This window comes from Nitratireductor sp. XY-223 (genome assembly GCF_004959855.1).
In the GTDB taxonomy this organism is placed as follows: domain Bacteria; phylum Pseudomonadota; class Alphaproteobacteria; order Rhizobiales; family Rhizobiaceae; genus Hoeflea_A.
The window spans coordinates 1-84,833 of record NZ_SPNT01000011.1 but is presented as its reverse complement, the minus strand read 5'-3'; the positions used below and the strand labels follow the sequence as shown (position 1 = coordinate 84,833).

General features: G+C 61.0%; 82 protein-coding genes, 4 tRNA genes, 1 pseudogene and 1 riboswitch. Of the genes and pseudogenes, 46 read left to right on the top strand and 41 right to left on the bottom strand.

Annotated elements, in window-relative coordinates:
- Positions 1-66 precede the first annotated feature (66 nt).
- Entirely contained in the window at positions 67-297 is a 231-nt protein-coding gene (locus tag E4M07_RS24985) for a hypothetical protein (RefSeq protein WP_136661142.1), read from the bottom strand.
- A gap of 49 nt (positions 298-346) precedes the next feature.
- Positions 347-604 (bottom strand): zinc ribbon domain-containing protein, encoded by a 258-nt coding sequence (locus E4M07_RS24980; protein ID WP_281404998.1) that lies wholly within the window; start codon positions 602-604, stop codon positions 347-349.
- A 105-nt stretch (positions 605-709) separates the two neighbouring features.
- Here E4M07_RS24980 and E4M07_RS24975 point away from each other — a divergent pair, with 105 nt between their 5' ends.
- Positions 710-1,087 (top strand): MerR family transcriptional regulator, encoded by a 378-nt coding sequence (locus tag E4M07_RS24975; protein ID WP_206057396.1) that lies wholly within the window; start codon positions 710-712, stop codon positions 1,085-1,087.
- A 4-nt stretch (positions 1,088-1,091) separates the two neighbouring features.
- Here E4M07_RS24975 and E4M07_RS24970 read toward each other — a convergent pair whose 3' ends face one another.
- The 3 genes from E4M07_RS24970 to E4M07_RS24960 form a co-directional block, all read right to left on the bottom strand.
- Entirely contained in the window at positions 1,092-2,216 is a 1,125-nt protein-coding gene (locus tag E4M07_RS24970) for a GNAT family N-acetyltransferase (protein WP_246660597.1), read from the bottom strand.
- A 112-nt stretch (positions 2,217-2,328) separates the two neighbouring features.
- Positions 2,329-3,051, bottom strand: a complete 723-nt coding sequence (locus tag E4M07_RS24965) for a glycerophosphodiester phosphodiesterase family protein (protein ID WP_136661139.1) — start codon at positions 3,049-3,051, stop codon at positions 2,329-2,331.
- Positions 3,052-3,057: 6 nt separating this feature from the next.
- Complete coding sequence (locus tag E4M07_RS24960; protein ID WP_136661138.1) at positions 3,058-3,531, bottom strand: RidA family protein; 474 nt, start codon at positions 3,529-3,531, stop codon at positions 3,058-3,060.
- 205 nt (positions 3,532-3,736) lie between these two features.
- On the opposite strand from E4M07_RS24960, the gene E4M07_RS24955 reads away from it, so the two are divergent.
- From E4M07_RS24955 to lpxB, 16 genes and pseudogenes are all read left to right on the top strand, one after another.
- Entirely contained in the window at positions 3,737-4,480 is a 744-nt protein-coding gene (locus E4M07_RS24955) for a cell envelope integrity EipB family protein (protein WP_246660595.1), read from the top strand.
- 172 nt (positions 4,481-4,652) lie between these two features.
- Positions 4,653-5,120, top strand: a complete 468-nt coding sequence (locus E4M07_RS24950; RefSeq protein ID WP_246660594.1) for an NUDIX hydrolase — start codon at positions 4,653-4,655, stop codon at positions 5,118-5,120.
- Between the two features lie 130 nt (positions 5,121-5,250).
- Entirely contained in the window at positions 5,251-6,753 is a 1,503-nt protein-coding gene (locus E4M07_RS24945) for an inorganic phosphate transporter (RefSeq protein WP_246660593.1), read from the top strand.
- Between the two features lie 227 nt (positions 6,754-6,980).
- A pseudogene (gene rpsB / locus E4M07_RS24935) lies at positions 6,981-7,742 on the top strand (30S ribosomal protein S2); the annotation flags it as partial.
- 321 nt (positions 7,743-8,063) lie between these two features.
- The gene (gene tsf, locus E4M07_RS24930) at positions 8,064-8,987 is read left to right on the top strand and encodes a translation elongation factor Ts (protein WP_136661134.1); all 924 of its coding nucleotides are present in this window, start codon (positions 8,064-8,066) and stop codon (positions 8,985-8,987) included.
- Between the two features lie 93 nt (positions 8,988-9,080).
- Positions 9,081-9,803 carry a UMP kinase gene (gene pyrH, locus E4M07_RS24925; protein ID WP_136661133.1) on the top strand — a complete coding sequence of 241 codons (723 nt, stop codon included), beginning with the start codon at positions 9,081-9,083 and terminating at the stop codon, positions 9,801-9,803.
- Positions 9,804-9,938: 135 nt separating this feature from the next.
- On the top strand, positions 9,939-10,499 hold the full coding sequence (gene frr, locus E4M07_RS24920) for a ribosome recycling factor (RefSeq protein WP_136661132.1): 561 nt from the start codon (positions 9,939-9,941) through the stop codon (positions 10,497-10,499).
- 58 nt (positions 10,500-10,557) lie between these two features.
- The gene (locus E4M07_RS24915) at positions 10,558-11,283 is read left to right on the top strand and encodes an isoprenyl transferase (RefSeq protein WP_136661131.1); all 726 of its coding nucleotides are present in this window, start codon (positions 10,558-10,560) and stop codon (positions 11,281-11,283) included.
- Positions 11,283-12,122 (top strand): phosphatidate cytidylyltransferase, encoded by an 840-nt coding sequence (locus tag E4M07_RS24910; RefSeq protein WP_136661130.1) that lies wholly within the window; start codon positions 11,283-11,285, stop codon positions 12,120-12,122. Before E4M07_RS24915 ends, E4M07_RS24910 begins: the two co-directional genes overlap by 1 nt.
- Positions 12,123-12,138: 16 nt before the next feature.
- Positions 12,139-13,272, top strand: a complete 1,134-nt coding sequence (rseP, locus tag E4M07_RS24905) for an RIP metalloprotease RseP (RefSeq protein WP_136661129.1) — start codon at positions 12,139-12,141, stop codon at positions 13,270-13,272.
- Positions 13,273-13,520: 248 nt separating this feature from the next.
- Positions 13,521-15,845: an outer membrane protein assembly factor BamA gene (bamA, locus tag E4M07_RS24900; RefSeq protein ID WP_136661128.1), complete on the top strand. Its 2,325-nt coding sequence runs from the start codon at positions 13,521-13,523 to the stop codon at positions 15,843-15,845.
- A gap of 141 nt (positions 15,846-15,986) precedes the next feature.
- Complete coding sequence (lpxD, locus tag E4M07_RS24895; RefSeq protein ID WP_169054380.1) at positions 15,987-16,877, top strand: UDP-3-O-(3-hydroxymyristoyl)glucosamine N-acyltransferase; 891 nt, start codon at positions 15,987-15,989, stop codon at positions 16,875-16,877.
- A gap of 62 nt (positions 16,878-16,939) precedes the next feature.
- Positions 16,940-17,416, top strand: coding sequence for a 3-hydroxyacyl-ACP dehydratase FabZ (gene fabZ, locus E4M07_RS24890; protein ID WP_136661126.1), 477 nt, complete (start codon positions 16,940-16,942; stop codon positions 17,414-17,416).
- The gene (lpxA, locus tag E4M07_RS24885; RefSeq protein WP_136661125.1) at positions 17,417-18,229 is read left to right on the top strand and encodes an acyl-ACP--UDP-N-acetylglucosamine O-acyltransferase; all 813 of its coding nucleotides are present in this window, start codon (positions 17,417-17,419) and stop codon (positions 18,227-18,229) included.
- A gap of 5 nt (positions 18,230-18,234) precedes the next feature.
- Complete coding sequence (gene lpxI / locus E4M07_RS24880; protein WP_136661124.1) at positions 18,235-19,134, top strand: UDP-2,3-diacylglucosamine diphosphatase LpxI; 900 nt, start codon at positions 18,235-18,237, stop codon at positions 19,132-19,134.
- A complete protein-coding gene (lpxB, locus tag E4M07_RS24875; protein WP_136661123.1) occupies positions 19,131-20,327 on the top strand; it encodes a lipid-A-disaccharide synthase in 1,197 nt (398 codons plus the stop codon). The genes lpxI and lpxB overlap by 4 nt, the downstream gene beginning before the upstream one ends.
- A 100-nt stretch (positions 20,328-20,427) precedes the next feature.
- Here lpxB and E4M07_RS24870 read toward each other — a convergent pair whose 3' ends face one another.
- From E4M07_RS24870 to gcvT, 4 genes are all read right to left on the bottom strand, one after another.
- Entirely contained in the window at positions 20,428-20,826 is a 399-nt protein-coding gene (locus E4M07_RS24870) for a hypothetical protein (protein WP_136661122.1), read from the bottom strand.
- A 144-nt stretch (positions 20,827-20,970) separates the two neighbouring features.
- On the bottom strand, positions 20,971-23,808 hold the full coding sequence (gcvP, locus tag E4M07_RS24865; RefSeq protein WP_136661121.1) for an aminomethyl-transferring glycine dehydrogenase: 2,838 nt from the start codon (positions 23,806-23,808) through the stop codon (positions 20,971-20,973).
- A gap of 11 nt (positions 23,809-23,819) precedes the next feature.
- Entirely contained in the window at positions 23,820-24,188 is a 369-nt protein-coding gene (gene gcvH / locus E4M07_RS24860) for a glycine cleavage system protein GcvH (protein WP_136661120.1), read from the bottom strand.
- Between the two features lie 2 nt (positions 24,189-24,190).
- Positions 24,191-25,306 carry a glycine cleavage system aminomethyltransferase GcvT gene (gcvT, locus tag E4M07_RS24855; protein WP_136661119.1) on the bottom strand — a complete coding sequence of 372 codons (1,116 nt, stop codon included), beginning with the start codon at positions 25,304-25,306 and terminating at the stop codon, positions 24,191-24,193.
- 135 nt (positions 25,307-25,441) lie between these two features.
- A riboswitch (glycine riboswitch) is annotated at positions 25,442-25,538 on the bottom strand.
- Between the two features lie 148 nt (positions 25,539-25,686).
- Between gcvT and E4M07_RS24850 the strand changes: the two genes are divergently transcribed.
- On the top strand, positions 25,687-26,571 hold the full coding sequence (locus E4M07_RS24850) for a hypothetical protein (protein ID WP_246660592.1): 885 nt from the start codon (positions 25,687-25,689) through the stop codon (positions 26,569-26,571).
- A gap of 63 nt (positions 26,572-26,634) precedes the next feature.
- Here E4M07_RS24850 and glnA read toward each other — a convergent pair whose 3' ends face one another.
- Together glnA and E4M07_RS24840 are read right to left on the bottom strand one after the other, a co-directional pair.
- Complete coding sequence (gene glnA, locus E4M07_RS24845) at positions 26,635-28,044, bottom strand: type I glutamate--ammonia ligase (protein ID WP_136661118.1); 1,410 nt, start codon at positions 28,042-28,044, stop codon at positions 26,635-26,637.
- 58 nt (positions 28,045-28,102) lie between these two features.
- Positions 28,103-28,441: a P-II family nitrogen regulator gene (locus E4M07_RS24840; protein ID WP_136661117.1), complete on the bottom strand. Its 339-nt coding sequence runs from the start codon at positions 28,439-28,441 to the stop codon at positions 28,103-28,105.
- 368 nt (positions 28,442-28,809) lie between these two features.
- Between E4M07_RS24840 and E4M07_RS24835 the strand changes: the two genes are divergently transcribed.
- Both E4M07_RS24835 and E4M07_RS24830 read left to right on the top strand, forming a co-directional pair.
- A complete protein-coding gene (locus E4M07_RS24835; protein ID WP_246660591.1) occupies positions 28,810-30,312 on the top strand; it encodes an NAD(P)H-hydrate dehydratase in 1,503 nt (500 codons plus the stop codon).
- Positions 30,313-30,322: 10 nt separating this feature from the next.
- Positions 30,323-30,676 carry a cupin domain-containing protein gene (locus tag E4M07_RS24830; protein ID WP_136661116.1) on the top strand — a complete coding sequence of 118 codons (354 nt, stop codon included), beginning with the start codon at positions 30,323-30,325 and terminating at the stop codon, positions 30,674-30,676.
- Here E4M07_RS24830 and E4M07_RS24825 read toward each other — a convergent pair whose 3' ends face one another.
- From E4M07_RS24825 to uvrA, 3 genes are read right to left on the bottom strand one after another with little or no spacing between them, the layout of a single operon-like run.
- A complete protein-coding gene (locus E4M07_RS24825; protein ID WP_136661115.1) occupies positions 30,677-30,982 on the bottom strand; it encodes a chorismate mutase in 306 nt (101 codons plus the stop codon).
- A 21-nt stretch (positions 30,983-31,003) separates the two neighbouring features.
- Positions 31,004-31,810: a DUF72 domain-containing protein gene (locus tag E4M07_RS24820; protein WP_136661114.1), complete on the bottom strand. Its 807-nt coding sequence runs from the start codon at positions 31,808-31,810 to the stop codon at positions 31,004-31,006.
- 21 nt (positions 31,811-31,831) lie between these two features.
- On the bottom strand, positions 31,832-34,750 hold the full coding sequence (uvrA, locus tag E4M07_RS24815) for an excinuclease ABC subunit UvrA (protein ID WP_136661113.1): 2,919 nt from the start codon (positions 34,748-34,750) through the stop codon (positions 31,832-31,834).
- 319 nt (positions 34,751-35,069) lie between these two features.
- Between uvrA and E4M07_RS24810 the strand changes: the two genes are divergently transcribed.
- The gene (locus E4M07_RS24810; protein ID WP_136661112.1) at positions 35,070-35,546 is read left to right on the top strand and encodes a single-stranded DNA-binding protein; all 477 of its coding nucleotides are present in this window, start codon (positions 35,070-35,072) and stop codon (positions 35,544-35,546) included.
- Between the two features lie 106 nt (positions 35,547-35,652).
- Here E4M07_RS24810 and E4M07_RS24805 read toward each other — a convergent pair whose 3' ends face one another.
- Positions 35,653-36,129 (bottom strand): hypothetical protein, encoded by a 477-nt coding sequence (locus tag E4M07_RS24805; protein ID WP_136661111.1) that lies wholly within the window; start codon positions 36,127-36,129, stop codon positions 35,653-35,655.
- Between the two features lies 1 nt (position 36,130).
- Positions 36,131-37,156, bottom strand: coding sequence for a hypothetical protein (locus E4M07_RS24800; RefSeq protein ID WP_136661110.1), 1,026 nt, complete (start codon positions 37,154-37,156; stop codon positions 36,131-36,133).
- A gap of 406 nt (positions 37,157-37,562) precedes the next feature.
- Between E4M07_RS24800 and E4M07_RS24795 the strand changes: the two genes are divergently transcribed.
- The 3 genes from E4M07_RS24795 (at position 37,563) to gyrA (ending at position 41,903) form a co-directional block, all read left to right on the top strand.
- Positions 37,563-37,877 (top strand): hypothetical protein, encoded by a 315-nt coding sequence (locus E4M07_RS24795; RefSeq protein ID WP_246660590.1) that lies wholly within the window; start codon positions 37,563-37,565, stop codon positions 37,875-37,877.
- Between the two features lie 83 nt (positions 37,878-37,960).
- Complete coding sequence (locus E4M07_RS24790; protein WP_136661109.1) at positions 37,961-38,911, top strand: AEC family transporter; 951 nt, start codon at positions 37,961-37,963, stop codon at positions 38,909-38,911.
- A 238-nt stretch (positions 38,912-39,149) separates the two neighbouring features.
- A complete protein-coding gene (gene gyrA, locus E4M07_RS24785) occupies positions 39,150-41,903 on the top strand; it encodes a DNA gyrase subunit A (RefSeq protein WP_281404999.1) in 2,754 nt (917 codons plus the stop codon).
- 90 nt (positions 41,904-41,993) lie between these two features.
- Here the strand turns inward: gyrA and E4M07_RS29900 are convergent, their stop codons facing one another.
- Positions 41,994-42,128, bottom strand: a complete 135-nt coding sequence (locus E4M07_RS29900; protein WP_271087436.1) for a hypothetical protein — start codon at positions 42,126-42,128, stop codon at positions 41,994-41,996.
- 504 nt (positions 42,129-42,632) lie between these two features.
- On the opposite strand from E4M07_RS29900, the gene coaD reads away from it, so the two are divergent.
- The 5 genes from coaD to tgt all read left to right on the top strand — a co-directional run bounded on the left by coaD (position 42,633) and on the right by tgt (position 46,535).
- Positions 42,633-43,124 carry a pantetheine-phosphate adenylyltransferase gene (gene coaD / locus E4M07_RS24780; protein ID WP_136661108.1) on the top strand — a complete coding sequence of 164 codons (492 nt, stop codon included), beginning with the start codon at positions 42,633-42,635 and terminating at the stop codon, positions 43,122-43,124.
- Positions 43,125-43,177: 53 nt separating this feature from the next.
- Positions 43,178-43,753 (top strand): peptidylprolyl isomerase, encoded by a 576-nt coding sequence (locus E4M07_RS24775; RefSeq protein WP_136661107.1) that lies wholly within the window; start codon positions 43,178-43,180, stop codon positions 43,751-43,753.
- A gap of 21 nt (positions 43,754-43,774) precedes the next feature.
- The gene (locus tag E4M07_RS24770) at positions 43,775-44,248 is read left to right on the top strand and encodes a peptidylprolyl isomerase (protein WP_136661106.1); all 474 of its coding nucleotides are present in this window, start codon (positions 43,775-43,777) and stop codon (positions 44,246-44,248) included.
- Positions 44,249-44,319: 71 nt separating this feature from the next.
- Entirely contained in the window at positions 44,320-45,408 is a 1,089-nt protein-coding gene (queA, locus tag E4M07_RS24765) for a tRNA preQ1(34) S-adenosylmethionine ribosyltransferase-isomerase QueA (protein WP_136661105.1), read from the top strand.
- Positions 45,405-46,535, top strand: coding sequence for a tRNA guanosine(34) transglycosylase Tgt (gene tgt, locus E4M07_RS24760; protein WP_136661104.1), 1,131 nt, complete (start codon positions 45,405-45,407; stop codon positions 46,533-46,535). Before queA ends, tgt begins: the two co-directional genes overlap by 4 nt.
- Here the strand turns inward: tgt and fghA are convergent.
- From fghA to E4M07_RS24735, 5 genes are all read right to left on the bottom strand, one after another.
- Complete coding sequence (gene fghA, locus E4M07_RS24755; protein ID WP_136661103.1) at positions 46,532-47,362, bottom strand: S-formylglutathione hydrolase; 831 nt, start codon at positions 47,360-47,362, stop codon at positions 46,532-46,534. The genes tgt and fghA overlap by 4 nt on opposite strands.
- A gap of 31 nt (positions 47,363-47,393) precedes the next feature.
- Complete coding sequence (locus tag E4M07_RS24750) at positions 47,394-48,476, bottom strand: glutathione S-transferase family protein (RefSeq protein WP_136661102.1); 1,083 nt, start codon at positions 48,474-48,476, stop codon at positions 47,394-47,396.
- Positions 48,473-48,940 (bottom strand): YaiI/YqxD family protein, encoded by a 468-nt coding sequence (locus E4M07_RS24745; protein ID WP_136661101.1) that lies wholly within the window; start codon positions 48,938-48,940, stop codon positions 48,473-48,475. The genes E4M07_RS24750 and E4M07_RS24745 overlap by 4 nt, the downstream gene beginning before the upstream one ends.
- Positions 48,941-48,947: 7 nt before the next feature.
- Positions 48,948-50,057, bottom strand: coding sequence for an S-(hydroxymethyl)glutathione dehydrogenase/class III alcohol dehydrogenase (locus E4M07_RS24740; protein WP_136661100.1), 1,110 nt, complete (start codon positions 50,055-50,057; stop codon positions 48,948-48,950).
- A 110-nt stretch (positions 50,058-50,167) separates the two neighbouring features.
- A complete protein-coding gene (locus tag E4M07_RS24735) occupies positions 50,168-50,557 on the bottom strand; it encodes a helix-turn-helix domain-containing protein (RefSeq protein ID WP_136661099.1) in 390 nt (129 codons plus the stop codon).
- Positions 50,558-50,852: 295 nt separating this feature from the next.
- On the opposite strand from E4M07_RS24735, the gene E4M07_RS24730 reads away from it, so the two are divergent.
- A complete protein-coding gene (locus E4M07_RS24730) occupies positions 50,853-51,284 on the top strand; it encodes a potassium channel family protein (RefSeq protein WP_136661098.1) in 432 nt (143 codons plus the stop codon).
- A 4-nt stretch (positions 51,285-51,288) separates the two neighbouring features.
- Here E4M07_RS24730 and lipB read toward each other — a convergent pair whose 3' ends face one another.
- The gene (gene lipB, locus E4M07_RS24725) at positions 51,289-51,999 is read right to left on the bottom strand and encodes a lipoyl(octanoyl) transferase LipB (protein WP_136661097.1); all 711 of its coding nucleotides are present in this window, start codon (positions 51,997-51,999) and stop codon (positions 51,289-51,291) included.
- Between the two features lie 193 nt (positions 52,000-52,192).
- Between lipB and E4M07_RS24720 the strand changes: the two genes are divergently transcribed.
- Both E4M07_RS24720 and E4M07_RS24715 read left to right on the top strand, forming a co-directional pair.
- A tRNA-Leu gene (locus E4M07_RS24720) sits at positions 52,193-52,277 on the top strand.
- 404 nt (positions 52,278-52,681) lie between these two features.
- Positions 52,682-53,368, top strand: coding sequence for an outer membrane protein (locus E4M07_RS24715; RefSeq protein ID WP_136661096.1), 687 nt, complete (start codon positions 52,682-52,684; stop codon positions 53,366-53,368).
- 102 nt (positions 53,369-53,470) lie between these two features.
- Here the strand turns inward: E4M07_RS24715 and minE are convergent, their stop codons facing one another.
- The 8 genes from minE to E4M07_RS24675 all read right to left on the bottom strand — a co-directional run bounded on the left by minE (position 53,471) and on the right by E4M07_RS24675 (position 59,892).
- Positions 53,471-53,734, bottom strand: coding sequence for a cell division topological specificity factor MinE (minE, locus tag E4M07_RS24710; RefSeq protein ID WP_136661095.1), 264 nt, complete (start codon positions 53,732-53,734; stop codon positions 53,471-53,473).
- Complete coding sequence (gene minD / locus E4M07_RS24705) at positions 53,731-54,546, bottom strand: septum site-determining protein MinD (RefSeq protein WP_136661094.1); 816 nt, start codon at positions 54,544-54,546, stop codon at positions 53,731-53,733. The genes minE and minD overlap by 4 nt, the downstream gene beginning before the upstream one ends.
- 30 nt (positions 54,547-54,576) lie before the next feature.
- Positions 54,577-55,272 (bottom strand): septum site-determining protein MinC, encoded by a 696-nt coding sequence (gene minC / locus E4M07_RS24700; protein ID WP_136661093.1) that lies wholly within the window; start codon positions 55,270-55,272, stop codon positions 54,577-54,579.
- 154 nt (positions 55,273-55,426) lie between these two features.
- Positions 55,427-55,738 (bottom strand): cytochrome o ubiquinol oxidase subunit IV, encoded by a 312-nt coding sequence (gene cyoD / locus E4M07_RS24695; protein WP_136661092.1) that lies wholly within the window; start codon positions 55,736-55,738, stop codon positions 55,427-55,429.
- The gene (gene cyoC / locus E4M07_RS24690) at positions 55,738-56,349 is read right to left on the bottom strand and encodes a cytochrome o ubiquinol oxidase subunit III (protein ID WP_206057395.1); all 612 of its coding nucleotides are present in this window, start codon (positions 56,347-56,349) and stop codon (positions 55,738-55,740) included. The genes cyoD and cyoC overlap by 1 nt, the downstream gene beginning before the upstream one ends.
- A gap of 7 nt (positions 56,350-56,356) precedes the next feature.
- Positions 56,357-58,390 carry a cytochrome o ubiquinol oxidase subunit I gene (gene cyoB, locus E4M07_RS24685; protein WP_136661090.1) on the bottom strand — a complete coding sequence of 678 codons (2,034 nt, stop codon included), beginning with the start codon at positions 58,388-58,390 and terminating at the stop codon, positions 56,357-56,359.
- A gap of 19 nt (positions 58,391-58,409) precedes the next feature.
- Positions 58,410-59,279 carry a ubiquinol oxidase subunit II gene (gene cyoA, locus E4M07_RS24680; protein ID WP_136661089.1) on the bottom strand — a complete coding sequence of 290 codons (870 nt, stop codon included), beginning with the start codon at positions 59,277-59,279 and terminating at the stop codon, positions 58,410-58,412.
- Between the two features lie 331 nt (positions 59,280-59,610).
- Positions 59,611-59,892 carry a DUF6455 family protein gene (locus E4M07_RS24675; RefSeq protein ID WP_136661088.1) on the bottom strand — a complete coding sequence of 94 codons (282 nt, stop codon included), beginning with the start codon at positions 59,890-59,892 and terminating at the stop codon, positions 59,611-59,613.
- A 230-nt stretch (positions 59,893-60,122) separates the two neighbouring features.
- On the opposite strand from E4M07_RS24675, the gene gatB reads away from it, so the two are divergent.
- The 4 genes from gatB (at position 60,123) to E4M07_RS24655 (ending at position 63,105) form a co-directional block, all read left to right on the top strand.
- The gene (gene gatB / locus E4M07_RS24670) at positions 60,123-61,622 is read left to right on the top strand and encodes an Asp-tRNA(Asn)/Glu-tRNA(Gln) amidotransferase subunit GatB (RefSeq protein WP_136661087.1); all 1,500 of its coding nucleotides are present in this window, start codon (positions 60,123-60,125) and stop codon (positions 61,620-61,622) included.
- Between the two features lie 4 nt (positions 61,623-61,626).
- Positions 61,627-62,115, top strand: coding sequence for a GNAT family N-acetyltransferase (locus E4M07_RS24665; protein ID WP_136661086.1), 489 nt, complete (start codon positions 61,627-61,629; stop codon positions 62,113-62,115).
- Between the two features lie 120 nt (positions 62,116-62,235).
- Positions 62,236-62,634, top strand: coding sequence for an NADH:ubiquinone oxidoreductase subunit NDUFA12 (locus E4M07_RS24660; RefSeq protein WP_136661085.1), 399 nt, complete (start codon positions 62,236-62,238; stop codon positions 62,632-62,634).
- An 84-nt stretch (positions 62,635-62,718) separates the two neighbouring features.
- Positions 62,719-63,105, top strand: coding sequence for a DUF2155 domain-containing protein (locus tag E4M07_RS24655; RefSeq protein ID WP_136661143.1), 387 nt, complete (start codon positions 62,719-62,721; stop codon positions 63,103-63,105).
- Positions 63,106-63,110: 5 nt separating this feature from the next.
- On the opposite strand, the gene aat is transcribed toward E4M07_RS24655, so the two are convergent.
- The 6 genes from aat to E4M07_RS24625 form a co-directional block, all read right to left on the bottom strand.
- Positions 63,111-63,722 (bottom strand): leucyl/phenylalanyl-tRNA--protein transferase, encoded by a 612-nt coding sequence (gene aat, locus E4M07_RS24650; RefSeq protein WP_136661084.1) that lies wholly within the window; start codon positions 63,720-63,722, stop codon positions 63,111-63,113.
- 219 nt (positions 63,723-63,941) lie between these two features.
- Positions 63,942-65,282: an acetyl-CoA carboxylase biotin carboxylase subunit gene (gene accC / locus E4M07_RS24645; RefSeq protein ID WP_136661083.1), complete on the bottom strand. Its 1,341-nt coding sequence runs from the start codon at positions 65,280-65,282 to the stop codon at positions 63,942-63,944.
- Between the two features lie 8 nt (positions 65,283-65,290).
- Positions 65,291-65,770, bottom strand: coding sequence for an acetyl-CoA carboxylase biotin carboxyl carrier protein (gene accB / locus E4M07_RS24640; RefSeq protein ID WP_136661082.1), 480 nt, complete (start codon positions 65,768-65,770; stop codon positions 65,291-65,293).
- Between the two features lie 27 nt (positions 65,771-65,797).
- Positions 65,798-66,238 carry a type II 3-dehydroquinate dehydratase gene (gene aroQ, locus E4M07_RS24635; RefSeq protein WP_136661081.1) on the bottom strand — a complete coding sequence of 147 codons (441 nt, stop codon included), beginning with the start codon at positions 66,236-66,238 and terminating at the stop codon, positions 65,798-65,800.
- Between the two features lie 174 nt (positions 66,239-66,412).
- Positions 66,413-67,177 (bottom strand): DsbA family protein, encoded by a 765-nt coding sequence (locus tag E4M07_RS24630; RefSeq protein WP_136661080.1) that lies wholly within the window; start codon positions 67,175-67,177, stop codon positions 66,413-66,415.
- Positions 67,178-67,209: 32 nt separating this feature from the next.
- Complete coding sequence (locus E4M07_RS24625; RefSeq protein ID WP_246660589.1) at positions 67,210-68,535, bottom strand: M48 family metalloprotease; 1,326 nt, start codon at positions 68,533-68,535, stop codon at positions 67,210-67,212.
- Between the two features lie 232 nt (positions 68,536-68,767).
- On the opposite strand from E4M07_RS24625, the gene E4M07_RS24620 reads away from it, so the two are divergent.
- Positions 68,768-69,922: an aminotransferase class I/II-fold pyridoxal phosphate-dependent enzyme gene (locus E4M07_RS24620; protein ID WP_136661078.1), complete on the top strand. Its 1,155-nt coding sequence runs from the start codon at positions 68,768-68,770 to the stop codon at positions 69,920-69,922.
- A 46-nt stretch (positions 69,923-69,968) separates the two neighbouring features.
- Here the strand turns inward: E4M07_RS24620 and E4M07_RS24615 are convergent, their stop codons facing one another.
- Entirely contained in the window at positions 69,969-72,812 is a 2,844-nt protein-coding gene (locus E4M07_RS24615; RefSeq protein ID WP_136661077.1) for an Rne/Rng family ribonuclease, read from the bottom strand.
- Between the two features lie 811 nt (positions 72,813-73,623).
- On the opposite strand from E4M07_RS24615, the gene E4M07_RS24610 reads away from it, so the two are divergent.
- The 3 genes from E4M07_RS24610 (at position 73,624) to prfB (ending at position 78,704) form a co-directional block, all read left to right on the top strand.
- The gene (locus E4M07_RS24610; protein ID WP_246660588.1) at positions 73,624-74,790 is read left to right on the top strand and encodes an N-acetylmuramoyl-L-alanine amidase; all 1,167 of its coding nucleotides are present in this window, start codon (positions 73,624-73,626) and stop codon (positions 74,788-74,790) included.
- 188 nt (positions 74,791-74,978) lie between these two features.
- The gene (locus tag E4M07_RS24605) at positions 74,979-77,441 is read left to right on the top strand and encodes a penicillin-binding protein 1A (protein WP_136661075.1); all 2,463 of its coding nucleotides are present in this window, start codon (positions 74,979-74,981) and stop codon (positions 77,439-77,441) included.
- A 134-nt stretch (positions 77,442-77,575) separates the two neighbouring features.
- Positions 77,576-78,704, top strand: a protein-coding gene (gene prfB / locus E4M07_RS24600) for a peptide chain release factor 2 (protein ID WP_136661074.1) whose coding sequence is annotated in 2 segments (ribosomal slippage) — positions 77,576-77,641 and positions 77,643-78,704 — 1,128 coding nt in all. Because the reading frame shifts where the segments join, the coding sequence is not laid out codon by codon here.
- A 9-nt stretch (positions 78,705-78,713) separates the two neighbouring features.
- Here the strand turns inward: prfB and E4M07_RS24595 are convergent.
- Positions 78,714-79,256 carry a hypothetical protein gene (locus E4M07_RS24595; protein WP_136661073.1) on the bottom strand — a complete coding sequence of 181 codons (543 nt, stop codon included), beginning with the start codon at positions 79,254-79,256 and terminating at the stop codon, positions 78,714-78,716.
- A 39-nt stretch (positions 79,257-79,295) separates the two neighbouring features.
- Entirely contained in the window at positions 79,296-80,069 is a 774-nt protein-coding gene (locus E4M07_RS24590; RefSeq protein WP_136661072.1) for an NAD kinase, read from the bottom strand.
- Positions 80,070-80,216: 147 nt separating this feature from the next.
- On the opposite strand from E4M07_RS24590, the gene E4M07_RS24585 reads away from it, so the two are divergent.
- The 3 genes from E4M07_RS24585 (at position 80,217) to E4M07_RS24575 (ending at position 82,812) form a co-directional block, all read left to right on the top strand.
- A tRNA-Thr gene (locus E4M07_RS24585) sits at positions 80,217-80,292 on the top strand.
- A gap of 173 nt (positions 80,293-80,465) precedes the next feature.
- Positions 80,466-81,998 carry an AMP-binding protein gene (locus E4M07_RS24580; protein ID WP_136661071.1) on the top strand — a complete coding sequence of 511 codons (1,533 nt, stop codon included), beginning with the start codon at positions 80,466-80,468 and terminating at the stop codon, positions 81,996-81,998.
- 4 nt (positions 81,999-82,002) lie between these two features.
- Positions 82,003-82,812, top strand: a complete 810-nt coding sequence (locus tag E4M07_RS24575) for a 3-hydroxybutyrate dehydrogenase (RefSeq protein WP_136661070.1) — start codon at positions 82,003-82,005, stop codon at positions 82,810-82,812.
- Between the two features lie 6 nt (positions 82,813-82,818).
- On the opposite strand, the gene E4M07_RS24570 is transcribed toward E4M07_RS24575, so the two are convergent.
- A complete protein-coding gene (locus E4M07_RS24570; RefSeq protein WP_136661069.1) occupies positions 82,819-83,673 on the bottom strand; it encodes an RNA methyltransferase in 855 nt (284 codons plus the stop codon).
- A 213-nt stretch (positions 83,674-83,886) separates the two neighbouring features.
- On the opposite strand from E4M07_RS24570, the gene E4M07_RS24565 reads away from it, so the two are divergent.
- The 3 genes from E4M07_RS24565 to E4M07_RS24555 form a co-directional block, all read left to right on the top strand.
- Positions 83,887-83,971 (top strand) — tRNA-Tyr (locus tag E4M07_RS24565).
- Positions 83,972-83,986: 15 nt separating this feature from the next.
- A tRNA-Gly gene (locus E4M07_RS24560) sits at positions 83,987-84,060 on the top strand.
- A 268-nt stretch (positions 84,061-84,328) separates the two neighbouring features.
- Positions 84,329-84,833 (top strand): GTP-binding protein (locus tag E4M07_RS24555; protein WP_136661068.1); only part of this gene is annotated, 505 nt, incomplete at its 3' end.

Genomic DNA, 84,833 nt, shown 5'->3' with positions numbered 1-84,833 from the left:
CTCCACAGACATGGCGCAGGATCGGGCGACAGCAACCAGGTTGACGACATGGCGCAGGCCGCCTAATCATGAAACCGCAACGCTGCCCGTTCCTTTTTCAACAGAGAACGGGACATCCCCGTCGCTCCTGAGCGCACCGCGGCCGTTGGCCTTCCTGTAACTGTTGACGCTGCGCAGCGCCCTTGCGGTAACGATGTTTCCGGTCGCGGCCCGCGCCGGAGCGGACAGGAGTCCGCTGACCAATGTGATGACGGCGGTTCCGCCGCTGCCGATCAGGAAGGCACGTCTTCGGATCATGTCGATTGAAACCCCAGCCAATTCGGACTGAGTATTAATATAATGCCGCTCACGGATTCTGCCAGCGGCCGAGTTTGGGAATGCCGCGCGTGAATATCCATGCCATGAACCGGGGCATGCCGCGTTTGGCAAGCTGCTCGAGACAGAATACCTGCATGTCTGCAGCGGTGAAATCCGGTTGGAGGAATTTCCCATCCTTGAAGCAATACGAGCAATATTGCGAGCTGATCGAACCGTCGGCATTGGTACCGCCGCCCATTTCGTCCTTGCTCAACGGCATTCCGCAGCTCTGACATCGATTGCCCATCCGAAAGCTCCTCCTTGTGCCGTAAACCGGCGGCGAAGTGCGATTGCACTTCCAACCCGAAGCATTTGATGATAACAATGGACCATTGTCAATGGTTTGGTGTTAATGACGATGCGCATAGGCGAAGTCGCCCGCAGGTCCGGTTTGAGCCGGGACACGATCCGGTTTTACGAACGGAACGGCTTGATCGCCTCTTCGGACGGTCCGGACAAAACCAATGCTTACCGGCACTATGACGAAGACGTTTTCGAGCGGTTGCGCATGGTCGAGGAAGCGCAGAAGGCCGGATTCACACTTGCAGAGCTCGTGTTCTTCCTGCGCCAACTCGATAATCCGTTGACCGATGATTTTGATGCAGAGCAGTTCCTCAACCAGAAAATCCTGGAAGTGGAATCGAATATCGAGCGCGCGACGCGGTTCCTGAAGACGCTTCGCGCAACCCGGGATGCGCTGGCCGGCAAGTCAACCGACCCGGCCGGCTGAGCTCTCAACCTTTGCGAAAGGGCCCGTGCTGGCGAAGCAGTCGCCCGATGCGTTCCACGTCATCGCGTTCGTGTTCGAGGTAGTCGGCGACGGCGTTCCTCAATCCCGCATGGGTTATGTGATGGGCGGAGTGCGTTGTCACCGGCATATAGCCGCGCGACAGTTTGTGTTCGCCCTGTGCGCCGGCCTCGACGGTGCGCAAACCACGGGATATGGCGAAATCGATGGCCTGGTGGTAGCAGACTTCGAAATGCAGGAAGGGATGATCCTCGACACAACCCCAGTGCCGGCCGTATAGCGTGTCCGATCCCACGAAATTGATCGCGCCGGCAACATAGTGCGTGCCGCGTCGCGCCATGATGAGAAGGATATCGTCGGCCATCGTTTCGGAGACACGCGAGAAGAATTCCCTGTTGAGATAGGGGCGCCCCCATTTCCGCGAGCCCGTGTCCATATAGAACGCATAAAAGCTGTCCCAGGCCGCCTCGGTCAGATCGGCGCCTGTCAGCCAGTCGATGGAAATGTCATTCTCGAGAGCGACCCGGCGTTCCCGTTTCAGTGCCTTGCGTTTCCTCGAAGCGAGTGTGCTGAGAAAGTCACCGTAACTGCCGTAGCCGTCATTGATAAAATGAAACTGCTGATCGTTTCGCATCAGGTAGCCCGCAGCGGAAAAATACTCTGTCTGTGCGTCGGGGATGAATGTCACGTGGGCTGATGAGAGGGATAGCCGCTCGGTCAGCGTCCTCAACCCCTGCGCCAGGGCAGAACGAACCGGCGCGCCCTGCGATTCGTTGGCGCACAAGAGCCGCGGCCCGGTCGCGGGCGTGAATGGAATCGAAGCCTGGAGCTTGGGATAGTAACTGCCGCCGGCCCGCTCGAAGGCGTCCGCCCAGCCGTGATCGAAGACATACTCACCCTGGCTGTGGCTTTTGATATAGCAGGGCAGGGCACCAAGCAGCTCACCGGCTGTTGATTCAAGAAGCAAGTGCTGCCCCAGCCACCCGGTGTGCGCCGTCGCGCATCCGGAGAGTTCCAGCGCAGCAAGAAAGTCATAATTGACAAAAGGGTTGTAGGGCTCTCCCTCCACGGCTCGCGTCGAGACCAGGCCGGACCATTTTGATTTCTCTATATCATTGAATGAATTGACGATTCTGATACGGAACGTATCGACATCATGACAATCGCTACGTTGAATATCGTCATTGTTCGGTTCAGCCATCCGCCTTATTTAAAGCCTCCGGTCAGGCTGACAAGGCCATTGGGTCAAAGCCCTCAAACGTAATTTGATCCGTGTGCTCGGCGGCGATTTTCTCGGACGCTTCATCCCTCACGGTCCAGGAGATCACTGTAAGGCCTTTAGCCCGTGCCAGTTCCAGAAAATCGCTCGGAACGTGGTCAACACAAAATGATACAAAGTCGATGGGAAGCTCGAGCGCAGCTATATTCTTCTCCCGGTCCGCATCGTTGAATTCGGCAGCCACCAGCCCGAGCGGCCAATCGGTGCCACTGTCGGCCAATGCCTGCATGAGATCGGTGTCGAAAGACATCAGGACGACATTGCCGGGATAGCCGTCGAGATCTTCCAGCACCGATTTTGCAAAGGCGCCGATATCTCTCGCATCGGGCGATTTCAATTCAACGACCAGCCCGACCGCACCATTGACCTGTTCGAGCAGGTCGCTGAGCGTCGGAATCGTGTCCGCGGTCCCGCCGACATTGAGGGCCGTCAGCTCCGCGGCCGTCATCTCGCGGACCACCCCCTCCACACCGCAAAGCCGCTGCGTGTCATAGTCGTGGAAAACCATCGCCACGTCGTCCGACGAAAGCTGCAGGTCGCACTCGATCGGAAACCCCGCTTCGACGGCCCGCGCAAAGGCGCTGCGGGTGTTCTCCCAGATATGGTTGTTCATGTCGTGATAACCGCGGTGGGCGATCGGCCTGTCGATGATCCAGCGGTGCGGCATGCCGTTCTACTCTCCGCCAATTGCGAAAATCGCGTCGATCTCCACGGACGCGTTGAACGGCAGAGATGCCATGCCGACCGCGGCCCTGGCATGCACGCCGCGCTCCCCGAGCACATCGACGAGAAGATCCGACGCGCCGTTAATGACGAGGTGCTGCTTGTCGAACTCCGGGGCGGAGGAGACGAAACCCTGGATTTTTGCCAACCGTCCGATTCCCTCAAGGTCGCCGCCCAGCGCCGCTCTTGCCTGGGCAAGGATGTTTATCGCGCAAAGTCGCGCAGCCTCCTGGCCTTTCGCGATGTCCGATTCGGATTCAAGGCGGCCCGTCACGGCGACCGCTCCGTTCTGCATCGGCAATTGTCCGGAAACGTAGAGCGTTGTGCCGACAATCGTAAAGGGGACATAATTGGCTGCCGGCGCAGCGGCATCGGGCAGTTCCAGGCCAAGCGCGGCAAGGCGTGAGGCGATCGTCTCTGACATATTTGAACTCCGTTAATGTCTTGACTAATACAATTCGTCCTGCGAGGCGTGGTGCGTCGAATTTTCCGACACCCCACCAATTTGTCGCAATGCCCGTTAACATGGTGCATATAGCAGCAGAAGGAAATGTCGATTGCGACGGTTACTAGGAACGATTGCGTCCATCAATATCGGTCTGGTTCTGGCCGGGTATGCGCATGCCGGTGTGGCTGAATCCCTCATTCCGCATCGGGCGGTTTACGATCTCGAATTGCAGGACGCTTCGGAGCGTTCCGGCATCGAATCCATGTACGGACGCATGGTCTACGAGTTTAACGGTTCGGCCTGCGCAGGATACACGGTCGGTTTCCGGTTCGTTACGCAGGCCGACACTGGCAACAGCGTGCGGTTGACCGACCAGCAAACAACGACATACGAGAATCTCGAGGACCGGACTTTCCGTTTCATCACCAAGTCGTTTGTGAACCAGAAACTAGACCTCGAGGTTCGCGGCAGCGCCAGGGCCGGCTCACAAGGCACTTCGGTGGACCTGACGATCCCGAGGCGGGCCAAGCTGGAACTCGACCCCGCGCAGTTTCCGACAGCGCAGATGATTTCGCTTATCGAGCGTGCGAAAAAGGGGGAGAGATTCTTCCAGTCGTATCTCTTCGACGGCTCCGATGAGGGCCGCAAGGTGATGCTGACGACGAGTGTCGTCGGGTCTCCGCGCGTTTCCGTCGTAGATGAAGAGGAGCGGGATGCGACCGGTGATTTTGCCGACATGCCGACCTGGCCGGTAACAATTGCGTATTTTGATGAAACAAAAAAAGACGAAGAAACACCGATTTATCGTATTTCTTTCAAGCTGTATGAGAATGGCATCACCAGAGACCTGATCATGGACTACGGCGAATTTGCGCTAAAGGGTACGCTTTCGTCTCTGGAGACATTTGACGGCGAGGGCTGTTGAATTTCCATTGTGTTAAGCACAATGTGATATACGAATCGGCTGCGGGCGGACGAAGAAAGTAACAACAGGCGTTCGTCACTGTAAGTTGATATCGAATTGCACCCAAATAATGTGCCGCAGCGCAGCTATTGCAATAAGATAGCCAGATGGTTCTGCGTAGGGATACAAAAGCATGTCAGCAATACTTGAACGATGGAACTCGGCAGCCGAATACTTCAGCTTGATGGTGAGCCGCCCCACGCCGCTGCAGTACGCGGCACTTTGTTACCGAAAAAGCGGCAATTGCGCTGAAGTTCTGCTGATCACCTCGAGGGGAAGCGGACGGTGGATTCTGCCCAAGGGGTGGGCCATGAAAAACACGTCCGACTTTGGAACCGCGGCATCTGAGGCATTTGAGGAAGCTGGCGTTGTCGGGCGGATAGGTCCGTCGGCATTGGGAACCTACCAATTTCGCAAATGGATGCGCGGCGGACTCCCTGTCCGATGTACAGTCCAGGTTTATCCGTTGGAAGTCGAGCGGCTGGAGGACGATTATCCTGAAAAAGATGAACGTCAACGCCAGTGGTTCAGTGTAGAAGAAGCGGCCGGAAAGGTTGATGAACCGGAGCTGCAATCCCTGATACGCGACTTTTGTCCATAGTTTTTTACCCCTGATTTCCGGCAAATGCTTGCTCCCTGTTTGTTGAGTGCATAAAGCAGGAGAGCCGGTGCAAGTCCTTTAAAGGACTGTCCACTCGGCAAACGGAAATGCCCGGGGGAGGGTTTAAGGCTTGCAGCCGACCCAACGAGACTACTCGAAGTTAACGCTCGACAAGGATCTCGCCAAAATCTCGCGTGTCGAACTGGCCACGCAGTTTTTGTCGCGCAAAATGCTCGGGCTCGGTATCGCCGTGGCCTTTCTTGTGCTGGCACTCATTTTCGCCAGCCTTTTTGTAAGCGGCCTTCCAGGATCCGTCATTATCATCGCGGCAGCGGTCGTTGGCGCCTACATGGCGCTCAATATCGGCGCGAATGATGTCGCCAACAATGTCGGGCCGGCCGTTGGTTCGAACGCCATGACCATGGGCGTGGCGCTGGTAATTGCCGCCGTATTCGAAAGCGGCGGCGCGCTCATTGCCGGTGGCGATGTCGTCAGCACGATCTCGAAAGGCATCATTGATCCGGACAATTTTGCCGAAAGTTCGAGTTTTGTCTGGGCGATGATGGCCGCGCTTATTTCCTCCGCTGTCTGGGTCAACCTCGCAACCTGGGTCGGCGCGCCGGTGTCGACCACCCACTCCGTCGTTGGAGGCGTGATGGGGGCTGGCATCGCGGCGGCCGGTTTCACTGTTGTGAATTGGCCAACCATGGCCAGCATTGCAGCAAGCTGGGTCATATCGCCGCTCATCGGCGGCGTGATTGCCGCAATCTTCCTTGCGCTTATCAAGACCCTGATCATTTATCAGGATGACAAGATTGCCGCGGCCCGTCGCTGGGTTCCTGTGCTGATCGCCATTATGGCAGGGTGTTTCGCCACTTATCTGGCGCTTAAGGGCATCAAAAAGATCGTGAAGATCGATATACAGTCGGCCCTGCTCATAGGTCTGGTTGTAGCACTGGCGGCCTGGGCGCTGGTGCGTCCGGTAATCGCGCGTCAGTCCGCTCATCTCGAAAACAGAAATCAGTCTCTGCGCAAGCTGTTTGCTATTCCGCTGGTTTGCTCGGCCGCCTTGCTTTCCTTCGCGCACGGCGCCAACGACGTTGCCAATGCAGTCGGCCCGCTTGCCGCAATTGTCCACACTGCGGGCGTCGGCGAGATAGCCGCCAAGGTGACTATACCGTGGTGGGTCATGGTCATCGGTGCCTTTGGCATTTCGTTCGGCCTGCTTCTTTTTGGCCCCAAGCTCATCCGCATGGTAGGCCAGCAGATCACCAAACTGAATCCGATGCGCGCCTATTGCGTGGCGCTGTCGGCGGCAATCACCGTGATTATTGCCTCATGGCTGGGTTTGCCCGTCAGTTCCACCCACATTGCCGTCGGCGCGGTTTTCGGTGTCGGCTTTTTCCGCGAATGGTACACCGGCAACTCAAAAAGGCGCCGCCGCTACGTCAACAAACGGAAAACACTGACCGGCGTGCGACCGCAGGAGATCAACCACTCCGAAATGCGCAGAAGAAAACTTGTGCGAAGGTCGCATTTCATGACCATCGTGGCCGCGTGGGTGGTAACGGTCCCGGCAGCGGCCCTGCTTTCCGCAGTTATTTTTTACCTCTTGTCGGCAATCCAGACGTGAGCTGAATTGACTGGCGGCACGCGCTGACCGCCTCCGATGCGGTGAGAGTATATGCCTGAATCCGCTTTTTCGCCCGTACCCCTTGATATCGGCGGCATTCCACTGTAGGGAACCGCCCATTCCACACGTGGAGCATGGGCTTGTCCGGGAGAAATCCGGGCCGGTCCGCCGGTGGCAGACGAACTGCTGACGCGCCACGGAGGTATAACCGGAAAAGGAGACAAGGCATGGCATTGCCTGATTTCAGCATGCGCCAGCTGCTTGAAGCTGGTGTTCACTTTGGTCACCAGACTCACCGCTGGAATCCGAAAATGAAGCAATTCATTTTCGGCGACCGCAACAACGTTCACATCATCGATCTCGGCCAGACGGTCCCGATGCTCTCGCAGGCGCTGCAGCTCGTCAGCGACACCGTGGCCGGTGGTGGCCGCGTGCTCTTCGTCGGCACCAAGCGTCAGGCGTCCGAACTCGTCGCCGACGCGGCAAAGCGCAGCGCCCAGTATTATGTCAATGCGCGCTGGCTCGGCGGGATGCTGACCAACTGGAAAACCATCTCGCATTCCATCCAGCGTCTGCGCAAGCTCGATGAGCTGCTGGCAGCAGAGGCACAGGGCTTCACGAAGAAGGAACGCCTGAACCTTGAGCGCGAGCGCGACAAGCTTGAGCGCGCACTGGGCGGTATCCGCGATATGGGCGGAACGCCGGACCTGATGTTCATCATCGACACGAACAAGGAAGCGATCGCCATCCAGGAGGCCAAGCGCCTCGGCATCCCGGTTGTCGCCATTGTCGATTCCAACTGCGACCCGGATCCCATCGACTATCCGGTTCCCGGCAACGACGACGCGGCGCGAGCCATCTCGCTTTATTGCGACCTGGTGGCAAAAGCCGCCCTCGACGGCATTGCGCGCCAGCAGGGTTCCGCCGGCGTGGATATCGGAGCTTCAGAGGAAGCACCGGTTGAACCGGCCCTTGAAGAGGTGACGGAAGAGACAGCGGAACCTGCGGCGGAAGAAGCCGCCGCCAAGGAACCGGCCGCTGAAACGCCGGCTGCCGAGGAGCCCGCCGCTGAAGAGGCTGCTGCTGAAGAGCCTGCGGCTGAAGAGGCTGTTGCTGAAGAGCCCGCAGCTGAAGAGGCTGCTGCCGAGGAACCGGCCGCCGAGAAGGCCGAAGCCGCGGCGGAGAAAACCCCGGCTTCCTAAGGCATTCGATCGATGGCATGTCACGCGCATGTCATGTGAATCTGTATTGGAACCATGAAAATACGGTGCACCGATTTTCGGTGCACCACACTCTTGCAAGAGGCGAAGATGAGCATTTCCGCATCTCAGGTGAAAGAACTGCGTGAAAAGTCCGGCGCAGGCATGATGGACTGCAAAAAGGCGCTGATCGAAAACAACGGCGACATGGAAGCCGCAATTGACTGGCTCCGCGCCAAGGGCATTGCCAAGGCCGACAAGAAGTCCGGGCGCACGGCGGCAGAAGGCCTCGTGGGCGTTGCCGCCGAGGGGAACCGGGCGGTCGTCGTCGAGATCAATTCGGAAACCGATTTCGTGGCGCGCAACGATGCCTTTCAGGATCTCGTGCGCGGCGTCGCGGCCGTGGCCCTGACGACGGACGGAACGGTCGACGCAGTTGCTTCCGCAACCTATCCGGCAACCGGAAAATCGGTTGCCGACAGCGTCACCGATGCCGTTGCAACGATCGGCGAGAACCTGAACCTGCGCCGCAGCGCGCTGCTGTCCGTGGACGAGGGTGTCGTTGCGAGCTACATCCACAATTCCGTTGCCGACGGTCTCGGCAAGCTTGGCGTTCTCGTGGCGCTCAAGTCGTCGGGTGATGCCGGCGCCCTCGCAGCGATCGGTAAGCAGATTGCCATGCACGTGGCTGCAACGAACCCGCTGGCCGTGACCTCCGCCGATGTCGACGCCGATGTCGCCGACCGCGAACGCGCGATCTTCATCGAGCAGGCGCGCGAGTCCGGCAAGCCCGACAACATCATCGAGAAGATGGTCGAAGGACGCATGCGCAAGTTCTTCGAGGAAGTCGCCTTGATGTCGCAGAGCTTCGTCATCAATCCCGATCTCACGGTCGAGGCAGCCGTCAAACAGGCGGAAGCCGATGCCGGGGCACCGATTGCCGTCGCCGGATTCGTCCGCTTCCAGCTCGGCGAAGGCGTCGAAAAGGAAGAGAGCGATTTCGCTGCGGAGGTCGCAGCCGCAGCCAATGCCTGATTGACCGACAATTACAGGTGAAAATGCCGGGGCATCGCGTGACAACGCGGTGCCCTTCGTGTATCCGGCTTTCAGTTCACTTACGGATCGATCATGTCTCAAAAGCCCATCTACCAGCGTGTTCTCCTCAAAGCCTCCGGCGAAGCCCTGATGGGCGAGCAGGGCTTCGGCATCGATGTCGCGGTTGCCGATCGCATCGCATCGGATATTGCAGAGGCGCATGCGATGGGTGTCGAAGTCGGTGTGGTCGTCGGCGGCGGCAACATCTTCCGGGGTGTCGCCGTTGCCTCGAAGGGCGGCGATCGCGTGACGGGCGACCACATGGGCATGCTCGCGACGGTCATCAACGCCCTGGCGCTGGCAACATCGCTGCGCAAGCTCGGCGTGGCGACCGAGGTCCTGTCCGCCATCGCCATGCCGGAGATTTGCCAGAGCTTTTCCCAGCGCGCGGCTTTGCATCATCTGGAAAAGGGGCGCGTTGTCATCTTTGCCGGCGGTACCGGCAATCCGTTCTTCACGACCGATTCCGCAGCGGCCCTGCGCGCCGCCGAAATGGGCGCCCAGGCGATATTCAAGGGAACCCAGGTGGACGGCATCTATTCGGACGATCCCAAATCCAACCCGCAGGCCCGGCGCTTTGACACACTCACCCATGACGAGGTGCTGGAAAAGGGCCTGGCGGTGATGGACGTTGCTGCCGTCGCTCTTGCCCGGGAGAACGCCATTCCGATCATTGTCTTTTCGATCCACGACAAGGGAGGATTTGCCGCGATCCTGAACGGTGCGGGACGCGCCACGGTCGTCAACGACCGTTAGGCTGCTTCGGCATATGTGCCCGCAATCGTCTGTTTTGTGCCATTCTGTACTTGTTCGCGCAGGACTGTTAGGCCTGTTGTGGTGTATTATCGGGTGGGCGCGGCCGACTCGTAGTGAAGTGGAGAATTTCAGACCATGAGTGATGGTGCAGATTTCGCCGACCTAAGGCGCCGCATGGAAGGTGCTATTTCGGCATTTAAAAGTGACATCGCAGCGTTACGCACCGGCAGAGCGTCGGCGAATGTACTTGATCCGGTATCGGTCGAAGCCTACGGCTCGCAAATGCCTCTGAACCAGGTTTCAAACATCTCTGTTCCCGAACCACGCATGATAACCGTATCGGTCTGGGACAAGTCGATGGTTGGCGCGGTCGAGAAGGCCATTCGCGAGTCGAATCTCGGTCTCAATCCCGTGACAGACGGCAGCACCTTGCGAATTCCGCTGCCGGAGCTGAACGAGGAGCGCCGCAAAGAACTGGTCAAAGTCGCGCACAATTATGCCGAGAACGGCCGCATTGCCATTCGGCACGTGCGAAAGGACGGCATGGACTCCCTCAAAAAGGCCGAAAAAGACGGCGACATTAGCCAGGACGAAAGTCACGCCCAGGCTGATGACGTACAGAAACTGACAGACGAAATGATTGCTGAGGTCGATCGGCTGCTCAGTGACAAAGAAGAAGAAATCATGCAGGTTTAGGGTGTCACGCGAGTCGGTGGCATCTTTCCGTCTAGAAGGACAAGACAGAGGTCGATCGTTGAACACGCCTCAACATGTGGCCATCATCATGGATGGCAACGGACGATGGGCCCAGCAACGCGGCCAGGCGCGCGCAATCGGCCACCGCAAGGGTGTTGAGGCGGTCCGGCAGGCTGTGAAGTCTGCCGGTGAGCTTGGCATCAGATATCTGACATTGTTCGCGTTTTCATCGGAGAACTGGCGCCGTCCGCAGGATGAAGTCAATGACCTGATGAACCTGCTGAAGATATTCGTGCGGCGCGATCTCGCCGAACTGCACCGCGAGAACGTGCGTGTGCGCGTTATCGGCGACCGAAACTCGCTCAAGCCCGACATTCTGGCTCTTCTGACGGAGGCCGAGGAACTGACGAGGGGAAACAGCGCGCTAGATCTCATTATCGCGTTCAACTACGGCGGCAGGGACGATATCACCCGCGCGGCAAGGCTTCTGGCCATCAAGGCCGCACGCGGCGAGATCGACCCGGAGCGCATCGATGAGGATTCGCTCAGCGAGGCGCTGGACACGTCCGAGGTGCCCGACCCGGACCTGGTCATTCGCACCAGCGGCGAACAGCGCATCTCGAATTTTCTGATCTGGCAGGCGGCCTATGCGGAGTTCGTCTTCCTGCCGTGCCTGTGGCCTGATTTCGATCGAACCGACTTCGAGGAAGCCCTGCGGCAGTTTGCCGGCCGCAGCCGGCGCTTCGGGGCGGTGGCCGAGCAAGACCTGGCTTTGGGCTCCTGATGCACAGTGAGATTCTGGTTCGTACGTTATCCGGCGTAACGCTGGGGCTCGTTGTGCTCGCGCTGACGTGGTTCGGCGGCCTCGGCTTCAAGCTGCTTTTGGTCGTGTTCATGGCGCTTGTGTTCGTCGAGTGGTTTCGCATTGTGCAGACCAGGTCGCTAAGCCGCGCAACCTGGGCAATCGGGATCTGCACCATCGGCGCGACCGGGATTTGCATACTGGCCGGTTGGGGCAGCCTCGGATTGGCGCTGGCTGCAGCAGGTGCCGCGCTGTGCCTCCTGGCACGCGTGTTGGAAGGCCGCGACGGTTGGCCCGCCGTCGGTCTGGTCTATGCCGGTTTTTCCGGCGTTGCCTTTACCGAATTACGGGATTCGGGCAGCTACGGGTTTGCGGTGGTGATCTTCCTATTCGCGGTGATCTGGACGACCGACATTTTTGCCTTTTTTGGCGGCCGTCAGTTCGGAGGCCCCAAACTCGCGCCGGTAATGTCTCCCAAAAAAACCTGGTCGGGCTTTGCCAGCGGTCTTTTGGGCGGTGTCATCGCCGGGATCATTGCCGCCGCGATATTTGCCGATTCCAGACTGGTCTGGGTGGCCGCGCTTGCCGCGGTGCTGTCGCTTGCCGGCCAGATGGGCGATCTTTTTGAATCCGGTTTCAAAAGACAGTTTGGCGTAAAGGATTCCGGTGCGATAATACCCGGGCACGGTGGCGTTATGGACCGCGTGGACAGCGTCATTTTCGCCGCGTTTGCAGCCTATGCGATTGGTGTCGCGCTGCCCGGCAACGACATTTCCCCCGGCGGCGGCAACGATATAGCGCTGCGGCTGCTGGGACCCTAAGGGACGGACGCTTTGCATGGACTATCTGATATCAGTCTATAGTTTTCTGGTCGGCTACATAGTGCCGTTTCTGATCGTGCTAACATTGGTCGTCTTTGTACACGAGATGGGCCACTATCTGGTCGGTCGGTGGTGCGGCATCCGCATCCTGACCTTCTCTGTGGGCTTCGGCCCCGAGATAGTCGGATTCAACGACCGCCACGGCACGCGCTGGAAGCTGTCCGCGATTCCGCTCGGCGGATATGTGAAGTTCTACGGCGATGAAAACGCGGCAAGCGCGCCGGATTTCGATGCCGTCTCCGGCATGAGCGATGCGGATCGGGAGCAATCCTTCCTCGGGGCGAATGTGTGGAAACGCGTGGCCACGGTGGCTGCCGGTCCGATCGCGAATTTCATTCTGGCAATCGCCATTTTCGCAGTCATGTTCGCCATATACGGAAAGCCTGTTGCCGATCCCGTCGTGGCGGAAGTTCAGCCCGGCAGCGCGGCCGAGGAGGCCGGATTGCTGCCGGGTGACATGATCACCACGATCGACGGCAAGCCGGTTTTGACGTTCGAGGACATACGGCGTTACGTGTCGCCCCGTCCCGAAGTGGGCTTAGTCCTGACGGTGGACCGGGACGGCCGGATGATCGAGATTCCCATCGTTCCGAAACGTGCGGAGATCGAGGACCAGTTCGGCAACAAGATGGAAGTCGGCCTCATCGGCGTCGTCACGGATGCCTCTGTGGCCAATTTCCGCAGGCAGGAGCTCAATCCGCTTCAGGCGGTTGGAGCCGCGGCCGGCGAGAGCTGGTTCATCGTGGCCAGATCCGTCGGTTACATCGGCAATATCATCATCGGACGAGAAAAAGCTGACCAGCTCGGCGGTCCGATACGCGTGGCACAGGTGTCGGGCCAGGTGGCGACGCTCGGCGCCGCTGCTCTCCTGCAGCTCGCCGCGGTCCTTTCGGTGTCGATCGGGTTCCTGAATTTGCTGCCGATTCCCATGCTCGATGGGGGCCATCTGGTGTTTTACGCCATCGAGATCGTGCGGGGCAGGCCGGTCGGTGAAAAGGCCCAGGAAATAGCCTTCAAGATTGGTCTCAGCCTTGTACTGATGTTGATGCTGTTTGCGACCTGGAACGATGTAACAATGTTATTCGGCTAGCAATTGCCATGTTTCTGTTATTATTGGGCGATTGGTTTTTGAGTCGCTCGCACAGCCGTTATACTTCGTAACAATACGTTAGATATTTTACGGTCGGCACGTTGCGATTTCGCCACTTGTTGACAGTTAGTAAACAGAAATCAACTCAATGGCTTGCTTGTGGCTCAAAACCCTGTAAAAACGGCGGGGAGGTGGAATCGCCTTTCGGTTCGTTCTGGGGACATTGGGATAAAGGGTAAACGACGCCAATGAAGGCCGGTTCAAAGTTACTGGGCGCGGTAACCGCGCTAACGCTCGCAGTGTGTATCGTCGTGAGCGGAGCGGGGGTAGCCTTTTTCGGCTCGACGGTGACGGCACAGGCGGCTGTGGTAAGCGTCATCGAGGTCCGGGGGAACCAGCGCGTTGACGCCGAGACCATCCGCGGCAATATCACCATCAGACCCGGCGTCAACTTCAATAATGCGGATATCGACGAATCCGTGAAGCGGTTGTTTGCGACCGGACTGTTTTCGGATGTCACCATCGACCGGAGCGGCAGCCGGCTTATCGTGACAGTCGATGAAAACCTGATCATCAATCAGGTTGTTTTCAATGGAAACAAGAAGATAAAGGACAAGCAGCTGGAAGCGCTCGTGCAGTCCAAGCCGCTTGGTCCCTACAGCGAAACAACGGTCGAATACGACGCCGAGGCCATCACGGAGGCCTATGACCGCATCGGCCGCAGCGAAGCGACCGTGACCACGCAGGTTGTCAATCTGACCGGTGGCAGGGTCAATGTCGCGTTCGACATCAATGAAGGCGGACGCACGAAAATTGCCACCATCAACTTCGTCGGCAACCAGTACTATTCCAACGGTCGCCTGGCGGATGTCATTGCCACCAAACGGTCGGGTTTCCTCTCGTTCCTGTCGCGCAAGGACGTATATGATCCGGACAAGCTGCAGGCAGACGAGGAACTGCTGCGGCGCTTCTATTACAATCGCGGGTTTGCCGATTTCCGAATCATTTCGACGACGGCCGACCTCGATCCCGAGAGCAATGACTATGTGATCACGATCACCCTGGACGAGGGCGAGCGCTACACGTTCGGTGACATCGAGGTGGAAAGCACCGTCGCCGGCATCGACGCCGAGAGCGTCAGGCGGCACCTGGCCAGCCGCAAGGGCGCCATCTACAGCGCCGAGAAAGTCGAGGAATCTATCATTTCGATCTCCGAGGCGGCGGCAGCCGATGGCTATCCGTTCGCCCAGGTGACGCCGCGCGGTAACCGCGATTTCGTCAACCGGACGATTTCGGTGACCTACCTGATCGATCAGGGCCAGCGCGCCTATGTGGAGCGTATCGAGATCCGCGGCAACACCCGAACGGCCGACTACGTCATTCGCCGGGAATTCGACATAAGCGAGGGTGACGCCTTCAACCAGGTGCTGATCCGGCGCGCCAAGAGAAGGCTTGAGGGACTCGGATACTTCCAGTCCGTCAACATCACGACGCAGCCGGGCTCGGAACCGGACCGGGTGATCATCGTTGTCGATGTGCGCGACCAGGCGACGGGTGAATTTTCCATCGGCGCCGGTTATTCGACCGGGTCGGCAGGTGCGACGGCCGAGCTGGGTATTTCCGAGCGCAACTTCCTGGGCCGCGGCCAGTTCATCAAGGTGGCGGTTGGCGGTGGCGAAAACACGCGCACCTACACCTTCTCCTTCACCGAGCCTTATTTCCTCGGTTACCGCCTGGCAGCCGGATTTGACGTTGCAAAGGCCGAAGACACCTCGCAGGACGGCTACGATATCGAGACGCTGGGCGTGACATTCCGCGTGGCGGCTCCGATCACCGACCGGGTGAGGACAGTACTCGCCTACACCTATGCGCAGGAAGAATATAATCCGGAAGCCGGCGCCACGTTCTCGGCGCCGATCCAGGATGCGATCGACAACAGCCCTTGGATCAAGTCGTCGATTTCGAACTCGATCATCTACGACACGATCGACGACAAGCGTCTGCCGCGTGAGGGTATCTTCGCGAGGATGACGGGCGAGTTCGCCGGCCTCGGCGGCGATGCGCAATTCGTCAAGGTGACCGCCAAGGGCAGCTACTACCACCCGATATCCGACTACGGCGATGTTATTGGCCTGGTCAGTGTCGGCGGCGGATACGTCATCCCGACTTCCGGCGACCTGCGGGTATTCGACCAGCTGTTTATCGGCGGCGAGACCATTCGCGGCTTTGAAAGCCAGGGCATCGGCCCGCGCGACACCAACGGCGATGCGCTGGGCGGCACGACCTACTTCAACGCAACCGCCGAGGTGGGTTTCCCGATCCCGATCGTTCCGCGTGATTTCGGTCTTCGCGGCGCCGTCTTCGCGGACGCGGCAACCCTCTACGGCAGCGATCTGGCCCTTGGGGCAACGGTCGTGAACGGTCTCGACATGCAGTGGCGTGCTTCGGTCGGTACCAGTATCATCTGGTCTTCGCCCTTCGGACCCTTCCGGCTTGACTTCGGTTTCCCGGTCGCCAAGGAGTCGTTTGACGAGACACAGGTGTTCCGTTTCGGCACAGCCGGACGGTTCTGATTGTAGACAAATCGGTCGGTCGCCAGCGCGAAGCGCGTTCAAGACACGACCCAGCGGCAGGGCCTGTCACGGATCGACGGGCCCTGAATTGTTGTAAAGATGGAAGACTGTCGCTTTTTCCCACGTCACAGCGGAATGAAGTTGTCTGAGCTTGCTGATGCGATTGGGGCGCGGCTCTCCGACCCGGCGGCTGCCGGCCGTGTCGTAACCGGGGTCTCCACATTGTCGCATGCCACGGACGGCGATATCTGCCTGGCCGCAACAAGCATGAACGATGCGCTGTCGGGGACAAAGGCAGCAGCAGTTATCTGTTCGGAAGACTCACTCCGTCACGTGCCTGGCGGCTGCGCGGCTCTGGTTGTCGATGACCCGCTCGCAGCCTATGCCCGCACGGCTGCCCTGCTTTATCCCGAAGCGATGCGACCCGTGACGCCGGGCGGCGAGAGGGAAATTTCGCCGGCTGCCCTCGTTCACCCGCACGCCCGACTGGAAGATGGCGTTACCGTGGAAGACGGTGCGTCCATTGGCGCCGGCGTTCGGCTGGGATCCGGAACGACTGTCTGTTCGGGCGCGGTTATCGGACCGGGTTGCCGCTTTGGAAGGGACTGCACGATTTCCGCTGGCGTGACCGTGCAGCACGCTCTCGTCGGAAATGGGGTCATCATGCATCCGGGCGCGCGGATCGGACAGGATGGCCTTGAATATGTTGAAACCGGCACCGGGCCGTTGAAGATCGCCCAGATCGGACGCGTCATCGTGCAGGACAATACCGAGATAGGTGCGAATACGACCATCGACCGTGGATCGCTGGAAGACACGGTGATCGGGGAGGGGACTAGGATCGACAATCTTGTCCATGTCGCTCACAACGCGCGCATCGGTCGACACTGCGCTATTGCCAGCCAGGCGAGCATATCGGGCAACGTATCGATCGGCGACGGGGCACGGATCGCGGCGATGAGCGCCGTTACCGTCGACGTACCGGCCGGTGCCACTTGGGGCGGCGCGCCGGCAGGTCCCGTCGGGTCATGATTGAGAGTGGATTTTGAGCGCGAAAGCACTTGACGAGAAGGGGAAGATAAAGGGTACGGCACATGAGTGAGGAAAATGGCAACGTTCTGGAAAGCGCCGATCTTTCTGAGATCATGCGTCTGCTGCCGCATCGCTATCCGTTTCTGTTGGTCGACAAGATAATTGACATCGATGCGGACAACGCCGCGGTCGGAATAAAGAACGTGACGGTCAACGAGCCGCATTTCACCGGACACTTTCCGGAAAATCCGGTTATGCCAGGCGTACTGCTGATCGAGGGCATGGCTCAGACGGCGGGGGCGATCTGCGCGCGTACGCAGGACTCGAAGGCCAACGTCGTGTATTTCATGACCATTGACAATGCGCGTTTCCGCAAGCCCGTCATCCCGGGCGACCGGGTGGAGTATCACGTAAAGAAGCTCAAGCAGCGCGGAACCATCTGGAAGTTTCACTGCGAAGCGATGGTTGATGGCGCCAAGGTGGCGGAAGCCGATGTCGGTGCGATGCTTGTGAAGGACGAACGGGAAGGTAATGCGTAAATGATCGCCGCATCGGCCAACATACATCCGTCATCCGTTGTCGAAGACGGAGCCCGCATCGGCGAAAATGTCCGGATCGGACCTTTCTGCTACGTTGGGCAGGGGGTTACGCTTGAAAACGACGTCCGGCTGATCAGCCACGTCGTCGTCACTGGGAAGACTGCCATAGGCGCGCGCACGGCCGTGTTTCACGGCGCGGCGCTTGGCGCGGAACCGCAGAACGTACACTACAAGGGTGAGGATACGGAGCTTCGGATCGGGTCTGACTGCGTCATTCGTGAAGGCGTCACGATGCACACCGGCATGGCAGATGCCGGCGGTGTCACAACAGTGGGCGATCATTCCCTGTTCCTGGCCTATTCGCACGTCGCGCATGACTGCCATGTGGGAAGTCATGTCATCCTGTCCAACAACGTGATGCTGGGCGGGCACGTTACGGTCGGCGACCGCGTCATCATGGGTGGCGGCGCCGCGGTGCATCAGTTTTGCCGGGTCGGCCATCACGCCTTTATCGGCGGGCTCGCGGCCTGCTCCCTGGATGTGATCCCCTATGGAATGCTCAACGGCAATCCCGGCATTCTCGGCGGGCTGAATGTCATCGGCATGTCGCGGGCCGGCATGGACAAGGCCGAAATCCACACCGTCAGGCGCGCCTTCAAACAGATTTTCCACGGAAGCGGAACGGTCCGTGAAAATCTCGAGGCGGTCAGGCACGAATACGACAACATCCCAGCACTGAACGATCTGCTTGCGTTCATGGATGCCGAAAGCCATCGCGGCCTCGCCTCGGCGGCAAAGGAAAAAAGGGCCTGAATTCAATGAAGCCCGCCGGCCGGTCGCAGGAAAACAATGCACGCTTGGCCATCATCGCCGGTCGGGGCCGCTTGCCCATCGATATCGCGAGGGCGGCGCGCGACAAGGGGGACAATCCGTTCATAATCGGTCTTGTCGGAGAGGCAAACGACGTCCCGGCCGAGTTCGAACAGGTAAGCGTCGGTCTTGGTGATGCGGCACGTATCCATTCCTTGCTGAAGGAAAAGGGGATCGACCGCGTTATTCTGTCGGGCGGCGTCAATCGACGCCCCGAATTGCGCGAACTGCGCGGGCCGATGCGACTGTTTCGCCACCTTCCCGCGATCCTCGGGGCCCTGTCCGGCGGCGGCGACGACAAGCTCTTGAGGACGGTCATCTCGATCATCGAAGCGGCCGGCTGCCGGGTTGTCGGCGCGCAGGATGTCGTTCCGGGCCTGCTCGCGGAAACCGGGGCGATTACGCGCCGCGCACCCGGGACACGGGACTGGCAGAACATTGCCGCCGCCTGTGCTGCGGCCAATGCGCTCGGCGCGCTTGATGTCGGCCAGGGTGCGGTGGCGGTCGGCGGCCGGATTGTCGCTCTGGAGGGCGCGGAGGGCACGGACGGCATGCTCTCGCGTGTCGCGGATCTGCGAAAGAACGGGCGTATCTCGGCAACGCGCCGGGGCGTGCTCGTAAAGCTGTGCAAGCCACAGCAGGATTTGCGCGCCGATTTGCCTTCCATTGGACCGGATACGGTCCGCAATGCCGCTGCCGCGGGTCTCGCCGGCATCGCGGTCGACGCCGGAAGGGCATTCGTTCTCGAACGTGAAGCCGTCGTCGAGGAAGCCGACCGGCGCGGCCTGTTCGTTGCCGGCATCGACCGGGACGACCCGGCCGGCCTCGAAAAGGCCAGGGCGTCATGAACGAGCAGCTACCGCCGCTTAAACTGGCCATCATCGCGGGCGAGCCTTCCGGGGATCTTCTGGGTGCGGACCTGATCGCCGCGCTGGCCGCCGGCCGGCCGGTCGAGCTCGTCGGCGTCGGCGGCGAGGCGATGACGGCGCAGGGGCTTTCCTCGCTGTTCGATTACAGCGATCTGTCGATCGTCGGCGTCGGCCAGATCGTCGCGCAGCTTCCGAAACTGCTGGGTCATATTCGAAAGGCGGCAAACGCGATCATCGCCGCGGACCCGGATGTGCTGGTGATCATCGACAGCCCGGAGTTCACCCACCGCGTCGCCGCACGGGTGCGCAAGGCGCTGCCGCGCCTTCCGATCGTCAATTACGTGTGCCCGACGGTCTGGGCCTGGAAGCCGGAACGGGCGCCCCGGATGACCGCCTATGTCGATCACGTTCTTTCGATATTTCCGTTCGAAGCCGACGTCGTTGCGAAACTGGGTGGTCCGCCACTGACCTATGTCGGCCACCGTCTGGCATCGGACGCCTCGCTGCTCGCCGCCGCAACCGGGCAGATGGCGAAGCGGTCGAACAACATCTCTCAGGCCCTGCCGGTGTCCGACGCGCCCCTGTGCCTGATCCTGCCCGGATCCCGCAACGGCGAGGTCAAGCGGCTTCTGTCGGACTTCGGTGAAACCGCCCGTCTTCTCGCCGAGCGCATGCCGCACGTCCGGTTCCAGATACCGACGCTGCCCCGCCTGGAAGAACGGGTGAGGGCAGGCGTCGCTGAATGGGACGTTCCGGTGCGCGTTACTGCGACCGCCGAGGAGAAGTGGCAGGCCTTCGAGGAGGCGGACGTCGCGCTCGCGGCTTCAGGCACCGTCCTGCTCGAGCTCGCCCTTGTCGGCGTTCCCTGTATCTCGGCCTACCGCATCGACCCGCTCTCCAAGCTGATTGTGCATCGCATCACCGCATGGACGGCGGCGCTGCCGAACTTCATTGCCGACTATCCGCTCATCAACGAATACATGCAGGAAATGATCCGCCCGGGCCTGATGGCGCGGCGGCTTGAGCGCCTGCTTCACCTGTCCTCGGAACGTCATGAAATGCTGCACGGATTCGACCACGTCCGCAGCGCCATGGCAGCGGATCGGCCGCCCGCCGAGATCGCGGCGGACGTGGTTTCAAGGCTGGTTGAGGAATCCCGCGAGCGACTTTGATGTTCTCGGTGATGCGCCTGCGGCGCTCCGAGCGCGGACTGACGCCGTCCGGATCATCGGATTTCGTGGTTCGCCGCCGGGTTTGCATGCGTGGCGATATCTAGAATTCCTTGCCGCAGGAACCATCCTCGATTTCGTAAGTCTGAAGAACGTATCGACCGAAAAACCTGTTTCCGGCTGTGACCCTGACCGAGATGAATTCAGGGTTCTCAAGCCCAGTCTTTTCCTTGACGAAGGGGATCACCGCCGGTGCGAAATGGTCGCACAGGCGGTCCAGAACCTGCTTGAAGGCGGGGGTTGAGAAACCGCCCGGAGGGTTCGCACTGGCCTTAATGCGCATCTCGATGCCCGTGCCGTACAAGCTATGCTTCGAGACCCCGGTGTCGACCAGGTTGTAGGTGATCTCCTCGCTGGCCCATGAGGCGGCGGGCTGGAGCAGCAGGGCCAAGGCGACAAGTGCAAATACCGTTGCGGTTTTGATTTCTTTCAGACTTTTCAAGTCAGCCCTCCGCCGTCGTCTTTCAGGGAGCCCTTTCGCCGGAACCTATGGCAAAGGTCAGCACCAAACACGAGACACCCTCGAGCGGAGCCGGTTGGCTTAGACCGGTCCCGCTCAGGGTCGGCTTGCCCTCGTTGCCTTGCTTTAGTCCGCCAATTGCTCGATAGGCGGGCAGGTGCAGACGAGGTTGCGGTCGCCGTAGACATTGTCGACCCGCGCGACCGGCGGCCAGTATTTGGACACCAGCTGCGCACCGCCGGCCGGTGCGACCGCAAGCATCGCATCGTAGCCGTGCTCCCAGTTTCCGGCGAGGGCCATCTCGGCCGTGTGCGGCGCATTGACCAGCGGATTGTCGTCCGTGCTCCACTCGCCGCGCTCGATACGCGCGATTTCCTCATGGATGGCGTGCATCGCGTCACAGAAACGGTCGAGTTCCGCCAGCGGTTCCGATTCCGTCGGCTCGACCATCAGCGTCCCGGCGACGGGCCAGGACATGGTGGGCGCGTGGAAGCCGTAGTCGATCAGCCGCTTGGCGATGTCCTCGACGCTGACGCCGGCGCTGTCCTTGAACGGGCGCGTATCGATGATGCACTCATGCGCCACCCTTCCGTCCTTGCCGCGGTAAAGGATGTCGTAGGATTTCCCGAGCCGTGCGGCGAGGTAGTTGGCCGACAGGATCGCCATCTCCGAAGCGGCTTTCAGCCCGTCCGCACCCATCATGCGGATATACATCCACGAGATCGGCAGGATCGAAGCGCTGCCGAACGCCGCCGCGGCCACGGCGCCGCTGCCGTCCTCGAGCGGATTTCCCGGCAGGAACGGCTTGAGGTGCTCCGACACGCCGATGGGGCCGATGCCCGGTCCACCGCCGCCATGGGGAATGCAGAACGTCTTGTGCAGGTTCATGTGGCACACATCGGCGCCGATCTCGAACGGACGCGCCAGCCCCACCATGGCATTGAGGTTCGCGCCGTCGAAATAGACCTGGCCGCCGTTGCGGTGGACGATATCGCAGATCTCCTTGATCCGCTGCTCGAACACCCCGTGGGTCGAAGGGTATGTGATCATCAGCGCGGCCAGGTTTTCGCTGTTTTCCTCGGCCTTTGCCTTCAGGTCCTCCAGATCGACATCGCCGGCATCCGTACATTTGACGACCACAATGCGAAGCCCGGACATCGACGCGCTCGCCGGATTGGTGCCGTGCGCCGACGACGGGATAAGGCACACGTCGCGATGACCTTCGCCGCGCGATGCGTGGTAGCGCCGGATGGCCGTGAGGCCCGCGAATTCGCCCTGGCTGCCGGCATTCGGTTGCAGGCTGACGGCCGCGAAGCCGGTGATCTGGCAAAGCCATTCTTCAAGCTCGGCAATCATCTTGCGATAGCCGGCCACGTGCTCTGCCGGGGCGAACGGGTGGATATTGCCGATCTTGCGCCAGCTCACCGGCGCCAGTTCAGCGGCGGCGTTGAGCTTCATCGTGCATGAGCCGAGCGGTATCATGGCGCGGTCAAGGGCAAGGTCCTTGTCGGCCAGGACACGCAGGTAACGCATCATGTCGGTTTCCGATTTGATCGAGCGGAAGACGTCCTGCGTGAGGAACGGCGACGAGCGTCTTTGCGATGGTAGCCGCGCTTCTGCCTCGGGCCCCTTGTCGCTGACGCCGAATATCGTGCACAGCGCCAGGAAATCCTCGTCGCTTGTCGTTTCGTCGAAAGAAACGCCAACCGTGTCTTCATCGACCACCCGGATCAGATAGCCGGCTTCACGCGCCTTTTCCTCCAGTTCTTGCGCCTTGCCGTTCACGCGGACCGCCAGCGTGTCGAAGAACTTGTCGCAACAAAGCTCATGACCGCCGGATGTCAGGCAGCCGGCAAACCGGTTCGCAAACTGCGCGGTCCTTGCCGCGATGGCGCGAAGGCCGTCCGGGCCGTGCCAGATCGCATAGGCCGCGGCCATGTTGGCAAGCAGGGCCTGCGCCGTGCAGATGTTGGACGTCGCCTTGTCGCGGCGTATGTGCTGTTCGCGTGTCTGCAGAGCCAACCGGTAGGCGGGGTTGCCATTGGCGTCGACGGATTGACCGACGAGCCGTCCCGGCATGATGCGCGTGAGGTTTTCCGCAACGCCGATATAGGCGGCGTGCGGTCCGCCGAAGCCCATCGGAACACCGAAGCGCTGGGCCGAGCCAACGACGATGTCGGCGCCCCAGTCCCCCGGCGGCTGCAGCAGCGCGAGAGCCAGCGGATCGGTCACAACGATGACCAGCGCTCCCGCGTCCTTAGCCGCCTTGACGATTTCGGCCGGGTTCTCAAAGCCGCCCAGCGTATCGGGCCATGAAAAGACCACCGCTGCCGTGTCGTCATCGGGCGCGCCGTCCCTGACCTTGATGTCGAGCGGCGACATGCGGGTCTCCAGGACGGTGCGCGACTGCGGATGCAGCCGGTTGACGACCGAGATCGTGTGGCGCTTCATGCGATGGTGGCGATAGGCCATGCCCGCAGCCTCGGCGACGGCCGACGCTTCGTCCAGGAGCGACGCATTGGCAACAGGAAGGCCGGTCAACTCGCTGACCAGCGTCTGGAAATTGAACAGCATCTCCAGCCGGCCCTGGCTGATCTCCGGCTGATAGGGGGTGTAGGCCGTGTACCAGGCGGGATTTTCGAAGAGATTGCGCTGAATGACGGCCGGAACGCGGCAGCCGTAATAGCCCTGTCCGATGAATGACCGCGCTTCGACATTCTCGTCGATCGTGGCGCGCAGTTCGGCCAGCGCGTCATGCTCGTCGGCGGCCGGCGGCAGATCGAGCGTCCCGTTGAAGCGAATGGCTTTCGGCAGCGTCTGGCTGATCAGGGCGTCGATGGACGCAACGCCGACTGTCGCCAGCATGGCGCGCACATCCGCAGGCGCGGGTCCGTTGTGTCGCGCCACAAACGGCAGGACCTCGTCCTTGCCCTCTGCCGGCGCATTGTGGTTGTGAACAGTCATGGCAATCTCCGTCAGCCAACCATCGCCTTGTAGGCGGCTTCATCCATGAGACCCTCGAGCTGCGAGGCATCATCGAGCCGCAGTTTCATGAGCCAGCCGTCTGATTGCGCGGAATCGTTGATCAGGCCGGGTTCCCCTTCCAGGGCGTCGTTGACCGCGGTGACTTCGCCGGTGACCGGCGCGTAAACGTCGGATGCCGCCTTGACCGATTCCACGACGATGACCGCATCGCCCTTGCCGACCTTTTGGCCGGCCTCCGGCAGCTCGACGAAGACGATATCGCCCAGCTGTTCCTGAGCATGGTCCGTAATGCCGACAACGGCCTCCTCGCCATCGACGCGGATCCATTCATGATCTTCGGTAAAATACGTGGTCGCCATGGTTAGCCTCCTCGGAAGTAGTTGTGTTCGACAAAGGGTAGTTTTTCGATGCTGCAGGCATGCCGCTTGCCGCGGACATCTGCGTATATGCGGTCGCCGGCCGCGCCGGCTGATTTTTCGATCCGGCCGATTGCCACCGGATGGCCGCAGGACGGTCCGAACCCGCCCGATGTTACGATGCCGATTTCCGGCGCATCCGGCGCTTCGCCGGCAAACAGGACCGAGCCGCCGCGCACCGGTGCGCGTCCCTCTGGCTTAAGGCCGATGCGTTTGCGGGAAACGCCCCCGGCAAGGATTTCCGCGAGCGCCTGCGCGCCGACATAGGCGCCGCCGGAGCGCAGGTCTTTCGGCACGGCCCAGATCAGTCCCGCTGTTGCGGGATCGGTGTCCTCATCCATGTCCTGTCCGTAGAGCGGCAGTCCCGCCTCGATGCGCAGGCTGTCGCGGGCACCAAGTCCGATCCATTCGACCGCCGGATCGCTGACGAGTTGTTTTGCGAAATCCTCGGCGGCGTCCGGCGAGAGCCCGATCTCGAAACCGTCCTCGCCGGTGTAGCCGGACCGTGACAGGAACGTCCCGTCGCTCAGTTCCGTCACCTGCATGAAGACGAGCGTGCCGCTGGCCGGGATCAGTTTCGCTAGCGCTTCCGCGGCTTTCGGACCCTGCAATGCCAAAAAGACCCGCGGGATGTGCGTGACCGTGGCATCGAAGTCGGCTGATATCTGTTCCAGGTGTGCCAGGTCCTTGTCGGCGCACGCGCCGTTGGCAACGACGAGGAAGCGTTCATCGCCGAGCCGGCTGACGATCAGATCGTCGATCATACCGCCCTGGTCGTTGAGCATGTAGGTATAGCGGCCGGTCCGTAGCGGTTGAACGGACGCGTCGTAGGGACACGCACGCGATATCAGGTTTGCCGCCTGCGGGCCGCGAACCTCGATATGCGACATGTGTGAGATATCGAACAGCCCGGCCGCCTCGCGCGTGTGAAGGTGCTCCTTCATCACGCCGAGCGGATAGGTGATCGGCATGTCGTACCCGGCGAAAGGCCCGAAACGGGCACCCGCGGCGACATGCAGTTCCTTCAGTGGTAATTGTTTCGCCATTTTCACTCCAGACATGGTTGCGCATATCCGCGCTTTCGCGCGGACTAAGCGCCCCTCTGTCTGGAGCCTGAGAGACTCGCGCAACCGGAACTCTGTCGGCAACGCTTACACCTTCGGCGCGGGACGGCTGCCCCGACTTTCCAGAGTGCCTTTCTGTCTACGGTCCTTTTGCCTGAGAGATTATGGGCATTTTCCCCTTCGGCGGCCTGGATCCGCTAAGATCCGTGCTCTCTCCCGCAGACGACGTTTGATGCTTCAAGAAACACCAACTGGCGGCGGCAGATTAGTAGAATAACGGTGCATTGTCATCTATTGTGCCGAAAATTCACCATTCATTGATTAAACTGCCGTCGAATCAATACTTCTCAACGGGTGAATGGCGTGCGGAGATGAGATTGCTGCGACCAACAGCCGTAATTTGCCTGCTTGCGGCCATGACGACGGCCGTATTCGGCGAATCGATCAGCGTTCGGCCCCACAAGGACAAGCTCTTTGCCTATCCCTCTGTTCTGGAGAGCCAGGACGGCGGCGCCTTCCTGCGGATCGACTATCGAAAGGAACGCGATATCGACAGGCGGGATCAGGTTCCGCAGATCCGCGCCCATCGCAACTATGTCTCGCTGCGGCCGAAGCGGCAGCAGAGGGCGATAACGATCCGCGGGTCAAATATCGCGGTGGAAGCCTATGAGGTCGGGCCGAGCAGGAAGGCCAGGTTCGCGGTCATCTTCATTCACGGGCGCGGCGGGGACAGACGCCTTGGCGTAAAGGACTGGACATTCGGCGGCAATTTCAACCGGCTGAAGAACCTGACGGTGAAAAGCGGCGGCGTCTACTACGCGCCGACGATACCGAGTTTCGACGGCACCGGCCTGAATTATCTGAAAACCCTGGTGACCTATATCAGGCACACGGCGCCGAACGCGCCCGTTATCCTGGCGTGCGGGTCCATGGGCAGCAGGCTGTGCTGGAAGGGCAGCAATGACCCGGGCATTTCATCCCGCCTGGCCGGAATCGTGATCCTTGGCGGGACCGGTGACGAGGCCTTCCTGCGCAGCGCCGCATTCCATGCCGGCGTTCCGGTGCTCCTTGCCCACGGAAGCCTCGACACCGTCTACGACTGGCGCGGTCAGCACGCGCTCTACCGGCGGGTCCGCTACGCATCGTCGGAAGGCATCTACCCGATCCGCTTCGTGCTGTTCCAGACCGGCAGTCACGGAACGCCGATCCGCATGGTCGACTGGCGCGAGACGCTCAACTGGATGTTCGCAAACGCGGGCTAGTGTAAATCAGGCACAAAAAAGCCGGGCTCTTGGCCCGGCCTTTCCTGTGCGTGCGTCCGAGGTTCAGACGGAGTAGTACATGTCGAACTCGACCGGGTGCGGCGTGTGTTCGAAGCGGATGACCTCTTCCATCTTCAGCTCGATATAGGCATCGATCTGGTCGTCCGAGAAGACGCCGCCGGCGGTCAGGAACGCGCGGTCCGCATCGAGCGTTTCGACGGCCTCGCGCAGCGACGCCGAGACGGTGGGGATCTCCTTCAGTTCCTGCGGCGGCAGGTCGTAGAGGTCCTTGTCCATCGCATCGCCCGGATGCAGCTTGTTCTTGATGCCGTCGAGGCCGGCCATCAGCATGCCGGCAAACGCCAGGTAGGGGTTTGCCGCCGGGTCCGGGAAACGCACCTCGACGCGCTTCGACTTCGGCGACGAGCCGAAGGGAATGCGGCAGGATGCGGAGCGGTTGCGCGCCGAATAGGCCAGCAGCACCGGTGCCTCGTAGCCCGGGACCAGTCGCTTGTAGGAGTTGGTCGACGGGTTGGTCAGCGCGTTCAGCGCCTTGGCGTGTTTGATGACGCCGCCGATATAGTAGAGGCAGGTCTCCGACAGGCCGGCATATTCGTCGCCGGCAAAGGTCGGCTTGCCGCCTTTCCAGATCGACTGGTGCACATGCATGCCCGTGCCGTTGTCGCCGTAAACCGGCTTGGGCATGAATGTCGCGGTTTTACCATAGGCGTTGGCGACCTGGTGGACGACATACTTGTAGATCTGCATCTTGTCGGCATTGCGGGTCATGGTGTCGAACATGATGCCGAGCTCGTGCTGGGCGGCGCCGACCTCGTGGTGGTGCTTCTCGACCGTGAGGCCCATTTCAGTCATGACCGTCAGCATCTCGGAGCGCATGTCCTGGGCGCTGTCGACCGGCGGTACGGGGAAGTAGCCGCCCTTGGTGCGCGGACGGTGCGCCAGGTTGCCGATCTCGTATTCGGAGCCGCTGTTGGAGGGAAGTTCCGAACTGTCGAGGACAAATCCCGTGTTGTACGGATCGACCGTGAAGCGCACATCGTCGAAGACGAAGAACTCGGCTTCCGGACCGACATAGACCGTATCACCGATGCCCGACGCCTGCAGATAGGCTTCCGCCTTCTTGGCCGTTCCGCGGGGGTCGCGGTTGTAGGGCTCTCCGGAAATCGGATCCAGGATGTCGCACATGATGGCGAGCGTGGACTGGGCAAAGAACGGGTCCGAATGGACCGTCTCCGTGTCGGGCATCAGCACCATGTCGGATTCGTTGATCGCCTTCCAGCCGGCGATCGAGGATCCGTCGAACATGATGCCGTCGGCGAACATGTCTTCGTCGACCACGGCCGCATCCATCGTCACATGCTGCATCTTGCCGCGCGGATCGGTGAACCGCAGGTCGACGAATTTCACGTCATTGTCTTTCATCTGCTTGAGGATATCAGAGGCACTGGTCATTTAATTTTCCTAGTTTCCAGAGTGGTTGTGGTCGCGCACCGAACGGTTTCGGCGCCGATTAGATGGCATCGACACCGGTTTCCCCGGTGCGGATGCGAATGACTTCTTCGACGTTGGACACGAAAATCTTGCCGTCGCCGATGCGGCCGGTCTGGGCCGCGTTCCGGATCGCCTCGATGGCCGCGTCAACCGTATCGTCGGCCAGAACGATCTCGACTTTGACCTTCGGCAAAAAGTCGACGACGTATTCGGCGCCGCGATAGAGCTCGGTGTGACCCTTCTGCCGGCCAAATCCCTTGGCCTCGGTCACGGTTATTCCCTGCAGGCCGACTTCCTGAAGGGCTTCCTTCACCTCGTCGAGCTTGAAAGGCTTGATGATTGCTTCGATCTTCTTCATCAGAGATTGTCTCGCTGCTAGATCCACGTAAGCGAAAGTAATTCCGGCCGTGCGGATTTATCTCCACCTTCACACGCAAATGCATATGCCGTGCCAGTTTGATATCTGACGGTGATTTTTCCGCGCTTTTTTCGCGGTCCGGAGATTTTCGGCAATATCGGCGGCAAAAGCGGCAAAATTCAAACGCTTGCTGACGGGGCAGTGCGCCCGCTCCGGCAAGGTTGCCTAAAAATTAGCCTCACGCAATTGCGCAAAAAATAGGCAAATGCACAAATTATAATCAAATAGGAGGTGCGATTGCTGTTCATGAATTTCCCAGCATTGATATTGTCGCTGGCACCGTGAATCGCAGGATAGGCGAGTAGACCATGGCAGCTTCGGACGAAGGCGGATACCAGCCGATATTGACCCCCAGGGCGATGGGCGCAGTTGACAGCGCCGCAATCCGCTCCGGCATCGACGGATACAGGCTGATGCTCATCGCAGGCGCAGCGATTTCGGCGTGTGTTCTAGAGCACTACGCAGAGGCCGCGGGCGCCGTCGTTCTGTGCGGGCCGGGCAACAATGGCGGGGACGGTTATGTGGCGGCGCGGAACCTCCTGGATGCCGGCATGCCGGTCAGGCTCTATTCTTCCGTGGACCCGGAGCAACTGAAAGGCGACGCGGCGAAGGCGCGCGATGACTGGCCCGGCAACATCCACGCGCTGGCCGATCTCGACTGGCGCGACGATGAGGTCATTGTCGATGCGCTTTTCGGCGCCGGTCTCGACCGTCCGATCGACGGGCAGGTCGCCGAGGCCATCATGGCGGTCGTCTCCTCGGAACTGCCGGTCGTGTCCGCCGATCTGCCCTCCGGCATCTCGGGGCGCACCGGCCAGGTTCAGGGCGTTGCCCTGTCGGCCGATCACACGGTCACCTTCGCCGCCTACAAGCCCGGTCATTTCCTCATGCCGGGCGGCAGCCATTGCGGCACCGTCCATCTTGTCGATATCGGCATTCCGCAGCGTGAAATCGACGCGGAGGAAGAAGGGCTTTGGCTCAACACACCCGAGATCTGGGACCATGAACTGCCCGTGCCCGACGTGTCGGGCCACAAATACGGCCGGGGGCACCTTTGTGTTTTCAGCGGGGGCTTTGCCCAGACCGGCGCCGCAAGGCTGGCGGCCCGATGCGGGCTGCGCGCCGGGGCGGGTCTGGTCACCGTTCTTGCCCCGTCATCCGCAATCGCAGCCAATGCAACCCACCTGACAGCGATCATGCTGCGCGGGATCGACAATGACGAAGACCTCGGCACGCTGCTGCAGGATCAACGCCTGAACGGTTTCGTGCTGGGGCCGGGATTCGGTGTCGGAGACAGGGCCAGGGCGTTCGCGCGAGCGATCGTTGAAGCAGACCGCGCGCTGGTTCTGGACGCCGACGGCATCACGTCATTCAGGGACGATCCGAAGGAACTGTTCTCGGTGATTGCGGACGGTTCCGCACCGGTCGTCCTCACGCCGCATGACGGCGAGTTCTCGCGCCTGTTTCCGGACCTGGCGGCCAACGCTTCGCTCTCCAAGGTCGACCGTGCGCGCGAGGCGGCCGACCGTTCCGGCGCGGTGGTGCTTTTCAAGGGGGCCGACACGGTCGTCGCAGCACCGGACGGCCGGGCCGTCATCAACGACAACGCGCCGCCCTGGCTTGCGACGGCCGGCTCCGGCGATTGCCTCGCAGGCATCATCGGTGCGCTGCTGGTCCAGCATGTGCCAGCGTTCGAGGCGGCGGCGATCGGGGCCTACATGCATGGCGAAGCAGGAGAGCGGGCGGGAGAGGGCCTTACCGCCGATGACCTGCCGGACAGCATCCCGGCGCCAACCGGATATTTGGACTAGGGGCTGGAAGATGAATAAGCGTCATCCGAGTGTCGGCAACCTCTTCTCCGGCTTGCCGGGCGATAAGGTGGAAGGGGAAATATTCGACACGCTGCAGAGCGCGCCGGGTATGCGCATCGAGCGGATCGTTTCGACCGGCCAGGTGACGGCCGAGGACGACTGGTACGATCAGGACGACGATGAATGGGTCGTGGTGCTTGCCGGGGCGGCGCGGCTGCAGATCGAGGGCGAATCCGAAGAGAGATCGCTCACCGTCGGGGACTGGATCCGGCTGCCCGCCCATTGCCGGCACCGCGTGACCTGGACGCAGGACAACCCGCCCACGGTCTGGCTGGCGGTGCATCACGAACCGGACGACCAATAGCTAATCGGCCGATTCGAGCACCTCGTTCTCGCGATCGATCGACCATGCGATGAGCTGCCGCCAAAGCCGTTCGGCCAGATCCGCGTCAAATCCGTCGGCCTCGGCGTTGCGGCGCGCATTCATCGCCACCTCTTCCACACGCCATCCGATATCGGCGGGAAGACCGGCCTGCTTCTTGATCTCGGCGGCGCGGTCGATATAGCGGGAACGCACTGCCAGGAGCGCGACCAGTTCCCTGTCCAGCCGGTCGATCTGTGCGCGGACCTGGCACATGTCCGCACATTGCTCGGGCGTTTCAGCCGTCATCCGTTGATCCTCGTGGAATAACTAGCCCGCGCAGCGTTCCTGCAGCGCCATGGCGGCCTGCGGCGCACGGATCTTGCCCTCATGAATGAAGTAGACGAAGACATCGCGCGGCGTCGCCTCAGCGGAATGATTTGCATCGGCATAGGAGAGCCCGTCGGGCGCGCCGCCGTCGGCCCAGGTCCGGGCCCGCTGCGCCCATAGATCCAGATCCTCGGGAGGGTAGGCGGTCGGGATGTCATCCTGGCCCTTTTGCAGGCGCGCATAGATGAACGGCGCGGAGACGTCGGCGATTTCCGGGTACTTCAAGTGCTGTGAATAGACGATCGCAGCGCCGTGCCGCGCGGCCAGCGCCACGAATTCCGGTGATGAGAAGCTGTCGTGCCGCACCTCGAGCGCGTGTTTCAGCGGCACTCCGTCCCGCGACTGCGGCAGCATGGACAAAAAGGCGCCGAAATCGTCCGGATCGAATTTCTTCGTTGGCGCGAATTGCCAAAGAATCGGCCCGAGATGCGCGCCGAGCTCAGTGATGCCCGATCCGAGGAACCGCTCCATGGATTCAGCGCCCTCTGTCAGAACGCGCCGGTTGGTGACGAAACGGTTCCCCTTGACCGAAAAGACGAATCCCTCCGGCACGTCATTGGCCCATTTGGCGAAGGTCGCGGGCTTTTGTGTGCCGTAGTAGGTGCCGTTGATCTCGATCGTCGCAAGCTGGCTGCTGGCATAGTTCAGCTCATCCTTCTGGCGCACGTCCTTGGGGTAGAACGTGCCGCGCCAGGGGGCGAACGTCCAGCCGCCGATGCCAGCTCTGATTGTACCGGTGGGCGCCATTTCAGAATTCCTCCCGAGAATTTATTCCGCGGCTTCGATGTTCTTTGACGGCCGCCTTCGCAGCAGGTCCTTCAGGAACTGCCCCGTGTAGGAGCGTTCCTGGTCAACGATCTGTTCCGGCGTGCCGGTGGCAACGACTTCCCCGCCGCCATCGCCGCCTTCCGGACCGAGGTCGATAATGTAATCCGCCGTCTTGATGACCTCGAGATTGTGCTCGATGACCACGACCGAATTGCCCTGGTTGACGATCTCGTGCAGCACGTCGAGCAGTTTCGCGACATCGTGGAAATGAAGGCCGGTGGTCGGCTCGTCCAGTATGTAGAGCGTACGGCCGGTCGAGCGTTTCGACAGCTCCTTGGCGAGTTTCACGCGCTGTGCCTCGCCGCCCGAAAGGGTGGTGGCCTGCTGGCCGATCTTGATATAGCCGAGGCCGACGCGCCTCAGCGTCGTCAGCTTGTCGCGCACCGCCGGCACGGCCGAGAAGAAATCGCAGCCTTCCTCGACGGTCATCTCCAGGACATCGGCGATCGACTTGCCCTTGAATGTGACCTCGAGCGTCTCGCGATTGTAGCGCTTTCCGTGACACACATCGCAGGTTACATAGACATCCGGCAGGAAGTGCATTTCGATCTTGATCACGCCATCGCCCTGGCAGGCCTCGCAGCGCCCGCCCTTCACGTTGAACGAAAAGCGTCCCGGCTGATAGCCGCGCGCCTTCGCCTCCGGCAGGCCCGAGAACCAGTCGCGGATCGGCGTAAAGGCACCGGTATAGGTCGCCGGATTGGACCGCGGCGTGCGGCCGATCGGCGACTGATCGATATCGATGACCTTGTCGATATGCTGCAGGCCGTCGATGCGTTCGTGCGGCGCCGGATTGTCGCGCGCGCCCATGATGCGCCGTGCCGCGGCCTTGTAGAGCGTTTCGATCAGGAAGGTCGACTTGCCGCCGCCCGACACGCCGGTCACGGCCGTGAAGACACCGAGCGGGATGCTCGCCGTGATGTCCTTGAGGTTGTTGGCGCTGGCGCCGACAATCGTGATCTGGCGTTTCTTGTCCACCTTGCGGCGCTCCGCCGGAATCTCGACTTCCTGCACGCCGGAGAGATACTGCCCCGTCAGGGAGGTCGTCGCGGCCATGATGTCCTGCGGCGTGCCCTGTGCGACGATCTCGCCGCCGTGGATACCCGCCGCCGGTCCGATATCGATCACATGGTCCGCCGACAGGATGGCATCCTCATCGTGCTCGACGACGATCACGGTGTTGCCGATGTCGCGCAGATGCTTGAGCGTCGTCAGCAGGCGCGCATTGTCGCGCTGGTGCAGGCCGATGGATGGCTCGTCCAATACGTAGAGCACGCCGGTCAGCCCGGAGCCGATCTGAGAGGCGAGGCGGATGCGCTGGCTCTCGCCGCCCGACAGCGTTCCCGAATTGCGCGACAGCGTCAGATAGTCGAGCCCGACATCGTTGAGGAACTTCAGCCGGTCCTTGATCTCCTTGAAGATGCGGCCGGCGATCTCGTTCTGCTTGTCGGTCAGCCGGTCCGGCAGGCCGTCGAACCAGGTGCCCGCCTCGCGGATCGACATCTCAGTCACGTTGCCGACATGCAGGCCGTCGATCTTGACGGCCATTGCTTCCGGCTTCAGGCGGTAGCCGCCGCAGCTCGGGCAGGGGGCCGCCGCCATGTAGCGCTCGATCTCCTCGCGCGCCCAGGACGAATCCGTTTCCTTCCAGCGCCGTTCGAGGTTCGGGATGATGCCCTCGAAGGTCTTCGACGTCTTATAGGACCGCAGGCCGTCGTCGTAGTGGAAGTCGATCTTGTCGCCGGTGCCGTTGAGGATGGCGTCCCGCGCTTCATCGGAAAGTTCGTTCCACCGGTCGCCGAGCTTGAAATCGAAATGGCGGCCGAGTGCTTCCAGTGTCTGACCGTAGTAGGGCGAACTGGACTTCGCCCACGGCGCGATGGCGCCGTCCCTGAGCGTGCGCCCAGGTTCCGGGATGATCAGCGCCGGATCGATCTTCTGCTGCGTGCCGAGCCCGTCACAGGTGGGGCAGGCGCCGAACGGGTTGTTGAACGAGAACAGCCGCGGCTCGATTTCGGGGATCGTGAAGCCGGAAACCGGGCAGGCGAACTTCTCGGAAAACACCAGGCGCTCGTGGGTCTCGTTCTTCGACTTGTTGGCGCTGCCGTCCGAGGTCTCGTCCTGCGGCAGCGGTTTGTCGGCGAACTCGGCCACGGCCAGTCCGTCCGCCAGCCGCAGGCAGGTCTCCAGGCTGTCCGCCAGCCGGGTTGCGAGGTCGTCGCGCACGACAACCCGATCCACCACGACATCGATGTCATGCTTGTATTTCTTGTCCAGCGTCGGCGCGTCGGCGATCTCGTAGTAGGCGCCGTCCACCTTGACCCGCTGGAAGCCCTTCTTCATGAGATCGGCGAGTTCCTTGCGGTATTCGCCCTTGCGGCCGCGCACCAGCGGCGCGAGCACGTAAAGCCGTGTGCCATCCTCGAGCGCCATGACCCTGTCGACCATCTGGCTGACGGTCTGGCTTTCGATCGGAAGCCCGGTGGCCGGCGAATAGGGGATGCCGACGCGTGCATAGAGCAGTCGCAGGTAATCGTAGATTTCCGTCACGGTGCCGACGGTCGAGCGCGGGTTGCGCGAGGTTGTCTTCTGCTCGATGGATATCGCCGGTGACAGCCCGTCGATCTGGTCGACATCGGGCTTCTGCATCATTTCCAGGAACTGGCGGGCGTAGGCGGAAAGGCTCTCCACGTAGCGGCGCTGGCCTTCCGCGTAGATGGTGTCGAATGCGAGCGACGACTTTCCCGATCCGGAAAGACCGGTCATGACGATCAGCGTGTTGCGGGGCAGGTCGAGGTCAACGCTCTTGAGATTATGCTCGCGCGCGCCGCGGATCGAAATGGTCTTGAGTTCGCTCATGGTCTCCTTCCGCAATCAGGGCGATGATGCGCGCAGCGCCGTTCAGGCGGCAATTCGTGGATAGAATGCGGTGCTAAAACTAGGGCTGATTTGCCCCAAGTCGAGATACAAACGCCACATTACCTCACACTCATGACCCAAGCTGAATCATTTGACAAGACACAATAGTGCAACTAGAACATAATGTGAACAAAAAAGCTCCTGTGGATATTTTTTTGTCGGCGGACACGGGCTCGCTGATGGTCTATTGTCGCCCGGAATTAAGGGGGCGCATACCGCTCGGCAGTCGGCCGTGTGCCCGGATTTGTGAGGATTGATCATGGCAGGCAGTGTCAACAAGGTAATATTGGTCGGGAATTTGGGCGCGGATCCTGAGATCCGCCGGACACAGGACGGCCGGCCGATCGCCAATCTGAGGGTGGCGACCTCCGAGAGCTGGCGCGACCGAAACACCGGCGAGCGCCGTGAAAAGACGGAATGGCACCGGGTCGTGATATTCAACGAGGGCCTTTGCAAGATCGCCGAGCAGTATTTGAGAAAAGGCTCCAAGATCTATCTCGAAGGCCAATTGCAGACCCGCAAATGGCAGGACCAGAGCGGCCAGGACCGGTATTCCACCGAGGTCGTGCTCCAGGGCTTCAATTCCGCTCTGACGATGCTCGACGGCAGGTCGGAAGGCGGTGCCGGCGGTGGAGGCGGCGGCGGATTCGGAGACAACCAGCAGGACTACGGCCAGCAGGCACCGGCACAGGAAGGCGGCTTCTCACGGGACATGGATGACGAGATACCGTTCTAGACACGAACCGGGCAAACGCCATTACAGCGTCAGCGTCCGTGTGCCTTGAGTGACCGCCCAGGGAATCCCGGCCTCTTCGTTGTGGAAATGCGGAAGCACCGTTGAGTTACTGGCCCAAACTACCTTCAGGGCCTCGCACTACAAACGTAATTTTCTCGATTGCCAGTCCCTTCGCGCTGACAATGGCCCGATGGTCCCGTGTCCTCAACGTGACGACGAATTCATGTGTGCCTGGCGGCAGGGTGCCCAGGGAAAAGATGGGGGAATAAGCCGTGCCGATTTTCCGGTCGCCCTGATGAATGTGGGCGTGCCCGATATGTGTGGCGTCGGTTTTGCCGACGCAAAGATCGGTAAAAGTGAAATTGCTGGCCTCGATGATAAGCAGCCGCTCACCGCTGGAGGCAATGTCACCCCTCAAACTTATTTCTGGTACCTTTTGTCCTTCGGAGACTTCCGCAAAAACGGCACTGGGCTTTTGTTCCATCGCTCCCGCTACGGCGAGATAAAGGTTCAACGCGACTGTAAAGAAGGCCGTCGCAACGGCAATCTGCATGGCGCAACCGCGATATGCAGGGGCCGTCATATCAGGCCCTCCCGGGATGGTTGGCCAGCTCAGGGTGCCGCCAGCTAAGGGAGACCGAAAGAGGACTGCCGCCATATAACAGGAGCGCAAGCATCAACCCGTAGAGATTGCCGTGCAGTGCGGGGTTCTCTCCAAGAATAACGGCAAAGAATGTAAAGGCGCACAGCAGGAAAAATGCGATTGGGCGCACCATCCTGCCGAAAATCAGCAGCACGCCGGCCAGCAGTTCCACATGCATCATGAGCAGCGCCACAATTGGCAGCGGGATATTGAAGAAATTGAATTCGGCGTGATCCAGAATTGCAATCAGCAATGTTGGCTGGAGGAATTTTACCGAGACCGCCAGACTCACAAATGTCAAACCGGTCAGAATCTGGGCAATTCCCCAGAACAATCTCGGATCGGCCAACCCACGCACGTCGAGGTATTCGATTTGGAAAGCGCTATCGACGCTGAATTTTCCGGCGCCGCAATGGTAGAGCAACAACGCCGGTGCAATGAAATGACCGGCGTAATGCAGGGTAAATTTTTGACCGAATAGTATGCAGCCAACAATGCTCAATAGGACAATGACGATAGCGGTGAACCGGGTCGCCAATCCAAGCAGCAGCAGCATACAGACCGTCAGCGAGGCGCTTCCCAGCAACCACGGCCAAAACCATCCGCTTAGTGTGCTGAGCATCATGTCGGGAACATAAAATGTCGGCTCGCTCCAGAGCTTGGTCCCATGGCGCGGAAGCGCGCCCAGGGCACTGAGCCCGATGGTCGTAGCCATACCCAGCCGGATGGCAAGCGGACCCGCATCCTTCATTTCTTTTCTCAAAATCCAGAGGAAAGCAGAATCGAAGAAGCGGTATCTTTCTTCTGCAAGAACAACGCCGTACAAAAAAACGCTCGCGCAAAGCGACACCGTCATCAGAAGGGGCGGATTTAAAAATACCGGCGGGATCGGTGACCGTGAAAGCGCTTCCAGTTCCGTTGGGGTCAACAGCCAGGCCTCGTGCGCGCTTGCGGCCTCTGCGCTCAACAGTATTCCGCAGATCGCTGCGACTATACGCATATACATCATAGGCTTCAGGACGACCTGCAGGTGGAGGGGTTTGTTTGTGCCGTTGAACAATCACACCCTATTCGGGCCGGATGAATTGAAGCTGATGTGCGTCTTAAGATTGACTTAAGCTTCCGCTGAAGCCCAAGGCAGTCGCGGCGAGCTACCCGCAGTGATTTCGCGCAAATGGACAGGACAATCGACCGCCATATTCCGGCAACACGATCAGCCTGGATATGTTCGCGCGTATTTGATTTCACGGTGAAGGCGTTCACGTGCATTGTTGGGCACTTTCAACACCTGGGGACTTTCCATGAATCACCGCATCTCAACATTGCGAACCCTGCTCATCGCATCGTCGTTGGTCTGCTTTCCGGCGTCCGGCATGGCAGGCGAGGTTGACGTGGTCGATGTCAAGGCCGAGCGCCAGTCCAATGGCGAGTGGCGATTTTCCGTAACGCTGCTGCACGGCGACGAGGGCTGGGATCATTACGCCGACCGCTGGGATGTCGTCGGACCGGACGGCACCGTCTACGGCAAACGCGTGCTCGCGCATCCGCATGAGAATGAACAGCCCTTTACCCGTTCGCTTTCCGGCGTTGCCATCCCCGAGGGCGTGACCAGCGTGACGGTCCGCGGCAATGACAGCGTACACGGCCTCGGCGGCAAGGAGATGGTCGTCGAACTCGATCAGAATTAGTAAGCCGGCGCGCTTTTGCGCATTAGTTTCTATTTGCCTTGTGCCCGGACGGCCTATAGTGCCGTTGCACGGGGGGCGCAGCAGTGACGCTGACAGAAAAGACGCTTGAGCATTTCTTTGTCCTGATCTTCCTTGCCGGGCTGGCAATCTTCCTGCGAAATCGAAATGTCATCCGCCAGCAGGAGCAGGGCGTATTTGCTCGCCTTGTCACGGATTTTGCTCTACCGGCGCTGATCTTCGGGTCGCTGAGCGTCGAGCCGTTCACCCTCGACGGCCTGCTGCCGGCACTTTCGATCCTGACCTCGATTTCGGTCGTCATGCTCGTGGCGTGGGTTCTGGGGCGACTGTTGAAGCTCGGCAAGCCGGTCCTTGGCTCCGTGGTGCTCGTTGCCGGGGTCGGCAGTTCGTCAACGCTCGGCTATGCGATCATCCAGAATGTCTACAGCAACGACCCGCAGGTCATGCGCAAGGTTGTCACCATGGGCGAGTTCGGTGTTGTTTTGCCGCTTTTCACCTTCGGTGTGATGCTTGCGATGTTTTTCGGACGCGACGCTGAGAACAACCACAGTTTCGGCGCCGCGTTTGTTCGGTTCCTGCGTACACCCGTCTTTGCCGCGACGGTGCTCGGTGTCCTGTTTTCTTACATTGAGCTTGATCGGGACAACTGGATCGTCAACAGCCTTTATGAGCTGATCGGCGCCATTGGCGCTTCAATGACAGTGCTGGTTGCCTTTGCGGTCGGGCTGATGCTGAGGCCGATCGAGTTCCGGAAACTGGCGCCCCTGATATTGTTGGTGGCGGGCCTGAAGCTGGTGCTTGAGCCGCTGCTGGCTCTGGCTGCCGGACAGGCGTTCGCACTGGACCCGATCGAGCGCGAATTGCTGATCATTGAAGCGGCCATGCCGTCCGGGACGCTCGCCGCGATTATTGCCGCCCGCTACGGCTGCGACAGCGTTGTCGCATCAAGCCTGGTCGTTGCCACCTATGTGCTCAGCCTGGTCGCCCTGCCGCTGGTTTTCGCCTTCAGTCTTTAGTGCGAATTGAGCCCGCACGGAGGCCGAATCGGCGGTTTTTGCGCCGTCTGCGCGGGTCCTGCGCAAATTTATATCATGTGACAAAAACTTGGGCATATAACTATTTGAAAAATATACAGAAAACCAGCGTGAATTTGTCGCGTTACAGTTGGCTTTTAACGGGCTGATCGTCTATAAGGGGCGCAACTGATTCCATAAAATATGACGGACATATTTCTTGTCGGAACACGATAATTCCCTGACCCCGCCTTCCGGCCCATCCGGCATCGAACCGATCTCCATCATGGAGGAGATGCAGCGCTCTTATCTCGATTATGCGATGAGCGTTATCGTCAGCCGCGCGCTGCCCGACGTGCGCGACGGTCTGAAGCCGGTCCACCGGCGCATTCTCTACGCCATGCATGAAGGCGGCTTCCACTGGAACCGCAAATATGTGAAGTCGTCCCGCATCATCGGTGACGTCATGGGTAAGTATCACCCCCATGGCGACCAGGCGATCTACGACGCCATGGTGCGCATGGCGCAGGACTTTTCCATGCGCGTTCCGCTTATCGACGGGCAGGGCAATTTCGGCTCCATCGACGGCGATCCGCCGGCCGCCATGCGTTACACGGAATCGCGCCTGGCCAAGGTCGCCCACGAGCTGCTTGAGGACATCGACAAGGACACGGTCGATTTCCAGGAAAACTACGACGCTTCCGCCAAGGAACCACGTGTCGTCCCGGCACGCTTCCCGAACCTATTGGTCAACGGCGCCGGCGGCATTGCTGTCGGCATGGCCACCAACATCCCGCCGCACAATCTCGGCGAGGTCATCGACGGCTGCGTCGCTCTGATCGACAACCCGTCGATCGAGCTCGCCGAGCTGATGCAGATTATCCCGGGTCCCGATTTTCCGACTGGCGGTCTGATCCTCGGGCGCTCCGGCATCCGTTCCGCCTATGATACCGGGCGCGGCTCGGTGGTGATGCGCGGGCGTGTTGACGTCGAGCAGATCCGCGGCGAGCGTGAAGCGCTTGTCATCAGCGAGATTCCCTATCAGGTCAACAAGGCGTCGATGATCGAGAAGATGGCCGAGCTCGTGCGCGAAAAGCGCGTCGAGGGCATCTCCGACATCCGCGACGAGTCCGATCGTGACGGATATCGCGTGGTGATCGAACTGAAGCGCGATGCCGTCGCCGATGTGGTCCTCAACCAGCTCTATCGTTTCACGCCGCTGCAGACCTCGTTCGGCTGCAACATGGTGGCGCTCAACGGCGGCAAGCCCGAGCAGATGACGCTGATGGACATGCTGAAGGCGTTTGTCGCCTTCCGCGAGGAAGTGATCAGCCGGCGCACGAAATTTCTTCTCAACAAGGCACGCGAGCGGGCCCATGTGCTTGTCGGGCTGGCCATCGCCGTTGCCAATATCGACGAGGTGATCAGCCTCATCCGCAATGCCCCGGATCCGGGAACCGCCCGGACCCAGCTGATGGAGCGCCGCTGGCCGGCTAAGGACGTTGCGCCGTTGATCGTGCTAATCGACGATCCGCGCCACCGCATCAACGACGACGGAACCTATAATCTGTCCGAGGAGCAGGCGCGCGCCATTCTCGAGCTGCGCCTGGCGCGCCTCACGGCCCTAGGCCGCGACGAGATCGCCGACGAACTCAATGAGATCGGCGCCGAGATCAAGGATTACCTGGAGATCCTCGCGTCGCGGGTCCGCATCCTGGAGATCGTCAAGAAGGAACTGACGGACGTTCGCGACGAGTTCGCGACGCCGCGGCGAACGGAGATTACCGAGGGCGGGCCGGACATGGACGATGAGGACCTCATCGCCCGCGAGGACATGGTCGTCACCGTCTCCCACTCCGGCTACATCAAGCGCGTGCCGCTGGCCACCTACCGGGCCCAGCGCCGCGGTGGAAAGGGCCGTTCCGGCATGGCAACGCGCGACGAGGATTTCGTCAACCGCCTGTTCGTGGCCAATACCCACACGCCGGTCCTGTTCTTCTCCTCGCGCGGCATCGTCTACAAGGAAAAGGTCTGGCGCCTGCCGGTCGGCTCGCCGCAATCGCGCGGCAAGGCGCTGATCAACATGCTGCCGCTGGAGCAGGGCGAACGGATCACCTCGATCATGCCGCTGCCGGAGGACGAGGAGAGCTGGAGCCAGCTCGATGTGATGTTCTCCACGACGCGCGGCACGGTTCGCCGCAACAAGCTCTCCGATTTCGTCCAGGTCAACCGCAACGGCAAGATCGCCATGAAGCTCGACGACGAGAAGGACGAGATCCTCGCCGTCGAGACCTGCGATGAAAACGACGACGTGCTGCTGACGACGGCGCTCGGGCAGTGCATCCGCTTTCCGGTCACCGATGTGCGTGTCTTCGCCGGCCGCAACTCGGTCGGCGTGCGCGGCATCCAGCTCGCCGATGGCGACTGCGTCATCTCGATGGCGATCCTGGTGCATGTCGAGGCGACCCCGGCTGAACGCGCCGCCTATATCAAGTGGAGCAGGGCCGATGACGTCGAACTGGTCGGCGAGGATGCGTCGGTCGGCGAAGGTGAGGAATTCACCGAGGAGATGGCGCAGAACATGCAATCCAAGGAGCAGTTCGTCCTGACCGTCAGCGAGAAGGGTTACGGCAAGCGCTCTTCGTCCTACGACTTCCGCATTTCGGGCAGGGGCGGCAAGGGAATCCGGGCCACCGACACCAGCAAGGTGGACGAGATCGGACCGCTGGTGGCAACGTTCCCGGTCGAGAGCGACGACCAGATCATGCTCGTCTCGGACGGCGGCCAGCTCATCCGCGTGCCGGTCGAGGGCATCCGCATCGCCAGCCGCGCGACTAAGGGTGTGACGATTTTCTCCACGGCGAAACAGGAGAAGGTCGTTTCGGTGGAGCGCATCAGCGAGCCGGAAGAAGAAGATGATGAGGGCGATGGCGCCGAGACAGAAGACACGCCGGACGGCGGGCAGTCCCAAGGAGATGAAGGGGACGAGGCATAAAAAATCCGGATGGCGGGGAACCATCCGGATCAGGTGGGGACTTTATTGATTGGAGGTCAGAAGAGTCCCTGGGTAAATCAAACTAAGCAGTCAATTCTTGATCCTGCTACGCGCCCTCTCGGTCGCTTCAACCTGCTCGCGGTGCATAGCCATCATGGCCGCGCCCATGGTCGCGAGGAACATCGAGGCTATAAGAACCGCCAGGATTGTCAGCGCTGTAACCATTTTCGTCTCCGTGATGTCATTTTCGAATGACCATCGAGTGCATTTTCTGCGCCCTTGAAACTTGATATGGGAACTGCCAACGCCATCTTCAATGCATGTCAAATGGCTTGTGATCGGCGCACCGTTTGCGAACACGTGCCTGTGATCTTCGGCTGATCCCCTGTTTATTGACATCGCTCAGCGGCGACGCGGATTTCGGACCGGCTGCCTCTGTTCCGGTTCGGATGCCAGGACGACGGCGGCGGCAATGCTTATCGTTACGAAGAGCGTAGCGATGAAAGATAAAATTAGCATTGTGGATTCCTCTCAAATTGTCCCGAACACATTAGGAAGCGGCTGCTGAAGCGTTCCTGAAACGGCCGTTCAGCTGGCATTCATGTGGTGGGAACGGCTCTGTGAGGCTCCGGCGGCCCGTTTGCCGGCTTGTTTTGCTTGCACCCGGCGCGAGGTCGTGACAAAAGCGGCGGGACGGATCCGATTGCGGATCGATGACACGAGTTACCCATGTCGATTGCTTTTTATCCTGGATCGTTCGATCCGATCACCAACGGCCACCTGGACGTTCTCATCCAGGCGTTGAACGTCGCGGACAAGGTCGTCGTCGGTATCGGCATCCAGGCGTCGAAGAAGCCGCTCTTCACCGTTGAGAAGCGTTCCGACCTGATTAAGGCCTCCCTTTCCGACATCGTTCCGGGCGAAGAGAAGCGCGTTTCCGTCACATCCTTCAACGGCCTTGCGATCGACGCGGCGCGCGACAGCGGCGCGACGCTTCTGATGCGCGGGCTGAGGGATGGCTCCGATCTCGACTACGAAATGCAGATGGCCGGAATGAACCGCGAAATGGCGCCCGAGATCCAGACGGTTTTTTTGCCTGCCAGCCCGCTCAACCGGCCCATTACTGCCACATTGGTGCGGCAGATCGCTGCAATGGGGGGAGATGTTAGCGCTTTCGTACCGGCCCCCGTCCTGGCGGCCCTGAAGGAACGGAAATCCTGAACGAGGCGCCGGGTCGCAGCCGGGAACCCATCCCGAGAACCGACAGAGTTATCATGAAATCCTTGAGACCACTGGCCGTAGCGGCCTTGCTTGCGATTGGCGTTCTTTCCCTGGCGCGTGCCGATATCGATCCGGAAAACAAGATGACCATCACCCTCAAGGACGGTGACGTCGTGATCGAACTGCTGCCGGATGTCGCGCCCGAGCATGTCCGGCGCATCAAGGACCTCGCCAATGCCGGCAGATACGACAATGTTGCCTTTCATCGCGTGATCGACGGCTTTATGGCGCAGACGGGCGACGTGGAGTACGGCAATCTGGAGGACGGCTTCAACGCGCGCCTGGTCGGCACCGGTGGTTCGCGCGAGCCGAACCTGAACCAGGAATTCTCCGATATCCCCTTTGAGCCCGGCATTGTCGGCATGGCCCGCTCAAGCCACCCCAACACCGCCAATTCGCAGTTCTTCATCATGTTCGAACGTGTCGGTTCGCTGGACGGCAAATACACCGTCTTCGGCCGCGTTGTGGACGGGATGGACCTTATCAGGAACATCAAGCGCGGTGACGACGCGGCCAATGGTGCCGTCCAGAACCCGGATCGCATGATCAAGGTTCGCGTCGGCGAATAAACCAAAAACAAGGAGGTCGTCATGGCCGAGTACAAAGACCCGGAAAACACGATTGTCATGGAAACCAGCAAGGGCAGGGTGGTCATCGAACTGCTGCCCGACCTTGCGCCAAATCATGTTGCCCGGATCAAGGAGCTGTCGCGGGAGAACTTCTACGACGGCATTGTCTTTCACCGTGTGATCGACGGGTTCATGGCCCAGACGGGCGACCCGACGGGCACGGGGATGGGCAGCTCGGACAAGCCGGACCTCCAGGCCGAATTTTCCAACCTGAACCACGTGCGTGGTACCTGCTCGATGGCCCGCTCGCAGAACCCGAACTCGGCCAATTCCCAGTTCTTCATCTGCTTCGACGAGGCGCCGTGGCTCAACAAGCAGTACAGCGTCTGGGGCCAGGTGATCGAAGGCATGGACGTGGTCGACCAGATCAAGCGCGGCGAGCCCGTTCAGGATCCCGACAGCATCACGACGATGCGCGTCGCCGCTGACATTTAGCCCGATCGGCAGTAAAGATGGCTGCGCCCGCTTCTTTGAGGCGGGCGCTTGTTTGTTGCTGAGCCGGTTTCATGCGCGTCGACCTGTTTGACTTCGATTTGCCCGACAGCGCCATCGCGCTGCGCCCCGCGACCCCGCGGGACAGCGCCAGGCTGCTCGTCGTGGATCCTGCGGAAGGGCTCTCCGATTGCACAGTAACGGATCTGGCGGACCTTTTGCGGCCCGGCGATGCATTGGTGCTCAACGACACGAAGGTCATTCCGGCGCAGCTGGAAGGTGTCCGGCGCCGCGGGGAGGATGCCGTCACCAGGATTTCCGCGACACTCCACATGCGCATCGCACCGGACCGGTGGAAAGCATTCGCCCGCCCGGCAAAACGCCTGAAGGCCGGTGACCGCTTCAGTTTCGGGGATCAGAACAACGCCTGCCTCGGAACCTCCCTGGACGGCGTGATCGAAGCAAAGGGCGAAGCCGGCGAGGTCGACCTGAAATTCGATTTGTCGGGCGCTGCGCTCGACGAGGCGATCGCGGCCTCCGGGCACGTGCCGTTGCCGCCCTACATCGCCTCGAAGCGGGCGGACGATGACCGCGACCGCAAGGATTACCAGACCGTCTATGCGCGCCAGGACGGCGCCGTTGCGGCTCCGACCGCCGGTCTTCATTTCACCGATGATTTGTTCGCGCGCCTGGAAAGGTCCGGGATCGAACGTCACTTCGTCACCCTGCATGTCGGGGCCGGGACCTTTCTGCCGGTCAAGGCCGACGATACGGACGATCATGTCATGCACGCCGAGATCGGCGAGGTGTCGGAGGAGACCGCACGTGCGCTCAATGCGATCAAGGCGCGGGGCGGTCGGATCGTCTGCGTTGGCACGACGTCTCTGCGCCTCCTGGAGAGCGCCAGCGACGAGGCCGGCACCCTCCACCCCTGGCGCGGGTCCACCGATATCTTCATAACGCCCGGCTACCGCTTCCGCTTCGTTGACCTATTGATGACCAATTTCCATCTGCCCCGCTCGACCCTCTTTATGCTTGTCTGCGCGTTTTCAGGCTATGAGACCATGCGCAACGCCTATCGACACGCGATCGACAGCGGCTATCGTTTCTATTCCTATGGCGACGCGAGCCTGCTCGTGCGGGCGGACGAGGCAACCAAATGACCGAGAATTTCCAGTTTTCCCTGTTGGCCCGGGACGGGGCCGCCCGGCGCGGTTCGATCACCATGCCGCGCGGTGAAATCCGTACGCCCGCCTTCATGCCGGTCGGCACCGGCGGCACGGTCAAGGCCATGTACATGGACCAGGTCCGTGCGCTCGGCGCCGACGTCATCCTGGGCAATACCTATCACCTGATGCTACGGCCCGGTGCCGAGCGGATCGCGCGCCTCGGCGGCCTGCACGAATTCTGCCGCTGGGAACATCCGATCCTTACGGATTCCGGCGGGTTTCAGGTCATGTCGCTCGCGGGTTTGCGCAAGATCACCGAAAAGGGGGTGACCTTCCAGTCCCACGTTGACGGCACGAAACATGAAATGTCGCCGGAACGCTCGATCGAGATCCAGGGGCTCCTCGGCTCGGACATCCAGATGCAGCTCGACGAGTGCGTCCGGTTGCCGGCCGACGAGAAGGCCATCGAGAAATCCATGGAGATGTCTTTGCGCTGGGCGGAGCGCTGCAAGAAGGCATTCGGCGACCAGCCGGGCAGGGCGATGTTCGGCATCGTGCAGGGCGGTGACGTGGTCCACTTGCGCGAGCGCTCGGCGACGGCACTGAAGGACATGGACCTCAAAGGCTATGCCATCGGCGGGCTGGCAGTCGGCGAGCCGCAGGAGGTCATGCTGGCGATGCTGGACATCACCTGTCCGCTGCTGCCGGAAGACAGGCCGCGCTACCTGATGGGCGTCGGCACGCCCGACGACATCCTGAAATCGGTGGCGCGTGGTATCGATATGTTCGATTGCGTGATGCCGACCCGTGCCGGCCGCCATGGCCTGGCCTATACCCGCCGCGGCAAGATCAACCTGCGCAACGCCCGCCACGCGGAAGACACCCGTCCGCTCGACGAGCAGTCCGATTGTCCTGCGGCGCGCGACTATTCACGCGCCTATCTGCATCATCTCGTGCGCTCGAACGAGGCGCTGGGCGGCATGCTCTTGAGCTGGAACAACCTGGCCTATTACCAGCAGCTCATGCAGGGTATCCGGGATGCGATCGAGGCGGGATGCTACGCCGACTTCATGGCACAGACGCAGGCAGAATGGGAACGCGGCGATATCGAACCGCTCTAGCCTAATCTCTCCGCATGCCAGCGCAGGTGGTCGTCCATGAAGCTCGATATGAAATAGTACGAGTGATCGTAGCCCTGCTGCATGCGCAGCGTGATGCCGATCCCCGTGTCTTTGCAGGCCTCCTCGAATAGCCATGGGCGCAGCCCCTCGTCGAGAAATCCGTCGGCGCTCCCCTGGTCCACCAGGAACTCCGGGTAGCGGGCACCGTCCTCGATGAGCGCGCAGGCGTCGTGTTCGCGCCACAGGTTATCGTCATCGCCCAGATAGGCGCGGAAGGCGCCGATGGACCAGTCCGCGCCCATGGGATGGACGATCGGTGCAAAAGCCGAGCAGCTCCTGTAGCGATCCGGGTTCCTCAGGGCGATGGTCAGGGCGCCGTGGCCGCCCATTGAGTGCCCGAAAACGGCCTGCCTTTCCATATCGGCCGGAAAATTCTCCGCGATCAGCGCCGGAAGTTCCTCGGTGACATAGGAGTACATGCGGTAGTTCTGCGACCACGGCTCCTGGGTGGCGTCGACATAGAAGCCGGCACCCTTGCCGATCTGCCAGTTGTCATCGACGTCCGGAACCGCGCCGCGGGGGCTTGTGTCCGGGCAAACGACGATCAGGCCGAGCTCCGCCGCCAGGCGTCGGTATTCGCCCTTTTCCATCACATTGGCGTGGGTGCAGGTCAGTCCGGACAGATACCAGACGACCGGGCAGGCGTGCTGCTTTGCCTGCGGCGGCACGAAAACGGCAAACTTCATCTCACAGCCGCAGCTTGTCGAGGCATGGCTGTAGACGCCCTGGACACCGCCGAAGGATACGACTTCCGATTCTGTATTCATAATTGTCTATATCCCTTTGATATAGTTGCGGTTAATTGTCGAGAACCAGCTGGAAGTCCTGGCGTCTGACGCGAGTCTTGAATCGCAGCTCAGCCAAGGCGCCCGCGCCGATGTCTTCGAGGAACCGAACGACCGCGGGCCGCTCATCAGGCGGCACGGACTGTATCTTATCGACGACGTGCTGCAGCATCCACTGCACGTAAGGAAACACAGCCCGTTGACCTGCCGCATCGCCGATCCGGAAGCTGTGAAAACCGATGGCGCGGGGAAGATTACGGTCCGAAGCGGAATGTGCGAACGCCGCGACCTGTTCCACTGTGTCCAACAGAACCGGCAGGTGCTCGCTCATGGCCCGCCGCAAAATAGGCAACAGTGTCGACGGGACGGCATCGGTACCGCCCTGCATCGCCCGTCCGCGGTCGGCTGCACTGCGAATGCGTTCGACCCAGCGGACAACGGCCGGCGCCTTGCTGCGCATCAGGGCGCCGGATTCCGGATCGCGGAACAAATGCGCGTAAAGCGGCCCGAACAGGCCAAAGTCGCCCAGGGACGGGGCACGGCCAAGAACATAGTCGTGGACGCTGAAATGGCGCTCGAGCTCGCGCAACAGCGCAAGGTAGCTTTCCTCGATTGCCTCCGTCGTCGCGGGATTGATGCCGAGGGCCGGCAGGGCGCCGGCAAAGGGCTTGGCGATCCGTTCACCCACGGCGCGCTGCTCTTCCGGAGGGAGATCGGGGGCGGACAATGCGCCGAATTCGGCAATGGCGAAGTCCCGGTTGTGGTTCCAGCGGTAGTGCATCGCCGGAAGCACCAGCCATTCGTCGCCGTAGAGCTCGAGGATCATCGACGCCAGCGCCTGAATCGGCCCGGCCGGCAGAACCGGCGGTTCGGGGACCTCGGTCTCGAGACGGCGGATGATTTCGGTTGTATCTTGCATATAGGCGCCGTCGTCGCGCTCGATGACCGGGATGACCAGCCAGCCGATATTGGGCAGGATCTTGTGGATGTAGACATCGCGGCTTGCCGGAATCTCAGCGTAGTCCAAGCCTTTCCAGTCGAGATAGGCGCGCAGCTTGCCGGAAAAATACGAAACCTCCGCGCCGTACATCCTCATGAATGGCCCTCCCGGATCTTCTTGCGGACCAACCGGTCAAGCGCCTCGAGAAAGCTGGACCGGTCGCGCTGCGAAAACGGTGCGTTCAGACCGCGGATCTCGCCGGCCTCCCGGAGGTCCTGGTTGAGGTTGCGCATCGCCGTTGCCATGCCGATCGATGTTTCATCGAAAAGCCGGCCGGACGGGCTCAACGTCCCGGCGCCCGCCTCGACACACCGTCCGGCGAGAAGAACATCTGCTGTAACGACGATATCGCTGTTGCCGGCATGATCGGCGATCCAGTCGTCCGCCGCATCGAAACCGGCCGATACGATCACGTTACGGACCATGGAGTCCCGTGACGGGCGAAGGCCGCCATTGGCGACAAAAGTCACAGGCAGCCCGTGACGTTCCGCCACTTTCAGAACCTCGTTCTTTACAGGGCAGGCGTCTGCATCGACGTATATGACCGGCTTTGCGTCCATTCCCCGGTCAGTAGACGACCACCGACCGAATGGACTCGCCCGCGTGCATGAGGTCGAAACCCTTGTTGATTTCGTCGAGACTGAGCGTGTGGGTGATCATCGGATCGATCTCGATCTTGCCCTCCATGTACCAGTCGACGATCTTCGGAACGTCGGTGCGGCCGCGTGCGCCGCCGAATGCGGTGCCGCGCCAGGAACGGCCGGTCACCAGTTGGAACGGGCGGGTGGAAATCTCCTGTCCGGCGCCGGCCACACCGATGATGATCGATTCGCCCCAGCCCTTGTGGCAGCATTCCAGCGCGTCGCGCATGACGTTCACATTGCCGATGCACTCGAAGGAGTAATCGGCACCGCCTTTTGTCAGGTCGACCAGGTGGGGAACCAGATCGCCTTCCACCTCGGACGGGTTGACGAAATGGGTCATGCCGAACTTCTCGCCCCATTCCTTCTTGTCATTGTTGAGATCCACGCCGACGATCATCTCTGCACCGATGAGACGCAGGCCCTGGATGACATTAAGGCCGATGCCGCCGAGGCCGAAGACAACCGCGCGGCATCCCGGTTCGGCCTTCGCCGTGTTGATGACCGCTCCGATGCCGGTCGTGACCCCGCAGCCGATGTAGCAAACCTTGTCGAATGGCGCGTCCGGATGAATTTTCGCCAGGGCAATTTCGGGCAGCACCGTGAAATTGGCGAAGGTGGACGTGCCCATGTAGTGGAAGATCTTCTCGCCGTTCATGGAGAAACGGCTTGTGCCATCCGGCATCAGGCCCTGTCCCTGGGTGGCGCGGATGGCCTGGCACAGATTGGTCTTCGGGTTGAGGCAGTACTCGCACTCGCGGCACTCGGGCGTGTAAAGCGGTATAACGTGATCGCCGGGTTTCAGACCGGTTACGCCAGGACCCACTTCGCGCACGACACCTGCGCCCTCATGGCCGAGGATGGCGGGGAAAATACCTTCCGGGTCGGCGCCGGAGAGCGTGAATTCGTCGGTATGGCAGATGCCGGTCGCCATGATCTCGACGAGAACTTCGCCGGCCTGCGGACCGTCGAGCTGCACGGTGGTTATCTCAAGCGGTTTGCCGGCCTCGACCGCCAGTGCTGCGCGAACGTCCATATCTTCCTCCCTCAGTCGGTATCATTCGTTCTGCCAGACTGGCACACTGTCAAAACGCGTGCGATGCCTCAATAGGCGCGCCGGAAAAAAATGGCGTTGGCGGCAGTCGATCATTCGCCGATCTGCTGCGACACCCGCCTCGCTTCGGCTTCAATGGCCTCGATCATGTGGCCCATCGCTTCATGGGATTTTTTCAGTTTCGACAACTGCGTGACCAGGACCCGCAGTTCCGAATGTACCACCGGCAGGTTTGGCGCTTCGCCGATGCCGTTCAAAAGCCAGGTCGGCGATACGCCGAGAACGCCGGCGAGCATCGTGACCCGGTTGGCGCGCGGCTCCGACCGGTCCGTCTCCCATGCGTGAACGGTATCGGTCTTGACGCCGAGCCGGCGTGCCAGCTGCGATGTGGTCAGGTCGAGCGCGTCGCGCGCCCGCGAGATCCGGCCGCCGAGCGTATCGTAGTCCGGATGTTCGACGGAGATATCCAATTGGGTCGACATATGCTGCTCCTGTTGCGCTCCTGCTACCGACGGCTTGCGGTCACGGTTTATGACAAAGCAGGACGGTTGCGAAAGGAAATGTCGGTGCGCGCGTCATTATGTCCGTTACGCACCGCTGTGTGCAAAAGCACCGGGTCGTCCTTCCGTCCGCACGGGGCATTATTAGTCCCGCCGGTTGGCGCATTGTTTCTTGATTCCGTCAAATATCTGCCGAATGCCGATGTATTTGCGCCCTTATGGGATTTGTGCCAACCAACGCACACGATCAAAACAGGGAAACTGGGGGTGGGTCTTCATGCTGCCGGATATAATACTGGGAACAGCCGTGGTGTCGCTGACGGTCCTGGTCCACACGCTGGGCCTGGTCGGAATCGCGAACGTCATGAACCGTGTTGCGGGACTGCACCCGATACACGAATTCCGCAGCAAGGTCATTTCGATGGTGATCCTTGTTCACGGGCTGATCTTGGTGCATTCCGTCGAGATCTGGATCTGGGCGGTGGTCTACGAACTGGCCGGCGCCATCGAAAATATCTCGGATGCGCTCTATTTTTCCGCCATAACATTTTCGACACTCGGATATGGCGATGCCCTCATCACCAAGGAATGGCAGTTGATGGCCGGCATGGAAGGCCTCAGCGGTTTCGTGCTGATCGGCTGGTCGACCGCCTATCTGGTTGCCGCCTCGACGCGCATCGGTCCGTTCCAGGCCGGCAAGCATTTCTAGGCGATCAGTCCGAGGTCGGACCGAAGATCGTTTCGAAGGATTGTCGCAGGGCAATGTCTGTGTCGGCCATGGTCACCGGCAGGCCGAGGTCGACGATGCTGGTCACCCCGTGTGCGGTGACGCCGCACGGCACGATACCGGAAAAATGCTCGAGATCCGGTTCGACATTGATCGATATGCCGTGAAAACTGACCCAGCGGCGCAGCCGGATGCCGATGGCGGCGATCTTGTCCTCTGCGGCAGTGCCGTCGGGGAGGGCGGGCCGCTCCGGGCGCGCCACCCAGACGCCAACGCGGTCCTCGCGGCGCTCGCCCCGGATGTTCATGCCGGCGAGTGTGTCGATCACCCAGGCTTCCAGCGCCGATACAAATGCCCGGACATCGCAGCGTCGCCGCTTCAGGTCGAGCATCACATAGGCGACGCGCTGCCCCGGCCCGTGATAGGTGTATTCACCGCCGCGTCCCGTCCGGTGGACGGGGAAGCGCCCCGGCGACAGAAGATCCGATTCGTCGGCACTTGTACCGGCCGTATAGAGCGGCGGATGCTCGACCAGCCACACAAGCTCGTCTGCGCCGCCCCTGGCGATCGCTTCGGCGCGCTCTTCCATGAAATCCACCGCGTCGCCGTAGTCGGTCAGGCCGGGTGCCACAAGCCAGCGCACCGGTGGCGATCCCTCGGTTGCAAAGAAGCCGGTCTCGATGTCGCTGCGCTGCATTGTGTTCGCGTGGAATATCCCTGTTCGATGCCTATTTGGCGCGCGCGGCGTCGCAGTGCAAGGCCCATTGTGTGCCGAACGTTGGGGGCCTGTTTCGGGAGCCCGCGAAGGCGGACAAAAAAACGTCACAGCCCCTTGTCTCGCTACAGGCTATTTGGTACATGCGGCGCGCCGGTAACGGCTTCTACCACGTGCGGTCGTGGCGGAATTGGTAGACGCGCAGCGTTGAGGTCGCTGTGGGGCAACCCGTGGAAGTTCGAGTCTTCTCGACCGCACCATTTCAAATCGAAATATGTGCAATACAGCGGCGCCGTTGCTCCCGGAGCGGGCAGTGCCGTCCGCATCGCCATTTGAAACAGTTGTTTACTTAACGGCACCGCAATATACGATTCGTTTTTACCGCGCACGTAGGTGCCTTTTCGATATCTCTACCGTTAAGGGAAATTAATACTTCGTTACTCCGCGCATCCGGCGGCGCATTCGCATAGAAAGTCGGCAAACAATGAATATTTATAAATATTAAGCAGATAGAAACGAAGGGCTCATGGGTGCCTATTTTTGCCGTGTCTCAAATTGGCAACACAAGTGAATTCTCAACTTCTGCGTTCGCTTCCTCTATTGCAACTTTCTGGTAGCCCAGTAAAACTCGGTCTATCGATTTTGTGCGTTTAGGGGGTTTCTTATGCGCAAAGCTATTCTGACGGGTGTTTTGATGAGCGCCCTTGCTGCCACGACGGCATACGCTGCGGATGCGGTTGTTGCACCTGAGGCGGCGCCAGTAGCACCCGTTGCTCAGGGGACAGACTGGACCGGATTGTATCTGGGCATTCAGCTGGGCGGCCAGTGGACAGATGCAACGGTTGATATCCCGGCATATCCTTCGAATTTCAGCAATGACACATCTGGATTTGTTGGCGGTGGATATGTCGGATATAACTTCCAGCTGACACCATCCATTGTCGCCGGTGTTGAAGCCGACGGAAACTGGATGGACATTAGTGCTACCGCGCTTTCCGGTGGCGGCGGTGGTGAGACCTACACAATTGAACAGGACTGGGACGCTTCAGTCCGCGGTCGGCTGGGTTACAGCACCGGCCAGGCGCTGCTGTATCTTACCGGTGGTGTAGCGTTTACGAATTTGGAAACATTCTACACGCCGATCGCAGGGGGTACGGACAGCGATACGTTGACCGGATGGAACGTGGGCGCTGGCGGTGAGTACATGTTCACTCAGAACATCGCCGGAAGGGTGCAATACCTCTACACCGATTTCGGTACAGGTAACTTCACCCATCTCGGAGCGTCATCGGTTGACTACAAAACCCACAAGGTGCAGGCCGGTCTCAGCTGGCGGTTTTCCTGGCCGTGATAGCGACCGATTGACAACGCACCCGTGCAATTCAGAAAACCCCGCCAATTTGGCGGGGTTTTTCATTTGCCGTTGTCGCCCGAGCTTGGTGACCTGGCGGGCTTACGCCGCCCGCACGCCCGTGTCGAACGGGATTTCTATATCGACGGCGAGCGTCGAGACCTGGGCGCCGCGCTCCATCTTGACATGGACCTTGCGGCCTTCGATCTGCACATGCTTGGAGAGCACATCGATAATCTCCTCGCGGAGTATTTCCACAAGGTCGGTGCCACCCATTGACGCTCGTTCATGGGCGAGCAGGACCTGCAGCCGCTCACGGGCTGCGGAGGCCGAACTTCGCCTTCCGAAAAAACGGAGTATGTTCATGCAGCTTTCCTTCCGAAGAATTTTCCGAAGAATCCGCGCTTTTCCCCTGGTACGGTAATGGGTACGGCCTCGCCGGAGAGGCGCCGTGCCGCGTCGCAATAGGCCCTTGCCGTCTCGCTGCGGCTGTCCGCCAGCGTGACCGGCGCGCCAATGTTTGAGGCGCGAAGGACGTCCGTGCTTTCCGGAATGATGCCGAGAAGCGGGATCGACAGGATCTCCAGCATGTCATCGACATTCAGCATCTCGCCGGTCGCCGCCCGCATCGGGTCGTAGCGATTGAGGAGCAGGTGCTTTTCCATCTGTTCGCCGCGTTCCGCCTTGACCGTCTTGGCATCGAGCAGGCCGATGATGCGGTCCGAGTCGCGAACCGAGGAGACTTCCGGGTTCGTGACCACGATGGCGGCGTCCGCGTGGCGCATCGCCAGGGTCGGGCCGCGCTCGATCCCGGCCGGACTGTCGCAAAGCACCCAGTCAAAGGCCTTCTTGAGCGATGTGATGACCCGCTCGACGCCCTCGGGCGTCAGCTTGTCCTTGTCGCGCGTCTGGGACGCCGGCAACAGGAAGAGGTTTTCCAGGCGTTTGTCGCGGATCAGCGCCTGCGACAGCTTGGCCTCTCCCTGGATCACGTTGATCAGATCGAAGACCACCCGCCGTTCCGCGCCCATGACAAGATCGAGATTGCGCAGGCCGACGTCGAAATCGACAACCACGACCTTCTCGTTTCTTTGCGCCAACGCGGCCCCGATGGCAGCCGTCGACGTAGTTTTCCCAACGCCGCCCTTGCCGGATGTGATCACGATCGCTTTGCCCATATCCTTCTCCTTAATTGGCAGCCCGCCGGCTCAGCCCTGTGTGTCCCCCAGGATTGCTTCATTCTCCAACCAGAGCTGAACGGCCTGTCCGCGCAGCTCGTCCTCAAAATCCTCGGATGTCTTGTAGTAGCCCGCTATCGCGACGAGCTCCGCTTCAAGTTTGCGGCAGAAAATTCGCGCGGCGTCGTTGCCCATGGAACCCGCAACGACGCGGCCGCGGATGGTTCCGTAGACGTGAACCGAGCCGCCTGCGATGACCTCCGCCCCGGAGGCCACGGAACCGACAATGGTGATATCGCCTTCCGATGTCAGCAATTGCCCAGAGCGCACCGGCTGCGTCACCATGAGCGAGGGCGCCGCTGGTTCGCTTTCGATTTCCGGTGCATCCTCATCCGGCTCTTCGAGGTCTGATGCCGGAAGACCGCCGGCCATGGCCGGTGGCATGTCACTGCCAAGCAATGTCGGATCAGCACCCTCGATCCCCATGATGCGGACGTGCCGTTCCCGGAGCTGTTCGATCAGGCCCCGCAGTTCAGCACCGTCCATTTCGAGGCCGTCGACATCGAGCACGATGGGACGGCGCAGGAAAAAGCCGGCTGATCTCGCGGCCAGATCGTCAAGCCGTGCCAGCCAGTCGTCAAACGGCGGCTCTGGACTGAGCACGAGCGCCAGAAAGGAACGTCCTTTAAGTCGAATGGGCTTGGTGTCGGTTAGCACTTCGGTCATCTTCGTTAACAATCCTTAACCCGACCCTATTTGAATCGGGGTTAACGAAGTGTTACCGCACGGAGCTTGCGGGAAGATTGAGGCGAAGTCTTTTTCTACCGCCGCCCGACCTGTTGCAGCCGCGCAACGCGTTTGCGGTCCGCTTCTTCGGCTTTCAGCCCATCATCCGGTAGTGCAGGTCGAACATGATCCAGAGCGTGCCGCCGACGAGGATGAAGATCAGCACCGCGGCAAAGACGAGCGCGAGCATGTTGTCGCGCGGTGTTGTCCTGAAGTTCAGGTGCAGGAAATAGTACATGTGCACCAACATCTGGATGATGGCCGCGACCGCGATCACGATCAGCGTCGCACGGACGGGCAGGGCGCCAACCCAGACAAGCGCAAAGGGAATCACCGTCAGGATGAGTGCCAGGACGAAGCCGGTCAGGTAGGCTTTATGGGTGTGCGTGTCGGCCGGTCTTTGCATCACATAACCCCCGGCAGGTAGACGACCGAGAAAATCCCGATCCAGACGATATCGAGGAAGTGCCAGAAGAGGCCGAGCCGGTAGAGCCGCGAGCGCACCGGGTTGGTCAGCCCCTTCATGGAAATCTGCACCGTCATCACAGCGATCCCGACGATGCCGAGGCTCACATGTAGCCCGTGCGTGCCGACCAGCGTGAAGAACGCCGACAGAAAGCCGCTCGTGCCCGGTCCGGCGCCGGCGCTGATCATGCCTGCGAACTCGATGATTTCCATGGCGACGAAGCCGGCGCCGAGCACGATGGTGACAATCAGCCACTGGATGACGCGGCCGCGCTGGCCGGCGAGCGAGGCAAGTGTGGCGAAGCCGAAGGTGATGCTCGAGCACAAAAGCAGCAGCGTCTCGCCGGCCGTGTGCGGCAGGCTGAACAGGGACTTGGCGTCAGGCCCGGACGCGATGTTGCCGCTCATGACCACATAGGTCGCGAACAAGAGCGCGAAGATCACCGCATCGGTCATCAGGTAAAGCCAGAAGCCGAATTCGCGTTCCTCGAACTCCTCGCCGCCGCCGAGATGGGCGACCGGTTCGTCGTGCACTGCGGTTGTCTCAGCCATCGCCATGTCAGATGTTCCCCGGCATCGGTTGCTCTGCGGCGGGGTCGGTCCCCGGCTGCGGCAGGTCGGTCGGCAGTTTGAGGGTCGAGAACTGACGCTTGTTCTCGATGGCCTCGACCTCGGTCGCCGGGATCGTGAACTCGTCGTCGTCGTTGCTGGCCCTGTAGATGAGGATCGCGACCGCGCCGACGAGGCTGAGGGCCGCCAGCCACCAGATGTGCCAGATCATGGCGAAGCCGAGAACAAACCCGCCGGCGCCGAGCATCACGCCGGCACCGGTGCTCTTTGGCATCGTAATGTCCTCGTAGCGGTCCGGGTGTACGCCGACGACACCGCGCCGTTTCATGTCGGCGAAGGCGTCGATATCCTCGACCTGCGGGATGACCGCGAAATTGTACGGCGCGGGCGGCGACGAGGTTGCCCATTCCAGCGTGCGACCGTTCCACGGATCGCCGGTCGCATCGACCGCCTGCGCCCGATCGCGCACGCTGACATAGAGCTGCATTGCAATGCAGGCGATGCCGATCAATACGAAGACCGCGCCGACTGCGGCGACCATGAGATAGGGCTGCCATTCAGCGACGTTGTAGTGCTCCATCCGCCGCACCATGCCCATGAAGCCGAGCACGTATAGCGGCATGAAGGCGAGGTAGAAGCCGATGATCCAGAACCAGAAGGCGCGGATGCCCCAGGTCTCGTCGAGCTTGAAACCGAAGGCCTTGGGGAACCAGTAGTTCATGCCGGCGAGATAGCCGAAGAGGGCGCCCGGAATGAGCATGTTGTGGAAATGCGCCACGAGGAATGTGGAATTGTGCATCAGGTAGTCTGCCGGCGGCAGCGCGAGAAGCACGCCGCTCACGCCGCCGATGACGAAGGTGACGATGAACCCTATGGTCCAGTACATCGAGGGGTGAAAAACGATGCGGCCGCGGAACATGGTGAACAGCCAGTCGAACACCTTAACGCCGGTCGGCACTGCGATGATCATGGTCGCGATACCGAAGAACGCGTTCACATTGGCGCTCGAGCCCATGGTGAAGAAATGATGCAGCCACACGGTGAAGGACAGGATGCCGATGCAGCCGGTGGCATAGACGAGCGAATCGTATCCGAACAGGCGCTTGCCGGAGAATGTCGCGACGACCTCCGAGTAGACGCCGAATGCGGGCAGTATGAGGATGTAGACCTCCGGGTGCCCCCAGATCCAAAGCAGGTTGGCGAAATTCATCATGTTTCCGCCGTCGCCATTGGTGAAGAAATGGAAGCCGAGATAGCGGTCGAGGCCGAGCTGAATGGCGACGACGGTCAGTGCCGGGAAAGCGAAGGCGATCAGGATGCTGACAACCAGAGTCGTCCACGAGAACATCGGCATGCGCATCAGCGTCATGCCGGGCGCGCGCTTCTTCAGGATGGTCACGACAAAGTTGATGCCCGTCATGGTGCTGCCGACACCACTGACGAGCAGCGCCCAGAGCCAGTAGTCGACGCCGACGCCGGGATTGAACTCGATGCCCGAATAGGGCGGGTAGCCTGTCCAGCCGGCCGTCGAGAACTTGCCGACGACGAGCGATACGAGCACCAGGCCCGCGCCGGCGGCCGTCAGCCACAGGCTGATGGAGTTCATGAACGGAAACGCGACGTCACGGGCGCCGATCTGCTGCGGGGCGACGATGTTGAACAGCCCGGTCAGGAACGGCATCGCCATGAAGAACACCATGATGGTGCCGTGCGAGGTGAAGATTTGCTCGAAATGCTCGGGCGGCAGGTAACCGTCTGAATTCAGGGCGAAAGCCTGCTGCGCGCGCATCATGATGGCATCGATGAAGCCGCGGATGAGCATGACCAGCGCCAGCACGATATACATAATGCCGATCTTCTTGTGATCGACGCTGGTCAGCCATTCGGTCCAAAGGTAGCGCCAGGCGCCCAGATAAGTGATCAGCGCGACGACGATCAGGCCGCCGAAGACCGTCACGCCCGCGCCGGCCATGGCGACCCAGCTGTAGAACGGAAGTGCATCGATCGTCAGTTTTCCGAGCATGCGTTCCTCCGGATTGTCCCTACTGATCCGTCATCGTCGACGAGTGCGCAGGGCGCGCCGCGTATTTCGCAAGGATCGTCTCGAAGAGATCCGATTCGTAAGACGAATAATATTCAACGCCGTGCGCGACGCTGGGCTCGGCGAGCGTCGCGTAGGCAGACTGATCCAGCGCCGTCTCGGACTGGCGGACCTTTTGCACCCAGCTGTCGAAGTCGCTATTGGACATCGAATAGGCCTGGAAGTGCTGGTCCGCGAATCCATCGCCGCTGAACATGGTGTTGCGGCCGGTGAACTGCCCGGGTTCGTCGGCAATGAGGTGAAGCCGGCTGGTCATGCCGGCCATGGCGTAGATCTGCCCGCCGAGCGCCGGAATCATGAACGAGTTCATGACCGTGTCGGACGTGATGCGCAGCGAGAGCGGCCGTTCCTGCGGGAACGCCAACTCGTTGACCGTGGCAATTCCGTATTCGGGGTAGATGAAGAGCCACTTCCAGTCCTGCGCCACGACCTGCACCTCGATCGGGTTCTGCGTCCCGGTAATCGCCTTGTAGGGATCGAGCTTGTGGGTGGTCGTCCACAGAAGGTAGCCAAGCGCCGCGACGATCAGCGCGGGAACCAGCCAGATCAGCGCGTCGATACCTGCCGAATAGGACCAGTCGGGCTTGTACTGGCCCTTACCGCCGGAGGCCCGATAGCGCCATACGAACACGGCCGCCAACACGAAGACCGGTATGACGACGATCAGCATCAGGTAGAAGGCCGTGAACAAAAGGTCGCGCTCGGCGAGTGCGATCGGGCCCTTTGGATTGAGGATCGGCGCGGTTCCGAGCCCGCACCCCGACAATGCGATGGCGGCCAGGAAAACCGGCAGTGTTCTCAGTCGTCGCATCCCGGCCTTGATATCCACTTGTCATTCCCCGCCAAGGGTTTATCGGCAATGTGCTCGGGCAATACACCAGGTGCTTGCGCCCATGTCGACCGCCATCTTACGGCGGTCGCGACCGTTGACAAGCCGGTCGCCCGATTTTCCTCAAGGAACATCGGCGCAACCGGAACGGTTGCGGCGTGCAACCCTCACGTGCTTCACCTTGCCGCCGATCTGTGGGAAGCTTGCACCAAGAAAAAGGCCCCGGATCGCGTTAACGACCGGGGCGAGTTGAGGGATACTCTCCCATAGGGAGCTGTTTGGAAATGGTCCGCCGCCGATAAAGCGGTCGGGCCTATTTCAATTCATGGTGCAGCGCATGCGCTGCCTTGAGCCTCGAGAACAGGCCGCGGTTGCGGCAATATTCCGGCGCATTTGCCGGTTCGTTGCGCGTCTCCAGCCAGGCCTCGCATTCTCCGGCCTTGTCACAGCTCAGGCACCGCATGGCGGCTCTGCGATAGATCGGCCCGACATTGTTCAGCTCGGCGAGATCCTTGCGCAGGCCGAGCTTGGCCGTCATGCGCTCAAACAGGTCGGCATGACGGTCGATACGGGACAAAAACCGTTGAAAATTCATCGCTATCCCTCCGTTCATCATTGCCGTTCGATGCTGATATTACGCCCGCTGAAACCGGCACAATTTGATTTATGTCAAGCTTTTGCGCGATTCCCGGTTGACGTGCGACGGGTATGGACAACGTTCCTGCGGCAGAAAGGCTTGAACCTGCCCGAGCATTGGTTTAACCGGTATCGCGGTTCAAGAAACCCAACCGTCTCCTTGAAAATCAAGCGGCAAGAAGCTCCGAAATGACGATAATCGACACGCGCACGCCAGACCCAAAGCGGCTGATCCCGGGGGCCACCGGTGATTGGGAAATCATCGTCGGGATGGAAGTCCACGCACAGGTGCTCTCCAATTCAAAGCTGTTTTCCGGCGCCTCGACGGAATTCGGCAGCGCGCCGAACGACAATGTCTCGCTGGTCGATGCGGCCATGCCCGGCATGCTTCCCGTTATCAACGAGGAGTGCGTTCGCCAGGCCGTGCGCACTGGCCTTGGCCTGAAGGCGAAGATCAATCATCGCTCGATATTCGACCGCAAGAACTATTTTTATCCGGACCTGCCGCAGGGCTACCAGATTTCGCAGTACAAGGACCCGATCGTCGGCGAAGGCAATATCATCATATCGGTCGGCCCCGACAAGAAGGGTAACTTCGAGGACATCGAGATCGGGATCGAGCGGCTTCACCTGGAGCAGGATGCCGGCAAATCACTGCACGACCAGCACCCGTCCATGAGCTATGTCGACCTCAACCGGTCGGGCGTTGCCCTGATGGAGATCGTCTCCAAGCCTGACCTGCGCTCCTCGGACGAGGCAAAGGCTTATCTGACGAAACTGCGCACCATCCTGCGGTATCTCGGCACTTGCGACGGCAATATGGACGAAGGCTCGATGCGCGCCGACGTCAATGTCTCGGTGCGCCGGGTCGGTGAGGATTTCGGCACCCGCTGCGAGATCAAGAACGTCAATTCAATCCGCTTCGTCGGACAGGCCATCGAATATGAAGCGCGCCGCCAGATCGCCATCCTCGAAGACGGCGGCAGCATCGATCAGGAAACGCGGCTGTTCGACCCGGGCAAGGGCGAGACCCGCTCGATGCGTTCGAAGGAAGACGCACACGACTATCGCTATTTCCCCGATCCCGATCTGCTGCCGCTCGAATTCGACGATGCCTTTGTCGAAAGCCTGAAAGAAGGCCTGCCGGAACTGCCGGACGATAAGAAGGACCGGCTCATGGCCGATATGGGTCTCTCCGCCTATGACGCGTCCATTCTGGTGTCGGAAAAATCCATTGCCGATTATTTCGAGGCCGTGGCCGCCGGACGCGACGGCAAGATCGCAGCCAACTGGGTGATCAACGATCTGCTGGGCGCGCTCAACAAGGCCGGCGGCACGATCGAGGAGACACCCGTCACGCCGGAGCAACTCGGCGCCGTCATCGATCTCATCAAGGAAGGCACGATTTCCGGGAAGATCGCCAAGGAACTCTTCGAAATCGTCTGGACTGAAGGCGGCGATCCGAACGCCATTGTCGAAGATCGCGGCATGAAACAGGTCACAGACACCGGCGCGATCGAGGCCGTGGTGGACGAGGTAATCGCCGCCAATGCCGACAAGGCCGAGCAGGTGAAGGAAAAGCCTTCCATGGCCGGCTGGTTCGTCGGCCAGGTCATGAAGGCGACTCAAGGCAAGGCCAATCCGCAGGCGGTCAATGCACTGGTGCGCAAGAAGCTGGGTGTCGAATAGAGCCATGTGGGTAAGAACGGCCGGCGAGCGCGATCTGGCCGAAATCAATGCGCTGCTGGTGACGACCTGGCACGATACCTATGACCCGATCTACGGTGTCGAGAAGGTGACGGAAATCACCGACGCCTGGCACAGCGTGGCAGTGCTGAAACCGCGGTTGACGCAGCCGAACAGCGAGTTCGTCGTCGTCGATACAGGCGAGCGGATTTGCGCGGTGGCCTTCGCGTCGTCCGCGGACGGCCGCCTCATCCATCTGCACCAGCTCTATGTGCTCCCCGACGCACAAGGGAAGGGGGCCGGCGGCCTGCTGATGGACGAGATCATCGATTCCTTTCCCGAGGCGCAGCGTGTCCGGCTGGAGGTCGAGGAGACCAATGCGCAGGCCATCGCCTTTTATGAGAGAAAGGGCTTTGTCGAAATCGGCCGAACCGCCAATTGCGGCGAAGATGATTCCGGGCTGCCCGCGCTCATTCTGGAACGAACGCTCGGCTGAGCGACTTGCCACGGAATAGGCGCAATCGGGGCGCCAGATAGGTCTTGCAACTGGACAACGCGGCGCAGGCGGGGCATAAGGCGACAAAGTCAGACACCCGCATTCCGCACGAGGATATCGATGAAGAATTTCCTGCTCCATGTGTTTACCTGGTGGAACGGATCGACACCCGGAACGCGGTTCTATACCTGGCGCAAGGGAACCCGCGTTGGCGAAGACGAGTTCGGCAACGTCTACTATCAGGGCGGCAAGGACAGCGAGGGCCGCACCCGCAGATGGGTCATCTATAACGGCCAGTCCGACGCGTCCGCCATTCCGTCGGGCTGGCACGGCTGGATGCATCACCGCACCGATGTCTCGCCGGCCGACGAGGCATACGAGCCGAAGGACTGGCAAAAGCCGCATGAGCCGAACCATACCGGCACGGCGGCCGCCTACCGGCCCAGGGGATCGATTCTCACACCCGCCCGCCGACCGCGCGTGACCGGCGACTATGACGCCTGGACGCCCGGATCGTAGGAGCCTCGGGACTTGATGCGGACACGCTTGAATCTGATCGGCAGGATCGCCGGGGCATGTGTGCTTACGGTCCTGACTTCCGTTATGCCGGGAACCTCATTCGCCCAGGTCGAGTCGCAGGACCTCGCGCCGGCGCAGGACCCGCGCATCACCAACAAGGTGGCGGTGTTTTCCGGTATCGACAAGATAACCGGCCGCATCATCACATTCGATGTCTATATCGACGAGACCGTTCAGTTCGGCGCCCTGCAGGTCACGCCGCGGGTCTGCTACAGCCGTGACGAGACGCAGAAGCCGAAAACGACGACTTTTGTCGAGGTCGACGAGATCACGCTCGACCGCAAGATCCGCCGGATTTTCACCGGCTGGATGTTCGCGGATTCACCCGGGCTGAACGCCGTCGACCACGCGGTCTACGATGTCTGGCTGAAAGATTGCCGGATGGAATCGGACGTCCCGCCGCCGACCTGATCACCCTAGGCGAAACTGGCTTCGAGCATCATCGCTTCGCTGAGCAGCGAATCGTAGGTTTCCTTCGGAACATCGACGGCACCGAAGCGTTTGAGATGCTCGGTCGTGAACTGCGTATCGAGCAGGACGAACCCGCGCTGGCGCAGCCGTTTAACGAGATGTACGAGGCAGACCTTGGACGCGTCCTTCTCCCGCGAGAACATGCTTTCGCCGAAAAAGGCGCCGCGAAGCGATACGCCATAAAGGCCGCCCATGAGCTCGCCGTTGCGCCACGCCTCGACGCTGTGTGCATGCCCCAGGTCGTGGAGCTGTGAATAAAGCCGCCTGATCGTGCGGTTGATCCACGTCTTGCGCCGGCCGGGTCCGGGCTCCGCGCAGCCGTCGATCACCGCGTTGAACGCCGTGTTGATACGCACGTCGAAGCGGTTCTGCCGGCAGGTTTTCGCAAGGCTTTTCGGGATGTGGAACTGATCGAGCGGAATGACTCCGCGAATTTCGGGTTCGACCCAGAAGACCTCGGGATCCTCGGCCGACTCGGCCATGGGGAACAGGCCGCAGCTATAGGCTTTGATCAGCAGCTGCGGAGTGATGTTGAGGCGGTCCTCACTCCTGTGCATGGTCCAGTCTGATTCCCGGTTCACTAGGTCACTTGACCAAAGCAGCTCTGATCGCTGACGAGACCTGCTGCAGCCGTTCATCGCAACCGGCACAGCAATGCAAGGTCAGCGGGCATCCCGCCCGGCCCAACCGTAGTTTTATACCAAAATCATGGTGCAATCGAGGGCACATCGGCTGCTAGGAGTCGCAGAAATCGACCGATGAAGGAGGGCGCCCCTTTACTGGGTATCGAGATACTTCTCCAGCCAATGGATGTCGTAATCCCCATTGGCGATGTCCTGGTTTTCAAGAAGGTCCATGAACAGCGGTATCGTCGTGTTGATGCCGTCGATGACGAATTCGCCGAGTGCCCTGCGCAGGCGCATCATGCACTCGACCCGCGTGCGTCCGTGAACGATCAGCTTGCCGATGAGGCTGTCGTAATAGGGTGGAATGGAATAGCCCTGATAGACGCCGGAATCGACGCGAACGCCCAGGCCGCCGGGCGGATGATAGTGAGTAATGCGCCCCGGAGAAGGCGTGAAGGTTTTCGGATCTTCCGCGTTGATGCGGCACTCGATGGCATGGCCGTTGAAACGCACCTCCTCCTGCGTAACCGAAAGGCCGGCACCGGAAGCCACGCGGATTTGCTCGTTGACGAGATCGATGCCGGTGATCGCCTCGGTCACGGGATGCTCGACCTGCAGACGGGTGTTCATCTCGATGAAATAGAACTGGCCCTTCTCGTACAGGAATTCGATCGTCCCGGCGCCGCGGTATTTCAGCTTTTTCATGGCATCCGCGCAGATCGTTCCGATTTCCTGGCGCTGATGCGCGTTCAGCGCCGGAGAATTGGCCTCCTCCCAGACTTTCTGGTGGCGCCGCTGCAGTGAACAGTCGCGCTCGCCGAGATGGATGGCGTTGCCGGCACCGTCGCCCATCACCTGGATTTCGATGTGCCGCGGCTTGCCGAGATACTTTTCGATATAGACAGCCTCGTTGCCGAATGCGGCGCCGGCTTCGGTGCGCGCGGTGGCAAGGGCGAGCGAGAGTTCCGATTCATTGTTGGCGACCTTCATGCCGCGGCCGCCGCCGCCTGCCGTGGCCTTGATGATGACCGGGTAGCCGATCTCGGATGCAATCTGCACCGCCTCGTGCTCGTCCGTGACCTCGCCGCCCGAACCCGGAACAACGGGAATGCCGAGCTCCTCGGCTGTTTTCTTCGCGGTGATCTTGTCACCCATGATCTGGATATGCTCAGCGGTCGGTCCGATGAAGGTGATGCCGTGGGCTTCCAGGATTTCCGCGAATTTGGCGTTTTCGGAAAGGAACCCGTAACCCGGATGCACGGAGTCCGCACCGGTAATCTCGCAGGCCGAAACGATCTGGTGGATGTTGAGGTAGCTGTCCCGGGACGCCGGCGGTCCTATGCAAACGCTTTCGTCCGCGAGCCGCACATGCATGGCATCGGCGTCGGCGGTTGAATGCACGGCGACCGTGGCAATGCCGAGTTCCTTGCAGGCGCGCAACACGCGCAGGGCGATTTCACCGCGATTGGCGATAAGGATCTTTGACAGCATCAATCGGCCTATTCGATTACCAGCAGAGGTTCGCCGAACTCGACCGGTTGTGCGTCACTGACAAGAATCGCGGTGATCTTGCCGGCCCTGGGCGCGGGGATCTGGTTCATGGTCTTCATCGCTTCGATGATCAATACCGGATCGCCTTCTTCGACGGTCTGACCGATCTGAACGAACGGATCAGCATCGGGCCCCGGCGCAAGATATGCTGTTCCGACCATCGGGGACGTGACGGCATTGTTGACATTGACGCCGCCTTCGGACGGTGCTTCCACGGCGGCCGCGGCGGGTGCCGCGTTGGTGCTGGCGGCGGGAGCCGGGGCAGGGGCAATGATCTGAGTTGCCGGCGCCGCGGGCGTGCCCGCCCGGGAGACCCGGATGCGCAGGTCGTCCTGCTCGATTTCGATCTCGGTCAGGTCGGTTTCGGTCAGTATGTTGGCGAGGTCGCGTACCAGATCCTGATCGATACCTGTTTTTCGTGTTGCCATCGGGTCGTGTCCTATACGAACTTGTTCTTAGTTTTCCAAGATTTGAGCCAGTGCCCGCAGGGCCAGCGTGTAGCTGCCCGGGCCGAAACCTATAATCACGCCCGCAGCAACGGGCGATATCATCGATGTGTGCCTGAACGCCTCGCGGGCGTGGACGTTCGACAGGTGCAGTTCGACCACCGGGATGTCGATTGAGCGAATGGCATCGTGCAAGGCGATGGACGTGTGGCCGTACGCGCCGGGATTGATCGCGACGCCTGCGGCCTTTTCTCCGGCTTCCTGGAGCCAGTCGACCAGCACGCCCTCGTGATTGCTCTGTCGAAAATCGACCTTGAATCCGAGCGAGCCGGCTAGGTCGTTGCAGTCCTTTTCAATGTCACCAAGTGTAGCGCCGCCATAGATGCCCGGCTCTCTTATGCCAAGTGCATTCAGATTGGGTCCGTTGAGGACGAACACTGTGCGGGCCATGGTATTTCACCTGGAGGAATTTGGGTCACAGACATATAGACGGACCGATGCGGAATAAAAAGCCCCGCCTTTGGACGCCGGCTTAAAAAACTGTTGGATGTTTAACCGAAACGTGAAAACCGGCGCGTAAGCGTCGGTCTGGAAGATCCGTTCCGTCAATACGGCAAAGCGCGGTCAGCAGGTGGCGCTCTCGCAATTGCGCAGGTTGGCGATCTTGCCGGCCAGCGTGGGCATCCCAACGGCGCCGAACACGGCTTCGTCCCCGACGATATAGGAAGGCGTTCCGGAAATGCCGAGACCGTCCGCGATCATGTAGGATTCGCGAAAACTCTCGGTTATGGAGTCGTTATCCATGGCCGTGCGCAACTTGTCCTCGTCAATGCCGAGCTGCTTTGCCACCTCGATCGCGCTGACCTCCGTTGCCCGGTCACGGCCACCGAGGAGTTCAAGATGAAATTCCTCGTATTTTTCCGGCGCGACAAGCCTGACCGCCACGCTGACGCGATGGGCGGCTATCGAATCGTCGCCAAGGATCGGAAACTCCTTGAGGATAAACCGGACATTCGGATCCTCCGCGATGATCTCCTCCATGTCCTTGAGCGCTCTTTTGCAGAAACCGCAATTGTAGTCGAAGAACTCGACAATGGTCACGTCGCCTTCCGGGTTGCCCAGGACGACGTTGTGCGGCGAGTTGTAGATCGCGTCGTGGGAATCAGCGATGACCTGCCGTGCCTGCTCGCGCTGGATGCTCTCCTGCTTGGCCTCGTATGCGGCCTGGACTTCGAAGAGGATTTCGGGATTTTGGATCAGGTATTCTCTGATGAATTGCCCGATTTCCTCCTTTTCGGCGTCGTCCAGGGCCAGCGCCGGCAGCGGAGACGAAACTATGAGAGCGGCTGCTACCGCGCCCCCGATATATCCGCGTATGGTCTTGATCATGGTTTCTTCGTTCCTTCCGGCCAACTCTGTCATCACTTGGACTTGTATTTGACGATGTCGTTCGCCCGCTGCCAGCTGGGCGTACCCTTCTTCATCTTTTGCTGGGCGCGTGCGGCAAATCGCTTTGCGTCGCGCACCTTGCCGGCCCTGAAATAGCCCTCCGCCTGGGTCAGCTCCGCATTGGCGACGTCACCGGCTTTGGCATAGGCCCGGGACAGGTAGGTATAGGCATTGAAATTGTTCGGATCGGACGTCAGCGACGCGCGCAGTTCCCGGATCGCCTTCTTCATTTCAGCCGGATTGCCCGTCGAAAGGTAGGCAAAGCCCAACCGGCCGCGGAGGATGCCGGACTTGTACTTGTCCAGTTGAACCGCTTTCGCGAAAGCAGAGGCGGCTTTTGACGGTTGCCGTGCCTTGAGAAAGATTTCCCCTTTCATCTCATGGAGATAGGCGTTGTTCCTGTCGCCGGCGATCAACTTGTCGATCTCCGACATTGCTCTGCGTGTGTCACCGCGCAGATAGGCTGAAATGGCCATGCCGTAACGGGCGCCGACGCTGTTGGGATTGTTGCGGAACACGCGGCCGACGGCCGGCGCGCCGCCGGAGTAGGCGGCGATCTTCCCCCGGATCATGTCATGGCGCCTTTGCAGCGCCGGAGAATCCTTCTTGTTGTAGTGCCTGCTCTTTTTCGCAATTTCATCAAGCAGGGCAATGCGGTCCCGCGGCAGCGGGTGACTTTGCTCGTAGGGATTGGCGCGCACACCGGCCAGTGCGTTGTTCTGGGAAAAGCGCTTGAAGGTCGTCAGCATGCCCTTCGCCGATTGTCCGGTGGCGTTCAGGTACTTGACGGCTGCCCGGTCGGCGGTGATTTCCTCCGAACGCCGGTAGCTCAACAGAGCGCGCTGGGCGACCGACGGCGCCGCCTGTGCCAGTCCTCCGCCCACGGCGGCGGCACCCTCGGTGCCGCTCAGGCTGCCGGCCGCGGCCGCGCCGATACCGGCGAGGGCGCCGACGACGGCAAGCGTTCGGGCGCGCGCGATCTGTTCGCGCAGGCGCTGCTGATGGCCGCCTGCAAGGTGGCCCGACTCATGGGCAATCACGCCGATGATCTCATTCGGGGTGGCCGCGGTCGCCAGCGCGCCGGTGTTGATGAAAATCCGGCGTCCGTCGACGAATGCATTGAAGGACGGGTTGTTCACCAGGATGATATCGATGCCTTTGCGGCTGAGTCCCGCTGCTTTGAAGATGGGGCGCGCGTAATCGAGCAGCAGACCCTCGATCTCGGCGTCTCGCACGACGGCGATGCGGCCCTGGGCGCTGGCTGTCGATATCGGCCCATAGACGATTGTGATGCTCAATAACAGGAGCAGAACTGTGCGCGTGAAGCTTGAACAAAACGGCAATTTTGCGGGCCTTTTGCGTGGTTGTGCAGGCATAAAGGGAATCTCCGGGCGACCATAGCAGCCAATTGAGCGCAATGCACAGTGCCGCATATTGTTCATCGCGTGAATGTGATTACGCCGATATGGTTGTGATCGCCACGGCAATCGGGCATTTGTGAGGCGTTGTAACTTTGTCCGGGAACCGTTTGTGACCAAAACATCTTCGCGAAGCGCCATCGAACCCTTCCATGCCATGGATGTCCTGGCGGAAGCCACCAGGAGAAGCAGGGAAGGGCACCCCGTCATTTCGATGGCGGTTGGTCAGCCGGCGCACGGCGCGCCGCGTGCGGTGGTCGATGCCGCCCGCGAGGCCCTGTTGACGGAACGCATTGCTTATACCGACGCGCTGGGCAAGTCCGAATTGCGTGAGAGAATCGCCCGCCACTACCGGTCGCACTACGGCGTGGAAATCGATCCGCGGCGCGTTGCGGTAACGACGGGATCCTCGGCCGGCTTCAACCTCGCGTTCCTCACCATGTTCAATGTCGGCGACCGCGTCGCCATCACGCGGCCCGGATATCCGGCCTACAGGAACATATTGACGGCACTCGGTCTCGAGGCGGTCGAGATTCCCGTCGGACCCGCGACGGATTTTACCTTGAGTCCCGGTTTGCTGGAGGAAGCGGCAAGCCGTTACGGGCGCATAGCGGGTGTTTTGCTGGCCAGCCCGGCCAACCCGACAGGAACCGTGACGGGTGGCCAGGCCCTTTCCGCACTGATTGACTATTGCGACGCAAACGGCATCACGTTCCTGTCGGACGAGATTTACCACGGCCTGACCTATTCCGGAGCGGAAACGACGGCGCTGGCCGCATCCGACAGGGTTCTGGTGATCAACTCGTTTTCGAAATACTACTGCATGACCGGTTGGCGCATCGGCTGGATGATTCTCCCGGAAGCGGCCATCCGGCCGTTGGAGCGGGTGGCCCAGAGCCTTTATATCAGCGCGCCGGAACTGTCCCAGATCGCCGCCTGCGCGGCTTTCGACGCCACGGACGAACTCAAGGCGGTCAAACAGGGATATATGGCCAATCGGAAACTTCTGATGAAACGTCTGCCGGAGATCGGCTTCGACATCGCTTCGCCCATGGATGGTGCGTTCTATGCCTATGTGGATGCGAGCCGCTTTACGAACGACTCCATGCAGTTCTCGAAAACCATGTTGGCGGAAATAAACGTGGCTGCGACACCCGGCCGGGATTTCGATCCGGTTGAGGGGCATCGGACGATCCGGTTCTCCTATGCCGGCTCATTTGCCGAGATGGAGGAGGCGCTGGACCGGATGGCCGCCTGGCTGTCCTGACCTGTGGCGGTTGCCGGCCGGGTGATCCGGCCGGCGCAATGCTGATTTACTGAAGGAACCCGCGCCGCTGCCACCAGCCGGCCTTCTTGGGCTTGCTGTCGACGGTCTCTTCCTCCGCCCGTTCGCTGACCGTCGAGGTCAGCTTGGGTTCGGTCGGACCGTCATCGTCGGCCGATTTGCGCCGGCGGCTCGGCCGCGCGGCGGTTTCCGCCTCGACGGCGCTGTCGGCAGCTTCGATCGCCTCGGCCGCCGCGACGTCGACATCGATGGCCGCTGCGACCACTTCGTCGGCATCCGCAGTGGCTGCGTCTTCCTCGTCCGACTTCTTCTTGCGGGATGCGCGCTTTCGCTTCGGTTTTTCATCCGCCTGCGGTTCAGGCTCGCTGATCTCCACCGTGACCTCGTCGACCTGCACCTCGACGGTAGCATCGTCGTTGGATTCGGTTTCGGTGGGGCCGGCCTCGGCCGCGGCATCTGCCGTCGCGTCTGCTGCAGCGGCTTCCACCGTCTCGGACGATTCCTGTTCACGGTTGCGCTTGCCGCCGCGTTTGCCCCGGCGCCTGCGCTTCTTGCGGAACTCGCCGTCGTCATCCGAACGCGCCTCCGCATCGGCGTCTGTCTCACGCGCATCGTCGCCGGATCCCGACGCCTCCGCCTGGCTCTCGCCACGGTCCTCGCCGCCGCGACCGCGCCGCCGCCTGCGACGTTTGCGCTTGCGTCCGTTGCCTTCGTCCTCGCCGGACTGTGCGGCGGTTTCCTCGTCGGCGTCGGCATATTCGGTATCGACCTGGACAGCGTTCTCGATAACGACCGGGGAGTCGACGGGCTCGCCCTGGTCGATCGCGATATGCTGCAATCCGACATTGGGATCGGCTTCCACCGAGATCGAAAGACCGAACCGGCTTTCGAGTTCCATGATCGTGTCGCGCTTCTGGTTGAGGACGTAGAGCGCGATTTCCGGCAGAGTGCGGATCGTGATGTTGTGCGTGGTGTTCTTGATAAGGTGCTCCTCGGCGGAGCGAAGAACATGCAGTGCGACAGACGAGATGGACCGCACATAGCCGGTTCCGCCGCAGGTGTCGCAAACCTGCATTGTGCTTTCAAGGACACTGGCGCGAATGCGCTGGCGCGACATCTCAAGCAGGCCGAAATGCGAGATCCGGCCGACCTGGATTCGTGCTCGGTCGCTTTTCAGGCAGTCTTTCAGCTTCTTCTCGACCGCGCGGTTGTTGCGCTTTTCTTCCATGTCGATGAAGTCGATGACGATGAGACCGGCAAGGTCCCGCAGCCGCAACTGGCGGGCGACCTCCTCAGCTGCCTCCAGATTGGTGCGCAGCGCCGTGTCCTCGATGGAATGTTCCTTCGTGGAACGTCCGGAGTTGACGTCGATCGCCACAAGGGCTTCCGTCTGGTTGATGATGATATAGCCACCGGATTTAAGCGTGACCTGCGGTTGCAGCATCTTGTCGAGCTGCGCCTCGATGCCCGAGCGCGCGAAGATCGGCTGCACGTCGCGATAGGGCTGCACGGCCTTTGCGTGGCTCGGCATCAGCATCTTCATGAAGTCCTTGGCCTCGCGGTAACCCGCTTCGCCGGAGACAATGATCTCGCCGATATCCTTGTTGTACAGATCCCTTATCGACCGCTTGATCAGGCTGCCTTCCTCGTAGACGAGACAGGGCGCCGTCGAGGTCAGGGTCAGATTGCGGACATTCTCCCAAAGCCGCATCAGGTATTCGAAGTCGCGCTTGATCTCGCTCTTCGTCCTGTTGGCACCGGCGGTGCGCAGGATCACGCCCATGCCCTGCGGAACTTCGAGGCCGCGCGCGATCTCCTTCAGGCGCTTGCGGTCCGGGACATTGGTGATCTTGCGGGAGATGCCGCCGCCGCGCGCGGTGTTCGGCATCAGCACGGAGTAACGGCCGGCCAGCGACAGGTAGGTGGTCAGTGCGGCACCCTTGTTGCCGCGTTCTTCCTTGACGACCTGGACGAGGAGGATCTGGCGCCGCTTGATCACCTCCTGGATGCGGTACTGCTTGCGCTGCTTGCGGGCCCGGTCCGGAACTTCCTCCAACGCGTCTTCAGCGCCGACGGATTCGACCGATGCGTCGCTGTCGTCATCGTCGTCGTCGCTGTCGTCGGAATCGTTGCCGTTGCCGCCCTTGCGGCTTTCCGCTTCGGGCGCGTCGTCATCGCCGGACGACTCTGTATCGTCTTCGCCGTCTTCCCCGTCCGCTCGTTTGGCTTCGACGGATTCGGAGACCTCGTCCGCGTCGATTGCCGCGGCGATGCTGTCCGGCGGTGACTTGTCGTCTTCCGGAGTGTCCGCGGCAGCCTCGGCTTCGCCCTCGACGGGCTCGGGCGCTCCATCCGTTTCCGCGGATGCGGCCTGAACTTCGCTGTCGTCCGATGCGTCGTCGTTTGCCTCTTCCGCCGGTGTCGTGGCCGCTGCGGCCTCGTCAGCCGCCGTGTCTTCGGCCTCGGCATCGGCCTTCTTGGCTTCAGTAGTCTTTTTGTCCTTGCGAGCCTTGCCGCGGCTGCGCCGGGTCCGGGTCTTCTTCTTGGCGGGTTTTTCTATCTCGTCATCGTCGTCGTCACGAACCTCGGCCGCTTCCGCCTCGATGAGAGCCTGCCGGTCCGCGACCGGGATCTGGTAATAGTCGGGATGAATTTCCGAGAAGGCCAGGAAACCGTGACGGTTGCCGCCATACTCTACGAATGCTGCTTGCAGAGAGGGTTCGACCCTCGTTACCTTGGCGAGATAGATATTTCCACGCAGCTGCTTCTTGTGCTGCGATTCGAAATCAAATTCCTCAATCCGGTTTCCACGAACAACGACGACGCGCGTTTCTTCCTCGTGGTACGCGTCGATTAGCATTTTGTCTGCCATGTAATAGATGCTCCTCGGCGACAGCCGGCAATATGCTATGGCCCGGAGGTCTGGTCCGGGCGTATATCGCTGCCGCTGTGCCGAAATTGGTATGTCCTGACCGGATTGGACGCATCACGCCTACAGGCTCCGGAGCACCGCTGGTCCGAAGGTCCTTGTTTGAAACTGTAGCCGGTTGCATTTCCATCCAAATTCCAGGCAGGAAACTATGAACAATAGGTCCTTTTCAGACCGATGAGTTGCGCTTCCTTGGGAGAAGCATACGGCCATCGCCGCAATTCGATGCCCGGATTCGCCCGGGCTCCATCGATTCAGTCCGAGAAGTTGAGGTGCTATGACGTCAGACGAATTGGCTTAAAGGCGCCCCGAATTCCTGTAACAGGTGGCTGCCGGATTTGCCGATTCTATCTCGTCAGCATGTCAACCCTCAACCCCGCTTTTATGTTCTTGAATTCGTTCTGGCAAGGGGAAAGCTGCATGGCCGGATGAGATTGGTTTACGGCGGAAAGTGTGGTTTGCCTGCTTTGCGCGCTGGCCGCGGCCAAAAAAGCAATCTGTTAAGAGCCTTGGGCGAGCGACGTCCGGGGTGCGTCAGTGCAACACTGGCGAAGCAAGTCCTGATTTCACCCGGATTTGGTTGCGGAGAAGCGGCGATTCGTTCAATAAGGACCGATCTGCTTCGCGCTTTCGCTGCTTCGCGACGCCAACGCCGGAAGAACCCAAGGTTCAGCCAACGATGAATATCCCCGCCGGACACGGCCGCACATTTTCGTACCTGTGTTGCTCAGTCGTTGTCGGCGTACTGCTGTTCTTGTCCGGTTCGACGATCGATCTTCGGGCGGGAGAAAGCGAGCAAAATCAGATCGTTGCCTTCGATTTTCGCATTGCGGGCGACGAGATGCGTACGCGCGTTGTCATCGAATTCGAGCAGCAGCCGGAATTCTCCCATCACCTGCTTGCCTCGCCGCACAGGCTCGTTGTCGACCTGCCTGAGACAATTTTCGGTTTTCCGGAGAAAGCGGCACACCCGCGCGGCCTGATTTCTGATATCCGCTATGGCGCCATGGCGCCCGGACGTTCGCGCGTCGTGTTTACCGCTGTCGGACCCGTGAAGACCGAAATGGCGGAAATCAAGGAAAACGAGGCCGAAGGGACCTTTCGTCTGGTCCTCGACATCGCGGCCGCTTCGGATGCCGAGTTCTCGAAACTGGTCGGACAGCAGCAATGGGATGCGCCGGACACCGCACCCGACGCGGGCGTCGTGCAGCCGCAGGACGGCGATGAAGAAACATTTACCGTGGCCGTCGATCCGGGGCATGGCGGCATCGACACCGGCACGCGCGGCCGCAACGGCGCGCAGGAGAAGGACATCACGTTGGCGTTCGGCAAGACGCTCAAAACGGCCCTTGAGGAAGTAGCGGGCGTGCGCGTTGTGCTCACACGTGACGACGATCGCTTCATATCGCTGGGCGAACGCGTGCGCCTGGCGCGCCAACACGACGCGGACCTGCTCGTTTCGGTCCACGCCGACTCGTTCCGCCTGCGCGGGGTGCGCGGCGCAACGGTCTACACGCTGTCGGACAAGGCGTCCGACGAAATGTCACGGGAACTGGCGGCGCGTGAGAACCGCTCCGACCTGATTGCCGGCCTGTCGCTGGAGGACGAGCAGGACACGGTCGCCGACATACTGATCGACCTGACGCGCCGCGAGACGGAGGTGTTTTCGATCGGCCTTGCCCGCGAAGTCGTCGATGCGTTCGACGGCCAGGTCAACCTGATCACCAACCCCCACCGTTCAGCGGGTTTTCGTGTCCTCAGGGCGCCTGAGGTGCCATCAATCCTTGTCGAACTGGGATATCTTTCCAATGTCGAGGACGAGAAGCTGATGACCGATCCCGAGTGGCGCCGGCGCACGGCCGAGCTGCTTGTTGCGGCGATAAAGTCCTATCGGGAGAAGATCGGCGGCGTCAGCAACTGAGCGCCCAAGCCCGGCCAGACCCGATTTGCCGATTGTGTGATAGATGCCACATTGATTAAGTAACGTCCTAGTTTATCTTATCAAATATGGTATTGGCCCTATTTTCCGCACATTCGACGCACTAGTCGGTGTATAGTATGGGGGCGAACTGACTCGCTCTACGGTAGAGGCAGCACCGGTAGGAATCGATGATCAGGCTGATCGGATATTTGTTTGGAATGGGTGCGGTCCTGTTCTTCGTGGCCGCGATAGGCATCGCCTTGTATGTCGGTGGCGTGACCCGCGACCTGCCGGATTACGAGGTTCTGAGCACTTATGAGCCGCCGGTGACAACACGGATTCATGCCTCCGATGGAGCGCTGATGGCCGAGCACGCCAGGGAGCGTCGGCTGTACATTCCGATCCAGGCTGTTCCCGATCGGGTCAAGGCCGCCTTTTTGTCCGCTGAAGACAAGAATTTCTACCAGCACAACGGGCTCGACTACACCGGGCTTGTGCGCGCGGTGATCACCAACGTGGAGAACTATTCCTCCGGCAAGCGCCTGGTCGGCGCCTCGACGATTACCCAGCAGGTGGCGAAGAACTTCCTGCTCAGCTCCGAACAGAGGCTTGAGCGCAAGGTCCGCGAGGCGGTTCTCGCTTTCCGCATCGAACAGGCCTATTCAAAGGACCGCATTCTCGAGCTGTACCTCAACGAGATCTTCTACGGTCTCAATTCCTACGGCATCGCCAGTGCGGCGCTGACCTATTTCAACAAGTCGGTGAATGAGCTTACCCTGCCGGAAGCGGCCTATCTGGCTGCCCTGCCGAAGGCTCCGTCCAACTATCATCCCTACCGCAACACCGATCGGGCGGTCGCCCGCCGCAACTGGGTGATCGACCGCATGGTCGAGAACGGCTACGTCAAGCCTGCGGACGGGGAGGATGCCAAGGCACAGCCGCTGGGTGTCAACCCGCGGATCGGCGGCGCCAGCCTGTTCGCCTCCGACTATTTTGCCGAGGAGGTGCGCCGGCAGATCATCGCCCGTTACGGCGAGGATGCGCTTTACGAGGGCGGATTGTCCGTGCGCACCACGCTCGATCCCGAACTTCAGGTCAAGGCCCGTCGTGCGCTGCAGCGCGGTCTGATCCGTTACGACACAAAGCAGGGCTATCGCGGCCCGGTGACGAACGTCTCCATAAGCGGCGACTGGGGCATCGCGCTTGCCGCGGTCGACCCGCTCCGGGACCTTCCGGAGTGGCAACTTGCCGTCGTGCTGGATGCGAACAACGAAAAGGCGACCGTCGGGCTGCGTCCGAAGAGCTCGGCCTCCGGCAAGGTGTCCGAAGAACGCCAGACCGTTGCACTGTCCGGTTCAGACATGGAGTGGGCTTACCGCGTCCGGACGGATGACAAGGCCAGCAAGGTCAAGACGGTTGCCGAGATTTTGAAGCCTGGCGATGTTGTCTATGTCGAGGAAGTGAAGGCCGGCGAAGACGGCAAGAAACATATTCTGCGGCAGTTGCCGCAGGTGCAGGGGGCCATCGCGGCGCTTGACCCGCACACCGGCCGCGTCCTGGCGCTGGTCGGCGGCTTCTCCTATGCCCAGTCGCAGTTCAACCGCGCGACGCAGGCCATGCGCCAGCCCGGTTCCGCGTTCAAACCCTTCGTCTACGCGGCGGCGCTCGACAACGGATACAGCCCCGCCTCGGTGGTTCTGGACGCACCGATCCAGCTGGTGTCGGGGGGCGAGTTGTGGCAGCCGAAAAACTACGGCGGCGGCTCTGCCGGCCCGTCGACGCTGCGGCTCGGCATCGAGCGTTCGCGCAACCTGATGACGGTTCGCCTTGCCAAGGACATGGGCATGAATCTGGTCGCCGAATATGCGGAGCGTTTCGGCATCTACGAAGACATGCTTCCGGTTCTCGCCATGTCGCTCGGCTCCGGCGAAACGACGGTCCTGCGGATGATTTCCGCCTACGCCGTGCTGGCCAATGGCGGCAAGCAGATCAAGCCGTCGCTGATCGACCGCATCCAGGATCGCTACGGCAAGACGATCTTCAAGCACGAGGAGCGCACCTGCGGCGCCTGCACGGTGACCGACTGGCAGAACCAGCAGGAACCCGAGGTCGTCGACAATCGCGAACAGGTGCTCGACCCCATGACCGCCTACCAGGTCACATCGATGCTCGAGGGTGTCGTCACGCGCGGCACCGCGGCAGGCAAGGTCAAGCTCGAGCGTCCGGTCGCCGGCAAGACGGGCACGACCAACGAGGAAAAGGACGCCTGGTTCGTTGGCTACACGCCTGACCTCGTCGCCGGCGTGTTCATCGGCTTCGACACGCCGACGCCGATGGGCCGCGGCTCCACCGGTGGCGAGCTTGCGGCGCCGATCTTCAACGAGTTCATGACGGCCGCGCTGCAGGAAAGCCGCCCCGTGGATTTCCGTGTGCCGCCGGGATTGCAGCTGATCCCGATCAACCGCAAGACCGGGATGGAGGCCCAGCCGGGCGAACCGGACGTCATCTATGAATCGTTCAAGCCGGGAACCGGTCCCGCCGATTTCTTCTCCGTCATCGGCATGGAGGAATATGCGACGGGCGAGGAGATCCTGAACGTGTCGCCGCAGGCGAACCGGGCGATCATTTCCGGAGCCGGCGGACTCTACTGACAACTCATACCGATGAAAACGGCGGGCGCGGTTCCAACGCGCCTTTACTTGCCGCGGACGGATGATTATGGTCCGGCGCGCCGCGCGGTATCCGGCTCGCCAAGGCGTTATCAAAAAAGGAAAAAAGAAGCACAATGCGCTCTGAAATTCAGGTTATCGTCGACGAAATCAGGCAGGCCATAAGCCTGCTGAGGAGGCATCTTTGACTGGGATCAGGCGCTCAAACGACTGGAATTCCTGAACGTCAAGGCCGAGGACGCGGACATATGGAATGATCCGCAGGAGGCCCAGAAACTGATGCGCGAGCGTCAGCAGCTCGAGGAAAACATCTCGCGCCTGCGCGATCTGGAATCGCGGCTCGATGACAATATCGGCCTGATCGAACTCGGCGAGGAAGAGGGCGACGACGACGTCGTGCGCGAGGCCGAGGACGCGCTGCGCGCCATGAAGTCCGAAATCGACCGGCGGCAGATCGATATCCTGCTTTCCGGCGAGGCGGATTCCAACGACACCTATGTGGAGATCCACTCCGGCGCCGGCGGAACGGAAAGCCAGGACTGGGCCCAGATGTTGATGCGCATGTACAGCCGCTGGGCCGAAAAGCGCAACATGAAGGTCGAGGTCCTTGAGGTCCACGACGGGGAGGAAGCCGGGATCAAGTCGGCGACGCTGCTGGTCAAGGGCCACAATGCCTATGGCTGGCTGAAGACGGAATCCGGCGTTCATCGCCTCGTGCGCATATCGCCGTTCGACAGCCAGGCGCGCCGTCACACCTCGTTCTCGTCGATCTGGGTCTATCCCGTCATCGACGACACCATCGAGATCGATATTCCGGATTCGGAGGTGCGGATCGACACCTACCGGGCATCGGGTGCCGGCGGACAGCACGTCAACACGACCGACTCCGCCGTTCGCATAACCCACATCCCGACCAACATCGTCGTCCAGTGCCAGAACGAACGCTCCCAGCACAAGAACCGGGCGACCGCGTGGGAAATGCTGCGTTCGCGCCTTTACGAAGAAGAGCTGAAGAAGCGGGAGGCGGAAGCGAACGAACAGGAAGCCGCCAAGACCGAGATCGGCTGGGGCCACCAGATCCGCTCATACGTCCTGCAGCCCTATCAGCTCGTCAAGGACCTGCGCACCGGAACGGAGAGCACCAGCCCCCAGGATGTGCTCGATGGCGATCTTGACGGATTCATGGAAGCGGCGCTCGCGCACCGGGTCCATGGCGGCGATGACGTGGTCGAGGATATCGACTAGCGCGCTGCTCTAATTTGTCGCCGGCGTGAAAGCCACGTCTCCGAATTCATCCACGAACAGCTCCCACGTGTCGGGTTCGGCCGTCGACGGATCGCGCTTGAGATAAACGAAGGTGACGAAGCCCGGCAGCTTGGCGATGCCGGTCGAGTCTTCCGGCCGCATGTCCGTGATATAGGCCTTCATCTCGGACAACGCGACGATTTCGCGTGTATCGAGCAATGTCGGTCCGTCCTCGCTGAGCCAGATCCGCTGCAGGAAAAGGCGCGACGTGTTGTCCTGCGAGCGCACGGCGATTGAGCGGTAGTAGCCGCGGCGGTTCTGCTTTTCGGTGTTTTCCGCCGTCGATTCGGAATCGGAGTTTTCCTCGGCGCTGACCTGATCGGACCAGAAACCGCCGCTGACAACCGCCAGGACGCGCGCCGGCGTCGTTGTCGCCATGACCTCGGGCGCCTCGGATGCGACGACCGGGCTTGCCGTAGCCGCGAGCAGGGCGGCAAACAGCCCGATCGCCGACGTTCGGCAGATTTTGGCAAAAATCGAAACGGATCGCATTGTTCTACACCTCCTACTCCAAACATGCGGAGTTGTGCGTCAATAAAGAAACTGTTCGGCCAGAATCCGGTCGTCCCAGCTGTGGTCCGGATCGGACAGGATCCTGGCCGTTACCTTGTCCGACTCGCGCACGGTCACCTTTTGCACGGACTTGACCTCCGTGTGGTCGGCAACGGCGTTGACCGGACGCTTGTCCGCCTCAAGGACCTCGATGTCCACCGTCACGCGATTGGGCAAAAGGGCGCCGCGCCAACGCCGCGGACGAAACGGGCTGACCGGCGTCAAAGCCAGCAGCGGCGCCTCGAGCGGCAGGATCGGTCCGTGGGCGGAAAGGTTGTACGCTGTCGAGCCCGCCGGCGTCGCCACCATCAGCCCGTCGCAGATCAGTTCCTCGATCCGCACCCGGTCGTCGACCAGCACCCGCAGCTTCGCTGCCTGGTAGGACTGGCGCAGCAGCGACACCTCGTTGATGGCATAGGCGCGGACGGTATTTCCCTCGCTATCGACGGCCGTCATCTCAAGCGGGTGGATATGGTGTTCGACGGCGGCATTGATCCGCTCGCGCAGATCCTCTTCCCGGTATTCGTTCAAAAGAAAGCCGACGGAACCCTGGTTCATGCCGTAGATCAGCTTGCCGGAATCCATGGTGTCGTGGAGTGTCTGGAGCATGAATCCGTCGCCGCCGAGCGCCACCACGACGTCGGCCTGTTCCGGGTCCGTCTGGCCGTAGAGCGTTGCAAGATGACGGGCGGCTGCGCGCGCGCTCTCGGTCTCGCTCGATATGAAGGACAAGGTGGAGAGCTTGCGCGTCATCGGCATCCGGTTCCGGGTTGAATTCGCGCCTAACATGGCGAGAAACGGCACTTACGACAAGGGGTTAGCAGCGATCCGGCGAATAAACCATCATCTTCGCTTTTAATTTACTTTACTCGCGCAGGATTTATGTTAATTGCACGCTATGCCCTTGTAGCTCAGTTGGTAGAGCACCTGATTTGTAATCAGGGGGTCGGGAGTTCAAGTCTCTCCGGGGGCACCACCCACGTTAAATTCCCGCATTTCGTTTACACGCACAACGGTCTTGCTCGGTTGCACTTGTTCGCAAGGCAAGCCGTATCGGTGCGTCCAAAAAAGCGCGAAATCATAGTAGAAATACGGATTGGCAGCACCGCGGAAGCTCCGTAAGGACAGGCCCGGTGTGAGGGAGGATCCATGAATCTCGCCATCTGGCTGCAGCGAACCGCACAGTTGCATCCCGACCGGCCCGCGCTGCTGGTCGGCACCGACGCGGCGGCGGACTACCGCGAATTCTCGCGCCGTGTCGGATCGATTGCGGGCGGCCTGCGCGCGCGTGAGGGTATTGCGCCCGGTGACCGCGTTGCGATCTTCGCACGCAATTCACTGGCCTATTTGGAACTGCTCCACGGCATCTGGCACGCCGGAGCGGTCGCCGTTCCGATCAATGCGAAGCTGCATGCTGCGGAGGCTGCCTGGATCATGGAGGACGCCGGTGCACGGCTGGCCCTTTGCGATCCCGGATCCCTGCCGGATCTGACGCGTCGCCTGTCCGGCGATGGCTGCAAGCTGGTCGCCATAAACGGGGATGACTTCGACAGCCTGCGGACAGGGTTTGCGGCGATCGATCCCGTCGAACGGTCCGCCGATGACCTCGCATGGCTGTTCTACACGTCCGGAACCACCGGCCGCCCGAAAGGCGTGATGCTCACGCACGGCAATCTGCAGGCGATGGCATTTTCTTACTTTGTCGACGTCGATCCGGTCTCGCCGGACGATGCCGCCCTTTATGCGGCGCCCATTTCCCACGGCGCCGGCATCTACAGCATCCAGCATGTCATGAAGGGCGCGCGCCACGTGGTGCCTCGGTCCGGCGGTTTCGATGCCGGCGAGATTCTCGGCCTCGCTGAAGAGCTTCAGGACGTGCACATGTTCGCGGCCCCGACGATGGTGCGGCGGCTTGTCGACGCGGCAAAGGCGCAGAACATGGACGGGCAGGGGATCCGCACCATCGTCTACGGCGGCGGACCGATGTATCTCGAGGACGTTATCGAGGCCGTCGACGTGTTCGGGCCGCGGTTCTGCCAGATCTACGGCCAGGGCGAATCGCCGATGACCATCACCGCTCTGCCGCGCGATACGATCGCCGACCGGACCCATCCGCGCTGGCGCGAGCGCCTGGCATCGGTCGGAACGGCGCATTCATGCGTCGAGGTGCGCATTGCCGGACGAGACGGGCGCACACTGCCGGCGGGCGAGACCGGGGAAATCCTGGTGCGCGGCGCGACGGTCATGGCCGGGTATTGGCGCAATGAATCGGCGACCGCCGAAACGCTGCGCGACGGCTGGCTGTGGACCGGCGACATGGGCGCCATGGACGAGGACGGTTTTCTCACCCTCAAGGACCGGTCCAAGGACGTGATCATATCCGGCGGCAGCAACATCTACCCGCGGGAGATCGAGGAGGTCCTCCTGCGCTTTCCCGGCATCCGCGAGGCAAGCGTCGTCGGCAAGGCCCATCCCGAATGGGGTGAGGTGGTTGTCGCATTCATCGTTTCCCACGCCGATGCGGATGTCGACGGCGAAGCCCTGGACGCGCACTGCCTGGAGAACATTGCCCGGTTCAAGCGTCCGAAGCACTACCGCTTCATCGACGAACTGCCCAAGAACAATTACGGCAAGGTGCTGAAGACGGAACTGCGCCGCATGCTGGAAGCAAAGGACGAATAGAAAGATGACGGACCGGTTTCTTCAGGACAAAGCGGCGCTGGTGACAGGATCGACACAAGGCATCGGTCTGGCGATCGCCGAGGCGCTGGGCGGAGCCGGCTGCCGCGTCGCCATCCACGGGCTTGGAGACGCCGCGACCATCGAAAGTGCAGAAACCGCCGTGCGCGACGCCGGTGCCGCTGAAGTCCGTTTTTTCAATGCCGATCTGCGTGATCCAGGCGCGATCGGTTCGATGATGCGGGAAGCTGCCGAGTGGGGCGGCGTCGATATCCTGGTCAACAATGCCGGTGTCCAGAAGACGACGTCGCTGGAGGATGCGGACACCGAGACCTGGAACGCGGTTATCACGGTCAACCTGTCGGCCGCATTCCACACAATGCGTCTTGCAATGCCCGCCATGGGCGAACGCGGTTACGGGCGTGTCATCAACATCGCCTCCGTGCACGGCCTCGTCGCCTCGCGCGAGAAGGCGCCCTATGTCGCCTCCAAGTTCGGGCTGGTCGGCATGTCGCGGGTCGCGGCGCTCGAATATGCGGCGCTGGGAGACCGCGCCTCCGGTGGCGTCACCGTCAATTGCATCTGCCCGGGCTGGACCGAGACGAGCCTGATCGAGCCGCAGATCGAAGCCCGGACCCAGCAGGTGGGCGGTGGCAGGACGGAGGGAATTGCCGATCTCCTGCGCGAGAAGCAGCCGTCACTGCGCATGTCGGACCCGATGGAAATCGGCGCGCTCGCAGTCTGGCTGTGCCACCGGCACGCCCACAACATCACCGGCACGTCGGTGCCGGTCGATGGCGGTTGGACTGCGCAGTAACCTTCTTTATGAGTGCGAATCGAGGAACTGCCGCGCCGCGTAAAGCGAGATCGCGGCCGCGTTCGAGACGTTCAGCGACCTGATGGCGCCCGGCATGTCGAGGCGCGCAAGGGCCGTGACGGTCTGGCGGGTCTTCTGGCGCAGGCCCTTGCCTTCGGCGCCGAGGATCAGCGCGATCCGGCTTCCGGAAAAGGACCGTTCGAGCTGTTCCGGCCCCTCCGAGTCGAGCCCGACGGTCAAGAAGCCGAGCCGGTTCAGTTCCTCGATGGCTTCCGCCAGATTGACCACCTGAATATGGGTAATGAGTTCCAGCGCACCCGAGGCCGATTTGGCAAGCACACCCGATTCCTGCGGACTGTGCCGCATGGTCGTGATGATCGCGCCGGCGCCAAGCGCGACGGCCGAGCGCATGATCGCGCCCACATTGTGCGGATCGGTGACCTGATCGAGGACCAGCAGGAGAGGGCAGTCTTCGAGATCTGAAATCCGGCGGGCCGCAAGCGGCTTAGCCTCCACGACGACGCCCTGGTGGATCGCGTCTCCGGGCAGCATCTTGTCGATCGCCTGTGGCGTCGCAAGTTCGACCGGGAAGGGCAGGGCCGCGGGATCGGCAATGTCCAGACGCGCGAGGGCGTTGCGTGTGACCGCCATGCGCATGATCACCCGGTCGGGATTGTCGATCGCGGCGCGCACGGTGTGCAGCCCGTAAAGCATCACGCTTTCCGGCAAGGCACGGGCGCCGGCCGTGCCCTTGCCACGCGCCGCCGACGACTGCGCCGCCTTCGCATCACGATAGGCCCTGCGCCGTTTTGCATGGTAGCTGTCGCGCTCTTTGCGGTCGTCGGATTCGTCATTGCTCATGGCCGGTCCTTATAGATGTGCGAGGCGGTTTGGCAAAGCACTCGTTCACCTGTTCACCGGCTGAAATCAGGGCAGTCGTACAATGCCGAAAATTTCCGCGAATGCGTGTTGACAGAAACCGGCGCTGCCTGCATAACCCCGGCGCAGATTCACCCGGCAACAGCCGCCGTGAATTGGTCATTTGCCTTGTCACATGACCCCGTCAGTGGAATTGGAGGGGTGCCTGAGCGGTTAAAAGGGGCGGACTGTAAATCCGTTGGCTATGCCTACGCTGGTTCGAATCCAGCCCCCTCCACCATCTCCCACTGGCTGCGCGGGTATAGCTCAATGGTAGAGCAGCAGCCTTCCAAGCTGAATATGCGGGTTCGATTCCCGCTACCCGCTCCAACAACCTGCCGACCGATTTGCCCGCAGCCTGATGATCGTGACCGCCTCGAGACGGCTGGCGCTTAAATTCTTGTAAGAACTTACTATCTTAAGGGCAGCTGCGCTGAACGACGGGAACGACCGGCGATCTGTGCCGGCGGAGCGATTTGGTCTTGCTTCGCGGCGCTGAAAGCCTTATTGGCCTTCGATCATCTGGGTTCGCTTCGCCGGGAGCGCCCGATCTTGAGCGCCTTAGTGCAAACTTTGAGTATGACAGGACTGGAATATCATGGCGAAAGGCAAATTTGAGAGAACGAAGCCGCATGTGAACATCGGCACGATTGGTCACGTTGACCACGGCAAGACGTCTTTGACGGCAGCGATCACGAAGTACTTTGGCGACTTCAAGGCGTATGACGAGATTGACGGCGCGCCGGAAGAAAAGGCCCGCGGCATCACCATTTCGACGGCCCATGTCGAATATGAGACGGATGCGCGCCACTACGCCCACGTCGACTGCCCCGGCCACGCCGACTATGTGAAGAACATGATCACCGGCGCTGCGCAGATGGACGGTGCGATCCTGGTTGTATCGGCCGCTGACGGTCCGATGCCGCAGACGCGCGAGCACATCCTGCTTGCCCGCCAGGTCGGCGTTCCGGCGATTGTCGTTTTCCTCAACAAGGTCGATCAGGTCGACGACGAGGAGCTTCTTGAGCTTGTCGAGATGGAAGTGCGCGAGCTTCTCGACACCTATGAGTTCCCGGGCGACGACATTCCGATCGTCAAGGGTT

Bases quoted from the DNA above. Each gene is read 5' to 3' on its own strand.
- E4M07_RS24985 (WP_136661142.1), bottom strand. From the start codon at position 297: ATGATCCGAAGACGTGCCTTCCTGATCGGCAGCGGCGGAACCGCCGTC.
- E4M07_RS24980 (WP_281404998.1), bottom strand. From the start codon at position 604: ATGGGCAATCGATGTCAGAGCTGCGGAATGCCGTTGAGCAAGGACGAA.
- E4M07_RS24975 (WP_206057396.1), top strand. From the start codon at position 710: ATGACGATGCGCATAGGCGAAGTCGCCCGCAGGTCCGGTTTGAGCCGG.
- E4M07_RS24965 (WP_136661139.1), bottom strand. From the start codon at position 3,051: ATGCCGCACCGCTGGATCATCGACAGGCCGATCGCCCACCGCGGTTAT.
- E4M07_RS24960 (WP_136661138.1), bottom strand. From the start codon at position 3,531: ATGTCAGAGACGATCGCCTCACGCCTTGCCGCGCTTGGCCTGGAACTG.
- E4M07_RS24950 (WP_246660594.1), top strand. From the start codon at position 4,653: ATGTCAGCAATACTTGAACGATGGAACTCGGCAGCCGAATACTTCAGC.
- tsf (WP_136661134.1), top strand. From the start codon at position 8,064: ATGAGCATTTCCGCATCTCAGGTGAAAGAACTGCGTGAAAAGTCCGGC.
- pyrH (WP_136661133.1), top strand. From the start codon at position 9,081: ATGTCTCAAAAGCCCATCTACCAGCGTGTTCTCCTCAAAGCCTCCGGC.
- frr (WP_136661132.1), top strand. From the start codon at position 9,939: ATGAGTGATGGTGCAGATTTCGCCGACCTAAGGCGCCGCATGGAAGGT.
- E4M07_RS24910 (WP_136661130.1), top strand. From the start codon at position 11,283: ATGCACAGTGAGATTCTGGTTCGTACGTTATCCGGCGTAACGCTGGGG.
- rseP (WP_136661129.1), top strand. From the start codon at position 12,139: ATGGACTATCTGATATCAGTCTATAGTTTTCTGGTCGGCTACATAGTG.
- bamA (WP_136661128.1), top strand. From the start codon at position 13,521: ATGAAGGCCGGTTCAAAGTTACTGGGCGCGGTAACCGCGCTAACGCTC.
- fabZ (WP_136661126.1), top strand. From the start codon at position 16,940: ATGAGTGAGGAAAATGGCAACGTTCTGGAAAGCGCCGATCTTTCTGAG.
- lpxA (WP_136661125.1), top strand. From the start codon at position 17,417: ATGATCGCCGCATCGGCCAACATACATCCGTCATCCGTTGTCGAAGAC.
- lpxI (WP_136661124.1), top strand. From the start codon at position 18,235: ATGAAGCCCGCCGGCCGGTCGCAGGAAAACAATGCACGCTTGGCCATC.
- lpxB (WP_136661123.1), top strand. From the start codon at position 19,131: ATGAACGAGCAGCTACCGCCGCTTAAACTGGCCATCATCGCGGGCGAG.
- gcvP (WP_136661121.1), bottom strand. From the start codon at position 23,808: ATGACTGTTCACAACCACAATGCGCCGGCAGAGGGCAAGGACGAGGTC.
- gcvH (WP_136661120.1), bottom strand. From the start codon at position 24,188: ATGGCGACCACGTATTTTACCGAAGATCATGAATGGATCCGCGTCGAT.
- gcvT (WP_136661119.1), bottom strand. From the start codon at position 25,306: ATGTCTGGAGTGAAAATGGCGAAACAATTACCACTGAAGGAACTGCAT.
- glnA (WP_136661118.1), bottom strand. From the start codon at position 28,044: ATGACCAGTGCCTCTGATATCCTCAAGCAGATGAAAGACAATGACGTG.
- E4M07_RS24840 (WP_136661117.1), bottom strand. From the start codon at position 28,441: ATGAAGAAGATCGAAGCAATCATCAAGCCTTTCAAGCTCGACGAGGTG.
- E4M07_RS24835 (WP_246660591.1), top strand. From the start codon at position 28,810: ATGGCAGCTTCGGACGAAGGCGGATACCAGCCGATATTGACCCCCAGG.
- E4M07_RS24830 (WP_136661116.1), top strand. From the start codon at position 30,323: ATGAATAAGCGTCATCCGAGTGTCGGCAACCTCTTCTCCGGCTTGCCG.
- E4M07_RS24825 (WP_136661115.1), bottom strand. From the start codon at position 30,982: ATGACGGCTGAAACGCCCGAGCAATGTGCGGACATGTGCCAGGTCCGC.
- E4M07_RS24820 (WP_136661114.1), bottom strand. From the start codon at position 31,810: ATGGCGCCCACCGGTACAATCAGAGCTGGCATCGGCGGCTGGACGTTC.
- uvrA (WP_136661113.1), bottom strand. From the start codon at position 34,750: ATGAGCGAACTCAAGACCATTTCGATCCGCGGCGCGCGCGAGCATAAT.
- E4M07_RS24810 (WP_136661112.1), top strand. From the start codon at position 35,070: ATGGCAGGCAGTGTCAACAAGGTAATATTGGTCGGGAATTTGGGCGCG.
- E4M07_RS24805 (WP_136661111.1), bottom strand. From the start codon at position 36,129: ATGACGGCCCCTGCATATCGCGGTTGCGCCATGCAGATTGCCGTTGCG.
- E4M07_RS24795 (WP_246660590.1), top strand. From the start codon at position 37,563: ATGGCAGGCGAGGTTGACGTGGTCGATGTCAAGGCCGAGCGCCAGTCC.
- E4M07_RS29900 (WP_271087436.1), bottom strand. From the start codon at position 42,128: ATGGTTACAGCGCTGACAATCCTGGCGGTTCTTATAGCCTCGATGTTC.
- coaD (WP_136661108.1), top strand. From the start codon at position 42,633: ATGTCGATTGCTTTTTATCCTGGATCGTTCGATCCGATCACCAACGGC.
- E4M07_RS24775 (WP_136661107.1), top strand. From the start codon at position 43,178: ATGAAATCCTTGAGACCACTGGCCGTAGCGGCCTTGCTTGCGATTGGC.
- E4M07_RS24770 (WP_136661106.1), top strand. From the start codon at position 43,775: ATGGCCGAGTACAAAGACCCGGAAAACACGATTGTCATGGAAACCAGC.
- queA (WP_136661105.1), top strand. From the start codon at position 44,320: ATGCGCGTCGACCTGTTTGACTTCGATTTGCCCGACAGCGCCATCGCG.
- tgt (WP_136661104.1), top strand. From the start codon at position 45,405: ATGACCGAGAATTTCCAGTTTTCCCTGTTGGCCCGGGACGGGGCCGCC.
- fghA (WP_136661103.1), bottom strand. From the start codon at position 47,362: ATGAATACAGAATCGGAAGTCGTATCCTTCGGCGGTGTCCAGGGCGTC.
- E4M07_RS24750 (WP_136661102.1), bottom strand. From the start codon at position 48,476: ATGAGGATGTACGGCGCGGAGGTTTCGTATTTTTCCGGCAAGCTGCGC.
- E4M07_RS24745 (WP_136661101.1), bottom strand. From the start codon at position 48,940: ATGGACGCAAAGCCGGTCATATACGTCGATGCAGACGCCTGCCCTGTA.
- E4M07_RS24740 (WP_136661100.1), bottom strand. From the start codon at position 50,057: ATGGACGTTCGCGCAGCACTGGCGGTCGAGGCCGGCAAACCGCTTGAG.
- E4M07_RS24735 (WP_136661099.1), bottom strand. From the start codon at position 50,557: ATGTCGACCCAATTGGATATCTCCGTCGAACATCCGGACTACGATACG.
- E4M07_RS24730 (WP_136661098.1), top strand. From the start codon at position 50,853: ATGCTGCCGGATATAATACTGGGAACAGCCGTGGTGTCGCTGACGGTC.
- lipB (WP_136661097.1), bottom strand. From the start codon at position 51,999: ATGCAGCGCAGCGACATCGAGACCGGCTTCTTTGCAACCGAGGGATCG.
- E4M07_RS24715 (WP_136661096.1), top strand. From the start codon at position 52,682: ATGCGCAAAGCTATTCTGACGGGTGTTTTGATGAGCGCCCTTGCTGCC.
- minE (WP_136661095.1), bottom strand. From the start codon at position 53,734: ATGAACATACTCCGTTTTTTCGGAAGGCGAAGTTCGGCCTCCGCAGCC.
- minD (WP_136661094.1), bottom strand. From the start codon at position 54,546: ATGGGCAAAGCGATCGTGATCACATCCGGCAAGGGCGGCGTTGGGAAA.
- minC (WP_136661093.1), bottom strand. From the start codon at position 55,272: ATGACCGAAGTGCTAACCGACACCAAGCCCATTCGACTTAAAGGACGT.
- cyoD (WP_136661092.1), bottom strand. From the start codon at position 55,738: ATGCAAAGACCGGCCGACACGCACACCCATAAAGCCTACCTGACCGGC.
- cyoC (WP_206057395.1), bottom strand. From the start codon at position 56,349: ATGGCTGAGACAACCGCAGTGCACGACGAACCGGTCGCCCATCTCGGC.
- cyoB (WP_136661090.1), bottom strand. From the start codon at position 58,390: ATGCTCGGAAAACTGACGATCGATGCACTTCCGTTCTACAGCTGGGTC.
- cyoA (WP_136661089.1), bottom strand. From the start codon at position 59,279: ATGCGACGACTGAGAACACTGCCGGTTTTCCTGGCCGCCATCGCATTG.
- E4M07_RS24675 (WP_136661088.1), bottom strand. From the start codon at position 59,892: ATGAATTTTCAACGGTTTTTGTCCCGTATCGACCGTCATGCCGACCTG.
- gatB (WP_136661087.1), top strand. From the start codon at position 60,123: ATGACGATAATCGACACGCGCACGCCAGACCCAAAGCGGCTGATCCCG.
- E4M07_RS24665 (WP_136661086.1), top strand. From the start codon at position 61,627: ATGTGGGTAAGAACGGCCGGCGAGCGCGATCTGGCCGAAATCAATGCG.
- E4M07_RS24660 (WP_136661085.1), top strand. From the start codon at position 62,236: ATGAAGAATTTCCTGCTCCATGTGTTTACCTGGTGGAACGGATCGACA.
- E4M07_RS24655 (WP_136661143.1), top strand. From the start codon at position 62,719: ATGCCGGGAACCTCATTCGCCCAGGTCGAGTCGCAGGACCTCGCGCCG.
- aat (WP_136661084.1), bottom strand. From the start codon at position 63,722: ATGCACAGGAGTGAGGACCGCCTCAACATCACTCCGCAGCTGCTGATC.
- accC (WP_136661083.1), bottom strand. From the start codon at position 65,282: ATGCTGTCAAAGATCCTTATCGCCAATCGCGGTGAAATCGCCCTGCGC.
- accB (WP_136661082.1), bottom strand. From the start codon at position 65,770: ATGGCAACACGAAAAACAGGTATCGATCAGGATCTGGTACGCGACCTC.
- aroQ (WP_136661081.1), bottom strand. From the start codon at position 66,238: ATGGCCCGCACAGTGTTCGTCCTCAACGGACCCAATCTGAATGCACTT.
- E4M07_RS24630 (WP_136661080.1), bottom strand. From the start codon at position 67,177: ATGATCAAGACCATACGCGGATATATCGGGGGCGCGGTAGCAGCCGCT.
- E4M07_RS24615 (WP_136661077.1), bottom strand. From the start codon at position 72,812: ATGGCAGACAAAATGCTAATCGACGCGTACCACGAGGAAGAAACGCGC.
- E4M07_RS24605 (WP_136661075.1), top strand. From the start codon at position 74,979: ATGATCAGGCTGATCGGATATTTGTTTGGAATGGGTGCGGTCCTGTTC.
- E4M07_RS24595 (WP_136661073.1), bottom strand. From the start codon at position 79,256: ATGCGATCCGTTTCGATTTTTGCCAAAATCTGCCGAACGTCGGCGATC.
- E4M07_RS24590 (WP_136661072.1), bottom strand. From the start codon at position 80,069: ATGACGCGCAAGCTCTCCACCTTGTCCTTCATATCGAGCGAGACCGAG.
- E4M07_RS24580 (WP_136661071.1), top strand. From the start codon at position 80,466: ATGAATCTCGCCATCTGGCTGCAGCGAACCGCACAGTTGCATCCCGAC.
- E4M07_RS24575 (WP_136661070.1), top strand. From the start codon at position 82,003: ATGACGGACCGGTTTCTTCAGGACAAAGCGGCGCTGGTGACAGGATCG.
- E4M07_RS24570 (WP_136661069.1), bottom strand. From the start codon at position 83,673: ATGAGCAATGACGAATCCGACGACCGCAAAGAGCGCGACAGCTACCAT.